This is a genomic window from Enterococcus gilvus ATCC BAA-350, from assembly GCF_000407545.1.
Taxonomy (GTDB): Bacteria; Bacillota; Bacilli; order Lactobacillales; family Enterococcaceae; genus Enterococcus_A; species Enterococcus_A gilvus.
The window spans coordinates 1-115,343 of record NZ_ASWH01000002.1 but is presented as its reverse complement, the minus strand read 5'-3'; the positions used below and the strand labels follow the sequence as shown (position 1 = coordinate 115,343).

115 protein-coding genes and 3 pseudogenes (1 of these 118 running past the window's edge) are annotated in these 115,343 nt (G+C 39.8%); 46 read left to right on the top strand and 72 right to left on the bottom strand.

Annotated features, from left to right (window positions below):
* Together I592_RS15620 and I592_RS15615 are read right to left on the bottom strand one after the other, a co-directional pair.
* On the bottom strand, positions 1–377 hold the beginning of the coding sequence (locus I592_RS15620) for a sigma-54-dependent Fis family transcriptional regulator (protein ID WP_010778723.1). Its footprint begins 1,384 nt before the window's first position; the window shows 377 of its 1,761 coding nt (coding positions 1–377); the start codon lies at positions 375–377; its stop codon lies off the left edge, out of view.
* Positions 378–692: 315 nt separating this feature from the next.
* Positions 693–1,355 (bottom strand): helix-turn-helix domain-containing protein, encoded by a 663-nt coding sequence (locus I592_RS15615; RefSeq protein ID WP_049944366.1) that lies wholly within the window; start codon positions 1,353–1,355, stop codon positions 693–695.
* Between the two features lie 408 nt (positions 1,356–1,763).
* On the opposite strand from I592_RS15615, the gene I592_RS15610 reads away from it, so the two are divergent.
* Entirely contained in the window at positions 1,764–3,320 is a 1,557-nt protein-coding gene (locus I592_RS15610) for a helix-turn-helix domain-containing protein (protein ID WP_010778725.1), read from the top strand.
* Positions 3,321–3,513: 193 nt separating this feature from the next.
* On the opposite strand, the gene I592_RS15605 is transcribed toward I592_RS15610, so the two are convergent.
* The 5 genes from I592_RS15605 to I592_RS15585 form a co-directional block, all read right to left on the bottom strand.
* Complete coding sequence (locus I592_RS15605; protein ID WP_244265220.1) at positions 3,514–3,726, bottom strand: Txe/YoeB family addiction module toxin; 213 nt, start codon at positions 3,724–3,726, stop codon at positions 3,514–3,516.
* 71 nt (positions 3,727–3,797) lie between these two features.
* Positions 3,798–4,046: a type II toxin-antitoxin system Phd/YefM family antitoxin gene (locus tag I592_RS15600; protein ID WP_010778726.1), complete on the bottom strand. Its 249-nt coding sequence runs from the start codon at positions 4,044–4,046 to the stop codon at positions 3,798–3,800.
* Positions 4,047–4,266: 220 nt separating this feature from the next.
* Entirely contained in the window at positions 4,267–4,941 is a 675-nt protein-coding gene (locus I592_RS15595) for a helix-turn-helix domain-containing protein (protein WP_049944367.1), read from the bottom strand.
* Between the two features lie 493 nt (positions 4,942–5,434).
* The gene (locus tag I592_RS15590; protein WP_010778728.1) at positions 5,435–5,710 is read right to left on the bottom strand and encodes a helix-turn-helix transcriptional regulator; all 276 of its coding nucleotides are present in this window, start codon (positions 5,708–5,710) and stop codon (positions 5,435–5,437) included.
* On the bottom strand, positions 5,707–6,066 hold the full coding sequence (locus I592_RS15585; protein WP_010778729.1) for a type II toxin-antitoxin system RelE/ParE family toxin: 360 nt from the start codon (positions 6,064–6,066) through the stop codon (positions 5,707–5,709). Before I592_RS15585 ends, I592_RS15590 begins: the two co-directional genes overlap by 4 nt.
* 795 nt (positions 6,067–6,861) lie before the next feature.
* On the opposite strand from I592_RS15585, the gene I592_RS15580 reads away from it, so the two are divergent.
* The 4 genes from I592_RS15580 (at position 6,862) to I592_RS15560 (ending at position 10,191) form a co-directional block, all read left to right on the top strand.
* Entirely contained in the window at positions 6,862–7,158 is a 297-nt protein-coding gene (locus tag I592_RS15580; RefSeq protein WP_010778730.1) for a hypothetical protein, read from the top strand.
* A gap of 198 nt (positions 7,159–7,356) precedes the next feature.
* The gene (locus I592_RS15575) at positions 7,357–8,082 is read left to right on the top strand and encodes a CPBP family intramembrane glutamic endopeptidase (RefSeq protein WP_044926667.1); all 726 of its coding nucleotides are present in this window, start codon (positions 7,357–7,359) and stop codon (positions 8,080–8,082) included.
* Positions 8,083–8,548: 466 nt separating this feature from the next.
* Positions 8,549–9,346 (top strand): aminoglycoside phosphotransferase family protein, encoded by a 798-nt coding sequence (locus tag I592_RS15570; RefSeq protein ID WP_010778732.1) that lies wholly within the window; start codon positions 8,549–8,551, stop codon positions 9,344–9,346.
* 569 nt (positions 9,347–9,915) lie between these two features.
* Positions 9,916–10,191: a hypothetical protein gene (locus I592_RS15560; RefSeq protein WP_208856171.1), complete on the top strand. Its 276-nt coding sequence runs from the start codon at positions 9,916–9,918 to the stop codon at positions 10,189–10,191.
* A gap of 204 nt (positions 10,192–10,395) precedes the next feature.
* On the opposite strand, the gene I592_RS15555 is transcribed toward I592_RS15560, so the two are convergent.
* Positions 10,396–10,617, bottom strand: a complete 222-nt coding sequence (locus I592_RS15555) for a type II toxin-antitoxin system PemK/MazF family toxin (RefSeq protein ID WP_257007183.1) — start codon at positions 10,615–10,617, stop codon at positions 10,396–10,398.
* 14 nt (positions 10,618–10,631) lie between these two features.
* Positions 10,632–10,865 (bottom strand): type II toxin-antitoxin system PemI/MazE family antitoxin, encoded by a 234-nt coding sequence (gene mazE / locus I592_RS15550; RefSeq protein ID WP_010778734.1) that lies wholly within the window; start codon positions 10,863–10,865, stop codon positions 10,632–10,634.
* Positions 10,866–11,164: 299 nt separating this feature from the next.
* On the opposite strand from mazE, the gene I592_RS15545 reads away from it, so the two are divergent.
* The 7 genes from I592_RS15545 (at position 11,165) to I592_RS15530 (ending at position 16,101) form a co-directional block, all read left to right on the top strand.
* On the top strand, positions 11,165–11,818 hold the full coding sequence (locus I592_RS15545; protein WP_010778735.1) for a 5'-methylthioadenosine/S-adenosylhomocysteine nucleosidase: 654 nt from the start codon (positions 11,165–11,167) through the stop codon (positions 11,816–11,818).
* Positions 11,819–11,999: 181 nt separating this feature from the next.
* Positions 12,000–12,656 (top strand): CPBP family intramembrane glutamic endopeptidase, encoded by a 657-nt coding sequence (locus I592_RS15540; protein WP_010778736.1) that lies wholly within the window; start codon positions 12,000–12,002, stop codon positions 12,654–12,656.
* 648 nt (positions 12,657–13,304) lie between these two features.
* Complete coding sequence (locus I592_RS21695; RefSeq protein WP_010778737.1) at positions 13,305–13,457, top strand: hypothetical protein; 153 nt, start codon at positions 13,305–13,307, stop codon at positions 13,455–13,457.
* A 589-nt stretch (positions 13,458–14,046) separates the two neighbouring features.
* The gene (locus I592_RS22300) at positions 14,047–14,169 is read left to right on the top strand and encodes a DUF6440 family protein (RefSeq protein ID WP_371191034.1); all 123 of its coding nucleotides are present in this window, start codon (positions 14,047–14,049) and stop codon (positions 14,167–14,169) included.
* Between the two features lie 190 nt (positions 14,170–14,359).
* Entirely contained in the window at positions 14,360–14,848 is a 489-nt protein-coding gene (locus I592_RS15535) for an MGMT family protein (RefSeq protein WP_010778738.1), read from the top strand.
* Between the two features lie 815 nt (positions 14,849–15,663).
* Positions 15,664–15,792, top strand: coding sequence for a hypothetical protein (locus I592_RS22180; RefSeq protein WP_257007169.1), 129 nt, complete (start codon positions 15,664–15,666; stop codon positions 15,790–15,792).
* A gap of 93 nt (positions 15,793–15,885) precedes the next feature.
* Positions 15,886–16,101, top strand: coding sequence for a hypothetical protein (locus tag I592_RS15530; protein ID WP_010778740.1), 216 nt, complete (start codon positions 15,886–15,888; stop codon positions 16,099–16,101).
* 73 nt (positions 16,102–16,174) lie between these two features.
* On the opposite strand, the gene I592_RS15525 is transcribed toward I592_RS15530, so the two are convergent.
* Positions 16,175–16,897 (bottom strand): CPBP family intramembrane glutamic endopeptidase, encoded by a 723-nt coding sequence (locus tag I592_RS15525; protein ID WP_010778741.1) that lies wholly within the window; start codon positions 16,895–16,897, stop codon positions 16,175–16,177.
* 136 nt (positions 16,898–17,033) lie between these two features.
* Positions 17,034–17,411: a nuclear transport factor 2 family protein gene (locus tag I592_RS15520; protein WP_010778742.1), complete on the bottom strand. Its 378-nt coding sequence runs from the start codon at positions 17,409–17,411 to the stop codon at positions 17,034–17,036.
* A 223-nt stretch (positions 17,412–17,634) separates the two neighbouring features.
* On the opposite strand from I592_RS15520, the gene I592_RS15515 reads away from it, so the two are divergent.
* The 4 genes from I592_RS15515 (at position 17,635) to I592_RS22175 (ending at position 20,555) form a co-directional block, all read left to right on the top strand.
* Positions 17,635–18,177, top strand: coding sequence for a hypothetical protein (locus I592_RS15515; protein WP_010778743.1), 543 nt, complete (start codon positions 17,635–17,637; stop codon positions 18,175–18,177).
* A gap of 301 nt (positions 18,178–18,478) precedes the next feature.
* The gene (locus tag I592_RS15510) at positions 18,479–19,393 is read left to right on the top strand and encodes a hypothetical protein (protein WP_010778744.1); all 915 of its coding nucleotides are present in this window, start codon (positions 18,479–18,481) and stop codon (positions 19,391–19,393) included.
* Between the two features lie 588 nt (positions 19,394–19,981).
* Positions 19,982–20,434 (top strand): LysM peptidoglycan-binding domain-containing protein, encoded by a 453-nt coding sequence (locus I592_RS15505; protein ID WP_010778745.1) that lies wholly within the window; start codon positions 19,982–19,984, stop codon positions 20,432–20,434.
* Positions 20,421–20,555 (top strand): hypothetical protein, encoded by a 135-nt coding sequence (locus I592_RS22175; RefSeq protein ID WP_257007170.1) that lies wholly within the window; start codon positions 20,421–20,423, stop codon positions 20,553–20,555. The genes I592_RS15505 and I592_RS22175 overlap by 14 nt, the downstream gene beginning before the upstream one ends.
* Positions 20,556–20,875: 320 nt before the next feature.
* Here the strand turns inward: I592_RS22175 and I592_RS15500 are convergent, their stop codons facing one another.
* Positions 20,876–21,277 carry a hypothetical protein gene (locus I592_RS15500; RefSeq protein ID WP_010778746.1) on the bottom strand — a complete coding sequence of 134 codons (402 nt, stop codon included), beginning with the start codon at positions 21,275–21,277 and terminating at the stop codon, positions 20,876–20,878.
* A gap of 95 nt (positions 21,278–21,372) precedes the next feature.
* On the opposite strand from I592_RS15500, the gene I592_RS15495 reads away from it, so the two are divergent.
* Positions 21,373–22,278 (top strand): helix-turn-helix transcriptional regulator, encoded by a 906-nt coding sequence (locus tag I592_RS15495; protein WP_010778747.1) that lies wholly within the window; start codon positions 21,373–21,375, stop codon positions 22,276–22,278.
* A gap of 514 nt (positions 22,279–22,792) precedes the next feature.
* On the top strand, positions 22,793–23,275 hold the full coding sequence (locus I592_RS15490) for a hypothetical protein (RefSeq protein WP_010778748.1): 483 nt from the start codon (positions 22,793–22,795) through the stop codon (positions 23,273–23,275).
* 515 nt (positions 23,276–23,790) lie between these two features.
* On the opposite strand, the gene I592_RS15485 is transcribed toward I592_RS15490, so the two are convergent.
* Positions 23,791–24,273 (bottom strand): hypothetical protein, encoded by a 483-nt coding sequence (locus tag I592_RS15485; protein ID WP_139243522.1) that lies wholly within the window; start codon positions 24,271–24,273, stop codon positions 23,791–23,793.
* 423 nt (positions 24,274–24,696) lie between these two features.
* Between I592_RS15485 and I592_RS15480 the strand changes: the two genes are divergently transcribed.
* The gene (locus I592_RS15480; protein WP_010778750.1) at positions 24,697–25,071 is read left to right on the top strand and encodes a BlaI/MecI/CopY family transcriptional regulator; all 375 of its coding nucleotides are present in this window, start codon (positions 24,697–24,699) and stop codon (positions 25,069–25,071) included.
* Positions 25,068–26,195: a M56 family metallopeptidase gene (locus tag I592_RS15475; RefSeq protein ID WP_010778751.1), complete on the top strand. Its 1,128-nt coding sequence runs from the start codon at positions 25,068–25,070 to the stop codon at positions 26,193–26,195. The genes I592_RS15480 and I592_RS15475 overlap by 4 nt, the downstream gene beginning before the upstream one ends.
* Positions 26,196–26,458: 263 nt before the next feature.
* Here the strand turns inward: I592_RS15475 and I592_RS20800 are convergent, their stop codons facing one another.
* Positions 26,459–27,223 carry a helix-turn-helix domain-containing protein gene (locus tag I592_RS20800; protein WP_010778752.1) on the bottom strand — a complete coding sequence of 255 codons (765 nt, stop codon included), beginning with the start codon at positions 27,221–27,223 and terminating at the stop codon, positions 26,459–26,461.
* Between the two features lie 308 nt (positions 27,224–27,531).
* Here I592_RS20800 and I592_RS15465 point away from each other — a divergent pair, with 308 nt between their 5' ends.
* Positions 27,532–29,115 carry an oligosaccharide flippase family protein gene (locus I592_RS15465; RefSeq protein ID WP_010778753.1) on the top strand — a complete coding sequence of 528 codons (1,584 nt, stop codon included), beginning with the start codon at positions 27,532–27,534 and terminating at the stop codon, positions 29,113–29,115.
* Between the two features lie 145 nt (positions 29,116–29,260).
* On the opposite strand, the gene I592_RS15460 is transcribed toward I592_RS15465, so the two are convergent.
* Positions 29,261–30,703: a DUF2142 domain-containing protein gene (locus I592_RS15460; protein WP_010778754.1), complete on the bottom strand. Its 1,443-nt coding sequence runs from the start codon at positions 30,701–30,703 to the stop codon at positions 29,261–29,263.
* Between the two features lie 333 nt (positions 30,704–31,036).
* Here I592_RS15460 and I592_RS15455 point away from each other — a divergent pair, with 333 nt between their 5' ends.
* The gene (locus I592_RS15455) at positions 31,037–31,816 is read left to right on the top strand and encodes a C39 family peptidase (RefSeq protein WP_010778755.1); all 780 of its coding nucleotides are present in this window, start codon (positions 31,037–31,039) and stop codon (positions 31,814–31,816) included.
* A gap of 171 nt (positions 31,817–31,987) precedes the next feature.
* Here the strand turns inward: I592_RS15455 and I592_RS15450 are convergent, their stop codons facing one another.
* The 7 genes from I592_RS15450 to I592_RS15420 all read right to left on the bottom strand — a co-directional run bounded on the left by I592_RS15450 (position 31,988) and on the right by I592_RS15420 (position 37,818).
* Positions 31,988–32,914 carry a carbon-nitrogen hydrolase family protein gene (locus tag I592_RS15450; protein ID WP_010778756.1) on the bottom strand — a complete coding sequence of 309 codons (927 nt, stop codon included), beginning with the start codon at positions 32,912–32,914 and terminating at the stop codon, positions 31,988–31,990.
* A gap of 294 nt (positions 32,915–33,208) precedes the next feature.
* On the bottom strand, positions 33,209–34,021 hold the full coding sequence (locus I592_RS15445; protein ID WP_010778757.1) for a sugar phosphate isomerase/epimerase family protein: 813 nt from the start codon (positions 34,019–34,021) through the stop codon (positions 33,209–33,211).
* 11 nt (positions 34,022–34,032) lie between these two features.
* Entirely contained in the window at positions 34,033–34,470 is a 438-nt protein-coding gene (gene aroQ, locus I592_RS15440) for a type II 3-dehydroquinate dehydratase (protein WP_010778758.1), read from the bottom strand.
* A 17-nt stretch (positions 34,471–34,487) separates the two neighbouring features.
* Entirely contained in the window at positions 34,488–34,862 is a 375-nt protein-coding gene (locus tag I592_RS15435) for a VOC family protein (RefSeq protein WP_010778759.1), read from the bottom strand.
* Entirely contained in the window at positions 34,855–35,793 is a 939-nt protein-coding gene (locus I592_RS15430; RefSeq protein ID WP_010778760.1) for a ketopantoate reductase family protein, read from the bottom strand. Before I592_RS15430 ends, I592_RS15435 begins: the two co-directional genes overlap by 8 nt.
* On the bottom strand, positions 35,790–36,230 hold the full coding sequence (locus I592_RS15425) for a MaoC/PaaZ C-terminal domain-containing protein (protein WP_010778761.1): 441 nt from the start codon (positions 36,228–36,230) through the stop codon (positions 35,790–35,792). Before I592_RS15425 ends, I592_RS15430 begins: the two co-directional genes overlap by 4 nt.
* A gap of 1 nt (position 36,231) precedes the next feature.
* Entirely contained in the window at positions 36,232–37,818 is a 1,587-nt protein-coding gene (locus I592_RS15420) for an acyl CoA:acetate/3-ketoacid CoA transferase (RefSeq protein ID WP_010778762.1), read from the bottom strand.
* Between the two features lie 90 nt (positions 37,819–37,908).
* Here I592_RS15420 and I592_RS15415 point away from each other — a divergent pair, with 90 nt between their 5' ends.
* Positions 37,909–38,853: a LysR family transcriptional regulator gene (locus I592_RS15415; RefSeq protein ID WP_244265195.1), complete on the top strand. Its 945-nt coding sequence runs from the start codon at positions 37,909–37,911 to the stop codon at positions 38,851–38,853.
* Positions 38,854–39,045: 192 nt separating this feature from the next.
* Here the strand turns inward: I592_RS15415 and I592_RS15410 are convergent, their stop codons facing one another.
* The 9 genes from I592_RS15410 to I592_RS15370 all read right to left on the bottom strand — a co-directional run bounded on the left by I592_RS15410 (position 39,046) and on the right by I592_RS15370 (position 50,618).
* Complete coding sequence (locus tag I592_RS15410) at positions 39,046–41,805, bottom strand: InlB B-repeat-containing protein (protein WP_010778764.1); 2,760 nt, start codon at positions 41,803–41,805, stop codon at positions 39,046–39,048.
* Positions 41,806–42,105: 300 nt separating this feature from the next.
* On the bottom strand, positions 42,106–42,846 hold the full coding sequence (locus I592_RS15405) for a tyrosine-protein phosphatase (protein WP_010778765.1): 741 nt from the start codon (positions 42,844–42,846) through the stop codon (positions 42,106–42,108).
* 20 nt (positions 42,847–42,866) lie between these two features.
* A complete protein-coding gene (locus I592_RS15400; protein ID WP_010778766.1) occupies positions 42,867–43,880 on the bottom strand; it encodes a linear amide C-N hydrolase in 1,014 nt (337 codons plus the stop codon).
* A 23-nt stretch (positions 43,881–43,903) separates the two neighbouring features.
* Positions 43,904–44,263: a hypothetical protein gene (locus I592_RS15395; protein WP_010778767.1), complete on the bottom strand. Its 360-nt coding sequence runs from the start codon at positions 44,261–44,263 to the stop codon at positions 43,904–43,906.
* Between the two features lie 409 nt (positions 44,264–44,672).
* Positions 44,673–45,344: a helix-turn-helix domain-containing protein gene (locus tag I592_RS15390; RefSeq protein ID WP_010778768.1), complete on the bottom strand. Its 672-nt coding sequence runs from the start codon at positions 45,342–45,344 to the stop codon at positions 44,673–44,675.
* 63 nt (positions 45,345–45,407) lie between these two features.
* Positions 45,408–47,132: a coiled-coil domain-containing protein gene (locus tag I592_RS20795; RefSeq protein WP_010778769.1), complete on the bottom strand. Its 1,725-nt coding sequence runs from the start codon at positions 47,130–47,132 to the stop codon at positions 45,408–45,410.
* Positions 47,133–47,912, bottom strand: coding sequence for a hypothetical protein (locus I592_RS15380; protein ID WP_010778770.1), 780 nt, complete (start codon positions 47,910–47,912; stop codon positions 47,133–47,135).
* Positions 47,913–47,925: 13 nt separating this feature from the next.
* Positions 47,926–48,438 (bottom strand): signal peptidase I, encoded by a 513-nt coding sequence (gene lepB / locus I592_RS15375; protein WP_010778771.1) that lies wholly within the window; start codon positions 48,436–48,438, stop codon positions 47,926–47,928.
* 8 nt (positions 48,439–48,446) lie between these two features.
* Positions 48,447–50,618 (bottom strand): glucosaminidase domain-containing protein, encoded by a 2,172-nt coding sequence (locus tag I592_RS15370; protein WP_010778772.1) that lies wholly within the window; start codon positions 50,616–50,618, stop codon positions 48,447–48,449.
* Between the two features lie 308 nt (positions 50,619–50,926).
* Here I592_RS15370 and I592_RS15365 point away from each other — a divergent pair, with 308 nt between their 5' ends.
* A complete protein-coding gene (locus I592_RS15365; RefSeq protein WP_010778773.1) occupies positions 50,927–51,685 on the top strand; it encodes a LytR/AlgR family response regulator transcription factor in 759 nt (252 codons plus the stop codon).
* Between the two features lie 21 nt (positions 51,686–51,706).
* Positions 51,707–53,020 carry a GHKL domain-containing protein gene (locus I592_RS15360; protein ID WP_010778774.1) on the top strand — a complete coding sequence of 438 codons (1,314 nt, stop codon included), beginning with the start codon at positions 51,707–51,709 and terminating at the stop codon, positions 53,018–53,020.
* A gap of 19 nt (positions 53,021–53,039) precedes the next feature.
* On the opposite strand, the gene I592_RS15355 is transcribed toward I592_RS15360, so the two are convergent.
* Positions 53,040–53,552, bottom strand: a complete 513-nt coding sequence (locus I592_RS15355) for an HdeD family acid-resistance protein (protein WP_010778775.1) — start codon at positions 53,550–53,552, stop codon at positions 53,040–53,042.
* A 394-nt stretch (positions 53,553–53,946) separates the two neighbouring features.
* On the opposite strand from I592_RS15355, the gene I592_RS22030 reads away from it, so the two are divergent.
* On the top strand, positions 53,947–60,702 hold the full coding sequence (locus tag I592_RS22030; RefSeq protein WP_010778776.1) for an isopeptide-forming domain-containing fimbrial protein: 6,756 nt from the start codon (positions 53,947–53,949) through the stop codon (positions 60,700–60,702).
* Positions 60,703–60,793: 91 nt separating this feature from the next.
* Complete coding sequence (locus I592_RS15345) at positions 60,794–61,003, top strand: hypothetical protein (protein ID WP_010778777.1); 210 nt, start codon at positions 60,794–60,796, stop codon at positions 61,001–61,003.
* A gap of 190 nt (positions 61,004–61,193) precedes the next feature.
* On the opposite strand, the gene I592_RS15340 is transcribed toward I592_RS15345, so the two are convergent.
* The 8 genes from I592_RS15340 to I592_RS21685 all read right to left on the bottom strand — a co-directional run bounded on the left by I592_RS15340 (position 61,194) and on the right by I592_RS21685 (position 66,528).
* The gene (locus tag I592_RS15340) at positions 61,194–61,481 is read right to left on the bottom strand and encodes a hypothetical protein (protein WP_010778778.1); all 288 of its coding nucleotides are present in this window, start codon (positions 61,479–61,481) and stop codon (positions 61,194–61,196) included.
* Between the two features lie 126 nt (positions 61,482–61,607).
* Entirely contained in the window at positions 61,608–62,630 is a 1,023-nt protein-coding gene (locus I592_RS15335; RefSeq protein WP_010778779.1) for a WxLIP family cell surface protein, read from the bottom strand.
* A 56-nt stretch (positions 62,631–62,686) separates the two neighbouring features.
* Positions 62,687–63,295 carry a hypothetical protein gene (locus tag I592_RS15330; protein ID WP_010778780.1) on the bottom strand — a complete coding sequence of 203 codons (609 nt, stop codon included), beginning with the start codon at positions 63,293–63,295 and terminating at the stop codon, positions 62,687–62,689.
* A 17-nt stretch (positions 63,296–63,312) separates the two neighbouring features.
* Positions 63,313–63,888, bottom strand: coding sequence for a WxL domain-containing protein (locus I592_RS15325; RefSeq protein ID WP_010778781.1), 576 nt, complete (start codon positions 63,886–63,888; stop codon positions 63,313–63,315).
* On the bottom strand, positions 63,878–64,117 hold the full coding sequence (locus I592_RS15320; protein WP_139243588.1) for a hypothetical protein: 240 nt from the start codon (positions 64,115–64,117) through the stop codon (positions 63,878–63,880). The genes I592_RS15325 and I592_RS15320 overlap by 11 nt, the downstream gene beginning before the upstream one ends.
* 64 nt (positions 64,118–64,181) lie before the next feature.
* Positions 64,182–65,726, bottom strand: a complete 1,545-nt coding sequence (locus I592_RS20790) for a BspA family leucine-rich repeat surface protein (RefSeq protein ID WP_010778783.1) — start codon at positions 65,724–65,726, stop codon at positions 64,182–64,184.
* 266 nt (positions 65,727–65,992) lie between these two features.
* Positions 65,993–66,166 (bottom strand): hypothetical protein, encoded by a 174-nt coding sequence (locus tag I592_RS21690; protein WP_155857526.1) that lies wholly within the window; start codon positions 66,164–66,166, stop codon positions 65,993–65,995.
* A gap of 104 nt (positions 66,167–66,270) precedes the next feature.
* On the bottom strand, positions 66,271–66,528 hold the full coding sequence (locus I592_RS21685) for a hypothetical protein (RefSeq protein ID WP_139243589.1): 258 nt from the start codon (positions 66,526–66,528) through the stop codon (positions 66,271–66,273).
* A gap of 207 nt (positions 66,529–66,735) precedes the next feature.
* On the opposite strand from I592_RS21685, the gene I592_RS15305 reads away from it, so the two are divergent.
* Positions 66,736–67,491, top strand: a complete 756-nt coding sequence (locus I592_RS15305; protein ID WP_010778785.1) for a LytR/AlgR family response regulator transcription factor — start codon at positions 66,736–66,738, stop codon at positions 67,489–67,491.
* A gap of 20 nt (positions 67,492–67,511) precedes the next feature.
* Complete coding sequence (locus I592_RS15300; protein ID WP_010778786.1) at positions 67,512–68,813, top strand: GHKL domain-containing protein; 1,302 nt, start codon at positions 67,512–67,514, stop codon at positions 68,811–68,813.
* A gap of 351 nt (positions 68,814–69,164) precedes the next feature.
* On the opposite strand, the gene I592_RS20785 is transcribed toward I592_RS15300, so the two are convergent.
* Together I592_RS20785 and I592_RS15290 are read right to left on the bottom strand one after the other, a co-directional pair.
* Entirely contained in the window at positions 69,165–69,839 is a 675-nt protein-coding gene (locus I592_RS20785) for a helix-turn-helix domain-containing protein (protein ID WP_010778787.1), read from the bottom strand.
* A gap of 151 nt (positions 69,840–69,990) precedes the next feature.
* On the bottom strand, positions 69,991–75,462 hold the full coding sequence (locus I592_RS15290) for a Cna B-type domain-containing protein (RefSeq protein WP_010778788.1): 5,472 nt from the start codon (positions 75,460–75,462) through the stop codon (positions 69,991–69,993).
* 237 nt (positions 75,463–75,699) lie between these two features.
* Between I592_RS15290 and I592_RS15285 the strand changes: the two genes are divergently transcribed.
* Positions 75,700–77,142 (top strand): helix-turn-helix domain-containing protein, encoded by a 1,443-nt coding sequence (locus I592_RS15285; protein ID WP_044926649.1) that lies wholly within the window; start codon positions 75,700–75,702, stop codon positions 77,140–77,142.
* Positions 77,143–77,231: 89 nt separating this feature from the next.
* Here the strand turns inward: I592_RS15285 and I592_RS15280 are convergent, their stop codons facing one another.
* The 4 genes and pseudogenes from I592_RS15280 to I592_RS22245 form a co-directional block, all read right to left on the bottom strand.
* The gene (locus I592_RS15280) at positions 77,232–78,023 is read right to left on the bottom strand and encodes a DUF4931 domain-containing protein (protein ID WP_010778790.1); all 792 of its coding nucleotides are present in this window, start codon (positions 78,021–78,023) and stop codon (positions 77,232–77,234) included.
* A 200-nt stretch (positions 78,024–78,223) separates the two neighbouring features.
* Entirely contained in the window at positions 78,224–78,787 is a 564-nt protein-coding gene (locus tag I592_RS15275) for a hypothetical protein (protein WP_010778791.1), read from the bottom strand.
* 192 nt (positions 78,788–78,979) lie between these two features.
* Positions 78,980–79,219 (bottom strand): VOC family protein, encoded by a 240-nt coding sequence (locus I592_RS22250; RefSeq protein WP_341853251.1) that lies wholly within the window; start codon positions 79,217–79,219, stop codon positions 78,980–78,982.
* 44 nt (positions 79,220–79,263) lie between these two features.
* Positions 79,264–79,329 (bottom strand): annotated as a pseudogene (locus I592_RS22245) (VOC family protein); the annotation flags it as partial.
* Positions 79,330–79,595: 266 nt separating this feature from the next.
* Here I592_RS22245 and I592_RS15265 point away from each other — a divergent pair.
* The gene (locus tag I592_RS15265) at positions 79,596–80,006 is read left to right on the top strand and encodes a hypothetical protein (protein ID WP_010778793.1); all 411 of its coding nucleotides are present in this window, start codon (positions 79,596–79,598) and stop codon (positions 80,004–80,006) included.
* Between the two features lie 45 nt (positions 80,007–80,051).
* Here I592_RS15265 and I592_RS21680 read toward each other — a convergent pair whose 3' ends face one another.
* The 4 genes from I592_RS21680 to I592_RS15250 form a co-directional block, all read right to left on the bottom strand.
* Positions 80,052–80,219 carry a hypothetical protein gene (locus tag I592_RS21680; RefSeq protein ID WP_010778794.1) on the bottom strand — a complete coding sequence of 56 codons (168 nt, stop codon included), beginning with the start codon at positions 80,217–80,219 and terminating at the stop codon, positions 80,052–80,054.
* 38 nt (positions 80,220–80,257) lie between these two features.
* Positions 80,258–80,698 (bottom strand): GNAT family N-acetyltransferase, encoded by a 441-nt coding sequence (locus tag I592_RS15260; protein WP_010778795.1) that lies wholly within the window; start codon positions 80,696–80,698, stop codon positions 80,258–80,260.
* Positions 80,699–80,715: 17 nt separating this feature from the next.
* A complete protein-coding gene (locus I592_RS15255; RefSeq protein WP_010778796.1) occupies positions 80,716–81,420 on the bottom strand; it encodes a MarR family winged helix-turn-helix transcriptional regulator in 705 nt (234 codons plus the stop codon).
* A gap of 344 nt (positions 81,421–81,764) precedes the next feature.
* Positions 81,765–82,181, bottom strand: a complete 417-nt coding sequence (locus tag I592_RS15250; RefSeq protein WP_010778797.1) for a hypothetical protein — start codon at positions 82,179–82,181, stop codon at positions 81,765–81,767.
* Positions 82,182–82,353: 172 nt separating this feature from the next.
* Here I592_RS15250 and I592_RS15245 point away from each other — a divergent pair, with 172 nt between their 5' ends.
* Positions 82,354–82,869: a hypothetical protein gene (locus I592_RS15245; protein ID WP_010778798.1), complete on the top strand. Its 516-nt coding sequence runs from the start codon at positions 82,354–82,356 to the stop codon at positions 82,867–82,869.
* 85 nt (positions 82,870–82,954) lie between these two features.
* Here I592_RS15245 and I592_RS15240 read toward each other — a convergent pair whose 3' ends face one another.
* Positions 82,955–83,497 (bottom strand): acyl-CoA thioesterase, encoded by a 543-nt coding sequence (locus tag I592_RS15240; RefSeq protein ID WP_010778799.1) that lies wholly within the window; start codon positions 83,495–83,497, stop codon positions 82,955–82,957.
* A 212-nt stretch (positions 83,498–83,709) separates the two neighbouring features.
* On the opposite strand from I592_RS15240, the gene I592_RS15235 reads away from it, so the two are divergent.
* Positions 83,710–84,882 (top strand): AI-2E family transporter, encoded by a 1,173-nt coding sequence (locus I592_RS15235; RefSeq protein WP_010778800.1) that lies wholly within the window; start codon positions 83,710–83,712, stop codon positions 84,880–84,882.
* 66 nt (positions 84,883–84,948) lie between these two features.
* On the opposite strand, the gene I592_RS21445 is transcribed toward I592_RS15235, so the two are convergent.
* The 8 genes from I592_RS21445 to I592_RS15200 form a co-directional block, all read right to left on the bottom strand.
* Positions 84,949–85,143 carry a hypothetical protein gene (locus I592_RS21445; RefSeq protein ID WP_044991429.1) on the bottom strand — a complete coding sequence of 65 codons (195 nt, stop codon included), beginning with the start codon at positions 85,141–85,143 and terminating at the stop codon, positions 84,949–84,951.
* 98 nt (positions 85,144–85,241) lie between these two features.
* Positions 85,242–85,484 carry a hypothetical protein gene (locus I592_RS15230; protein ID WP_010778801.1) on the bottom strand — a complete coding sequence of 81 codons (243 nt, stop codon included), beginning with the start codon at positions 85,482–85,484 and terminating at the stop codon, positions 85,242–85,244.
* 201 nt (positions 85,485–85,685) lie between these two features.
* Positions 85,686–86,159, bottom strand: coding sequence for an Rpn family recombination-promoting nuclease/putative transposase (locus I592_RS15225; protein ID WP_010778802.1), 474 nt, complete (start codon positions 86,157–86,159; stop codon positions 85,686–85,688).
* A gap of 218 nt (positions 86,160–86,377) precedes the next feature.
* Positions 86,378–87,607, bottom strand: a complete 1,230-nt coding sequence (locus I592_RS15220; RefSeq protein WP_044926775.1) for an MFS transporter — start codon at positions 87,605–87,607, stop codon at positions 86,378–86,380.
* A gap of 519 nt (positions 87,608–88,126) precedes the next feature.
* Complete coding sequence (locus I592_RS15215; RefSeq protein WP_010778804.1) at positions 88,127–88,438, bottom strand: hypothetical protein; 312 nt, start codon at positions 88,436–88,438, stop codon at positions 88,127–88,129.
* Between the two features lie 144 nt (positions 88,439–88,582).
* Positions 88,583–88,819, bottom strand: a complete 237-nt coding sequence (locus I592_RS15210; RefSeq protein WP_010778805.1) for a hypothetical protein — start codon at positions 88,817–88,819, stop codon at positions 88,583–88,585.
* A gap of 636 nt (positions 88,820–89,455) precedes the next feature.
* The gene (locus tag I592_RS15205) at positions 89,456–90,508 is read right to left on the bottom strand and encodes a TPM domain-containing protein (RefSeq protein ID WP_010778806.1); all 1,053 of its coding nucleotides are present in this window, start codon (positions 90,506–90,508) and stop codon (positions 89,456–89,458) included.
* A gap of 220 nt (positions 90,509–90,728) precedes the next feature.
* Positions 90,729–91,766, bottom strand: a complete 1,038-nt coding sequence (locus I592_RS15200; RefSeq protein ID WP_044926648.1) for a PocR ligand-binding domain-containing protein — start codon at positions 91,764–91,766, stop codon at positions 90,729–90,731.
* 149 nt (positions 91,767–91,915) lie between these two features.
* Between I592_RS15200 and I592_RS15195 the strand changes: the two genes are divergently transcribed.
* The 4 genes from I592_RS15195 to dhaL all read left to right on the top strand — a co-directional run bounded on the left by I592_RS15195 (position 91,916) and on the right by dhaL (position 95,159).
* Entirely contained in the window at positions 91,916–93,049 is a 1,134-nt protein-coding gene (locus I592_RS15195; RefSeq protein WP_010778808.1) for a glycerol dehydrogenase, read from the top strand.
* A gap of 99 nt (positions 93,050–93,148) precedes the next feature.
* Complete coding sequence (dhaM, locus tag I592_RS15190; protein WP_010778809.1) at positions 93,149–93,547, top strand: dihydroxyacetone kinase phosphoryl donor subunit DhaM; 399 nt, start codon at positions 93,149–93,151, stop codon at positions 93,545–93,547.
* 1 nt (position 93,548) lies between these two features.
* Positions 93,549–94,532 carry a dihydroxyacetone kinase subunit DhaK gene (gene dhaK / locus I592_RS15185; protein WP_010778810.1) on the top strand — a complete coding sequence of 328 codons (984 nt, stop codon included), beginning with the start codon at positions 93,549–93,551 and terminating at the stop codon, positions 94,530–94,532.
* Positions 94,533–94,559: 27 nt separating this feature from the next.
* On the top strand, positions 94,560–95,159 hold the full coding sequence (dhaL, locus tag I592_RS15180) for a dihydroxyacetone kinase subunit DhaL (protein ID WP_010778811.1): 600 nt from the start codon (positions 94,560–94,562) through the stop codon (positions 95,157–95,159).
* Between the two features lie 245 nt (positions 95,160–95,404).
* Here the strand turns inward: dhaL and I592_RS15175 are convergent, their stop codons facing one another.
* Together I592_RS15175 and I592_RS15170 are read right to left on the bottom strand one after the other, a co-directional pair.
* Positions 95,405–95,665 carry a hypothetical protein gene (locus I592_RS15175; RefSeq protein WP_010778812.1) on the bottom strand — a complete coding sequence of 87 codons (261 nt, stop codon included), beginning with the start codon at positions 95,663–95,665 and terminating at the stop codon, positions 95,405–95,407.
* Between the two features lie 9 nt (positions 95,666–95,674).
* The gene (locus I592_RS15170; protein WP_010778813.1) at positions 95,675–95,980 is read right to left on the bottom strand and encodes a hypothetical protein; all 306 of its coding nucleotides are present in this window, start codon (positions 95,978–95,980) and stop codon (positions 95,675–95,677) included.
* 502 nt (positions 95,981–96,482) lie between these two features.
* On the opposite strand from I592_RS15170, the gene I592_RS15165 reads away from it, so the two are divergent.
* Entirely contained in the window at positions 96,483–97,448 is a 966-nt protein-coding gene (locus I592_RS15165) for a dipeptidase (protein ID WP_010778814.1), read from the top strand.
* Between the two features lie 73 nt (positions 97,449–97,521).
* On the opposite strand, the gene I592_RS22025 is transcribed toward I592_RS15165, so the two are convergent.
* The 6 genes from I592_RS22025 to licT all read right to left on the bottom strand — a co-directional run bounded on the left by I592_RS22025 (position 97,522) and on the right by licT (position 104,627).
* Positions 97,522–98,181: a hypothetical protein gene (locus I592_RS22025; protein ID WP_010778815.1), complete on the bottom strand. Its 660-nt coding sequence runs from the start codon at positions 98,179–98,181 to the stop codon at positions 97,522–97,524.
* Positions 98,182–98,196: 15 nt separating this feature from the next.
* Positions 98,197–98,547, bottom strand: coding sequence for an NAD(P)-binding domain-containing protein (locus I592_RS22020; protein ID WP_010778816.1), 351 nt, complete (start codon positions 98,545–98,547; stop codon positions 98,197–98,199).
* Between the two features lie 512 nt (positions 98,548–99,059).
* Positions 99,060–100,097 (bottom strand): FUSC family protein, encoded by a 1,038-nt coding sequence (locus tag I592_RS15155; RefSeq protein ID WP_010778817.1) that lies wholly within the window; start codon positions 100,095–100,097, stop codon positions 99,060–99,062.
* Positions 100,098–100,333: 236 nt separating this feature from the next.
* On the bottom strand, positions 100,334–101,761 hold the full coding sequence (locus tag I592_RS15150; RefSeq protein WP_010778818.1) for a 6-phospho-beta-glucosidase: 1,428 nt from the start codon (positions 101,759–101,761) through the stop codon (positions 100,334–100,336).
* 31 nt (positions 101,762–101,792) lie between these two features.
* Positions 101,793–103,673, bottom strand: coding sequence for a beta-glucoside-specific PTS transporter subunit IIABC (locus I592_RS15145; protein WP_010778819.1), 1,881 nt, complete (start codon positions 103,671–103,673; stop codon positions 101,793–101,795).
* A gap of 117 nt (positions 103,674–103,790) precedes the next feature.
* Entirely contained in the window at positions 103,791–104,627 is an 837-nt protein-coding gene (gene licT, locus I592_RS15140; RefSeq protein ID WP_044926647.1) for a BglG family transcription antiterminator LicT, read from the bottom strand.
* 599 nt (positions 104,628–105,226) lie between these two features.
* Between licT and I592_RS15135 the strand changes: the two are divergent.
* Both I592_RS15135 and I592_RS21060 read left to right on the top strand, forming a co-directional pair.
* A pseudogene (locus I592_RS15135) lies at positions 105,227–105,610 on the top strand (hypothetical protein).
* Between the two features lie 52 nt (positions 105,611–105,662).
* Positions 105,663–106,211 carry a DUF2922 family protein gene (locus I592_RS21060; protein WP_010778823.1) on the top strand — a complete coding sequence of 183 codons (549 nt, stop codon included), beginning with the start codon at positions 105,663–105,665 and terminating at the stop codon, positions 106,209–106,211.
* A gap of 34 nt (positions 106,212–106,245) precedes the next feature.
* Here I592_RS21060 and I592_RS15125 read toward each other — a convergent pair whose 3' ends face one another.
* Together I592_RS15125 and I592_RS15120 are read right to left on the bottom strand one after the other, a co-directional pair.
* A complete protein-coding gene (locus tag I592_RS15125) occupies positions 106,246–107,328 on the bottom strand; it encodes a DUF871 domain-containing protein (protein WP_010778824.1) in 1,083 nt (360 codons plus the stop codon).
* A complete protein-coding gene (locus tag I592_RS15120) occupies positions 107,325–108,218 on the bottom strand; it encodes a BadF/BadG/BcrA/BcrD ATPase family protein (protein WP_010778825.1) in 894 nt (297 codons plus the stop codon). Before I592_RS15120 ends, I592_RS15125 begins: the two co-directional genes overlap by 4 nt.
* A gap of 179 nt (positions 108,219–108,397) precedes the next feature.
* Here I592_RS15120 and I592_RS15115 point away from each other — a divergent pair, with 179 nt between their 5' ends.
* From I592_RS15115 to I592_RS15100, 3 genes are all read left to right on the top strand, one after another.
* The gene (locus I592_RS15115; RefSeq protein ID WP_010778826.1) at positions 108,398–109,261 is read left to right on the top strand and encodes a MurR/RpiR family transcriptional regulator; all 864 of its coding nucleotides are present in this window, start codon (positions 108,398–108,400) and stop codon (positions 109,259–109,261) included.
* 184 nt (positions 109,262–109,445) lie between these two features.
* On the top strand, positions 109,446–110,744 hold the full coding sequence (locus I592_RS15105) for a PTS sugar transporter subunit IIC (RefSeq protein WP_010778827.1): 1,299 nt from the start codon (positions 109,446–109,448) through the stop codon (positions 110,742–110,744).
* A 30-nt stretch (positions 110,745–110,774) separates the two neighbouring features.
* The gene (locus I592_RS15100) at positions 110,775–111,056 is read left to right on the top strand and encodes a hypothetical protein (RefSeq protein ID WP_010778828.1); all 282 of its coding nucleotides are present in this window, start codon (positions 110,775–110,777) and stop codon (positions 111,054–111,056) included.
* 158 nt (positions 111,057–111,214) lie between these two features.
* On the opposite strand, the gene I592_RS15095 is transcribed toward I592_RS15100, so the two are convergent.
* Together I592_RS15095 and I592_RS15090 are read right to left on the bottom strand one after the other, a co-directional pair.
* Positions 111,215–111,805 carry a GNAT family N-acetyltransferase gene (locus tag I592_RS15095; RefSeq protein WP_049944368.1) on the bottom strand — a complete coding sequence of 197 codons (591 nt, stop codon included), beginning with the start codon at positions 111,803–111,805 and terminating at the stop codon, positions 111,215–111,217.
* Positions 111,806–112,333: 528 nt separating this feature from the next.
* On the bottom strand, positions 112,334–112,801 hold the full coding sequence (locus tag I592_RS15090; RefSeq protein ID WP_010778830.1) for a hypothetical protein: 468 nt from the start codon (positions 112,799–112,801) through the stop codon (positions 112,334–112,336).
* Between the two features lie 367 nt (positions 112,802–113,168).
* Here I592_RS15090 and I592_RS15080 point away from each other — a divergent pair, with 367 nt between their 5' ends.
* The 3 genes and pseudogenes from I592_RS15080 to I592_RS22295 all read left to right on the top strand — a co-directional run bounded on the left by I592_RS15080 (position 113,169) and on the right by I592_RS22295 (position 114,270).
* Complete coding sequence (locus I592_RS15080; protein ID WP_010778831.1) at positions 113,169–113,453, top strand: transposase; 285 nt, start codon at positions 113,169–113,171, stop codon at positions 113,451–113,453.
* Between the two features lie 23 nt (positions 113,454–113,476).
* Positions 113,477–114,079, top strand: a pseudogene (locus tag I592_RS21290) (IS3 family transposase); the annotation flags it as partial.
* Positions 114,079–114,270, top strand: a complete 192-nt coding sequence (locus tag I592_RS22295) for an IS3 family transposase (protein WP_099046865.1) — start codon at positions 114,079–114,081, stop codon at positions 114,268–114,270. The pseudogene I592_RS21290 and the gene I592_RS22295, both read left to right, overlap by 1 nt.
* A 211-nt stretch (positions 114,271–114,481) precedes the next feature.
* Here the strand turns inward: I592_RS22295 and I592_RS15070 are convergent, their stop codons facing one another.
* Positions 114,482–115,300 carry a hypothetical protein gene (locus I592_RS15070; RefSeq protein ID WP_010778833.1) on the bottom strand — a complete coding sequence of 273 codons (819 nt, stop codon included), beginning with the start codon at positions 115,298–115,300 and terminating at the stop codon, positions 114,482–114,484.
* Positions 115,301–115,343 lie beyond the last annotated feature (43 nt).

Here is a 115,343-nt window from a genome sequence, read left to right as displayed (position 1 = left end):
GCATTTGTTCCAACATCTATTTCTGTCCAACGGCTTCCCTCTCTGAAAAACATCAAATTAGCAAAATCTTTTGCCTCATGGTTCCCATCTCGCCAAAGAATCCGCCCTTTTTCATCCGTTAATATAAATAGTGGCTTTTTTAATTGTAGTTTTTTCTTCACTTTTCTAATTTCTCGTTCTACATGACGAATCATGTCTTGATTCTTCCGCTGTTGACCTTTTAATTCCTGCAAAGATAATATTTTTTGAGGTTTATAAACATAAGGATCAATTCCTTGTTGATAGCACGTTCCCCAAGATGTCGCTATTTTTTCCGGTAATTCATCAAGAACCGCTTTCTCTCCGTTTATAAAACGCTTCCAAATACTTGCTCGCATTCTGTCCTCTCCTTTCTAGTTTCCAAAGTAAAGAGATTTTAAATAAGTAAGAACCCACTTTATAATTTGCTATTTTGGCTATATTCTTCTTCTATTTTAACACTATCTAGATAAATCTCCCAATTTGACCACATACGTGCATTATTTTAGGAGTTATCTTATTCGAACCCCATCTCGTGGTTTGCTTCCATAAAAGAAGGACTAGACTATGATATCAGGCAATAATTCCACTCAACTAAATAGAGCGTCATCACTCCTCTCGTGACAACGCTCTATTTGTCTCTCTGAAATCAGAAGGGCTTCTTCCCTTCGCTTTTAATACTGGATGTCTCTGTAAATAGCATAAAAATCTTTTGTCAGGTGATAGCCTTTTCGCCAGACAGTCTCTACCGTATTTGGCGGAAACCCTTTTTGAATGAGTTTTCTTCGGATGGAATTTACTAACACTGACAGGTGGGCAAGCTTTGAATTCGTTGGGTGCGTGTCCCAAATATGCCAGCACAGATCTTCTCGCGACACAAAGGTGGCGTCGGATTTGTACAAGTATTTAAAAAGGCTCGTCTCAGTTTTGGTGAAATCCATTAATAGATGATCCAATGAGTCGATGATGAATTTCTGCTGCTGCTCGGTGGACGCACCGCCTTTACTGATCACTTCCCGCAGTAAATTCGAAGGGATGTCTTCACTGAGCCATGTATCCATCTCTAAATACGCCAGTTCTTCCTCTTCTTCTGGATGGACCTCGTCTAAATACTTTCTAAACACTGTTTTCTTTTTTTCCTTCAATTTAGGAACGATCCCCTCTAGCTCTTTGTTCGTGATCGTTTCACTCAGAATGATGACCTGATAAAATTCAGGTCCCCACGTATAGTCGTTTCGCAGGATCATCTCAAAAATCGAGGTAGAACAGAGAACCTCAAAATTTAGTTTCTGTAATTTTTCCTGCATTGCCAACTCGTTCATAATATTTTTTGTCACGATTACCACTCTAATTTTAATGCACCCCGTCCTTTAAGCATTTATCAACTCTTTGTTATCTTAATACTATAGTGACTACTTTCACTAGTTATTGTTTGTTTTTCCCAGTCCTTCTTTTTTGAAATAGAAAAACTGTACCCTGTAGTCGATGAATAGGAATAACCCACCGTTTCCCAAACGCATCCGCTTCTCGTTAAACCTTTAAAAACAGCCTTCCATTTGATTATTCTGACTCTCTATTTTTTGGGGTCTCCTTATTAATAGTAACAAGAATGGGACAAAAGAGATGCTCATTTGTTGTAAATATTTCGTGGAAATTGAGCGCGTGTCAATTATTTTTGCTATTGCTATTTTTTCATGGTATGTTTTTTATATATAGAGAGAAAATCTTTACGAGGGGGAAGGACAATGGACGTATTAGTTGATAAAGCAGATCGGAAAAAAGTGCGTCTTTTAAGAACCGTGTTCGAAGCGGAGCGGCAAACGTGTCCCTTGGATTCTTTGGCTGCCTCTTTAGGCGTCAGTAACCAAACCGTGTTGAAGCTCGTGGAGGCGATAAAGGAAGACATCGTCCTTTTTGACTTCGCTGAGTTGGTCGTCTTTGATTATTCGTCGACAAACTTCCTTTTCACCTTGCAGTTTTCTGAATCGGTCAATTTGCAGATGTTTTTGAATGCCTATATTCGCAAATCCATTAAATTTCGGTTACTCGAAGCGCTGTTTCAACACTCCTTTGGCACCCTGCAGCAGCTAGCAGATTTTCTCGATATTCCTTACATTCAAGTCCGAAGAAAAATCCAAGAAATCAATTCCTTTTTGAACCGAACCTCCCTGAGTATTTCCGCCAAAGGAAAGGTGTCTCTTCACGGAAATGAGATCGATATTCGTTTTTTCTACACCGTTTTATTTGTCACAGGCTACGGCGCAGAGAAGTGGCCTTTTCGCGCGTACGGTTTTTTAGACATGTCCGAGGCGTTAGACGCCTGTCCAAAGGAAGTCTATGCGCTCCCCTCCTTGGATAAATTCTTTTTAGTCCACTACTTCTTGGGCGTACACCTGTTTCGCGAACGTCAAGGGCGGCTCGTAAAAAAAGAAGAGGTTCGCATCTCCTTGTATACCCCCTACTCCGCCGCCAACCGTCTGTCCTTCAGCCGCTTGTCAAAGGAAATGAAACGTTTTTTACCTCGTCATTCAGACGAACATTTAAAGCGTTTCTCCCAACTGTTGTGCAGCGCACTCGTCGCGATGGGCGGGTATCATTCGATCAAAGCGGCGCCTGATTTTTTACTGCGCGACAGTCAGATCAAAGAAATGGGCGTCCCTGGTCTCGCCTCCCACCTGCTAGACAGACTCGACCATCATCTGTACAACCCGCTGTCTTCCGAGGAACGGAGCACGATCCATTACGCGCTTTTGTGCCTCCATTATCGGATTTTCTTTGTGGGAACGATCGTGACCCATCTAAAAGATATTTTTACCGATTATTTGAACGTGGACAAAGACCGACGAAAGCGTCATAAAATAAAACAAATCAAGCGAATCATCGCCCTTGAGATGCAGACCGCGGAATTCAAGTCATTTGAGAACTATAAAGAGTATTTAGCGACCGAATATTGTTTGATTTACGATCGCCATATTCACTTGGAAAAATACACGGCCCCGATCAATATTTCCTTTTTGACGGCCCTGTCGAAGCAGACGATCCAAGAAGAAGTCCTGCATTATTTCTCGACCTATTACAATCTGCATGTGGTCAATACCCTTTCAACAGAGGTTGATTTGATCATTAGCGATATTCCGCTGTCCTCTTCGGTCATCCCCTCGTTACGATTGAACAAACCCATCGTCTACTGCCATATGCAACTGATCGATTCCGATTACGACAAGATCGCTGCCGCCTTATCTGCGATCGCAAAAAAGAAATTCAAGCTTTCCACCGCTTATGAAGAAGATGGAGCAAAATAAAAAACGGAATGATCCCTGCTACTCCTGAGAGTAGTAAGGATCATTCCGTTCTCCGTGTAGAATCTCTTGTGTACTGCTTGAAAGACAGTGATTGAAAAAGAAACGCTAAACGTTGAGCTGTTTCTTTAAAAAAATTTCAGTCAAATCAAGCCTCAACGATTCCCCTCCACTTACAGCTTCTGTTCACGTTCATCTATTTGGGTAGATTATTTTCATAATGTGACCACGCTGAATATACTTTTACTACCTTATTCACCTTATCAATCGTATAGACGACTCGGTGTTTTCCATTGATTCTCATAGAATATAACAACTTATTTTTGGGACGCAATTGCTCGAAATTTCTAACTTGCGTGTAGGGATTCTTTTTTAGCGTCTCGATGATTTCATCATAGTCAGATAGCAAATGGATTTTTTCTAACAAAGGTAGATGCTTTTTTTAACTTCCTTATGAACCAATACCTTCTAGTCACTTAATTATGCTTTCTCAAAATCATCATCAGATTCGCTTTCCATAAGACTCAACACATTGCCCAGGGTACCTGTTCTATACAAATATAATTCTTCTTGAATTGCACGCCATTCACGCTTGGACAGCATCACTACGCCGTCATTTGCCTCATCTTTATTCGCTAATGAAATTTCAATTTTATTGTTGTCAGTTGCTACACCTTTCAACGTTTCAAACAAGCTCTTTCTTAAATTCGTTGGTGTCATTACTTTCATGACAAGCCCCTCTTTCTATACGTACGTTTTCACGTGAATTATGACGTATACGAGAAGAATTTACAAGCTGCTATTCTCTTTTTTATATACAGCGAGATAGTAAATTCTTAAAAAATACTGATTACCGAAACGTTAACTACAAAAAGCCCTTGATTGCCCCTTTGTTGATCAATGAAAAATAAATAGCGCGTTGTCACAAGATGAATGACAACGCGCTATTTTATGTATCTTTATGGCTCGCACAAAAGGCTTTTGATAGGTGATACCCTTTTCCCCATTCGGTCTCTACCGTATTTGGCGAAAAGCCTTTTTTAAGTAATTTTTTTCGGATCGAATTTACTAAAACGGAAACTTGAGCAAGTCTTGAATCCGTTGGCTGCACACTCCAAATTTGCATGCACAGATCCTCTCGCGTCATAAAAGAGTCCTCTGATTTGTACAACAGTTTAAAAAGGGTCTTCTCGGATTTTGTAAAGTTCGTTAAAATGTAATCCAAGGTCTTTCTGACGGGTTTCTGCTCCTCTTCAATTGGAGTCGAAGCAACGGCCGACGTACGCTCATTGCTGACCAACTCCCGTAAGTCATTAGCCGCCGTATCTTCACTTAACCACTGATCAATCGCTAAAAAGGCCAATTTTTTCTGTTCCCCTGTTGACAGATCATCTAGATACTTTCTAAACACGGGTCTCCCTTTTTCCTTCAATTTCGGAACAATTTCCTCTAACTCTTTGTTTGTGATCGTCTCACTCAAAATGACGACCTGATAAAATTCCGGGCTCCAACTATAGTCATCCTTCAAGATCATTTCAAAGATCGACGTAGAACAAAGGACCTCATAATTTAATTTCTGCAACTTCTGCTGCATCGCCAACTCGTTCATGATATTTTTTGTCACGATTACCACTCTAATTTTAATGCACCCCCGCATGATAAGCTCTATGTATTTTCTGTTATTGTAACATTCTAATTCCCAATTTCAATAGTTATTCTTTATTTTTTTATCCGTTAGACATTTTTTAAATAAAAAAACAATTGTTTTAGTTGTAAATTAGAAACCCAACACCGTTTATCAAAGCAAAAAATCTGCACAAACACTTATAATACAAAGATTTTTAAAAACACCCCAGCTCTTTCCATTCATAACCCCCCTCATCCAAGGTAACGATAACTCGACGAGTAAAATACCCAATTCTTTAAAAAATTTCGTAAAAATTGAATACATTTCATTATTTTTACTATTGCTATTTCTTTAAAACGTGTTTTTTATATAAAAAAACTGAACGATCCCTGCTACTCCTGAGAATAGCAACGATCATTCAGTTCTTCGTGTAAATCTCTTGTTCACTGCTTGTGAGGGCATTATTAAAAAGGGGACGTTGGCATTTGAGCTATTTAAATTCGACATGTAATTCTTTTCCCACTTTTTCTGCAATTTCATAAAGAATAGTTAGGCTGGGATTCATGGAACCATTTTCGATTCGTGCGATCGTGGATTGCGGCTTCCCTACTTTTTCAGCTAATTCACGCTGAGATACACCTAATTCTTCTCGTAATTGCGTGAGGGCTATTGCCACATCCAAGCGCTGCGATTCTTTTTCATAGGCTTCCGCAAATGAGACACTGTCCGCTTTTTTCTTATTGATCAGTTCATCAATTTTACTCATAGAAGTTCTCCTTTCTCATACTTCTCTCTGACACTTTTAGCATGCTGGATTTCACTTTTGGGTGTCTTTTGCTGTTTTTTCGTAAATCCATGTGTGATCAAGTAGTCATTCCCGACCTTCTGAAAATAGATTGCTCGTTGAATATTACTGCCTACTTTTGATCGTAACTCGAACAAATCGGCCTCTATTTTTTTGACCCACTCCATTCTTTGTGCTACAAGCAATCCGTGGTTTTCTGTTTTACTGATTGTCGCTAATAATTTTGCAGAATCTTTTTCCGGTATCGAATTTAGAAAGTCTTCAAATTCGCTTGTACCATCCAATCTTTTAATGAAATCAAATTGTGGTTTCTCCATACTTATATGATAGCAGATTCGCTATCATAAATAAAGAATCAAACGTTCTTTTCTATACTTCAATATGCAATTTATTCATGTCTATTTATCTTAAAGCTTCGTCCCACATTTCGTGTGAGCTTGTTTATTGCATAATTTTTCTAATTCATTTTGTACTTTTTACCGTTCGCGGTTGCGTTTTTTAGTATCTTTGGTACTATTTCATGGTCTAGCTAAAATAAATCGCTGGATCAATGTTGAGGCAGTCAGAAATGGCTGCCTTTTTGTCTGCTTTATCTAGCTAACTCTGGTGCCGCTCACCGATGTATTGATACTATTTTTGTGTGTTAGGGCCTCTGCTGCAAGTATATAAACGGACAGCCCTCCCGTCCCATCAAATTCCTCTATAAAATGAAACCTGTATTCTCAACGCCTGCTTGCTTCTGCTATACTATGCTTCAAAAGGAGTGATTCGGTGAGTGTCTCTACATTTACTATCAACTTGAACAGTTTCCAAATTATCGTGTTGGTTTTATGCTTTATAGCCCCGCTGCCCATAAGCTACTGGCTTCTGAAACGAGAGAAAGTAAAACGACCATTACTTTTATCTATCCTGATCACGCTCATCTTAGGAATGATACTAGGTTACTTTATCCTTCAAAAATTACCCTCTTCATTATGACCCCCTCTCTTTGCGTTTCTTTTTTTACGCGATAGTTCCAAATACTGGACCCGCCCACACTTTTCGGAATTCCTCTTGATTTACAAATCCAACAGTCCTATTCTAAAAGTGAAAAGTTTTTGGAGGTGTTTTAAATGACTAAAAATAAAATAGTTGGTATAGCACTTGTCCTATTTACGTTGATCCTTGCCGTTCTCTACACGTTAAAAAACACGTTGCTTTTAAATGAAACGATTAATTACATCGGCATAATCATGGCATTAGTTCTTATTATGAATGCCCTACTTGTTTTGATTCTCGTCCCAAAAGAGCAGAAAAAAGTCCTTGCATCCAGACCCATAGGTTATGGCCTAACATTAAATCCGAGAAATCCAATAGGGTTGGTTATTTATATCCTATTGATCCTTCTAGTTTTGTTCATCACCTATTGAAGAACGAGCGCCTGTTTTCCCAAATTATTTTGTCTTCGTTAATTAATTGAAGGATTTTCTCTTTAAGTTAAGATAAAAACTTTCGATAAGTATAGTATCCTTTGAATGATTCCTAAAAATAGCGTTGCACTTATTTAGAGGACTCTAGGATTTTTTGCGACACCCTCTTTCTCTCAACTATCGGGAGCATTTCAGATTATGGGAAAAAGTAGTGACTTGTACTTGGTAGAACAAATCCTAGATTTAAGCATATCGGAGGAAACGATGATGACATCTATAAAAAACGGTTTAGCCCCGGTGAGTCTTACAATTATCTACGGAGTATTTTTTTACTTTAGTCATTCTTTTTTGTGGCGTAACGGCTGGCTCATTCGATCGAATGACGTTTCCTCGCAGAATGTTGGGTTTAAGCTTCTGACAGATTTTATTATTAGTCTCTTATTTGTCGTTGTTATTCTTGCTTTTATGTTTTTTACTAAACGACCCTTCAGTGACGTAGGGCTTACGACGAACTCTCGTTGGTTAAGTCTCTCATTACTTTTTGGTTATATCGCTATGTTCTTGTTTCACGGAGATTTCACCGTAAAAGGGATTTATTTAGCGTTCTTTTATTTAGTGGTGGTCGCCTTCTCTGAAGAATTTATTTCCAGAGGCTTCTTATTTACAAAGATAGACAAAGACTATAATTTTGAAACAGCGATCATCATTAGCGGTTTGTTCTTCGGTGCCATGCACGGCATACTGCCGACAATTGTTGCGAACGGATCACCTGCTGATTTATTTATAAACATTTCAGGCAAATTATTAGGCCAAGGAATCATTGGCGGCGGACTATTTGCCCTAGCTTATAAAAAGAGTGGGACGTTGTTTGTTCCAGTTCTGATCCATGCTCTTTTAGATTATTCCGGCATCGTATTTGGATAACTTTTAAACATAGCTTCCATTTAAAGAAACTAATTCCTCCGGTAACTGCATTTACTATCTAGTAATTTTCAATTAGCCAATATATACTTTAACTACTAAGCAAGCGAAAGGATGTCTCGTTATGAAAAACAAAACCTCACTTTTAAAAAAAATCGTACTATGGATCGCCTGCCTGATCATAGGGTATCTAGCAGCAATAGTTGTATCTAACATGCTTCCATAGATGATTGGTGCTCATCTTCCATTAATTATCTCGTGCGCTTATGGGGTGATTGTTGTTGTTCAAAAAACATTGATAACTAAGCACCGCACCTTCTCGGATGCTGTTTGACCTCTAGATCGCTTTTTCACAGCTCATCTTTTTCTTACCTTTCAATATCTCCTATCTTTTTAACTAGCAATGCCAACTAGACAATAAAAAAGCCAATGTGACAATACATAGTATAAACAATTGAAAGGAAGACATATGAAACTCATCGGGCAAGGAAATACAGCAGAAATATATGAATTTGATAATAATAAAATTGTCAAACTATTCCGACCGGGTGTTCCAGAAACGATTATTCATAATGAACTTGAACGTACTGATTTTATAGAGTCTATTATTCCCAATGTGCCTAAAAATTTTGGTTTGATAGAAATCGATAATCGAATCGGAATCATCTATTCCAAAGTTGAGGGAACAGATATGATTCAATTAATGCTAAAATCCCTTAACAAAACGAAACGCTATTCAAAAGAATTCGCTCAGTTTCATTTTGACCTTCATAAAAATCACGTTTATCAAAACAAATTTTCATTAAAAGACAAGCTATTTACCGATATAGATAACGTCTCAGTAATTGATGCGTATACAAAAAAGCAGATAAAAGACTATGTCAAATCATTACCTGCCGGAAATAGTCTATGCCATTTTGATTTTCATCCAGGAAATATTATGATCGAACAAAATTCTCCCGTGATACTCGATTGGATGACCTCCTGTGTGGGGAATAAATTCGTGGATGTTGCCCGAACTTACATTGTATTGCGTTATGGAGAGTTCCCTCATGGAAACATTTTAGTAAAAACAATAATTCGTTTATTTCAAAAATATATTGCTAAAATCTATTTATCCGAGTATTTGAACCTTTCAAATTCAAATAAAGAGCTTTTAGAAACCTGGTTTCTTCCAATTGCGACAGCTCGTCTTAGCGAATGGATATCTCCGAAAGAGCAAAAACAATTGCTCCAGTTGATCAATAATGAACTGAAAAAAATATAGCTGCCTATCATTTTATTATATTGTAAACAATGTTCTCCTAAACACCGCACCTTCTCGGATGCTGTTTCTTCCAGTACCTGACTTTTTTTCAAATTATGAATAGGATAAAATTTTGAAAGGAGGATTATTTGAAGGTAAATAATAAGATTCGGTCAAAGGGGCTCATTGCGGTCGCGTTCTTGGTATTCCTTTTTTTTATTTTCAGAATGTACTTAGATATAATTGTGTTTCATCGAACGTTTACTATCTATCTGATTATTGATAGAATACTCGGCTATGTTCTTCCTTGCTTATCCTGCTTTGGTCTTGGTATTTATTTAAAAAAACGCTAACTACTCGAAATGAGCTATCACTTTTGATGACACTTTTATTTACTTAATATCTCTAAACACCACGCTTTTCTGACGCTAGTTTTTCCGTTAAAGTAACTTTGATTTTTTTAAAATTGATATTGATATACTTATAAAAATACTTTAAGTTTAAAATCTAATTAATTAAAGGGAATGTGAAAATCCATGATATCTGATATCAAAATCATAACTCTATGCGGTTCAATAAAATTCAAAAACTTGTTTAAAGAAATAGAAGCCAAATTAACGCTTGAAGGGAATGCTGTTCTGCTACCTTGCTTTTTTGAGCATTCAATTGATTTTAGACCAGATAAGAAATGTATAGATCAACTATCTAACATTCATTTAAAAAATATTTCTGTGTCAGATGAAATTTTTGTGATTAATCCTGATGGATATATCGGAGAAAGTACGAAAAGAGAAATCGCATTCGCTCAAACGATCAATAAAAAAATAAATTACTACTTCCATCAGGAAAGATCAAAATTTTCTTGATACCCCACTTACAAGAGCATTCCTCACTCCTCCATTACGATAGAGAGACCCCCTCAAAAAGCCGTTAGTCTCTCTTTCTGAAGAATAAATACTTCTCGTAGATAGACAAAAACTCCTTATAAGGTAGATTTCCTTGTCTACTTTATAAGGAGCTTATCACTTTGTTCTCTCAATTCTAGCTTCATTCTGATGACCCACAGACTATCAGATTGGAAAATTAAAATTCATCTGGACGTGTTGTGCGATGTTGATAAATTCTCTTTTGGATACTTCACCAAGTATCTCAACATTCCTACCTCCACATTCGGTAAAATCCATCGTATAAACTTGTTTAGCATCCACCTTGCTACCCTTTTTCAAAACATCGCTGTCGATTTCAACAAAGTAAGGTCGGTTTTTGTCTGTGCTTGTAATTGGACAGACAATGATTAGATTTAAGGCTAGTCATCTAGTTGCTCGCTTTCTACAAAAAAGTCATTTACCCCTTCGTCCTCACTATCAACAAATTCATTTGCTTTCGCTTGGGCAAAATAGTCTTCTACTTTAGGGGTCAATAATATCGTTCCATCCGTTTCTTGAGAAATGTAGTAGGTTTTCCCCGCTGGCACATCAAATTTACTGGCTAGTGTTATCATTACAGCATTTCCTTGTTTGCGTGTTTTTACTGTATCCATAAAGAATCACCGCCTTGCACTAGTTTCATCTAATTATACTATCTATTTACAGTGAGTACCGACGTTTCGTAGAAGTGTTTTCCTATAATCCGTAGTACGTACATTTTTTTACGCAATATCGCTCATTCGTTCAAATAAATTTAAGTTATCGCTCGGTATCGAAACCCTTTTGTTGCCGATAAATTTGCACAGCGGGCGTTGAAGCTATACCGTTGTCTCCAGTAACGGATTTTTTTGTTCGCATGTTCCCTTCTTTTTTTATGGTACAATTTTTCTAAAATCAGCGTGGAGGTTCTATTATGAAAATTGGCATTGTTTCCGCAATGGAATTGGAGATCCAGCCTTTAATAGACAGGCTAGCTCCCGTACAAAAATTCGAGTATCTGGGCAGAAAATTTTATGTTTCAAATCAAGGCATCCATCAATTTATTTTGCTGTGCTCCGGTCAAGGCAAAACAAATAGCTCCATTTATACCCAAGTGCTACTTGAAAAATTTTCTCCAGAGTTGGTTCTTAATATCGGTATTTGTGGAGGAATATCTTCTGATTCTTCTTTATCAGATATTTACCTCGGAAAGAACTATTGTCACTACGACATTCGAAAAAAACAATCGCAACTTAAATTTCCTTATCAACTTTTTTATGAAGCCGATAAAGACATCCTTCATTCGTTCTCAAAACATGATCCCTCATTAAAAGTAGGTACTTTTGGTACTGGTGAAGGTTTCGTCACCACTTCTGAACAAAGAACATCTTTAATAAATGACTTTCACATTGATTGTGTTGACATGGAATCAGCCTCAATAGCCCAATGTTGCTTTTTAAGCTTTTTATCCATACGTATTGTTTCTGACAAGGCCAATTCACAAGCGATTACCATTGGAGAAATGAAGCAAAAAAAGTTAATGTCAAAAATCTTTAACCTAATCTGCTTCATTTACAAAATAGAATAAGCTTTTCTATTTAACTATTCATTCATACATTTCAACGTGATACCTCCAACCACCGCGCTTTTCTGATGCTGCCCCTTCCGTTAACTAACTAACAACTATTTAATCTTTTACCCACCTTACTTTAATGAACGATAAATGCTATAGTTATTGTTCGAAATCATTTTCAATGGAGAATAAAATTATGAACAGTAAACTCTTACCCCGGTCAATCGCAACTATCGTTATTTTCTTTCTGATCAACTTTGGTCTTTGGGAAATCATCGTACACCTAGGAATGTCTAATTCTTGGGCTTCATTTACCGTATACTTAGTATTGTTTATTATTATCTTGTTCATTTGGAAAGAAAATATCCCCAATTCCTGGACTCGTTTTAAATCTGAAACGGGTAATTGGAAAAAATTCTTTTTATCTACTGTTGTTTGGCTCGTTATTGCGATTGCACTTTCCTACTTTTTACAATTTCTAGTTAGCGGAACCTCTCAGACTGACAACACAGAAACTGTAGGAAATATGGCTAATACCATTCCACCGATTTTGACTTGCATCATGTTGTCCGTTTTTACACCCTTTATTGAGGAATTTACATTCAGAGAATCGTTTATGGGCTTCGTAGATAAAGAAAATAAAGTGCTCCTGACAACCATGACCCTTCTTTCGATAATTATATTCGACTGTATTCATCTTTATAATTGGCGAGAATTTTTTTACTATCTGCCTTTGTCTATTGCGTTAACAATGTTTTATCGCAAGCACAACCGGAATATTTTTTCTAGCATCCTCATGCATTCCATGGCAAATCTACCGGGAGCAATTTTAATGATAGTAGGAATATTGTAGCTTGATACACTGTTAAAATCATGTATATTATGTGGTTTTTTTTTAATGAAACTATTTATTTGAAAAGGTGCAAAAAATCCTTACCCGTATTATAATTGAGGTGGAAAATTTTTTTAATTGTTCCTTGCTAGATGTTCGCGGCATCTAGTGAGGATTTTTTATTTACCCCATTGGTTTGGTCTGAAAGAATCTTATAAACAATTCTTAGGATTTTTTGTATAACCAACTTTTTTTAAAATCATTAATATGATAAAATTTGTAGGGGTGGTATTTTGAAAGTAACTAATCAGGTTATATCAAGGTGTCTTTTTGCGTTTTCGTTTGTTCTATTTATTCTGTTAGCTTTTAGAATATCTCTAGACTTACTAGTGTTTCATCGGATGATCACTATCGATATGATCATTGATAGAACATTCGGCTATCTTCTCCCTTGCTTATTATTTGGGGGTTTCGGTATTTATTTCAAAAAACGATAACTGTTAAGAAAGAGCTATCATTTTTGATGGCTTTTTATTTATATAATAACTCCAACAATTAGAGTTATGTTGCTTCCTCCGCTTACAGAATTATTTAAAAATCCACATTGCTCTTTTTCTTCATATACATTAAAATTTATTTTATATTTTGAACAAGAAAGAGGTGAGCTACATGCAGTTTGATCATATTGTTCTTTATTCCCTTAAAGAGTTTAACAGCAATAAAGAAAAAGAAGGGTACTTTCCAAAAGACGGGCACGTGATTAATGTTTTTCTTAGTTCTAACACAGGTACAAATCGTGTTGCTGTAGGTTTTAAAAAATAGGATTTGGGAACTGAATAATAAGTGAGCAGGCAATTTTTGACTGTTTACTTATTATTCAAAACTCTGCTATAGCCCCAAATACCGCACCTTCCCTGACGCTAGTTTCTCAGCTAGCATAAAAATCACTTTAAATAATTTAACTACATAAACTTTTGTCACTTTTTCTTGTGGTATACTTAAAAGAAAAATTGAAGGTGATTATTTTGTATTTTAAAAAGAATGGTATGGCCGTACAATCATTAATTTATTACTTTATTCTGTGCTCAATTATGATTTTTGTTTCGGATTTCTTTTCAAATTTTATCTTAAAAATTTTGGTTGCAGTAATCATTACTTGTCTTGGTGAGATAATTCTGTCCACTGCACTAAAATTTTATAAAAGAGCTTGACCCTTTAAGCATTCTTGGAATGCTTTTTTCTAATTTCAGAATGTATTTAGATGTCATTGTTTTCATCGAACGTTTACTATCTATCTGGTTATTGATAGAATACTCGGTTATGTTCTTCCATGCTTATCCTGCTTTGGTCTTGGTATTTATTCTAGAAAACGCTAACTATTTGAATTGTTAAAGCTAATAAAAATCAATATTTGGTTATCGTTGATGAAACAACCGGGGTAAATTATCTTTGCGTCCCAACAAGCGGTGTGACACCTCTTTATAATCCAGATGGTAGTTTAATCGTTACTCCTATAGATAAAGAAGTTAGGTAACAAATTTCGTAACTTTCCTATTTTCTAATTTTTTATATTGCTTTCAAAATGTGAATAAGTTAGTCTAAAATTAGAATCTATTACGTCAAGAAGGAAAAAATGATTGATCATGGATCTGGAAGCGTTCTTCTTTTTTTAACTTTTTTCTTTTTACTATTTTTCGTCCCATTTTTAATTAGGAGGTTATCTTATGGCAAACGAAGATAAAAAAGATTTTAATGCAATGCTTCATAAAAAAAGCGATATGCCAAAAATTCAAATTCTTACCGATCCTGATGCTATTCGTAAATTTGGTGGCGAGAAAATGTTCTTTGCCCCAGCTCTTACTTACAACGACATCATGAAAAATGTCCCTAAAGGAAAACTAATAACTGTGGCAACTATTCGAGAATACTTAGCCAAAGAAAATGACGCTGACTTCACGGAAGCTATGACTGCTGGAATTTTTGTATCCATTTGTGCTTGGGCAAGTTATCAACGAACTGAAGATAAAATACCATACTGGCGTACTTTAAAAACAAAAGGTGAGTTAAATCCGAAGTACCCTGGAGGCATTGCGCTACAAAAAGAAAAATTAATCGCTGAAGGACACATTATTATAGAGAGAGACCGTAAAAATATTCGATATTATGTTGAAAACTACGACCAGGCATTGTTTAATTTAAATTTACTAAAATAGCCTTTGTATTCTTTATCAATAGAAACGAAAAGTCTTTTACGTTATGTTTAAAAAAATGTGGTGCTAATAGAGAAGGCGTGATCAGCGCAAAATTGCTCAACCTTCTTGCTATGAACCTATGATTCAAATAATTAATCCCTAAACTCCTAACAAAAGATAGGAGTTTTTTGCTCGATAGCCCCAAACTTGGGCTGTTTTCTCCGGTTACTAACTAACGTGATTATTGTTATTTTTTTACTCTCTAATTCCATTGCTTAAGCCTTCTTTCATTTGATATACTAAAAGGAAAAGGGAGTTGTTGATTTGATTAAAAACTATCACGCTTTTTTCAAATTTTCTATTGCTCTAACGGTGCTGTGCTTTTTTCTAGGCAACATTCAGAACAACTCATTTCTAGAATTTGCGAAAGGCTTTTCTACATCTTTATTAATTGTGAGCGCTATATTTAAAATTAAGAATGATCGTTCACCTGAAACGAACTAATTATCTAGTTCGTTTTTTTACTTGATAGCCACAAACAATCCGCCTTCCCTATAAATTTTTCAGTGAATATATCAGCTTGGTAGCACTAACCTTTCTCTTTTTTGTGATGCGTTCAACGGATTACCACTCATTTTTTCTAATTGCTTTGATCGAACTCCCGATTCCGTTAGTCGTTTTCCTTTTCAGAAAGATCAAGCGAAATACTCAGTGACTTTTTTCTCCACCATGCTCTCCATTGCACGACGTTCTACTTCCCAATTATTCTGTCTCAAAGGCTGATTCCCCTTGTTCATCCCCACTTAATACGGCATACTGAAATGAGGGGGATGAACTTGAAAATACGGCGTGTATTGCCTATCGTAGCCATTTGGTGGATTGCGATGGCTGCTTGTGGGATGATCACAGGAATCACCATTTCCAACAATTTGAAAGATAGAGACCAGCTTCGGAAAGACTCCTGATTGTGAGTCTTTTTCTGTACCTCATGCACTACCGACTATTACCGCCTCGATAACCGTTGATTTTCGCCATTCTCACAAAAAAGGAGCGCTCTCATGCGAACGACCACTATTTCAATCACTTTAGATCACTCACGGATCATTCTCTTTTCTTACTTGATCCCGTTTTTAATCAGCTATTATTTCCTGAAAAAAACAACGCGGAAGCACCCTCTTCTCTATGCGTTGCTCCTTGCGGCAATAACAGGAACGCTCTTGGCTTTCGCCACCATCCGACTCTCCTCTGCCTTCATGCGGGAGTTCACGTTTTAGATTCATGGACCAGAGAAGTTTAAAAAAGCTCAAACGGCAGGACCATTTGAGCCTTTTTGTGTATTCTTGATTTTTACTTAAATGCCATCGGCAACAAGCTGATCATGTCGTAGAGAAAATGACAGATCCAAGATACCCACACGGAGCTGGACCGTTTCCATAAAAAGTTCAGGACCAGACGAAGCGGCGCCAGTGTCAGCAGTAATTGCAGCGGATGGAAGCCATAGGCCGTGACGTGCCAGAAGGCAAAGAGCAGTGCGACGAGCACCGACGAAACAGTAAAGGACAGTCCCTTCTTTTCAAACGCGATCAGCAAGTTCGTCGAGATCAGCTCTTCCCCCATCAGCATGAATGGAATCTGCGTCAAAATGAAGACGAGGGAGATCGATGAATCGATGCTATTGGTCGTTGGTTTTCCTGCGATCATATGGAAAAGCAGTCCGAATGCAACGCCTGTAAGGATCGTCAGCGGAATACCGTATAAGAGCGTCTTGAATTTGAAATGCTTAAATTGCTGGATAAAATCGTCCTTTAAAAAGAAAAAACCAATAAGTCCTGCGAAAAGTGCATTGAATAAAAAGCCGATGCCCTTCATCGCACCAGCAAGCGGCGTCATGGGCAACACTAGAAATAATACCGCAACAAGGATCGTTAATCCGATGGCTGCGTTGGCTCGTTTTTGAATCGTCATGTTTTCCTCCTTTTGATGATGAAGAGGGTGACGAGAGCCGCCAGTATCCCCCGATGAGCCCTTCCATAACGGCAAGGAATTCTCTGAGGCACAGCCCTTTTTCATTCTTCAACATCCGTTCGTGTGATGCCCACTAATAATAGCAAAAAACACAAAATCAAGGAAATAAAACACTGTTGGAGAGCGGTTGCTTTTTCTAGTGACTCTTATGGGACAAAAAGTTCCTGGGCGTTATGGGGAATCATTCTTTTCCAGTGATTTTGCAGGGTCTGAACGTTTCATGCGTCGCTTCGTACTCTTCTATTTCTTGGATAGTGTTTCCATCAAACCGAATCATTGATACGCCATCAAAGGAATAAAGTTGTTCCTCTCTTGCCTCAAAATACCATCTTACAAAGAAGCGGTCTTCACTTACTTGAAAAATATCCTTTATCTCCCACTTTAAAACAACCTGCTTCTGTACCATTTCATTGATCCATAGATGGATTTCTTCTATACCCGCATAGACTGCTCCATAACATTCACGGTAAATGATATCCTTAGAAAAATACGAATCTAGAGATGTAAAATCTCTCGTGACCCACATAGAGAAATAGTGCCTAATCCTTTCTTCCTTCATGAGTGAGTCCTCCTTTCTTGCTATCTTTTTCTTCTATTATAACAAGGGAACAACAAGAAATATCCTCGCGTCCATCTTTCCGAACCTAAATCAGTATCATTCTTACCTAATACATGTGAAAAACTATAGTCATTCTTTCAAAAAATTTATATACTATTAGTGTAGATAAATTTTCGGATGCTTGAATTCACAAAAAATTAAAAAAATGGTTAGGACATTGGCTATGGAAGTGAACGATAACTTTTTAAAACTTCAAATCACTACACTGGATATGTTTAAAATGTTGCTATTTGGCTCATCCATAATGGGTGGCATTATCGCTGGTGTCAGTTACGGCATTTATTTACTTTATGGCTTATTCAAGAAGGATACTTTAGCAAGTATTCTCTTGATTTTTAATACAATAACCCTTTGGAATTTTATACCGATTTTACTATTAATAGTTGTGGCATTCCGAATTTCCAGTATTTTTTTCTTTCAAGGTCTTAGCGACTTACTTTTTTTAATGAAACATCAAGGAATTATTTTCTATATGGATATTAAAGGAATGCAATTTTATAATTTTAATACGAAAGAATTTAAAACAAAAACCTGGGCTGAATTTGAAGACGTGGGCTGCTATAAACAAGAATCCGAAAAATTATCCTATAAAAATCAAATTAAGTTTACTGATGGAGATGTTTACAACTTTGATTTACGAGGAACCATTTCTACAAAAGAATTTCAAGAAAAAATCGAAGACTTTTATCTAAAGTATTGTGATTAGTACTTGTCCAGCAAATTTTATAAACAAAAACAACAAAACTGAAAATTTAGAATTATTAGCTGCATTATTTCGTTGGCTTACAGAACAAATCAGACTTCTTTTTGTTCACTTTCTCCAAGAGAATACTCGATGTTCTGTAGCGCGCTGTGGTTTTTAGTTTCTTCTTTCCCTTCGCAGATTTCCCCACACTCTTCTACCCTTTTATTCCGATAAAACCTTAGATCAATTTCCGTTATTTATTCGTTCGTTGCAAGCTGTTGCAGTATAATAATTATAAAGTCTTTTTAGGGTGGGGTTAATTATGCAAAGAAATCAAAATCAAATGATAAAGAAAAACACACGATTAAAATGGACGGTCCTGCTATTGAGTTTAATAATCCTAATGTTAGTCTGTGCTTTTTTTCTTAGCATTCTGGGAAATGCTCCTTCTTCTTCCGGCCAAAACGGGGGTGTGAACACTTCTAGTACAGATCGGTCTAGTGATAGTTCCATAGATACTACGGACTCATCAACTTCTGTTAAGAACGAACAACAAACTAATGAGACGTCCTATAGCGTTACTTTTAATGGGTATCCTGAAGCTAGCGGCACTTACGGAACTATAAAATTTCATCTGGTTACAGGTAAATCAAATGATGGCATTGAACTAACTTATAATTCTCCAAACTTTCAGCAAACACAATCTGCGTTACTTGTTCCCATTACGATACCTACCAAATCATTGAAAGTAAACGAACATTCTTCTGTGAAAATCGTTAAAGTGAATACTGAACTAAAACTGGATACTGTCGCTGCTGCGGCAACTAAAGAATTTTTTTATCCTTTTAATGAAAACGATACAAGAGTATACGCGTATTACATGAACAACGGGCATATAGCACTTGCATTTCAGCCTCATTCAAACGTAGACCAATATCAAGTAATCGAATTTGATCCATCACTCACTTCAAATACTACTGACGCTCCAACCTATGAAGAAGCTAAGAAAATTATGCAAGAAAAATACCAAACGGATGATAGTGTATATGCTGATCTTGGATCTTCATCCGATAGAAATGGTGCGTATAGAAAAATCAAAGCCACTAGCGTTAGCATGAAGGAAGATGGTGGTTCTGGCACTCTCGGGTTTTTGAAAGTTTATTCTGACGGTATTGTGGTGGAAACAAGCGATGGAAACTTTGAGCATTCAAACGAAAATCACTACAATGTAAATTGAGAATACGCTCTTATACTCTTTTGCTACACCATGTCGTTTATAGACTACACGATTCCTGTAGTTTCTTCTTTCAAAACAGACCTCAAATACCCTTTACAACTCCCCCTGCTTCGCTTACGATCATTGAAAGGAGTTGGGGAAATGAACGTTCTCATGATTGCTATCTTTTTACTTTTTATCATACTTTGTAGTTATGGCTTTTCTTTGAATCAATACCACACGTCAAAAATAAAAAATAGACTCCTCCGAGCTTTCATTTCGGGATTTCTAGGCGTATTGGAATTAATTACTACTGCATTTATCTGACGAAATAAACAGCCGGTCACTCATAAAAGTGTCCGGCTGTTTTTAATTTCTTCTACGATATTCCGATAGGTTGCATTAACCGAATAATTCGATAGGTTGCTAGACTCTGACGTTCATATTGATAAAAAAGAGAAAATTTGATTTTTACTCATATTATCTAATTAATACTTATTATAATGACCGTTATCGCGATAAAATCTGATAAACTTAACCTATGGGATATGTACGATTCGTTTCATAAGCTGCATGGTTTTAATTAAATCAACGTAATGGAGGTAGAGTATGAAAAAGTATAAAACGTTTTTATTGGGTATTTCACTTTTAGGTTCACTCACTTTAGGGGTTCTTTATGGCACTGATGTAGCCGATGCTTCCACTTGGCAACCACGTTCAGTTGAACAAATAAAAAATGATATTGACGATTCTGGTCAATACACCGTCCAGTCTGGAGACACATTGTCCGCAATCGCTGAAGCATTGAATCTAGATCTCACAGTATTCGCTTCGGCAAATAACATTAATCACATCGACCAGATCAACGTGGGAGATATTTTGATTACTAAGATCAGCACCTCGATGACACAAGCGCCAACTTTCATTCCACCGAGTGCAAGTATTCCAACAGAGAGCGCCTATCAAGAGTTTTATTACGAGGAGCCACAGGCTGACACTACCACGTATTTTGAAACTCCTGCTGTCGAAGGTTCTGGGGACACTTCACGTGCCTCCTTCTGATTTCGAGCCGGTTCCACTACTAGAGCCACAAGTAGAAGATGATGAAGACGACGAGTCATTGGAAAATCCACACGATTCTGTGGAACCTGAATTGCCAGCAGTAGATAATAAAGAACAATAACACCTATTACTCTGATTAGTACCTATTTTTCTCGATAGGTACTTTTTTATTCTAAGATTGTCAAATCGAGTGCAATACTTTATCAAAGAAGACTTTATAAGGTGTCTTCAAATCTATACAGTTTCTAGATCTGATATTCAGTTTTTCAAGCAAAAGCTCGATCAATGGGCGTGATCCATGACGAGACGCCAACGATCCCCCTGCGTATGGGCAGGGGGATTCTCGTGCTGGGATGATTTCAAATATTGGCCGCCTGTGACTTTCCTCGGCGGCTGGGTTTTCGTTTCTTGTGTGATCTGGGCGGGGTACTGAGTCGGAAGCTAGAGAATTCCTATGAAAATCGCCTGTTCCCCAGTAGGTGTGTAGGCTTCATAATCGAACCCATATGCGCGGTGGAGCGTCTGGGCGTCTTCTTCTGCCCATATTTGCTTCCAAGTATTTAGGATGCCAAATTCGTCCGAGGCATCCACGGCATATTCCTTCCAGCGATAGTTCGCTGTATCGAAATTAGACGCTGTCTCCGTCTCTGTGCCGATTGAGACAGAATAATCGCCCTTATAATCACTTTCATACTCATGGTACACCGCCACGATCGTTTTGCCTTGTTCCTTCGCCTGAGCAATAGCAGGCGCATTTCGCTGCCAAAGACCGATAATTTTTTCCTGAATCGCTGCATCCTTGAAATTGTTCGTGCGTACCGTATCAAAAATCGAAAACTTCATGTCAATTCCTCCTCACGACTATGGTTAAATAGTACTATAGATACTATGACACCTTTTGTCATCATTTAGCGAAAACTTTTGGAGGAGAATCGGAAATGACGAACGAGCGCCTATTTGGAATTATTTATCACCTTTTAAATACAAAACGAACGACCTCAAAAGAGCTGGCGGCTCTGTTTGAAGTGTCGACGCGGACTATTTTTAGAGATATCGATGCCCTCAGCGCTCTCGGCATCCCCATCTGTGCAGATACTGGCAGAAATGGCGGGATTTACCTGATGGATCACTTTGTATTGGACAACGTGTTACTGTCAAAAAAGGAACAGGAGCATTTGCTGCTGGCACTGACAAGCATAAAAACGATTGTCCCAGAGGAAAGCAACAGCTCCTATTTAAAATTACAGTCCCTGTTCAATCTCTCCTATGAGAGTTGGTTAGACATCGACTTTTCCCCGTGGTATCAAGAGAAAAAGGAAGACACCTTCGACAGTCTCAAATCAAGTATCTTAAATAGGAGGAAAATCACCTTCGATTATCTAAATTCCTACAATCAACACACGAAAAGAGTCTGCAAGCCCTTAAAATTGCTCTTCAAATCTCAAACCTGGTACTTGCAAGCCTTTTGCCTGAACAAAAATGAATTTCGGATGTTCAAAATCAGCCGCATGCACTCATTGCAGCTTCTCGATGAGACCTTCGACCCGATAGCGCCGCCTGAAACCCCTGCCCTCAGTCGGAAAGAAGAGACTATTTCTTTGACCCTGTTGTTTTCTAAAGACATCTTGTATCGCGTGTTCGATGAATTTGATCATGCAGACATCGCCCTGCAAAAAGAGGGCACGGCGATCGTCTCCAGCCAGCTACCCGACCAAGAATGGCTGATCAGATACTTATTATCCTTTGGCAAGCACCTGAAAATCATCCAGCCCACCCGCATCCGAGACCGCGTCCGAAAAGAACTGACGAACACGCTCTCACAGTATCTTTCTTTGGAGGAATAACGACTCTGAAGGGCTGCTAGAATGTGTTTTTTCCGCATTTTCATGGAATAAAATCACTGAAATTAAGGAGCTCGATGATTCCATCCTCTGTTCGGTAACTGTCTCAAAATGACCTACAATTCTTTTTACAAATTTCCTCGTAATGTTTGTACTGAATTCCAAACTTTCTTGAAATTGCCAGTATTTTTATACTCAATGTCAAACTTTCGAGATATTGCCAGTATGTTTGTACTCAATGTCAAACTTTCGTGAAATTGCCAGTATGTTTGTACTCAACGTCAAACTTTCATGAAATTGCCATTATGTTTGTACTCAATGTCAAACTTTCGTGAAATCACTAGAATATTTGCACTCAATGTCAAACATATGCTTAAAATGCATAAATGATTTCGATGCTCTGGGTGGGCTGACAAGTGAGACACCAAGGGCATTTGACAGCTTATTCGTCTATCCATGACTTGGCGTTTATACTATACTGAAACTGAAGGATACTTTACGGCGAAAGGAGTTTTTTATGGGCACGTATAGAAAGAAACGTTTAATAGGATTATTTCTGTTGGTTTTGATCGCCCTCTTGCTACTCACGCCACTAAAAAAATCAGCCGATAAAACGACAACAGAAACGACCCTTTCGAGTGTCGCTTCCTCTGTCGCCCCTCCAGAAGATCCCGGTGATTCCACCGCATTTTTGGCACAATTTTCAGGAAAATGGCGGTCAGAAGAGATCGCTCAAATCATTGAATTCAAGCAGATCGAGGGCGTCCCTGTGGCTGTGATAACAAACGAGAAGGCCCCCAACGAGGATGGAATCGTTGATCTGAAAGGGGCAGACTATCTTTCCTCACATGATCATTGGATACTAACCCCTCTGAAAGCCGCTGATTTCCGCTACAATCTTAAGCAGTTGTCTCAGAATGAGATACAATTTTACTCTTTTACAACGAAGGAAAACTCAGAAGGTGTTTCAAAACCGTTGATTTATTCTAAGGTGGATTAGAGAGTCAATTAGTTCCTTCTTAGTACCCGTTTTCTTGTTGCGTTTGTACTGAATTCCGAACAAGCTTCATTTAAGATTGCCGTCATTGTTGTTTGTAGCAGATGCAAAACAAAGGAAAGTATTGTATGGACATTCGAAAAGTTTTACACGAATACTCTCATTTAAAACTCTGAATACGAAATTATAAGAAAAAGAGACTGTAGACAACAGCCGTTATATGGCTGTTGTCTACAGTCTCTAAGCTAATCTGAACTTTCTCTTTCTCAAAATCATTTGTCAGAAAGCTTTAATTACCTAACCCATTAAAAAATATTTTTTCTTATGCTTTGAAATATACACCAAAACAGTTTCATAGGATCTAAGTAGATAAGAACTTCCTCCAAATGAATCTCTATGGCTACTCGTATGATTAGAAATAATAGGACTACTAAAAGAACGTAACGTACAATCCACTTTATTTTTTTCACTTCCTATACAGCTTCCTCGGCATATCGCCGTGCTAGAGACAACATATATTAAGGTGTTTTTTTGTCTTTTCTAAGTCTAATTTTTTCTACTTCTTTTCCTTGGTTAACAATTCGTAGCTCTATTTGTTTTTTATTTAATTTTGTCAGGTGATATTCTATCGTATTGCCAGATTTTGCTAAAACAATGTTTTTTCTAGTAGAATTCACAGCTATCAAGACATTCTCTGTTAGCAGTTGATCCTCTTTTTTTATATTCCATACTTTACAATGGTCATTTTTTGCTTTGAATGAAAATAAGACTGATTTATTCGACCAACTACCCTCCACCCATGCAGCGTTATTATCAACCATTCCATTTATAAGACTCATGCATGCAACTAGTGACAAAACAACTAAACAAAGTAGTATCTGTCGCTGCCTTCTAGACAGACACTTTACTTGCTTTAAGAAACGATACAGATAGCTATCGACGTGTTGTAAAAATTGATATAATCCATTATTTTTGACTATCACTGAGATACCACCAATCATTTATCGATAAATATAGAGTATCACATAAATATTGACAAAACAATTAAATATTTTGTCTATAAAATAGTAATACGTCAATTGTATAATGTTTTGTATGATGTACTTTTATCGAGTGTTACGTGGGAAAATTGTATCTATGTATCGAATTGAAGCATTCCAAGTCCGTTAGAACGCATCTGAACCATTAACCCTAAGACCCATTTCCGATGCGATTTCTTCATGCAGCATTCTTATACAACTCGGTGAATTGCTTCTTTCTTCTTGTCCTTCAGCCCTCCTTTCCTATCGCTTTTCGACTTTAACTGACTAAAATATAAAAATACCAATTGACTATTTTTTTATTCTGTCAATATACAATTATTTATTACTTAAATAATTGTTTCGCTATGCTATAATATGAACTTGAAAGGACGTGATAGTCTAATGAAAAAGTACGAAGTAACCAACAAAGAATTGGACGTTTTGAAAATTTTATGGGAATCTCAAAAATCACTAACTGCTAAAGACATCCATACGATCAATCCCGATTTAGTTCTAAGTACTATTCAAATATCTTTGAAAAAGTTGATCAAGAAGAAGCTAATTGAAGTAAAAGATATCGTATACAGCGGTACCGTATTGACCAGAAGTTACGTTCCTTTAGTATCGGAAGAAGCTTTTGTGATTGATCAATATGCAGGCTTGAATATTTCAGTTTTATTAAGCGAATTCTTAGGTAACAGCTCTTCAGAAAAAATGAGCGAAGAACTTGAGGAACTCGAAGAAATCCTTCGTCAAAAGAAGAGGGATCTCCAATGATAATTTCTTTTGCAGCTCTTTTATCAACATTAATACTAAGTTCTGGAATCGTTTTATTTTTAGTGCTTTTACTAAAGAAAATGCGGATAAATCAGCTTTTATCCGCAACGTTGCTTATGATAGTCAGTGTTGTTTTTATTATCCGTTTATTTTTTCCAGTAGAGTACTTTTTTACAATAACCATTCCTTCTGATCGTCTACTTCCAAAAATTGACTCGTTGCTAAATAAGGAGCTCCTTTTAGCGGGGAGCACCTCCTTTAGTGTTGGAAATTTACTTATTATTATCTGGCTTATTGGCAGCTTATTCTGTTTGATCCGTTTTTTTCTTGCCCTTCAAAAGGTTTATTTACTTAAACGTATTCTTAGCAAGAAGCCCAGCTTTTATTATAAGAATAAAAAAGTAGTCACTGTTGATCAAGCTATCCCCCCTTTTGTCATAGGACTTATCCGTCCAATCATTGTACTCCCTGAATTAACGATTTCTGAAAAGCAAAAAAAATACATCTTAGATCACGAGTTGTTTCATATCTCAAGCTATGATATATGGATCAAGTATTTATATGAGATTCTTTCGATAATTTACTGGTGGAATCCTGTGATATACATTTTTAAGGACTCTTTTAACCAAATTATTGAGCTAAAAGCGGATGAATTTGTCGTTTCTCAATTGGATCAAACAGAAAAAATCGACTATGTCGAAACACTCTTACACGTCGGGAAACACATTGATCGGAGATGTTCAGATAAAAATATCTCCTACTTTCCTTCCTTTGCTTCCAGCAAGCAGTATCAATTAATTGATCGTGCTAACAGTATTTTCTCAGAACGTAGGAATAAGCCGCACAAATTAATTATTTTACTCTCGTCAATATGTTGTTTCTATTTATCGAGTTGCATTGTCTTTGAATCGTATATCATTGATCCTGAGGTTGAGAGCAGTACGATTGAGCTCACTAAAAAGGACAGTTTTTTAGTGAAGGTATCTGAAGACAACTACAAAGTTTACAACAATGAACGGTATCTATTTGAAGTTTCAGAAGAAGATCGAAAAATACAATTTCCAAACTTAAAAATTTATAATTCTGTAGAAGAAGGAAAAGATTGGTTTAAAGAAAACAATTAGCTTAATTTTAGAAACATCATTCATTTTATTTGCTTTCCCGACAAGTAGCTATACTGAGGAGATTCTCAAAACTCAATGATCCAGCCACATGCTAATATTGTTAAATGGAGATATAAAGAAATTAATGGCGTTGCTCTAATTTAGTCAAAAACAGGCAAAGTAGCTAACACACTACTCTGCCTGTTTATTCTTGTTGATGCGATTATTTTCTAACTTAACAATGGTTCGCTCTTTAATAGAGGCGCTTTCCATCTTTGTTCTCCTTACCCTCTGATTTTGTCAAAATAACTTCCTAAAACATAAAACAATGCGGATAAAATAACGCACGGGATGGTACTAGTGAGCGTGCTGAACCACAGCGGCTCACTGTGGACGAAAAGGTTCGTCAGAAATCCTCCCACGATCCCGAGTAAGAAAAAGAGCGAGAAGGAATAGTAAAGAGACCATTTCATTCTTTTTTGAATCAAAACGACACTCCAAATTAGCACCAGCCAAAGAAGGCTTACCGGAAGTGCTATCCCCACAAAAAAGGACCCTTGGATATAGTCGGATTGCTGCAACGTGACATCTAGCAAGCCTAAAAAAGTGAGTAATAGTAGACTACCGCCGCCCATCAAAAGATAAGGATGCCAACGGTTCCTCTTGGCAAAAAAATACACCAAGGCGTCTGCGGTCGCTAATGAAAGTACGACGATCAACGACCACGTAAGCGTGCGATCCAAAAGCACATTCACCAGCACACAAATCCCCATGCTCAGTAGCGTCACTAAATAAAAGGCCATGCCCAAAAATTTTCTATTCATTGTTTTCTTGACTCCCTTCACCACGTGTTGATCTTCTTTTAACAAAATATCTAAAGAAATCTGGTAAAGCTCGCTGATCGCGACGATCGTCTCCAAGTCTGGGTAATTCTTCCCCAGCTCCCAATTCGATACCGCCTGCCGAGACACGTACAGTTTTTCAGCCACTTCCCCCTGTGTTAAATCGAGTTCCTTCCGTTTACTTTGAAGCTTTTCCCCGATGGTCATTTACTTGCCTCCTTGAATTTACCCTATCAAATTCCTGTAAAAAAGCCTATCAAGCATCTCTTGCATCCTTGATATAAAGGGATTTACAACTATTATATCGTTTTATTAAGGGGTTGTGATTACTTTTCTTTTTTGGAGAAATTTGTACTGAAGTCCAAACATACGAAGATCATCGGTGTTCTTCGACTCAGCATTCCAAATCCTTTACCAGAGTATCGTTTGTTAATTAATGTTTAAGAAGAACAGTTGTTATGCAACCGCATGAATGACTATATTTATACTTACTATAGTAGGGTGGAGGTTTGGAAATGAAGAAAAAATTACTCGCGGGGACTTTTTGGCTCTCTTTATTTAATATGATTTGCAAGGTGTTGGGATTTGTTTATCTGATTCCTTGGCTGAAATTCATGGGTACGATCCAAGATCAGCAGACAGCTCAAGCACTTTATAATGTTGCGTATTTGCCTTATGCGTTGTTTCTATCACTAGGTACGGCTGGATTTCCTAGTGGGATTGCAAAAAAAATTGCTGGGTTAAATAGGACGGGAAATAGAGTTCAAATAAAGGAATTATTCCAAAGTGGCTTGGCAGTCATGGAAGTGATCGGAATTTTTTCCGCTTTATTAATGTTCATTTTTGCCCCTGTTTTAAGTAAAATAAGTCCGATCGTTGATCATGCTGCTGGTACTACCGCCATACGAAGCCTTTGCTTTTCCTTGCTGCTCATTCCCATACTCAGTGCGCTGAGAGGGTACTTTCAAGGCTTAAACCTTAGTTTTCCATTTGGTATTTCCCAGCTTATTGAACAGTTGGTTCGAGTGATTGTTATCTTGGCAGGAACGTATCTGATTCGAGTTCGTTTTAACGGGAGTATTTTATCGGCAGTTGTATTAAGTACCTTTGCATCCTGTGTCGGTGGCTTGTTTGCGATTCTTTATCTGCTTTTCGTCGGAAGAAAGAGGCATATGTTCCGACTTAAGCATTTTAGTTTCTCGCCTATAACATCTTTGAAAACGACAAGACATTTCGCTATCGATATCATCAAAGAATCCCTGCCCTTCGTTTATGTAGGGTCTGCTATTTCTATTCTGCAATTAATTGATCAGTTTTCGTTGAAGGCCTTGTATGTTCTGTTTTTCCCACAAGGCAGTCTGGGGGAACTTCAAACACTGTATACTCTGGCTTCCGCAAATCCCAATAAACTAGCTCCGATATTATTGGCTATTATTGGGTCGATCACCATTTCTTCTCTTCCTTTGCTGAGTATCCTACGAACGAAATCTGAATTATTGACAGGAATCTCTCAGATACTGCGATTAACATTTACCTTTTTGGTTCCGTCATCAATAGGAATGATGCTCCTAAGCATTCCTCTGAACACATTATTCTTTGGGTACAACTTAACTGGAAGTATGTACTTATCAGCAACGATTATTAGCACATCCATACTCGGCATTCTAACAGTCTTGCTCTCTATTTTACAAGCTCTGAGCTTCCATAAGAAGGCCATGCAATTTACTTCACTCACTCTTTTATTGAAGCTGCTTCTTCAAACACCTTGTATATATTTATTCAAGGGATTTGGGCTATCTATTGCGACAATACTCAGCTCAGTCGTTACAACAATTCTTGCTTATCACTTTATCGTTCGATCGCTTGATATTTACCCAATCGCGCACAATCGAAACTACTATTTGAAGGTAGTTCAATCGACTGCAGTCATGATCACCTTAAGCGTAATCGTCTTAAAAATCATCGCTAGTCTTTCTGAATTTAACAGCTTCTCTCAACCGATTGTTGTGATACTCCTAGTTGGGGGGCTCGGCGGACTGGCTTTTGTTGTGGTATTATTCAGACAAAAATTGAGGTCAAAATTGAGCACTCTTTTTTAAGAGATTCAATAGCAAATTGTTCCTCGGAATTTGCAAAGCTTCCAAATGCTAGAAACACGAAAGCCCCACTCATTGAAGAGTAGGGCTTCTTTTCGTTCCATGGCGAAGGCCTTAAAGAGTGCTGCGGCAATTTAATGATTCTAATTTACATAGCCGCTGGATAGCGACCAGTCAGCGTGACGATTGCAGCAATCAAAACGAGGACCAAAATTAGAGAGACAGCAATGTTCATCTTCATTGGTTTGATAGTCAACACTGCCTCTTTGCTTGAAAACAAAGGGACAACTACCAAACTGATTGGGATAAAGTATCTCCCTTGCAGGCCTTCGATTGAGGCTGTTCTTCCCACTTTGTTCCAAATTTGATACAAGGCGAAGAATGTGAGCAGCGTGTAAAGAGCCATCAGCACACATAAAAGGACTCGCTGGTAAACGATCAAGGATTGCCCGTCTTTCTCTTGGACTAAAGAACCTAAAATGAGGCTTGAAAAATACAGTACGATCCAATGCAGCCCCATCGGCGCATCTAATAGTCCAAATTTCCCAACAAAGGAATAGACAATACTGTCTCCCTTCACCCCAAATAAATAGTTTTTTCGTACGTTCTCAAAGAAAATCGATGGGTCTTTTAGAAATTGCGCCAATTGCTTGTCTGGATTCCCGAAATCTCGGTAAAGAAGCTGTTGATCGATCATCATTTTATTCCAGATAACATAACACAAAATACACGCTGCAAAAATGATGATTCCCCACACGGCCTTCCTTTTAATACTGAAGGACCTATTGGGAATCAAAAAGAAAAGCATTCCTAAGACAATCAACGTAGGCTTCAGCAGAACGAGCGTGATCATTAATAACGCGCTGATCAAAAGCTGCATATTCGATAGTCGTTCTTTTCCGATCAGACCCGTCAGCCAAGAGATGAACAGGAAGCTCATTGAAATGATCATCGCATCTCCTGATGTTGACGAAGCTAGAAAAAGTGCCATTGGGTTTAACGCCAGGACGGCAGCCCCCAGCTTAGAAAAGCGAAATTTCCAGATGGCAAAAAACATAATCAAGATATAGCCGAATAAATTTGCGTACCGTGCGGCATAGTATTGCCAAATCATCGGCTTGCCTAACGTTTTTCCGACGGCTATTCCCATTATTTGAGGAATATAATTGACGAAATAGTAATTTGTGATCCCGCCAGTCCCAATAAAGGCTTTCTCACCCTTTTCAATCTTGTCCTTGTCCACACCTTCGTAAAAATAGGGGAATTTTTCTTTTTTCCCATTCATATCTACTGCATAGGAGTTCATACTTTTTATTGTGTAAGGCACTTCGAAACCAAAATTCCCCCACGTACTCTCCTCTTTTCCCAGCTTCTCCTTGAAGGCTTCTGGACGTACCTTGAATTCTGAAAATGAATACGCCTTAATGAAATGCCCCACCTCATCCGGTGCCTGTAACGGCGGAACGATGTTTACCATCATCAGCCCAAAAATCAAGGACAGCAAGAAAAACAATCGGTTGGGAAAGGGCACCTTCTTCAATGACTCTAGTATACCCAAAACAACATCCGCTACCTTCTCGATTAAAATCACCCCTACTTTATAAAAATCCCCTCTAATTATACCTAGTATATATTAGCAATAATAGCGGATTTTAAAAGGATAGTAGATTAATCGGTCATATATTCATCAATTGCCTACTAAAAATAAGAAAATTATTAACGCGAGAGCGCATAATGAGGAAATGATGCCATGAAACGGACTTTTCCTATAGTTGTAATAAAATTCAAGACATTCCTCTTCCCTTGATCAATTGCTAGAAGAAAAATACTTCGAATAGAATATTTTTTATATTGCTAAAAGATTTCTCGAATGTTACAATTGCGTTACGAATTCGTAACAAAACTTTGTGAAGGAAGTTTTTTAATGATCAAGGAAAAAATGAACGTCCTCAGTACGCTTTTCAAAAAGAGGCGTCGCCTAAAGAAACCGGTAAAAGTCATTTTGATCCTCTTTTTACTGAATGTCTTTCTTTTTTCTTTAGCACTCATGGAGCATCAAAAGAAGAACACTCTTGAAGCCCATGCACGCAGCGCGAAGAAGGAAAATACCCTTCTTAAAAAGGAGTTAGCTGAAAAAGACGAGCTGATGCTGCAGCCTCAACGGGCCTATTCCTTAAAGGTCAGAGAGCTGTTAAAAAAAGAAAAATTGACGCACTGGCTTTTGCTGCAAACAGATGAGCGCTGGGCGAATGTATCTTATGGCTGGGGAGACGAAGCCCCGACCGTTGCGATGAACGGCTGCACGCTTGACGCGTTGGCCATCATTGACTCGCGGATAAAGAACAAGGAAATTTCTCCTGAGACCATTCTAAACTGGAGTAAAAATAACTACTTCACGGATCAAGGCACCTCATGGTCGATCTATAAGGATTTTGCGGAAAAAAATAAGTATACCTACAAGGATTTGGGCACAGATATTCAAAACGCACGCCCGTATTTAGAGAAGGATATCCCGGTTCTTGCTGCGGCGAAGCCCGGCATGTTCACAACGATCGGTCATACCCTCGTCTTGACCCATGTCAGTGATCGCGGCTATCGACTGCTAGATCCCAGCGATAATTCCCTGAAGAACCATTCGCTGACTACCTATTCCGAGGAGCAATTATCCCCTGAACTCGTTCATTATTGGGTGATTTATGACTGAGTGTCTATCCTCCAGAAAAGGCATAAAGAATCCACTACACCCTCTGTAGATAGCCAAACTATTTGTCAGAAGCTCGCTGCTTCTGTCATTAATTCATCTAAAAACGTCTGGTTGCTTCTATTAATAGAGCAATCAGACGTTTATTTATACTTTTAAAAAGAAATTCAATCGTTAGTTTTCTTTGACTTCCAAGTGAAAGATATCAGGACGTGAATAGTGCCCCGTCGAATCGAAGTCCATTCTGCTAAGTGGAACTTGTTCCATATCCAGCTCTTTGTAGAGAATGGTTTCTTGAGACCACACAGGGTCCACGAGATACTTCCCAAAAGGACTGACAATACAACTTCCTCCGGGACATAAATCTTCAGGCAAATGGTCTAATTCACTCCGATAATGCAGGCCTTCTGGGTAATGAGATTTTGTGACATACTGATTACACCCAATCACGAAACAACGCCCCTCCATCGCAATGTGCTGCATCGTATGCTGCCATTCTTCCCGATTGTCTGCCGTAGGTGCCAAGTAGATCGATACCCCTTTTTGATACAACGCAGCTCTAGCCAATGGCATATAGTTTTCCCAGCAAATCAGCCCGCCAATCGTTCCAAAGTCTGTATCGACAGTGGAAATAGCGCCCTCATTACCATCTCCCCAAATGCAACGCTCCGTGCCTGTAGGTTTCATTTTTCGATGCTTAGAAACGATTTTCCCTTCTGGGCTAAAGATAAGAAAGCTACAATACAGCGTACAATTTTTAGGGTCTCTCTCATTGATGCCAATCGCAACATACGCATTGGCCTCCTTCGCGGCCTCGCCGATTCTTTCAGTATCTGCACTAGGAACGACTACAGAATGATCGTATAGGAGTTTCCAGTCCTCTCTGCCTTCCATCGTTCTGCTTCCGACAACGAACCCATACGAAAATCCTCTAGGATAACACGGAATAAATGCTTCAGGAAACACAATTAGATCTGCTTCTTTTTCCCCCGCTTCTTGTATCAATTGGATTGTTTTATCAATCGTTTTTTCTTTATCAAATAGCACTGGGGCAGCTTGTACCACCGCTACCTTGCATTTGCTTTTGGTGAACGCAATCATAATTTGACCTCCTAACAGAATAAGTGAATCAATTATAACATCTTTATCTTTTATTTTTAATCTTTTATTCATTATATATACGACCGTACAGGTTAATTACATTTGATCGTTTCGTACATTTATCACTTCTGCTGTAAGAAACTTCTATAAACTCTACTTAATTCACGAAGCTCATACCCAGACTATATGATCGGTTGGCTATGCGTGTATTAGGTTCAGAATAAGTGATACAAAGACCCCGTCACAGTTGATGTGACAGGGTCTTTGTATGAATACGAGTAATCGGTATAGTCATTATTCTTCTGCGCCAAAAGCCGCTTTAAAAAATGCCAGTGTCTGCGCTGCATCGCTAGAAAGGTCGTCTGTAAAGGCTTCAACGCTGACTCTTCCCTGATAATTGATTGCCTGTAAGGTTTGGATAAAAGGTGCATAATGGGCATCTTCCGTCATCGATACAGGGAATCTGCGGCCTTGGATTTTTGCAAAATGGACGTGGGCCAAGTGTTCTGGTCCGTATGCCTCCAGATGCGTAAGGGGTTCTTTTTCCAGCATCAGATGGTAGTAATCTACCAATACCTTGACTGATTCGTGGTGGACGTGATTCGCGATCAGACAGCCTTCTTCAAAGGTATTGATGATGTTGCATTCCCCTTTATTCAAGGGCTCGATCACAAGCGTCAGCGCGTATTTTTCAGCCAAGGGGGCGAATTTTTTACAAAAATCGACGACTTGCTGGCAGCCTTTTTCTAGCGGAAAACCTGCCGGGACTGTTTTCGCATCGGGACTGCCGAAAACGACGAATTCGGCCCCTAAGCGGTTGGCCCGGTGGAAGGCGTTCTCGACATAGTGCAAAACGGCGGCCTCATCGACGGTCTCTCCGGTGATTCGCTGGCTTGCTGGCAAGAAGCCGTTGCAGCCTTCACAGCGAATCCCTGTTTTGGCGATTTCGCGTTGCAGCGCGTCGAATGCTTCTTCTGACAGCTCCATGACCGTTGACAACGGGAGCTCAAGGTAGTCATAGCCGCATTCGGCAATGGTTCGGATATTTTCTCGGCTGATCCCTTCTTTTCCGGGAGCAATAAAATTGAAACAGGCACCAAATCGCATCGCTGGCCTCCTTATTCTGTCATCGTCGCGGCTGCGCGCAGGGCCAATTGGTAGGTTTCAAATCCAAAGCCTGCCATGACACCGCGGGCTTTTTCTGATAAGACAGAATGGTGGCGGAATTCCTCCCGCGCGTGGACATTGGACATATGCATCTCAATAAAGGGAACTTCTAAAATCTCCAACGCGTCTCGAATGGCGTAGCTATAATGGGTCCATGCTCCTGCATTGATGATCACTGCGTCCACATGGTCTTTGTATCCTTGATGAATGCGATCGACCATTTTACCTTCATCATTGGTTTGATAGCTTTCGACTTCGACGTTTAATTCTTTTGCGAGCGTCGCCATGTTGGCATTGATCTCATCTAGCGTCACCGTTCCGTAATGTTTTGGGTTGCGGTGGCCGAACATATTATGATTGACTCCATGAAGCATTAATATTTTTTTCATGACTGGGTTCTCCTTTACTATTGCCAAGGCACAATGTCTAAAACATCTTTCACAGTGCCTGGATTTGCTTGTAAAATCTCAATACAAAGATCGTCTGGCAATTGCCACCAGTTCCCTCCCTGCGGCAACGGTTTGACATCGTAGGTTTTGATTTTTTCCAAGGCTTCTTTTTGATTGTCGGCCATGATCCCTAAGTGTCCGAGCTTCCCCGTCGGCTGCGGCTCTGTATTTTCAATCAACTGAATGCCCCCATACAGCCAAACTTGCCGCGGCTGACCGGGTTCTTCTTTTCTCATGCGTTCGGTGCAATTTAAGGTCGTTTGGAAGAACTCGATGTACCACTCAATGTCTGTGACGAAAAGAGCGACATGTTCGACATAGGCTTTAGTCATTCTTCATCACCTCGTTCTTCATTTCGATGCCCTTCACACAGGCAGTCAATGCGCTGTTTACAGGGGTAGGAATCCCCATTTTCACGCCCCAGCGAACGACCGCACCGTTGATAAAATCGACCTCCGTTTTTTGCTTTTTCTCTAAGCTTTGCAGGATCGATGTCTTAAATTCGTAAGGCAAGCCAACAGCCGCTTTTGCCCATACTTGAACGGGAACTTCGGTCGTTAAACGAATGTTGTTGGCTTTGGCGATCGCGACGCCTTCTTCGATCGCCGCAAAGGCTGTTTCTTCGATTTCCTTGATCTTGTACAAGTCGCCGTAGCCAAGTCCGGTGATTCCTGCCAATGCCCCTGTGGCGACATTGATCAGCAGCTTGTCCCAGATCATTCCGTTGATATTATCGCTGACCTTCGTGATGATTCCGCCATCGTTCAGCTCTTTCGCGATGGCTGTGATCCGCTCGGAATGACTGCCGTCCATCTCGCCGATACAGATTTCTTTGCCCTTCACACCGGGAATGACTTTTCCTGGCGCCTGAAGCACCCCGCCAACGTAGGCTTTTCCGCCAATAATCTTTTCGGAGCCGACTTGTTCTTCGATGATTTCTTCATTTCCTAGCCCATTTTGCAGGGACAATACGACGGTTTCTTCCCCAATCAATGGGAGTGCTTGTCGAATGGCGGCTTCTGTTGCGAAGGACTTGACCAATACGATGATCAGATCCATTTTATCTAATTCAGCAGGATTCATGACGGCTTTGATGGGTACACGGATTTCTTTGTCCTCTTCTATAAAGATCAATCCGTTTTGATTGATGGCATCCACATGCTCCTGCCACTGATCCACTAAGTAAACGTCCTTACCATGTAGCGCCAGCGTGCCGCCGATGGAACTCCCTAAAGCCCCCGCGCCTAAAAAACAGATTTTCATTCGGTCATCTCCTCTTCAGGAATAAATTTCAAAATGTGCTGTGCATACACACAAATGTCCCCCTTCTGATTGAAAATCTCTACATCCGAGTAGGTTTTCATCGCGTCTACATCTACTTTTTTCACGGTATACTTCGCTGTCACCGTATCTCCGAAGAAGACAGGTTTGATGAAGCGCAATTTGTCATACCCGTAGGAAACACTTGGGATGTCTGCTTTTGCTTGCTGCTGGATCAAGGTCGATGCCGTACACCCGAAGGAGAAGGTCAAGACCCCATGGACGATCCGTTCTTTGTAGGGTGTCGTCTTCATGAATTCTGCGTTCATGTGCATTTGACTGAAGTCTCCTGTGATCCCTGCGTACAGGTACACATCCGATTCACTGATTGTTTTGGTATAAGAGCACGTATCGTTGACTTTTAAAGGCAATTCTTTCATTCTATTTTCCTCCTAATTGGTTAGCTAACCATTCATCTTTAATGCCCATGATCGCTTCACTGAATAAACGCGCGTCCATCACCTGAAGCGTGTCTGAAATGATCGGGCGGAAACCCATTTGCTGTACAATGTCCTCTTCAATAGCCATATCGGGTGCGATCTCGATCAGTTCCAGCCCTTGCGCGGTCAATTTGAAAACGGCGCGTTCCGTCACATAATAGACCTCTTGGCCCCGCGCGATGGCCTCTTTGCCATTGAAGGTGATCTCAGGAACCTTCTCAATAAATTTCTTAAAGCGTCCCTCTTGCTGGATCGTCAGCTTCTGATCATGGATCGCCGTTTTTAAGCCCCCAGCCGTCAGCGTGCCGCAGAAAACAACTTTTTGCGTATTTTGACAAATGTCGATGAAGCCCCCAGTCCCGACGATTTTTCCATTGAAGCGATGCACATTGACATTGCCTATTGCATCCACTTCCGCAAAGCTTAAGAAGCAGACATCCAAGCCGCCGCCGTCATAAAAATCGAATTGTGCAGGCATATCCATCAACGCCCGGCTATTCAACGTCGCCCCAAAGAAGATTCCTTGAGCCGATTCGCCCCCGACTGCTCCTGTTTCAACCGTAAGAGTGAAGGCGTCCTGTATCCCTTCCTCTCTGGCGATGATCCCGATCCCATCAGCGATCCCGACACCGACGTTGCCGACATTTCCAGAACAGACCTCAAACAGCGCTCTGCGACCAACGACTTTTCGCTGATCCAAGGGAATCAACTCCGTAGAATCCAAGTAAGAGGTATAATCCCCAGAAAGGAATCGGTTGTTTCCACCGACATACAGTTGTGATTGGTCCTCATCCACTACGATCGCATCGACATAAAACCCTGGGATTTTTACCTGTCTCGGATGCAGTGTGCCAGCCTTTACGACCTTCTGCACCTGCACGATGACTTTTCCGCCATTGTTATGTGCTGCTTGGGCGAAGACCAGCGCGTCGCCATAAATGATTTCATCCTCCATCGAGATATAGCCGTCTGTGTCCGCGGTGGTCCCGCGAATCACCGCCACATCGATCGGTGTCGTTTTATAGAAAAGATAGTCCTTCCCATCAATTGTGCTTTTTTTCACTAATTCTTCCGTGGTTTTTTCATTTAATCGACCGCCACTCTGCTCGGGATCAATAAACGACCCTAAGCCAACATGGGTGAAGATCCCCGGCTGCTTCGATGCAGCGGCGCGTGTCAAATGACTGATGACTCCCTGCGGAAAATTGTAGGCTTCGATCTCATTTCGCTCGGCCATTTCTGCCAACCTTGGCGATTGCGCCCAATGACCGCCGATCACTCGCTTCACCATTCCTCGTTTTGCCAGCGGGGACATCCCGCGATCATTTCTATCCCCTAGCCCCGTCGCATGGATCAATGTCAGATCTGCTGGGTGCTGCTCCTCTTTAAATCGCTCTGCTAATGAACAGATGACCTTTGTTGGTTCCGTGATGCCTCCGCCAGCGCCGCAAAATCCAACGGTATCGTTGTCTTTGATCAGCTTGACTGCCTCTTGAGCAGACATTAGTTTAGACTGTTTCTTACCCAAAACGTCGCCTCCTTTTTCTTTATCATAGCGCGATCACTTCATAGAAGATAATACCGTTTTTTCTATTTTTAATAACTTTTAGTTATCGAAATGCGCTATACTGGAAACAAAAAAGGAGCGACTACGATGAATGTGCAGCAGTTGCGCTATTTTCTCCACTTGTCCAATACTCAAAACATGCAGCAATCCGCGGACGAGCTATTTATCAGCCAGCCCGCGCTAAGCAAATCCATCAGTAATCTAGAAGAACGCTTAGGAGTAAAGCTTTTTGACCGCGTCGGCAGGAGTATCCAATTAAATAAATTTGGTGCCCTCTATAAAAAACGTGTGCACCGCGCCATCAACGAATTGGATATTGGAAAAGAAGAGCTCTACTCCCTGACAAATGCGGAGAATGGCCGCATCGATCTTGGCTTCGTGTATTCGTTAGGACCCATTTTTATTCCGAATCTTCTAGCAGAATACGCGCAGATCAGCCATTTAAAAATTCGGGGAAACCAAAATAATACGATGAATCTACTGCTCCAGTTGCAGGAAGGAAAATACGATGCCGTCTTTTTTACCGGCAACGACAAGCACCCTGACCTTGACCAATTTTCTGATCTGACCATTTCGACCTTCCATACCCAACCGGTGGTATTTATCGTCAGCGAACTCTCGCCGCTTTCCAGTGAAAAATATTATTCGATCGAGGAGCTGTTAGCCTATGAGTTTATTACCTTTCACGAGCCAAGCACACTGCGGCCGCTCATCAATCATTTCTTTGCTGAAAAAAATCTGTCCCCGAAAATCACCTACGAAGTGCTGGACGATTTGACCTTACTCAGCTTAACAAGTAAAAATTTAGGCATTGGCATCTTCCCTAAATCAAGTATCATGAAAAATTTTGGCGTCCGCGAGATCTATATCAAAGAGACCTTTTTGACCCAAACCATCTATCTAGCCCAAAACCCGCTGCGCTACAAATCACCCGCAGTAAAAAAATTCATCGACTATGTAAAGAAAGAAGAAAAGAATTTGCTGAAGCATATTTAGGGGATTTTTGGGGAAATACAGCCTTTATGAATGCACTAAAAAAACTGCGTGAGTCACGTATACGAACCGTGACTCACGCAGTTTTTCTATAGTTATTGTTATCGCCACAGGTAGAAGGATTGTCCAATATGACATCCGCCAATTCGAACAGACCCAACCCGCTGGCATGAGAGAAGAAAACACTCGTCCTCGTTAGTCATCCTTCCGTTTTATGAGACCCGCAACCGCGATGGCGACTGATGCGAGTCCTAAGATTTTCAGGCCTGTTTCTGACAGCGTGCCCGAGCGCGGATAGCTCTTCGCTGGGGCACTTTTTTGTGGCGGTGTTTTTTTGCGCGCAGGCTTTTGACTTGTATCGGACGTCTTACTAGGCACCAGCTGTGCGATCGCGTTTTTTACGCTCGTCAAGGCTATCTGGATTTCATCCACGGTCGCTTGGCGGTCTGTCTGAACCTTTTCCGCCTTTGCCATCGCCCGCTCATAGGTCTGCCAACTGTCCTTCGTGTAGCTCGTTTTGCGGCGGCGTTTCTCCTTCTCTTTATTGATCAGCTCCTCCAATGCTGTTTTATCCGGTTGCCATTGGGCATATAAGGTGACCGAACCCTCCTGCTCCGCTGTCAAATTATTCACCGCTTGCGCATCTGAATACGCGGTCCCTTTGCCGTCTGGCTGCGTATTCCAGCCTGTAAAGAAATAGCCTTTACGGGTAAACGATGCTGGAAATAAATTCGACGTCTTGTCGTAGATAAAATGCTGGCTTGACGCGTCGCCCGTTCCTCCATTCGGCTCGAAAATAACCCTGTAGGAAGTAGCTTTCCATCGCGCTTTTACCCTTTGTTCCCCCGTCTCTCCCTTTGCGATTTTTTCTATCTTTTTATTCTCAGCATACCAACCTTGGAAGGCATACCCTGGTCTCGTCGGCGTCGCAAAGGTCTCGATTCCTTGTTCGATCGTATAGCTTTGTTCGGGGATGCTTGTGCCGCCTGCGCTGTCGAAGGTGACTTTGTAGGTGATTGGGTGCCATTTTGCAGTTAACTCTTGATCTCCTGTGCTCCCCTTTTCGATTTTTTCTATCTTTTTATTCTCAGCATACCAGCCTTGGAAGGTATACCCTGGTCTCGTCGGCGTCGCAAAGGTCTTGATTCCTTGTTCGATCGTATAACTTTGTTCGGGAGTGCTTGTGCCGCCTGCGCTGTCAAAGGTAACTTTGTAGGTGATCGGGTGCCACTGGGCATAAAGATCAACCTGATCCCCTTCTATTTCAGAGAGATTTTTCACGAGCTGCCCATCGTTATAGGTTGTCGTTCCTTGCCCATCTGCTCGGGTGTTCCAATTCTTAAAGGTATAGCCCGTTCTGACGAATGCATTGGGTGTCAGTGTTTTTTCTTCCCCATAGAAGAATTCTTGGTCTGCCATTGCCCCCGCTCCGTTATTTTTATTGAATCGGACCGCGTATTGAATCGTTCGCCAGTGTGCCTTTAAGGTACTTGGTCTCGTAATCTCGAATGTTGTAAAATCAACCGGCTGACCGTTCAAGGTCCAACCGATAAAAGTGTTCTGCTTTTTCGTGCCTGAGTAGGCAGGATCAGTTATTTTTTTGTTTTCAAAAACCTTTTGCATTGCAGGTGTATCCGTGCCGCCGTCCGTATCAAACGCTACTTCATGCTGCCTCTGGATCGTATAGGTGTGGACGGCGTCATCCCTCAGAGTATGATGGCCAGCGACCATCTCACTTGTCGAATCATAAACGGTCTCCCCATCATCCATTACCCAAGCATACGTGGTCTTTCCATTGTTCTCAGACACAGGAAGTTCTCGTAAAAGTGAAAAGGTAATAAAATCTCTTGTTATTTTTAATTCAGCAAGCGCCTCGCATCCGCCAAATACACCGTACAGCGCTTGGACATTCACTGTATTCCAACTGGATAAGTCTAAACGAATCAGATTGGTACATCCGTTGAACAGACTTTCAATACTTAATACTTTTTCGATCCGCCACCTAGAAGCATCCAAACTTTTTAAACTCCGACAATTAGCAAACATGGAATACATGACAGAAACATTTTGCGTATCCCAATTGGACACATCTAAGGCGCTCAACCCATGACAGGATAAAAACATCGACGCCATATTCGTTACATTGCCCGTGTCCCACTTCGAGACATCCACCTGACTCAAGTTCTTACAGCCGCTAAATAGATTTGCCATAGATCGGACGTTCTTCGTATCCCAGCCCGCAACATCCGCGCGGGTCAAGTTTTCACAGCCGCTAAATACAGACCTCATATTCTCGATGGTCGAGGTGTCCGCATCCGCAAAAAGTGCAGAAGAAAGCGAGAGATTATCCATAAATAACTGTTCAAATGTTCCAGTCACCTTCACAGGCGCCTGCCCCTCCTTCGAAGCTTCGATCTCAAACGCTTTCGTCTGGCTTCTTAAATACGTGCCAAGCACAGCATTCAGATCGATCGCCACGGGTTTGTCCTCAATGACCGAGGGAACTTTGATCGTTGCGGGATCTCCGGTATAGCTTTTTATGACCATGCACCCGCTTTCTTCCTCTGCGTACCAATCACTCGAAAACGGGCGCGGTTCTTGCGGAGAAACCCTTTTTTGCTTCTCTTTTAAGGCGTCTTGTTTTGCGGAAGCGCTTGTCTCATCTAGGGACACAGGTGCGTGAGAAGTGATTTTCTTCGTCGTTGTGGAGGTCTCTTGAGAAGGTGCGGGTTGACTAGTTGCTTGTTCTAGCATTGTAGAAGTACTAGGTGCCGTCGTATCACTGGTCGATTCTGTCGTGTCCGTCGCAACTACGTGGATCGGAAGAAGGCCGATATTTGCCCATAGAAAAACACAGGCAGCTACCTTACAGACCCCCTGCTTCATGTGAATTTTAGAAATAACGCGTGGCTGTCGATCAGCAGATAGTGAACGACGTGTCTCTGATTTTTTCATTTATCCCACCACCTATACGAATTAAAAAAACATCGAATCAGACGTTTTCCTTACGTAAATTTTAACAAGGCGCTTCCTCGGATACAACGAACCCCCAAACGAGGAAACAAGATTTTATTTGCGCGACACTACCAACAAACGCCGTCCCTATGCGATCTAATACCCTTACGATAACACCTGTCTCTGCTTTGCCCTAAATGCTCGTTTTCCTAAAAATAAATGGGTTTTCCTGTTTGTATTTATTCAAACAAATAGCCACCTATACCCTATAGATACAGGTGGCTTTTCAATCGATACTAATTAGATTGCCACAAATTGCTTTCTAAAGCGGTGCTGAAAGTCTCTGTCCAATCCTAGACCACGCTCCAAATAAGAGTCGAAACAACCATAACATTCCTTAATTTGATCTGCCGCATGTATCAAATACTCCTTCTTCACAGATAATGCGGTTTGAAGGGCATGATATGTTTTTTTATCTATTTGGTCTTTGTATGGAGACAAGAGGATTTCATTTGCCTTTTTTCTTGACTGATTCGTTTGCAAATAATCCGCTAAAATATCCTGATTAGATGCCCCAGCGATTTTTAAAATCAATGCGGCTGCAACGCCCGTGCGGTCTTTCCCAGCAAAACAATGAAAGATACAGGGAGAATTTCTAGCTAATATATCTTCTAAAAATTGACGGTATCCGATTGAAGCGGAGTCACTTTTTACTAGATCCTCGTAGGTCGTGAGCAGTGCCGCTTCAATGTTGTTGGCGTTTTTTAACATCGCTTGCAGGGATACACTGTCTTTTTTATTTGTCGATTCCAGTAAATCAATACTCTCATAGGAAACTTTTCCAAGCTTCTTATCGGGTGCCTGTTTCCTTTCCTTCGGACTTCTAAAATCATAGATTTTACTTATTTTACACGTATTCATTAGATAGTAACTATCCGATTGGTCCAAATCTACTAATTGACCACTTCGATAAAAATAGCCTTCTTTTAAACGACCATTTTTTACTGGCACGCCACCGATGTCTCGAAAATTCGTAAGCACTAGAAGCTCTCCTTCCCTTTTTATTCGTTGATCGTATAAACCAGATTATCAAATCGAATATCATTATAGGTGATTTCTGTAGCATTGGTTTGCATTTGCTTAGCAGTAAAAGTAAGCCCTTCACCTGTTTGAACGTACAGTGTTCTATTTTTCAGATCATATCCGGACCAATACTGGGTATAATCACCAGAAATATCTTCGGGAGAATTTAATTCTAATCCTTTTGGTATAATAAAGGCCCTGAACAATGCATAAAGTGCATTGATTCCGTCTCTCTCTGAAAATTCTTCAATCATATTTTTTAAATAGAAACCGCGAATAAAACGAGAAGGCGACGTATAATCTCCTGGCATCCCAATTAGACCATAGCCTGTTCCATTTTCAATAGGGGTTAATGCGATAGAATGATTAATCGTTCTAGGCTTAGCATCAATATTTTGAAGACCCAAATAATGACGAATATTCGTGGTATGATACGCATATTCAGGACTATTCGTCATGACATCGATATATTCATAAAGTTTAAACCCACCGTTGACGACAGGCTCCAACACTATTCCGACACCAGTTTCATCAATAAAACAAAAATGTAATGGAAACTGAAAGGTTTCTTTTCTATATACATAAGGTTCATCGATCAGAGTAAACATTTCATAATGTGCCCGAATCGCATCAACTGTTTTAAAGTTGGTTAATATATAGGTAACGAATTCTTCCCCATAAAGAGCCGTTTTCCCATCTTGTAAAATCTTACTTTCATTTTCCCAAGTAGCTTCCATCAAAATCTGACAATCGCCTGTCAGTCCGTGTTCGTTGACGCCGTCAAATAAGACTGCTGTACCTGCGATACCTACGCCTAAAACAGCATACTTACTTGTCCAAGAATGATACAGACTATTGATTACTGCACCTCCCGGTATGTTCATGATTTTTACAGAATCTTCATCCGTATGAAACATTTTTTGATTCAAATCCATGGTTCTTCCAAAAAAAAGACTTCCCTCTTTTGACGTAATTGTCATATTTGTACACATAATGCTTGTCCTTCTTTCTTAAATCAAAAATGCAAAATTCGGCGAAAAAACCTTCCTTGCGAATCTTTGCAATTCAATTTTGAATATTTTTTTAAGTGATACATCGGAATATCTTCATGCTCGATCGCTTCGTTCTGAGTGTCGTACATTCTCTGAGTACCATCAGGATATGTCACCACGACGGATACTCTTCTAGGCAGAGAGTAAATCTTCTTCTCCGGTAAGAAAGAGAGAGGAATATTTTTTTCTGGAAATTGATTTGGGTATAACTTTCTTCTTAAGTGATATACTTTAGATCGTGTAAAGGGATCGGTAAGCCAATTTGGATTTTGTGTCATTCGTTTCAATCGCCTCTGCAAGGCTCTTCGCTCTTCGATAGTCATAATTACTTCTCCTACTTTTTAATAGCAAATGAGGAACCTGCATAGAACTCTGTGTAAGTGGATGTGCGTACATACTGTGAATTAGGATGTGGCAGGTCCCTCATGATTAATGTTAGTGAAATTTGCCCTGAAAAGCGCTTCTTTAAAACCGTTTTCGCTGCCCTCATTTCTTATCTTTCCAATCTCGGTACTCGATTTGCACAGCGAAAACAAGCATGTAAATAAGTGAACCTGCTGGGATTACTGCTAAAAACATCAGAATAAAATACACCGTTTCACTCCTCTTCGACACTGAAATCTTGTCATATTATATGAACGTTTCTGATTGTTGAAATGCGGTATGAACCGTTTTACATACCAAAAAGTCGCTTTCCATTTATCGGAATACGACTTTGCTTATAGGAATGAGTCACAAAATGATCAACCGTTCTTCTTCTATTGATGAGTAAACCTCATCATCTAAGAAATATCCTTTTCTCCAAAGGGTTTTCACTGCTTTTTCTTCATTTGAAGGTTGGATAGCCCTCATTTTCTGATTAATGCTGTGGACACAATTAGACAGACTGGAAAGTCTTGATTTCGTTGTATCGTCATCTCCCCACAGCTGTTGGATCAATTGATCTCTAGATACTTTGTCTGGAAATGCAGTATATAATTGCTTCACTATTTTTTTCTCAAGCATACTTAATGAAACCATTGATTCCCGAACAGATTTCTTCTCGTAGCTCTCTTTTGCTTTCATTTCATCCAAAGTATCTCGTAGCTCTTCAAGCCCGATTGCCAGAGGAATCTCGCAGACACCATCCACTTTACTTTCCTGTAAGCCGGTTACCGAATTTGTTTTTCTAACAATGATATGCCCCTTCTCACATAAGAGTGATTTCGCTTGTTCAAATTCGCTTTCAAAAATGGTTTCACTGATCACGACAACAGGAAAATAGTCGAATAGGTCCATTTCTTTCTTATTAGATAGCAAGGCGTCTAGTAATTGAACCGAACAAAAAACATCATAGCCCAGTGTTTCAAGTAATGTCTTAATGTATTGTTCTTTATTTACGTTTCTAGTTAACACTAAAATCATTCATTTTCTCTCCTTTAAAAAAATCCCATTCATCAGGAAGCTGTTGAATGGGATATGATCATCTTATTCTTGTTCTTGAGAAGCGGTTTCTTGAAAAAGAACACCCTTTGAGAGCTGACTCACTTTAAATTGGAGCTCCTCATACATGGTCAACACATTCTCCTTCGATTCTGATACTTCGATCAAGATTTTTTTTGCTCGATTACCGATATTTTCCAATTCCAATTCAGCAGAATTGATCATATGTTTGGCTTCTATCTGAGCTTCTTCGATCGTGCGATTGGCCTGTTTTTTAGCTGAAATCAATACTTCCCCGATCTCTTGTTGGGATTGGATCACTTCTTTTTTTAAAGTATCGTTTTTCTCTACTAATTCAATGATATGCTGCTTCGCTTGGGTCAATTCTTCACTCGTTTCAGGTGTTTTTTCAGTTTTTAATTTTTCTAGTGCTTCTTTTAAATTGTCTCTTTCTGACACTAACGCGTTGGCATACTGTTGTTTTTCTTCTAATTTTGAAATTTTCTCGTGTGCATCAAAAAGCGCGCTGTTTAACGCTTCCTTTTCTTCTAATAATTCGCTTAGTTGCTGAAGTTGTTTTTCTTGTTCAATCATTTTTTTGTCTAATGTCTCTTTTTCCGCTGTTACTTGTTTGTTTAACGTTTCTTCATTTGCTACTGCCATTTTTACTTCCTCCAATTGATTGTTTAGATGCTGCATCGGTTCCAATTTCTTTTCCAAATCTTTTGTGAGATTTGCTAAATCTAAATTAACGGCTTCCTGCTCTTTTAGTTCATTCTCCTTTTGATATAAGCCTTTTTTTGTTTTCTCAATTTCGTTAGTCAACTGTTCTATTTTTATTGCTTGGTACTCTGTAGAAGAAGCAAATTCATCCAATCGAATTTTTGCAGTTTCTTGGTCTTGTTTTAGTTCTTGGATTCTTTCATTTCGCTCAACGATTTCAGCATGACCAGTTTCTACAAGTGCTTTTTCTTCTTTAAGTTGCTGAATCAAGGTTTGTACACGCGACTGCTCAGCCTCTAATTGTTGTTTTTGATTTTGATTGATTGCCTCTTGCTCAGCCGTTCGAACAAGCAATTCTTCTTTTTGCTGATTGACCTCGTCTAGTTCTATTTGGATTTTTTCGGTCTCTTGCTGAAGCGCTTTTGGTTGATGGCCCGCTAGTTCTTTTTTCAATTGTTCATTTTCAGTTTTTAGTTTCTGAATTATCTCTGATTGCTGATTGGCTTCAAGCACTTGTTTTTCTTGTGCTTTCGCCAAATCATCGACTAATTGAGCCTTCTCGGTCTCGAGGCGTTCTATGTCTTGTTGCTTCGCTTTTTTTAAGTCCTCGAATTCTTCATTTACGTGTTGCAATTCTTCTAACTGGCTTTTCCGCTCACTAATCTCTTGCTTGAGGGATTTGATTTGATCTTGTTGCTCAGCGCCTTTTTCAACCAACGTTTCCTTTTCTTTGGTCGTTTCTTTAAGTGTCGCTTGGAGCTGCATCAATTGCTCTTTTGGGAGCTCTTCTTGTCGCTGTTTTAATTGTTCGATCGTCTTTAACTGTTCTTGTTCCTTTTGAAGCAGTGCATGATTATTAGTTTCTAAGCTTTTCAAAGACTGTTTCAAAGTTTGAATTTCAATTTCTTTTTGCGCCAACTGTTTTTGGATCTTATTTATTTCTTCTTCACTCTCATCTATTGAAAGTTTGTCTTCTGGCACATCGTCAATAAATTCTTTTAACGAATTGACAGAGAACCATTTATTCCCCTTCTTATCTGCGACCACTTACCCTTTCCCTCCTTTTTTTTCGACATCTTGTTCACGATCATTGATTTTCTTAAAATCATTTGTATCTTTTTCTCGGCTATAATCCGCGTTGTAGACAACTTTTTTTGTTTTACCAACCGCTGTCGTCAGTTGCACATGGATTTGTGACAATCCTGGAACGTCGCTGGCTTCTTTGACAAAAGCAGCTACGTTTTCTTTGATCGTCTCTTTACTTGCCGCATTGTCTGTTTTTCCGATTAAATTGATTGAAAGAGTCTTGCTTGGCACATCCAATGAAATCACGACTGTCGAAAGACCAAAATATTGCACCACTTTTTGAGAAATGTCCGATTCGATCTTTGCTTGCAAATCTGAATTTCTTTCCTCTGAAGAGAAGAGCTTTTTCCAGTTGTAAACGTTCAATCCTACACCCTGCTCAGGATAATTTTTCAGTGGCACATTTTTAACTAATTGCTCCTGCTGTTGCTCTAATAACGTAATCTGATCGTTCATTTGGGCTTCGTGTTGCTTTGTATGATTCAGATTGGCTTGTAAGGAAATCGTCGTCCCCACTAGAATCAATAAGCAGATCGCCAAAGCTAAACAAGCGACTAATAAATAGTTGATATGCCTGCGTTGCTCAATTTTACTTATATAATCAACCTTTTTAAGAAAGGTCGTCGATTGGTTTGGTTCCTTTCGTATAAGTGCCAATTTATAATTTATAAAAACTCGAAACCCCATCAATCCGATGGTCGTTACTACAAAAAGTATCGTCACTATTTCAAGTATTATCATTCCGTACGCTCCCCTAATTTACTCGTCCGAAAGAATTCAGCGGCCATATCCGGTCAATCACAATCCCCTCTATTGACTTCTTTTGGACAAATCCGAATTCTCGACTATCCTTTGATACATCTATATGATCTCCCAACACAAAATACTGATTTACGGGGATTCGTTTTATATGCTGAAGTTGTTGCGCTTGATATTCTTCTAAGTGAATGCGGTAGGTATTATTGAACGCCGCCCGATCGCCGATATTCAAAATCAATTCATTTTGCTGAATAATGACAGCATCTCCAGGCATGCCGATCACCCGTTTGACCAACATCCCTTTTTCTTTCGGAATAGAAAAAGCAATCATTTCATACCTTGTGATACGTGTATGCTTTTTTACAATGACTGAGTCGCCGTTGTTCAAAGTCGGTGCCATGGACGTTCCGTTAACCTGATGGATTTTGTAAAATACTATGATCTCTATCAGGCATAAGAAAAATAATCCGATAAAAACGTATGTTTTGATTTTTCTGTCTTTCTTCATTTTCCCCTCTATTTCGGTGAAAGATACGTAACTAAGCTAGAGCGTGCGAGATCATTATTGATAACACGATAAGAAATGGCTGTTCCGCCAACGACGTTGCACTCGGAGATTAGAATTCCCTCACTTCCCACTGCTTCTACAAATGCCACATGCCCATAGCTTGGGTCAGAACCTGCGGACCCTGGTGTGAAAGAAACAAGATAACCGGACTTGGGTTCGCTTGATACGTTGTATCCCAAAGCACGAGCTTTACTCCCCCATTGACCGCCATTTCCCATAAAATCGTCAACCGTTTTTCCTAGCTGTGCCATCCGATTATACGCGTACCAAGTACATTGTCCGACGGGGTAGGAGCCTGAAACGTTATAATTCTTCCCATCATAATCTGGGTAGTTCATTCGTTCTTTGTATTCAGTTGGAATCTTGTCTCTCCCTACGAGTATCGCACTCGTTGTTCCAGTAGAAAGCGGCGTCTTTGACGCTTGTTTTGCATCATATTTGGTTAAGTGATACGCCGCAATCAACGAACTGATTTTTCGATTGTAGGAAGTGTCCGTCGCGTACTTGCCAGTTAAATTATCCGCTGCTTTCAAATAGTTCTTTGCTTTTGATCGCCAAGAGCCTTCGTAGTACTTATTATTCCCTTGAATGCCACCTCGAATCAGTGTCACATAATCCCCAAGCGAATCACCATAGCTTGAATAACTTCTAAAGGAAGCCTGAATCGTATAATTTTGACCGTTCCCACGATCTTCTTCGGTGGAGAAGTTCACGGAGTTACCCTTGTAAGTTCCTTTAACACCGAACAAATTGTGGTATGGCGCTTGAGACAATCCACTAGTGCCAGACCCACTCTCCAATATCGCTTGTGCAATCATTACGGAAGCAAATACGTCATATTTATTTCCAAGACTTTGCGCATTGTCAGCAATCTTTTGAATAAAAGATTGGGTTTGCGGATTTGCTTTATAGTCCATATTCGCTGGATAATTTTTTTCTTGCTTTTTGCCATATTCTGTAAGAGCAGGAAAAGTAATTTTCCGTACGTTAAGATTCCTATTTTTACTATCCAAGACCTTTATTTGAACGATTTTCTTTTCGGAATCCTTCTTCGTTTCTTTGTCTTTATCCACAGCTAAATAGCGATTGCTTCCTATATAAATACCCATCAAAGAATTGTCTTTATAGAGCAAATCCCCTGCTTCTTTCGTCTCAAAACTTCCTTCTGTCTGTGCTAGTTGATCAAAATTCTTACCAAATAGTTGAATCGACAGATAGTTCATCAATTGACTCGCATTCGTCAATGAATAGTTATTTTCTTGTTCGTTCTGACTATCAGATGTGACCTTCACCTCTGATTTCCCTACTTGTTTGATGCCTTCGTAGACGACTATTGCACGTTCTTTACTGCTGAAAGTAGACAGCAATGGTAATTCAAATCCCTTTAGATTCGACTCAGACATTTCACTAACGCGCAAGGAATCGTCTAGTATCACAGCGTCAGAATCTAACACACCGCCTTCAATAGTATTGCCAAATAAAGAAGACGAGGCATTTGCTTCTGGCACAGATGTTTGATTTGGTATCTGGATCGACGGATGTGTGCCATTATCTTTAGCTGACGGTTGTTCCGTTGTCCCAGTTGTACTTTCAGAACTTCCTTCGCTAGAGGGTTGGGTCTTTTCTGAAGATGATTCACTAGTGGTGTTCTTCTCGGAGCTAGATGAGGACTCCTTACTCTCACTAGAACTCGTTGAACTTGAAGAACTTTGACTACTAGATGAGCTGGACGATTCTGACGTACTACTCTCACTACTTGAGGAGTCCTGACTGCTACTTGAGCTTTCGGAAGATTCTTGTGTACTGCTTTCTGACGTGCTAGAAGTATCATCGGTACTTGAACTTTCGGTACTTGTCGATCCTGGATCATCACTCTCTGACGTAGAAGTTGGGACAGTTTCCTCTGTTATATTCGTATCCATCCTAGATGCAGAAGTCGCTGGTTCATTCTTAGTGATAGTGTCGATACTAGTGGCTGTCTCTGACCTTACCGGCTGCCCACTAGAGGGTTCTCCTGTGTGATTGACCTGATTGCTGGCAAAAAGTGTCTCACCATGGATACTATGAATTGCAATCAAGCTGGCTGCTAAGACACCTGCGCCAATGACCTTTTTTTTCATTTCTATTCCCCCTGATTATTGTTGTGCCTGCTAATGAATTAGACACACTATTGCTTTAACCATGATAATCGCCAGATTTATTCCACACACCTCTCGTAAACCGTTTTCAAAGACGCGGAGTCTTTTTGTGAATCTTAAGGAGAATACCCCTCACATTCACTTAAATAAATGAAATTAGTTTATTATATTTGCTATTGCGAAACGGGCTCGATATTATCTAAATAAGAAGAAATGACTTTTCAGTCGGTGAATTCAAACAAATACTGAAATTATGAGCACTCACTCAAGGTAGGTTAGGGGTTATTTACGTGAATATTTATATCGTTGACGACAATTTTGTCATTGGAAAAAAAGTAAGAAAAATCGTTGAACATCTAGATTTAAGTAATGCTCAGTTTGATCTGGAACCAATCGTGATTGATTATCCAGAGAAGTTTTATGACGAGCTCCCTCTTATGGAGATTGCAGATAACAGTATCTTTATCTTAGATATCGATTTAAATACCCACTTTACTGGTATCGATCTTGGAAAAACGATTCGAGCGGTCAATTCTGAGTGTTATGTTGTCTATCTGACAAATTTTCACGACAAGGCGATCTCTGTCATCAATGAAAACATCCATCCTTGGTCTTATATTGTAAAAGAGCTCGATGATATACGGTTTGAGACAGCTATTGCTGATGCATTAACGACGATATTTCATCAACAAATGACGCGTGAACAATCTTCTGATTTTCTTACTTTTTCTGTTCAAAAGAGAGAAATCCTAGTCCCCGCTAAAGAAGTTATGTATTTAAAAAGTATGAATGGCTATAAACATTCTGTTTTGGTCTGTACGATGGAAGAAGAGCTTATCGTTGACGGAACCTTGAAGAAATTTAAAACTACTCTCAAGCAACCTTTCTTCTTTAAAGAGCTTCGTGCGTATGTTTTGAACATGAATGCTCTTACAGAATGGAGCAGAGACGAACAATATGTCGGATTCATTAATGGAGAGGTCTTAGAGCTGGGTGTAAAATCGATCGATAAACTAAAGAAAGCTCTTGTGCAAGCAGGTTATCGATAATACGATTTGGAGGTGATGCAGTTGGCACCCTATTTTCAAGCGGGCTTATTGTCTTGCAACTTGTTGGTCAGTTTGATTATTTGGCAGAGAATCAAACTATTTAATAGAAGAAACACGATTATTTTAGCTGGAATTCTTCTTATCTGTTACTTAATTGGCGTAACGAACCATGTCCTTTTCATCAACGATTTTCTTTACCCTTTTATGGTTATTCAATTTGTCATGATGGTGCGGAGAGTCAACAACTGGCTTTTGCCCGCTCTTTTTTTTACCATCCAGTTATGTTTAACGATGGTCGTTTGGATCATTACCTTTGATTTACCGCGAATGCTAACTGATGCTTTTTTTAAAAATGTGAATCAACCGCTCGTGATCCTCCTCTTGTTTCTTTCACAAAACACACTCATTCTTGTGGTTTATTGGTTTCTAAAAAAAATGAATGACAGAACGCATTTTTGGAATTTTTTATATGAGCGTCCGAAAAAGAATCGATTGCTTTCAATCGTGATTCTATTCATTATTTTATCTTTAGCCGTCATTCACGGACATTTTGCTTGGACTCAAAATTGGCTTTTCGGAATGTATACCGCTTTTATCTTAGGTAGTGTTTGTCTGCTTCTAGCACTCGTCGTTCATAATTCAATCGAAAATCAAAAAAAATTAAACGAGTTAAGGACACTAACAGAAATCTACTCTGTAGAAGTCAGCAAAAATGAACTGACTTCCGAATTCCAGCATGATTTTAAAGCTCTATTGATCTCTTTAAATAGTTGCTTGAAAGAAAATGCGATTGATGATGCAAAGCGATTGCTTAGCCAGGTCATCGTTGATTCTAAGGAAATTTTCCAAACCAACTCTTATGCGGGTATCAACCGGTTAAACAACGTCCCTCTTCAAGGACTGCTTTTGAATTTTTTAAAAGACTGTGAAGAAAGTGGTATTTCTACTGAAGTGACTCTCGTCCCCGTTCCAATTGCATTGCAGGTCGAGGTCATTGACCTCGTTCGCGGATTGTCAATTTTATTGAACAATGCCTATGAAAATACCGTGATCTTGCCTCCATATCTTCATAGGCTAACCATTGTCATGAAAGATTCTGGCGAAGGTCAACTATCCATCATTATCACAAATCCGATCGAGAAAAAAATCGAAATCGAACAAATCTTGAAAAAAGGCTACTCTACAAAAGAGGGCCATAAGGGGATCGGATTGAATTATCTAAAACGAATCACTTCAGATGATTCCCATTTGCACTTGTACCTTCGACAAACAAAAAGAGCCTTTTTCGCAGAATTGATCGTTGACTATATTAAAAATAGAGAACCCACATCATAGTTGGGTTCTCTATTTTTTGTTATTGATTTTGAAATGAATAAACAATTGATAAAATGCCGCTGATCATAAAATAAATTCCTACTAAATAAGAAAGGCTCAAGGCGGCTATGATTGGATGAAATAGTAAAAAGAAGCCAATCATTATACCCAGAATATTTAAAACAAGATGGAACCAATAGTACGTTGTGCCTGCGAAAGAGCTAGAGATCATCAATTCCATCAAAGAGTCAAAAATAAACCAAAAGGCAAAGACATAAGGCAATGCCAAAAGCCCTGCACCAATATTTATCACTAAAAAAATACCCAATAAAAGATCAACGATACCCAAAATGAAAATCCAGGTATGCTTATTTCCATCGAATTCCTTCGTTTTACTTCTAAAGAACAATTCAAAAATACCTTTGACGATCGCCATTAAAGCAAACATCCAAACAACCGCAATGAGATTCAACTCTGGATTCCTAAAGGCTAACAAAGCGACGAAAATGGCCACTATTCCCATTACAAAATAACTCAACTTAAATGTCTTCATGTTCACACCTCATTTTTCAAACTAGTAGATATTCTGAAATAGAGACCTCTTGTTTTCTATTAAATTCTCTTGCAATTCGATGCTTAACTTTGTTTCTTTACACAGTTTTGCCCCCTTCCTAACTCCAAGATCCCTTCAGAACATCTACTTACTTTAATGTAGCAACAATAAGAGAAAAGAGGCTGAGGCATAAACCCTTTTCATCCTCCAAAGACTTTTAAAAGTCGCTTTTTAAATGAGTGCAAAAATGACACAAAACATAAAACCGGAAAAGAAAACGGTTTATTGGATATTTAGTTTTTGAAAGAATGACGTACTATTTACGAGTAGAAAGGAGGTTAATTACGAATTATCCATAGAACATCGAAACAAAATCAACTAAGGAGGAACAAGGATGTTAAAAATGAATTGGAAAAAGGGGGTTACGATACTCACTACTTTTGCGACACTATTGAGTCAAGGAGTGAGCGGTTCGATCGCATTGGCGGAAACACTCTCTGATAATGAAACAAGCGAGCTTCGATGGGAACAAGACTCCACATCCAAAGATGCCCTAGAATTATCAGACAAAGATCAAACCATTTCTCTAATCAGCGACAATACTGAGGACAGCACAATCGACGTTTTAATACCCGCAGATGTTGAACTTAATCTGAGCGAAACTCAAGCACAGAACAAAGGTAAAAGTTCTGTTGAGTACAATCAAAACTCCCGCGAGTTAAAGGTTACGTTTGACAAAAATAAAACGACCGATAGAAACGCTGCACTTGTATTAAAAGCTGCAAACAAAAACGACTTCAAAAATGTAAAATTAGTCGCAAAATCCACTCGAAATGATGGAAAAGAGTATCGTTCAAAAGCGTTAAATCTCTCTAACGCCACCTCTTCACCTGATTCATCCTCAGAAGAAGCCCAAGATGGGAGTGATGATTCTGAAGATGGTCAGCCAGCGATAACAGAAAAAACAAGCGCTGAACCAAAAAAAGAAACAACAGAAACAACAACGAAAAAAGAAAGAAACAGACCACAAGTCAGAGCCGGAAACAGAAACGTCGATTTAGACATTTCTCCTGCCTCTGAAACAGTTTTATCTGGTCAAGATGCAACTTATACTCTTAACTTTAAAGTCACTGGGAATCAAACAAATTACACAAATGCAAAAATCACTGTTGATATTCCAAAAGAATATGATTTGAATCAAGACTTGTCAGAGCTTGCCATCGCAGGTGTCACACCTACGAGAGATGGTGCTACTGGCCAACTCGTTTATACTTTTGATTCGATTGCTGCTGGTCAAGCCTACACAACGAACATCAAATTAAAAACGATGAACGGAACCACCCCTGATGGTACAGTAATTACGCTAACTTCAAACTTTAGCGCTACTGAATTCTCAGGAAAAGCAGAATCAAAAGCAACAGTTACTGTAAATGCGAAATCTACCTTATCAACTTCAAAAGCTTATATTTCAACAATCGGTACTGATGGGAAAGAGAAGAAAGATCCTCCAACAGGCGGTGATTCTTCGGTATGGAATATTAAAGTAAATGCATCGCAAAAAAATCCTGGATTGGTTTATTTCAAAGAAGGGTCAAAAATAACGATCAAAGATACTATTCCTTCTGGAATAACTTATGTTAGTGACGATGCGAATGGTTCGTATGATAAAGCCAGCAATACTGTTACCTGGACTTTTGATGCACCAACATATGAAGTGCAAAAAAATGCTGTAGAATCATTATTCAGCAAAGAAATCAATCTTAAAACAAAATTTAATGCTGATGTTAATGAATTTGCTACGTTTGAAAACAAAGTGTCAGCAGAAGGTACCGATATTAGTGATAAACCTGTTACTTCGTCTAGTTCGGCACAAATTATTACTGGACCAAGTGATCCCAACGAACCGATTGATCCTTCAGGTCAGTACTTTTTAAATAGTCACGATGGACCTCCAGATGGAAATGGTAATACTTCATTGAATACTGGTAAAAACTATGATCCGACTGTTTATGATACTGCGCTATTAGGTTTTAACTTCACTGCTAGACCATGGACAGTCGCTAGCCCTAAAAAAGATTTTACAAAATATGATATGACATATGATATTGATCCAAACCTAAATCTAGATTCTTTAAATTTCTCTGGCTACGTAAGTTACCAACCTTATGCAGGCTATCCAGGTAACGGAGATGCTACTAAACTTTCTTCAGAGCCTAAAGCTGATATTTCATTGGTCATTGATGGAAAGGAGAAACAAATAATTAAAAATTCTATCATTTGGGACAATGGAAAAAATAATATGTCTCACAGTGCATTAGGATTAAAAGATGGAGAACATGTATCACAGATAAAAATTCATTTTACTAATGCTCCAGCAGGTATGAATTCTAATGGATTTTATCCGAAATTTACTATTAAAAAAGGATTCACTGGAACAGTAACCAATAAAGTCCATTACGATGTCGCAGGATATAACGTTGCTGGCGATGCAGTATCATGGGATAACGAGAGTGTTGTCGATGATGTTACCAATCGGACCGGATTGAGGACAGCAGAGGTAGTCCCTACCCCACCTGCAGCTACTCCAATCGCTAAATCAGCGATTAGTTTTGATAAAGATAAAAATGGAATCGTTGATGCTGGTAAAAATCGTATTTCAGGATCATTTGCAGCGGATAAAGCTTCTCCTCTTCCATTAAACAAGTCACTTTCATCAACTGCTCTGTTACCAGTAGGAGTTAAAATTGATGAAAAGAATCCAGAATACCGATTAGCAAATGCGAATGGTTGGGATGATGCAACAACGGATGGAAAAAATACAAACGGCACCATAAAAATTATCTCTAATGATTACAATGGAACAAAACGTCAATTAGTCCAAATTACTTGGAATGACTCAAAAATGTATGGTGGTCAAAGTTTTAAATATGGTTTTAATACGATCATTGATAAAACTGCTCCTACTCCACTAAGAATGGATACGTACGGATTTTCAGGTGATGCGAAAATCTCAGTTCCTTCAGGGGCTGCTACTTTGACAGACTCATATCTTCAAACGGATACGGACGATATCAATGGGAACGGAAACACAACGGAACCTCGCGTACTTTCTTCCAATCAATATCGAATGATCAAAGAAAACAAAGTAGACACGACAAAATTAGTCAAAGGAGATCAAGACAAAGCGTTCTCTAAATTTGGTCATGCCAGTCCAGGTGGGAAAATTGATTATCAATTAACCATGAAAAACACAGGCTCTTCAATTGGCACTTTTGCTATGATGGACGTCCTCCCATCTGTAGGCGATTTAGGAATTACAGATAATGTCAGTCGTGATAGTAAATTCGCACCAATTATGACAGGTCCTATCTCACTTCCTGGTGAATGGAATGGAAAAGTGACGATCAAGTACAGTGAAGCTACGAATCCTAAACGAGATGATCTAGATAAATTAGTCGACTACCCTTCTACTACACAACATCTAGAAAATCCAGCCGGTGCACAATTGCCGCAATGGAAAACAGCCGATCAAGTATCTGATTGGTCGAAGATCCATTCATTTATCGTTACGCTAGATGATGGAAAATGGACTTCTGGTGCAGCAATCACATTGAACTTTTCAATGAAAGCACCAGACAACTTAACAAAGAATTTAACGGACAAATCAAAAGATGAAAAGACACGTGCAGCGTGGAATTCATTTGCCTATACAGCGGACAATTCACAAGTCGTGGAACCAGAACGTGTAGGTGTTGTCGTAAATGCAACAGAACCAATTATTCATAAAGATGTTGAAGACAAACAACATTTGGAATTGACCAATCGTGACCAAGCCTTCAACTGGCACGTGAATGCTGAATTTGGTGACAGTGCAGCAGCATGGACACAAGCCAGCATCGTCGACCAAATCAACCCTGTTTTTACTATCAACAGCGTAAAAGTAGCGGATGAAACAGGCAAAGATGTCACAGCAAACGGTACAGTAACAACAGATAAGAACAAAGTTGTCTTTAATTTGAACAAAAAAGAGAACAGCTTCTCTTACCTATCTGGTCATACGTATACAATGACGATCAACACTGTTATTGGTAAAGATGTCACAGATGAACAGTTGGCACCTTATATCAAAGATGGCGGTATTCCTAACCAAGCAGATTTAAATTTTGGTAACGAGGGTGATGTGATCCATTCAGAAAAACCAAATGTGATCCCACCAGAAGAAACCCCCGACATTCATAAAGATGTTGAAAACAAGCAACATTTAGATCTATCAAAACGTGATCAAGCTTTTGATTGGTACGTAAACACGAAATTTGGAAATACGACTGCTTCTTGGACTCAAGCAAGCATTGTTGACCAAATCAACCCACTTCTTACAATCAACAGTGTAAAAGTAGCGGATGAATCAGGTAAAGATGTCACAGCAAACGGCACGTTGACCACAGATAAAAATAAAATCGTCTTCAGCATCAATAAAAAAGACGATAGCTTCACTTATCTTGCCGGTCATACGTATACGATGACCATCAATACAGTCATCGGTAAAGATGTGACAGATGAACAATTAGCACCATATATTAAAGACGGCGGCATCCCTAACCAAGCTGATTTAAACTTTGGGAATAAAGGAGATGTCATTCACTCAGAAATTCCAACAGTGACACCGCCAAAAGAAAATCAAGACATCCATAAAGATGTTGAGGACAAACAACACTTAGACCTAACAAATCGTGATCAAGCCTTTAATTGGCATGTGAATGCAGCGTTTGGAAATACGACTGCTTCTTGGACTCAAGCAAGCATCGTCGATCAAATCAATACTGTCTTCACAATCAACAGTGTCAAAGTCAAAGATGAAACAGGCAAAGATGTCACAGCAAACGGCACATTGACCACAGATAAAAACAAAATCGTCTTTGACATCAACAAAAAAGACGACAGCTTTACCTATCTTGCTGGTCACACGTATACGATGACGATCAACACGGTCATTGGCAAAGATGTGACAGACGAACAACTCGCCCCTTACATCAAAGACGGCGGTATTCCGAACCAAGCGGACTTGAACTTTGGGAATAAAGGGGATGTGATTCATTCTGAAAAACCAACAGTGATTCCTCCGAAGGAAAATCCAGATATCCATAAAGATATCGAAGAAAAGCAACATCTTGATTTAGCCAAAGGCGATCAAGCCTTTGATTGGCACGTAAATACGAAATTTGGTAACACGACCGCTTCTTGGACTCAAGCAAGCATCGTCGATCAAATCAACCCGTTACTTACGATCAACAATGTGAAAGTCAAAGATGAAACAGGTAAAGATGTCACAGAAAATGGGACATTAACCACAGATAAGAACAAAATCGTCTTTGATATCAATAAAAAAGATGATGGCTATACGTATCTTGCTGGACATACCTACACCATGACGATAACCACGGTCATCGGTAAAGATGTGACAGACGAGCAATTAGCCCCTTATATCAAAGATGGCGGCATTCCGAATCAAGCCGATCTAAACTTTGGCAATGAAGGCGACGTGATCCATTCAGAGATTCCTACAGTCACTCCTCCAAAAGAAGTGCCTGATATCCACAAAGATGTTGAAAACAAGCAACATGTAGATCTGACTAATCGCGATCAAGCCTTTGATTGGCATGTCAATACAAAATTTGGTAACACGACCGCTTCTTGGACTCAAGCAAGCATCGTCGATCAAATCAACCCACTTCTTACCATCAACAGCGTCAAAGTTGTAGATGAGAACGGCAAGGATGTCACAAAAAATGGTGTGATAACTACAGATAAAAACAAGATTGTCTTTAATATCCATAAAAAAGACGACAGCTTCACTTATCTTGCCGGTCATACCTATACCATGACGATCAATACGGTCATCGGTAAAGATGTGACAGATGAACAATTAGCCCCTTATATCAAAGACGGCGGTATTCCTAACCAAGCGGACTTGAACTTCGGCAACGAGGGTGATGTGATCCATTCGGAAGTTCCAACTGTTATTCCACCGAAAGAAGATCCAGACATCCATAAAGATGTAGAAGATAAGCAACACTTGGATTTGGCAAAACGCGATCAAGCCTTTGATTGGCACGTTAAAACAGCCTTTGGCAACACGACTGCCTCTTGGAAGCAAGCAAGCATCGTGGACCAAATCAACCCACTTCTTACCATCAACAAGGTGAAAGTCGTGGATGAAAACGGCAAAGACGTAACGGAAAATGGCAAGCTTACAACCGATAAAAATAAAATCGTCTTTGATATCAATAAAAAAGACGACAGCTTCACTTATCTTGCCGGTCATACCTACACAATGACCATCAACACAGTTATTGGTAAAGATGTGACAGATGAACAATTGGCCCCTTATATCAAAGATGGCGGCATTCCGAACCAAGCCGATTTGAACTTCGGCAATGACGGCGATGTCATCCATTCAGAAATTCCGACGGTTACTCCGCCAGAAGAAGTACCAGATATTCATAAAGACGTTGAAGACAAGCAACAGTTGACCTTAACAAACCGTGATCAAGACTTTAACTGGCATGTAAATGTCACATTCGGAAACACGACTGCTTCTTGGAAAGAAGCAAAAATCGTAGACCAAATTGATCCGCTGCTTACCATCAACAGCATCAAAGTATTTGATGAAAAAGGAAAAGATGTCACTTCAAACGGTGAGATTTCAACCGAAAGCAATAAAGTCGTCTTTAACGCAATCAAAAAAGATGGTAGCTTCGCTTACCTAGCCGGTCATACCTATACCATGACCATCAACACGGTCATCAGTAAAGACGTGACCAATGAACAGCTAGCTCCTTACATTAAAAATGGTGGGATTCCAAACCAAGCCGACTTAGTCTTTGGTAACGGAAAAGACGTCATCCATTCAGAAGTTCCAAAAGTGGTGCCTCCAAAAGACACACCTAAGGAACCTAAGACTCCAAGTAATGGATCGAATACACCGGGTAATGGAACAGGACGCAATTACGACCCAGATAACAGTGGAACACAGAAACATCTACCTCAAACAAATGATTTAGCTTCAAATCCACTTGTGATCATCGCTGGTTTAGTCCTTGTGGCTGCAGCTGTTTGGATCTCTATTTCTAGATATAAACTAAAGAAATAAGCATAACAGCTTAGATCCAGTTATAGGGGTGGCTCTTTCTAGCCATCCCTATTCTTTATTCTTTCAAAAACAGGAAAGTTCAGGTGGTGCTATGCCAAAAATGATACGATCAAACATGACTCGGATCTATTTCAATAACTCTGGGATCATTCGAATCGAAAAAGGAAAATTTTATAAATACATGAAAAAAATGGATCATTCATTCTATAAAGTAGTTGATACATACGGAAACGGCATCATACTGACACATGATGAGTTTTCCTCACTGTTTTTACGAACAGGATCAGGGACTATTCTTTGAATGAGCGGTTGTTTCCTCCTCTACGTCTACTATTCGACGTAGAGGAGTTTTTTGTCCATTACTCCATCTGAGAGGGCATCATAATTTGTGGAAGGGGAAATTTATTATTCACTAGGCAACAGTAAAAACGGTCGAACAAAGCAACTAGCTTGTGCTTTATTCGACCGTTTTTACTATTTATTTTTCCATTTTATCGAAGCGTTTTGTTCAGATACATCGTTTTATCCATTCTATTTATACACTCTTCTTTTCTCATTTCAGCCATTTTAATATACATCGTTTCTCCTTCTGGTGAATAGGATTGCTTAACTTGGTCTGAAAATTTTATCCTTGAGTTTAAAATCAAGACCTGGTGTGCATCTAGAGGCTCATCCAATGTAACTGATACAACGGATCGAAATTGCGATAAAGAAATCTCAGAAACATGGGTCAATATCTCCAGCAATTCATCTAAGATACAATCATTGACTCTCTTCAATTTAATTCATGCCTCCATCATCAATACACTCGTAAAATCACGCGTGCTTTCTCTAGATATAGAAATAAAAGGCTGTTAGGCAAGGAGAAAAGCCGCGGGAAGCTCTTCTCTTTGGCCTATTCGCCTTTACTCTATTCCCTTTTTCTGTTTTCTCTTTCTCATTATGAGAATGATTCCACCAATTACAAGAAGTACTATCAAAATTCCGATGATGTAGATCCATATAGGTGTTTTTTGATTCTCCCCAACTGAAAGACTGTTTACTTTGTCCACTTGCTTATCTGATACCTCAAATGATCGGTTAAAGGTCCATTTATTCTTCTTTGCGTCTGTTATTGTCAGATCCAAGACATACTGTCCTGAAGGTAAGCGATCATTTTCCTTGTACTCAATTGCAAAATCGTAAGTCGAATTAGGTGCCATTTGCATGTCGCTATCATAGGTTTTTTGGATAATTTTCTTAGCAGTCTGTTTATCTTTGATTTCGACAGTATACTTTAAATGACCATACGCATCCATTGTCGGATTTGACAATTTCGCTACAATCGCAGGTTTTCCGAACATTGCTTTTGGAAACACTTCTTTCAATTGCAAGTCGCGTTTGACAGGAGTATCTGTCTCTGTGAGCTTTAACCCCAACACATACCCATAACGATTATTGATTTGTCCACTTTTATCCTCATCTAGGCGTGTTACCTGAATACCGGATAGAATCTGACCATCAAATTTTTCTTTAGGCATCGTAAGTGTAATGGGTACTTGTATAGAGGATTGCCCTTTCAATGAAATTTTTTTGTCGTAGTTCGCAATCTTATCAATCGAAAAAGGCGTCTTCTTTTTTGACGGTGTTTTGTTAGTCGTATAGTCAATAAAGCCTTGATCGTTTGTATATGCTTGATTTACGTTGATCGCATAATTCGCTTCTTCAGCGGAGGTATTCGTGATTTTTACATACACTGTTTGTTTCTGATTTGGCTGCATCCGTAAATCAAAATAAGATTGTGTACGATCGATTTGATTCGTTGCTGGTATCATTTGAATGTTGAATCCTACATCTTCCGACTGAGCTGCTTTTGTCGGACTTCCTACAAGCATTGCAGCAAGAATGACCGCTGCCAAAAAGAAAAATTTACTCCATTTATTTCTCATTTATCCTCAACCTATCCTTTAATTAGCGAAAGCTTCTTTTACCTATCGCACTTGTATTATTGTGCATCTGCCGTATTGTATAGTTGATAAGAGATCGTCCCAGTTAATGTATCCCCTGCCTTTAACACATTGTTCGTGTCTGTAAATCCAATAGATGCGGAATCGACAGCCGTTTTGAGTAATCCTGTATTGTTTTCTTTTGTTGGAGCAGCATCTGATTTCGCAATGATTCCTTGTGCGCCAGTACCAGTCAACGCAATGTCATTGATTTTGAAATTCGTGATAGAAAAAGTATCTTTTGCTGAATTGTTTGCTGTGATCGAGTTATTGACAACATTCGCTTTCACCGACCAAGTTCTACTAGAACGATTGTTAAAGACATCGACGGTTTGATCTTTTAAGGTGCCATCAATCGTGTACTTGCCATTTTTAACAGTTGTTTCAAAATTGTATGCATTTGGAACACTTTCCAATGTTAATTCATCTTGATCAGGTTTTGTCGGGTCTAGCGGGTCGACAGGGGTATCATTATCAAGTACCTTGACATTTGCAGGACTTGACCCTGTTTGCCCTGTAACCGAATCCGCAAGCGCGATACTTTGAAATCCTCCCGTTAAAATAGTGCCGATAAGTAATCCTGTCCATAATTTTGTGGTTGTTTTCATTTTTTTCTCCATTCTTGTTACTCGATTTTTGGTTCTTCTATCAATAATAGTTTTTGTTCTGCTTGATAACTGCCTACAGGCGTGTTTTTCGGTACAGTCAACATGATGTTCTCTTTTCTGATCCGATACTCATACTGCATATTTAGCTCTGAAACCTTTGTTTTGACTAAAAGAGCTTTTGATTGTTGACTATTACTATCTGCCTTGTAGGAACGATAAATATCTGTTTTGTTGGACTGATCTTTTGTGGTCAATGTCCCTGCCCCAAGAATCACACTCGTCGGCAACACTTGTTTTTTTTCATTTTTAAACAGTTCGAATTGATAGTATAGAGACCAATCGCCTTTCGAGCCACGTTTATCTATCACTTGAACAGTAAAGTCTTCCTTGGGTCTCAAAACAAATGCATCGGTTTGCTGTTCCTGTTTCCCGAAATCTAGTGGGGCTATCTTTGTTAAATAGAGCTCTTTTGGTTTGATTTTTACTTCTATCGGGGTACTTTTTTCTTCTAAGGACCCATCAGCGAAAACAGTTATTTGCACAACCAATGATCCTAGTAAAAAAATACTGATAAGTATTTTTTTAATTTTCATATTTTCTTCCTCGCCACCCTCGATATCCCACACTTGCTATACCTAAAGAAAACAACATCAGACCAACATTTTGGATGTATCTTGACTGTTTTTCATTGGTTTTGGGAAGTGTTTTGTATAGTGTGTTTCTAAAGGATTCCTTTGATGGGCGGGTAATGACTAAGGTCGCTTCTTGATTCCCAGTGTCATCCATAGGTTGTTCTTGCGCATATCCAGCAGTAGTAGTCATCCATAGAAAAATTAGCACTCCGAGGTATAGGCAGAATTTCTTTCTTCTCATTTTCATCTTCGCCTTAATCCGCATTTGGCGTATTGTATAACTGGTAATTAATTGTGGCTTTCAACGTATTCGACGCCTTTAACCGGCCATTCTCATCCTGGAAATCAATAGAAGCTTGTGAGATCGGCTGCTTCATCACACCTACATTGTTGGACAACGTTTTATCCGTCACTGACTGCGCAATGATTCCTTGATTTCCTGTACCCGTTAGTTCTACTTGATTGATCTTAAAAGAAGAGATAGGCAAATATTCGTTCAACGCGTTTTCAAGTGTTAGTTGATTATTTAAAACGGAAGCTTTTACGCTCCAATCACGTGCCAATCGATCATTGTAGATTTCAACAGCTTGGTTTGTTAGATTCTGCGAAAGACGATACGATTTTGGTTTTAGCTCTGTCTGAAAATCAAAAGCAGTGGGAACAGCTGTCAATACTAGGCTTCGCTGATTCCCGTCTGATGGATCAAGGGGGTCAACGGAGGTTTCCCAAACATAGGTGCCCGGATTCGTTCCATCATAGTTGTTTAAAAATTCCGAGGTCGTCCCGACTGTTTGTCCATCAATTTTTTTCCAATTTCCTGTATATCCAGATTGCGTGATTGCTGGCAAGTCTGTCGTATAGCCGTTCACTCGAAAATTTGGACCTAGAATAAACGTCCGCAGACTGCCATCTTCGACGAACATACGGTGCATATTTGGCTTCTGTCGCATATCAAAATTCGAAATATCCAATGTGGTCAACGCAAAATTTTTGTAGAACATCCAGCGCATATCGGAAACCTTGCTTGTGTCAAAACTACTGACAGTGACTGTTTCTAAACTCTGATTGAAATCAAACATTTGCGCCATATTTGTCACATTAGTCGTCACGAAATTAGAAAGATCCATACTTTTTAATTTATAACAGTATCTGAAAAGCATGTTCATATTCGTTACGTTAGCGGTTCTAAAATGCGAAACGTCTAGCGCTTCAAGATTGTTCATATTGTAGAACATCCCCTTCATCGAACTGACTCTACTGGTAGAAAGGTTCTCTATCCCCTCGAAACGACTACAATTTGATAGTGTTACAGGTGCCGCATTAGTCTCTTGTTCTTTAGAAAATAGAAACGATGAATTTACTGGTGCTTCAATCGGTTGGGTAAACGCAATTACTTTTACCTGAGTGGGATCAATTTTTTTCGCATCCGTACGGTTCCAAGGAGAGCTTGCGGTCTCGCCCAGCATTCCTCCAGTGGTAAATGAGAGCTTTCCACTGGCAGGATCAAATACCCATGTGGTTGTCCCCCATGAATCAGTGACTACCGATGCTTTTTCCTGTCTTGCTGGTTCCAACGTGTCTTCTACCTGTATGTTCGCCTCTGAAGAACTCGTCTGCGTTTCTGGATGCTCCTCGCTTGTTTGAGTCGTTGATGATTGTGCATTGCTTGTTGAAGTGGGTGCGCTTATCTTCTCTTCCGATACGTACTCGAGAGTATTAGCCTTCGCATAACTCGTATCGTGAATTAGAAAACCCAAAATCGCACATAAACAAATCGTCCCTAATAGATTTTTTTTCATACCTTTACTACACTTTTGAATCCAGCATTCTTCAATGAGACTTTTAGCCGCTCAAATCTCCTTCGTCTCTTCAGCCAAATACGGATCATTCAATCTCCTTCCTTTCGTTTTGCATTTACACGATAAGTACTGTCCTCTCATCGATCATGCTTAAACGTATTTTACTTACTTGTATAAAAGAAAAAATGAAAATTAAACCGTTTACAAAGAATCTTACGGCAAAAATCCACGATCATGATCGTGGATTTTGATTACTCTTCAACTAATTATGGCCTCTTATATTTATTTCTATAATAGTTAGCTTTCTCTTTTCCCAAATCTGAATACTCTTCTTTCTTAAGAGATGATTCAGAAAATCTTTGGTCCCAATCAGGCTCCTCCTGATCAAACTCCTCTGAACTTACTGACGATTCGTATTGTTGATCAGCTGTATCTGGCATGCGTTGACAAGCAGATAATAGGAAGAAAACACTAAATAGAAACAGTAAAATACCTATTCTGATTTTTCTGTTCTCCTTTCCTTAATAAAATTGTCTCATTCAAGTCAGATACTATAAAAGACCAATGCCTCTTTTAAAAAGGAAATTAGTTCTTCCTCTTCGTGAAAACCCACCTTGCTTTCTTTAATTAGTACAGATAATGCACGGGTATATTCCGCTTCAGTCATGATGGTTCTCCCTAGTTCGAATGATTTCCTATTTAATGACTCTCCATTTTTTAAGTATTTATCATAGTTTCTTTTAACAAACCTAGGAAGGTCGAAAGAACCGTTTTCACCGATCCTTTCTCCATATTTTTTCACAAAAATCCGTTTAAACGTTTTAAAATGCAAAAAAATCGACCAAAGTCATTGAAAACGGTTTATGTATATTGAGAATTATTCCTATGAATTATATGATTTCTTAGGTTAGATTAATTCTAACTAACTTCTTCGATAGCAGTACCCGTTAGTGAAGTTTCAGGTACTGCTATTTAAATTTGCATAAAACAATTATAGGGGTGTGTTGTGATGGATATATATATAGTGGATGATAGCTTTGTGATTGAAAAAAAAGTTTCGGCCCTCATTGATTCACTTAATCAGAAAAAAAAATATTCAAATCTAAACCCTATCATTGTTGATTATCCACAACGATTTTATGAAAAAATCTCTCAAATGGAAATCAAAGATAATGATATTTTTATCCTTGATATTGATCTAAACGCCTTTTTTACAGGAATAGATATTGGAGAAACCATTCGCTCAAAAAATTCAAAATGCTACATTCTGTACCTCACTGGTTTGGAGGACAACGCCATTTCCATTATTAATAAAAATATTTATCCTTGGGCTTATATTGTCAAAGAAATAGATGACCGACTTTTCAATGAGTCTTTGACTCGCACACTGGAGGAGATTGTCTTACATCAAATGAAGCGGCAGCAGTCCTCCGACTTCACGTCCTTTTCCGTTCAAAACAAACAGATCGTGATCCCTGTTAAAGACATAATTTACTTAAAAAGTATAAATGGATATAAAAATTCTGTATTGGTTAAAACGATGGATGAAGATTTGATCGTTGATGGAACCTTAAAGAAATTCAAAAATGTTTTCTATCAACCATTCTTTTTTAGAGGCTTTCGAGCATACATTATTAATCTAAATACGATTACTGAATGGAGTAGAGAAGAACAATATGTCGGTTTTGCTAATGGAGATATTTTAGAGTTAGGAGTAAAATCCATCGATAAATTAAAAAAAGCAATCACGGAGATTTCTTATTAAAAACATTGGGGGAAAAGGCTTTGGCTAGTTATATTCGAGCCGGGTTGTTGGCCAGCAATTTATTAACAACCGTTCTCATCGGAAAAAAAATAAATATCTACAGCAAAAGAAATGCAGCTCTGCTAATGTTAATTCTTCTCATCTGCAGTGTGATTGGTCTATTTACTGAAGATGCTTATATCACATATTTTATTTTTCCATATGGTACGATTCAGTTCTTTATGATAACTAAAAAATTTAACAGTTGGATATTGCCTACACTTTTTTTTGTAATGCAGCTCTGTTTGATTATGAATACTTGGTTTCTGACCGTTGATATTCCAAGAATATTAATCTCTGATTTTCCTTTTTTAACTCGAAGTTCCTATGTAGTTTTGACGCTTTTTATTGTTCAAAACTTATTATTGGTTTTGTGCTATTTTTTTCTAAAATTGATAAATCAGAAAACACACTTTTGGAATTTTTTTGTCTATCAGAATAGAAAACTCCGCTTTCTTTCCATTGCGATTTTAATAGTTTTTATCGCACTTATTGTCTTGTATATTCAAGCAACGATTGATCAAAATGTTAAAATCTTACTTTACACTGTATTATACATAGATATTCTTTGTTTATTGATAACGGTCATCACTCATAATTCTTTTGAATATCAGAAAAAAAATGATGAGTTAGAGATACTGTCAGAGGCTTATCTCATTGATCAAAAAAAACGTGAAATCTCAAATGAGTTTCAGCATGATTTCAAGGCGCTGCTTATAGCTCTGGATAATTGTTTAAAAGAAAACTCGATTACCGATGCGCGGATCTTACTGAACCAAATCATCGCAGATTCCCAAGATATGTTTTCATCAAATGAATACGCGCAGATTAATCGCCTAGAAAATCTGCCCATTCAAGGTTTGATCCTCAATTTTTTAAAAGAATGCTCCAAAAATAACCTCTCTGTCAAACTCAAACTTGACTCAATCCCAAAAAATTTACGCGTCGACAGTGTCGATCTCGTAAGATGTGTTTCCATTTTACTAAATAATGCTCTTGAAACGACAATCGATCTGGATGGCGACAATCAGAAAAAAATAATCCAACTTACTGTAGAAAATGACGGAGTAGATACTCTATGCTTTTCTATTACAAATCCAGTTGATAAAAAAGTTGAGTTAGATGCTCTTTTAAAAAAAGGATTTACAACAAAAATTGGTCATAAAGGGATTGGGCTAAATACGATTAAAAAAATTACTCGCGAATCAGAGTATATAAATTTGTATATCAAACAGACGAATCATACATTTATTTCCGAATTGGTAGTAAGCTATTCTAGTTGAATGGGATCGGTTTTAAAAAAAAGAAAGAGTCCCACTACTAAAAAGCAAATGAACTGCTCAGAAAATCGCCTTCATTTCATTTTTTCTAAAATAATTTTATAAAATTGACCATAACAGCAGAGTTTCATCTTAGTCTTCAAAAGCCACAGAAGGATTAACGAGATAAACAAGTAATTCTCTATACAAATAAAAAGATCTATTCTTACTTTTGTAAGAAATAGATCTTTTTTTGAAAAATAATGAATCGTTGTATTTTTTCATCTGCCATATTCTGAAAGAACTTCGAAATAAAAAATTGGATATCTCGCTCTATTTACACGTTGTTTAACCAAACGAAGCTCCTTCTATGACTTACATAATGGTCAAACGGCCTTCTTCTATGGCGGAATAGATTGTTTCGTCTAAATAATAGCCTTTCCGCCAAATGGTTCGGACGGCTTTTTCGTCTTCCAACGGATAGATTTGCTCAAATTTGTTATTTATACTGTGGACACAATTTGACAGGCTGGACAATCTCGATTTTGTGGTCTCCTCGTCTCCCCAAAGCTGCAAAATCAAATACTCACGTGTCACCGTTTCAGGAAAGGTATCGTACAATTGACGGACGATTTTCTTTTCCAAAGTGCTCAAAGATATTCTTGCCCCCTTGGCTTCATAATTCTGCTGCGAACGAGCTACGTACATTGTATCCAAGGTATCGCGCAGCTCTTCCAAACCAACCGAAACGGGAAGCTGATACACCCGTTCGTCGCTTGTTCTTTTTGGTACGTCTGACACATTATTTGTTATCCTAACGATAAACTGAGGGGCATCTCCCAACAGCTTTATGACTTGCTCGACTTCACTTTCAAAAATTGTCTCGCTGAGAAAGAGAATGGGAAAAAAGTGGAGTATGTCTGTCTCTTTTTTTCTATTTAGTAGTGCACCCAATAAATGAGCCGAACAAAAGACATCATAGCCCAGCGTCTCCAATAGCGACTTGAGGGTCTCTTCCTTGTTTACATTTCTGGTTAACATTAAAATCATTTCTTTTCTCTCCTTAAAAAAGTCCCATTCATCAGTAATCTGTTGAATGGGACAGGGACCGACTTTGTTTTTTTAAAGGATCATTTCTTGCTTTCACAACGTTTATCTACGTTCTTGACCTCAGTTTTTATTCTTAAAAAGAAACGTAGTATTAACTCTTTTTAGCTCGTATCCGGTAACGAAATATCCCTGCTGCTACAACGAGCACCAGACCCAGGATTAGAAGAGTACGTGATCCCTTTTCTCCTGTTCTAGGAAGACTTGTTTTATAGTTGGTTGCACTGTTGTCTCCTTTAAATGAATGGCCGCCTCCCCCGTGATTTTTAGGTGAGGAAGGAGCAGGAGGCACATGTGTATTTGTTAAAACATAGCCTTGATCCTGATTTCCAGTGATTGTTGCTTTATAGCCCTTGATAGAAACTTCTTTAATCGTATAGTGGATCGCTTTTCCCTGACTGCTTAGCGGCAGGTCTGAAAAATCTCCCTGCCAGTTTGTCGCTTTGGTCAAAACCAATTCCTTGTCTGTTTGTTTTCCGTCAGCGAACAATTGAACACGGATGCGCTCTGGTCGAAGCCCCTCCTGATCTCCAAAATCGTCCCACACTTTCAAAACATTGATACTTGTTCTTTTAGGTGTATAGCTATTTATTAGATCGAAGCCGTTGACCGTCGTACTGTAATGAGAAACGCGATCTTCCTGAATGGCGTAGCTTATTTTCTTGCCATCCTGATATTTCGGAAGATCTGTAAATTGGTACGTCCAGCCCGTTTCAGCGCGAACCTCTTTTTCAGCAACTTCTTTTCCATCGGCTAATAATCGAATATGAATCGACGCAGGTCGAAGCCCGTCCTGATTGTTCTTATCTTTCCAAGTTTTTGTTCCAGCAACTTGTGTTGTTTCAGGAGTATGGGAATTGGTGAGGGCGAAAGTCCCTTTTGCTATTTCTTCTACGGTTCCTTTATACCCGTTGATCGTTCCAACTTCACCAACGGTATACTGAATTTCTTTGCCCTTCGATTTTACGGGTAAATCGTTCCAGGTAGTTGACCAGTCATTCTCTTGGCTCAGCGCCACTTCTTTCCCGACTTTCAATCCATCTCCATACAATTGGAGGTGAATTTTTTCTGGGCGCAGTCCATCTTGATTATCGGCATCGTCCCAGTGTTTGGTTGCAGAGACACTGGTTTTTCGTGGTACATACTTATTCGTGATCGTGAAATCCGTAATCGTCGGCGTATAATCTGTCACAGAGCCTTCCATCACGCTATACTTGATTTCTTTGCCATCTTTGAATTTAGGCAAATTGGTAAACTCATATGCCCAGTTGGTTTCTTCGGATACGTCCTTAGACTGTTCAAACTTGCCATCTGCAAAAAGATTTACTGTGATTTTTTCTGGCCGCTTACCATCTTGGTCATCGCCATCGTCCCATACTTTCTTTCCTTGAACTGAGATTACTTCAGCCTTATGGGAATTGGTGACCTCAAATCCCCCCTTTCCATCGGGAGAGATGCTGGTTAGTTCATAGTCTGGAACGTCCGATTCCTTGACCGAATATAGTATTTCTTTTTTTACCTCATCGTACTTTTCTAAGTTTTCAAACGCTCCTGACCAGTTGGCGGAAGCAGTGACTGTCAGTGTTTTTTTGGTTGGCTTTCCATTGGCTACCAGCGTAAATGCAATCTTTTCTGGTCGTTTGCCATCTTGGTTATTGGCGTCATCCCAAATCTTTTTGATCGGCACATTGACGTACTGCGTTTTTTCATTGGCGATATCTTGAATGGGCTGCGTTAATTTTATGACCCCTTGATCGTTAATAAGTTCAAAAGACTGTTCCTGCGTCACTCGATCGTACCCGGGAGGCGCGGAAATTTCCTTTATTGAATAGGTTCCTTCCTTTAGGCCTGTAACGGTCACCGTTCCTGTTGCATCAGAAGTTAGTGACTTCGCCACTTCCTCGGAGATCTTGTCCTCACTGCTGACCCACTGGACTTTGTTAGCGGCAGTGACTCCATTGTAATAGTCGCCCTTCGCATTCTTGATCGCGAAGACGGCTCCCGACAACCCCTTCTTAGTCTCTCCATCGACCTTCTTAAACGAAATTCTCGGAAGATCGTTTTCAACGAACATTTCCGCAAATTGTGCCGTCTCGGTGTCTGGATTAAATCTCACGACTTTTCCATCCCGCAGCTCTTGGCTGACTGTAAAACCATCTGGTGCCTGCGTCTCAATCAGCAAATAATCGTAATTTGCACGCAAGTTTCCAAATTTCAGCTCTCCTTTTTCATCCGTGGTTCCTGAACGAACGAGTTGTGCCTTGTTTCCTTTCTCATCTCGGGTCCATAGTTCCAGTTTTGCTCCAGCCAGAGGTGTCTTATCGCCTTTGTTCTTGTCGATTTTGACGAGTGTAACAGAAGCCGTTGAGCCCTGTGCACTTCCGCCAGAAACAATCACTTTTTGTTTAGTAGTCGTTTCCTGTTGAATCGTTTTTTCATTCATTCCCTTGATCGAAATCTTATTCGTGACTTCATCTGTCAAGAGACTTGAATTGATTAATGACCGGTATTCTAGCATATACGCCGTGTGGATCGTTTTCAGCAGTTTGATCGTCGCCACTTGTTTGCCGGTTTCATTGTCCGTCTGCACATTGACAGAATAATCTTTTCCTTGTTCTAACGTTTTATTCGTATTTTTTGAAATGTTGCCTGCCGCATCTATGACGGTTTCAAAAATCTTTATAGACGCTTGGTCGATCACTTGATTTACTGAAGGCTCATCCGTGATGACCACATCATCCAGGGTGGATTGCGAAGGGTTGATCACGACCGACCAGTTCACATAATTCATATTTCCACTGTCTTGTTCCCCTGATTTTACAGCGTAGCTTCCCCCATTTGATGCCTTGACAGAGGCTTCCACTGTCTTACTTTTGCCATCATTTTGAAAAGCTGCCTTATTCAAATATGGCTTGTCTGTGATCAATGACCCTTCAAGTCTTGTCTCGAAGACCAGCGTATACGCTTTGGTTGAGCCGTCTGGCAGATTCGCCGAGACTGTCTTCGCTGATTCCGCCGCTGCGTTTGCCACTTCTGTTCCAAGTTTTACGGAACCATCAGGATTGATGGTAACTTCATATAATTTGGCGCTGTTCGGTACATAGGTTTGCTCTCCGAGGATCGGATCGCTGATAGTCGCATTTTTTAGCGTTTGTTGATTGTAATTAACGATCGTTGTCCACTTGATCCGCTTCGTTTGTGCATTGTATTCCCCGCCTTTTGAAGCGTCCACCACGTAATTTTTCGTAACTGTTTGATCTTTTTTCCCGGTATTTTGATGATCCTTGCCATCCGCATCTTTCCACTTTGAAACAGCCGTGTTGGTAAATTTCTCTTGTTCTCTGGCGAAATCGGTCGCGTAGCTGATTACATAGGTTTTACTGGTCCCGGGATCAGCCAAAGCCCCGATGAATTGAACATTGAATTTTTTATCTGTGGGTTCTCCTACAAATTCATAATCAACGCCAAGCTCCAAGGGTGTCTTCGAGCCTTGTTCGAAAATCTTGAAGCTCTCTTTATTGAAGAACAGCCCATCAGACATCGTGTCTTCCAACTTCCAGTTAAGCATGTCATAGTTGAAGCGATTGACCGTGATCGTCCAATTGATTTTTCGATTTTGATAATCCACAGAAGCGTCCTTAACGACACCATTTTTTTCAATCGTTCCACTACCAGACCCTTTATATCCGCCATCTGTGATGACCTCGTTTTTTAACGTGCTTCCATCAAAATTATCGTCAACGATAACGGTCAGTTTTGTTTTGTAGTCAATGGTGATGGCTGTAGAGACTTCTTTTAAGAAGGTGACTGTCATTGATTTTCCATCAAAAACAAGGGAATAATCGGTTCCTTCGACTAAAGTTGTCCCACTTACTGTTTTTACAACAACGGACCCTTTGACAAACTCTGCATAGTCTCCTACAAGGGTGTCCTTCACATACGATCCCGCGGGAAGCTTTTTATATCCTTGATTGTACGCGATTTTCCATTTGTAAACCTGTCCGTTTTCAGTGGTATCTCGTACGCCATTCGATTTAGAAATGAGCTTTCCAAATTGGAGCTTCACTTGCGCATCTGCCGATTTTACATCTGTTCCGTTGGTTATTGTTGCTGTATTTTTGAAGGAAAGCTCCCCGCCTTCGTAAGGGATTTTATTCTCATCGACTATCGTTTGATAGACCAGCTTGAAAGATTTCGCTGTCTCCGCATAGTTGCCGATGAACGTGACGATATTTCCTTCACGTGTGTAGTCGGTTCCTTCAACTAAAGGAGTGGTTCCTACATTTACGACCTCTCCCTTTAGATTTATTTCTTGAGGATAGATTTTTAAATCTGCTAAGTTCAACCCTTCCGGCAGAGGGTCCGTCACCGTGGCATTTTTTAATACATTCAAATTCGTATTAATGGAGACATCCCAGCGAATTGAGCGATTGTCTGACCCTTTGGTGCCCAATTTACTTATTGAGTTGCCGCCATTTGGCCGAACGGTGACTTTAATCTCTTTAGTCCCTTCATCGAGAGGGACTTTGATCGTTGTTTCTCCCGCATTGTTTTCCTCTTTTAATTGTTCCGCATAAAACAGTGTTCCTGAGATGTCATTTTCCTGCTCGACTTTTTGGTTAAAGGTCCAGCGCACCTTGCCGTCTGCACTAATGGTGTAATTCCCATAAACAACCCCGGAGCTGTTTTTTAATTCTCCGCTTTGAGCTCTCACTTTTAGATTATCTGGCAGCTTCGTCTCGTAATAATCCCCGCCTTTGATCAGCTTCTCGTCGATCAGACGTTGCGGGATTTCCCAATTGTAAGAGAGTTTTATGGTGGCGTCAGAGGGAACGGTTTCGTGCTCGTAATCGATCGGAACATTGCCATTGAAAACCTCGATCTTTACATCAGACAAAAATTTTTCATCTGCTTCAAACAACGTTTTGATATCTACTGGTTCTCTTTCAGCTAACGTTGCTGCCTTCTTGCTAGCAACAGATTTCTCTTTCTCCTTGCTGCTCTCTTGAGTCGTGGTGCTGGTCGTAGTTGTTTGTTCACTTGTGCTTGCGGACGTTACTGTCGTTGACTCTGACGATTCTTTCGTTGGTTCTTTTGAAGAGGACGTACTTTGAGCGCTCGTCAGTGGTGGAATCGTCACCTCTTGCTCTTGATTCGCAGAATGAACCTTAAATGAACGTTCGTTTTCCCCTTTGTTCACGCGAAGACGGATATTTCCTTCCACCGTCGTTTTCGGTTGTGCGTGAATCGTCACCTGTTTCTTATCCTCAGATAAGAGCGTTGAAAATTCTTTTTGAGCGTCGTTGATCAATTCAACCGGCTCGCTCAACGACAGGACGAAAGTTTTCTCTTGATCTGTCGGGTTATCGACAGCGGCTCCCACTTGAACCTCTGCGTACTGTTCCCCATCTGTTGCTGGGCTTATTTCTAATTTACGTATAGTTAATTTCTCTATCGGTTGTGCGGAAGATGTTTCTGCAATCGCAACGATAGGACCAACAAACGTATTTAAAAGTAAAACGATTAACAAAATAACAGACTTCTTTATCTTCACTTCCCTATCCACTATAACCACTCCTTCTAAAAATAATATTAATAAAATCCATATATTAAAAATATATATTAATATTATTTTATAATTTAAAGAATGGTTATCATACAACTATTTATAGTCTTATTTCTAACTAATAAAGTATCAAATATGACTTATAGTATTTGCTATATTAATTTAACAATGGAATTCTTGTATGCTAGTATCTCACTATGCGGAGTTCCATTAGAAGCTATCAGGGAGTGTCTCTATATGTTTGGGTTAAGTTCCTCTACGCGTTTAAAGCAAGAAATTATTTGTATCTTATATGAACAAAAAGACTATGTATCAAGTGAGAAAATTGTTGAACTGCTTGGTTACTCAAATAGCCAAATGGTCAAAAAAAACTGTCAGGAGTTAAGAGAAATAGCCAATCATTGTTATTTAAACGGCGAAGTTGAACTAAGTATGGTAAGAAATAAAGGAATCAAATTAACGTGCTCCACAAATAATGATCTGCAAAAAATAACTGAATATATCTTTTTAGAAGATTTAGCCTACAATATTTATTCCGATATTCTCTTTGAAAGATTTATCATCACGACGGTCTTTTGCAAAAAGAATTTCGTCAGCGAATCCACGCTGCAAAGAAAAGTCCGGCATTTGAACAATTACCTGCACAAATACAAGCTGCACATTTCTTTCTCCAGCGTGCTAAAAATCAATGGCAGTGAAGTAGCCATCAGAAATTTTACTTTTCTATTTCTAATTTCTATCCATCGAAGGCTTTCAGGAATTCCTCGATTATCTTCTGAACAAAAAACAAGTTGTTACGAGCGGACAAAGGACATCGAAGAAGCTTTACAGTTTGATTTGATCCCTACACAGAGGGAAATATTGGCCGTGCTATTATTCGTGAATTGCACTGCAGCGGCAAAAAATAAACACATCCTATTTACAGAACAGCAAACTCAAATGATTCATCTCTTAAGCGTAACGAATAAGCCATCATTTTTGATGGATTGGACACAGAGAGATTGGATTTTTTTTTTACTATCTGTTTATTGTTACGATTTCAACAACATTCGCTTGGAATTGCATTCAAATTATGACGCGTTGCCGTTATTTGTCAAAGAGGCAGAGCTGTGGCTGACCCTCTTTCAATATTCCTTTGTGCCGCTTTCTCATCAGAACAAGCAATTTGTCAAAGAAAAGTTATTTAAGCAATACCTCATGCAGCATCTGTTTTACATCGATGAAAACTTAATAAAAAAATCTCTCAACATTGATTTAGATAAAATCGCGTGCAACCAACCCTTCTACATGCAGAAATTTTACGAATTTTGGACGTCATTCAAAATGAACAGTCGTTTTTTTGATACGTCTCAGTTTAAAATAAGCAGTTTATTGTTATGTATGTATGTCATACCTATCAAGGATTTTTTACCGAAAATAAGCATTTATTTTTACTCTGATCTTTCACAGCTCCACCATAATTATTTGATGAATAGTGTTATATTTAATTTTTCAAATCAGTACACCATCGACTATGTATCCGACATACAGGACGCTGATTTAGCAATAAGTACCACCAGCTATTTAGAATCTCAGCTCTCGGCGGAACAAGATTTTGTAGTGATAAGATCTGATTTGCCAAAAATTGATCTGAAAAAGCTCGAAGACGTGTTCAAAAAGATCGTGCAAAAGTGGTTATAATAGACATAAAAAGCGAGGATCAAGAAAATTTTCTTGATCCTCGCTTTGCCTATATGAAGCGTTCTATTTTTAACAATTACCGAAATCGTTTACGCATGCAGCAAACTCCTGCGAAATTCTTCCCTCAAAGCCAACAAATGCTCCTCCGAAAAATTCTGTGACAGGCGGTACCCGACAAAATACGGGGAAACGATGAAACGCGGCGTTAATTTGATCCTGTATTGATTTTTTTCTTTAAAAATAAACAAATTATAACTGTCGCACCGTCCGTGATGATAGGTATTCAGTACATAACTGACGGTCTTCTGCACATAATCTGCCAGTAAATCAATGGCTTCCGGTGCTTTCGCGTTCACTAAAAGGTTGATCTCAAGGAACCCCATGATCGGCTTTGTAGAGAAATTGATGGCGATATTTTTTTCGGAAAATACATCGATACCTGTAAAGTTTTCGTCATGGATTTGCCCCTCTCCGTCAAGCACATCTAATCCAACGATCTGCATATGGGAATGCTTCAAGCTGCCACCCGAAAAAGGACCATGATTTTTGTAAAAAAGCACCGATTCAAATCGCGGATCACGGGTCATTTCAGCCCAGCACTCGAAGGCAAAATGGAACAAGGCGCGATTTTCTTCTTTTGTATAGGTAGAAATATCTTTATTGTGATCCGGATTCTCGATGATCAGAGTTTGGACCGTGTCCTGTAAGGTTTGAAATTTATTGCGAATCCAAAACATCTGTTGTTCCGCTCTCAGGATATTTTCCTCTTCAGCATAGTCACAAAACGGACAGCCCGCCTTCTCCGATCCTAAATGCTGCGGCTTGCCAGTTGCCGCCTGCGGCAAAAAAATAAGCGATCCTTCTTCGTTTCCTTTTTCCATGAATCTGCAACTCCTATCTGAACGCCGCCAACCAAAAACGGCTGGCGACCGACTATCTTCTTTTATTCCTTTATGATAGCATTTTTCAGACGTATCTCCTACTTGCTCATTTACGAATAATAAAAAAAGCATCTATCCCGAAGCTGCCACTAAAAAAATGACTGTTTCGTATAGATGCCTTACTCGTTTCTATTTTTTATTTAAATTGCTTCGTCTCCTACGGCTGCGTCAATGTCTTCTTGCGTAATGGTGATATTCCCGATCTCCGTTTGATCCGGTGCTAAATAAATGACTTGGATCTTGGCATCTGGAAACATTCCCTTAACAGATTCCATTACGGGCTTCATTCCTTTTATCAGAACCGGTTTGAGTGCCTCCATATCCATGTCATACCCCAGATGTTCTCTAGACGTGTAGGTGTAGACGATGGTGTGGTTCTCCCCTGCTGTGATGGTGATGTCCGAATACATCTCTCCCATTTGCTCTTGTAAAGCAGGGAGCTGAGATTGCGCCGCCTCGATCATCAAATCAAAATAAAAGGAATCATCCTGCTTCGTTGCTGATTTTGTCGAATCTGCCGTTTTCGGTAATTCACTGGATTGTTTGACCTCTGAAGAAGCGGAAAATTCCTTTTCTTTCTTCACCTTCGAGGACGTTGCCGTTGACCCCGGCTCAGGTGCAGACGCCGAATCGTCCCCTTTACAGGCGGCCAAACTCATACTAATCATCATACCAAACACAATTAACCCAAGTTTCTTTTTCATATAAACCCCTCCTATACTTAAATTTTACTATTTTAATACCCTTTAAGCGATACTTTCTATTAATTACAATCAAAATATTTTTTTGAAAAAAGGTTCCTATCGTTTTTAAACAGGTGCGGCTTTTATCTTCTCCGTTTGTGCTTATTTAAGAGTAAAAAACTGCCGCGTCTCAGCGGCAGTGGGGAATGATTGTTAAAACATCCGTTGCTTCATTGGATGGTCGTCGGAAAATTGAATCAAGTCCCACAGATTCCCATACAAATCCTCAAATACCGCCACCGTGCCATACGCCGCATCTTTCGGATCTCTAACGAATACGATCCCTTTTTCCAGCATTTTGTGGTAATCCCGTTGAAAATCATCGGTGCCGAGGAATAAAAAGACCCGTCCCCCCGCTTGATCGCCAACGAATTTTTTTGGATGGGTTTTGATGCTTTTGCCAATAAAATCGTCGTCCCCTGTGATCCTTTGGGAGACACTACGACCCAGCGTTTGTCCTGTTCAGGTTGATACGTATCTTCAATGAGTTCAAAATCGAGCATTTGCGTGTAAAACGCAATCGCCTCGTCGTAATCATCTACCACCAGCGCCAGGTGTACAATACTTTGTTTCATCTTTTCTCCTCCTCTTCTCAACATTACCTTAGCAAATGCAGCAAATGAAGTCTACATGCAGGAAAATTTGCGCGTTCCATATCTGGCGCTTGCCCAAAGACAGCTTCAACTACCTCAGGCAAAACTTGCTATTGTTTCTCTGGATTGTTTCACAGATAATAGAAGAAACTGGCATTTAAAAAAGGAGTGAGGCCATGTTTCATGTCGTGTTAGTCCTCTTGCCACTTGTTCTGATTTTTATTCTTCTGCCGATTCTTTTATTTGGTGTATCTTCTGTTCTAATCAGCCTCTTTGGAGGGACGGCGGCGGTCCTTTTGATCAAAAACAAGAAGGCGCGGGCGATGCTGCTGCTTGCCTTTGTGGTCCTGTCGCTGATCGGCGCACTTTGTCTCTTTCCATTTGTCGCCGCTTATGCCGCGTTGCCTTTTCAGTATTACCCTTATGTATCCAAGGGACTTCTATTCTTGATCGGGTTTTTTTCTCTCTTGGAAATTCTCAAGGCACGCTCTTTAGAAAACAAATTTCTCAAAAATATGGTAATCGTCCTTTTTGTCTTCGTGATGATTGTCACGGGATTATTGTTGCTTATGCAGTTCCTTAATTAAGGCTATAAAAAAACGTTGAGAAGGAATTTCTCAACGTTTTTTTGACTATCCAAGATCATAAAGGTTGTGGTATTTCTGATAATTGATCATTCCTAGCGAGGTCGCGAATAACCGAGATTTCGCCTCGAATTCGATCCGTAGCTTTTCCAGATCCTTGATGGCATGCTTCTTTTCCGTTTGTTTCATTCTTTTTGGGTCAAATAACTCCTTCATAGTTAATTCCTCCTTTTTCTGGGGGCATAGGGACATCTTTATTGCTGCGAAAATGCAGGGACTTCTTCAGGGGACAACGCCTTGGTCATCCAAATAAATGAGAGGTCGTGTTTCGTAAAGGGAACGAGGATCGGGCGGTATGCCCGTTTCATGTAAAAAAGCTGTGCGCTTTTCCGACCCGTCAAAAAGAGGCGAAAATGGCCTTCCTCTAGGGCAAAATCCTCTAAACGGCTCATCAGCTGATCCCCGATTCCGTGTCCTTGATGATCTGGAGAAACGGCGACCTGACGGACACGGGCGATCCCAAAAGGATACAATTGGATCGATGCTGTTCCGATCACTTCCTCGTTCTCGATGGCGACAAAGACGTGGAGACGCTTCTCTTTCTCCCAATCGATCTTTCCGCCTAACACCTGCTTGCGTAATTTGACTGCACCGGTGTGTGCTTTGCTAAATAATTCAGCCTTTTCAATTCTCATTGACAACGACCTCCTTCTTACCAGTTTTCCCAATCACTATCGTGTGGTTGTTCGTGGGGACGGTTCTTTCCAGGTCCGCCGTTTGGGCCCATAGGACCGCGGCCTGGACCAAAGGAACCTGGGCCAAAGCCTTCTCTGCCGAATTGCTGGCGCATTTGCTCTTTCCATGCGCGCTTTAATTTGCGGCGATCGGCTGGCGACATCCGCCCAAACTCTTCCATGCGGGGATCGAATTGCAGCTTCATCGCCTTCAATGCTTCGATCGCTGCAAAGGGATCATTCGGAAATTCTGGCCGTCCGCCGAAATCTTCTGTCCAACCATCAATGACCTTATTCAATAATTGATCCAGCGTTTGCTGCTCGTCTTCAGTCAAGCCGGCGAAAAATTCTTCCGAACGCTCCTTCGGCTTGTTGAGATTCGCTTTTTTACGACCAACCTCCGTGATGTAGATCCGCTTGATCCGTTTGTCATTCTCATCTTCCTGGCGCTTGATCTCGCCGCGACTTTCCAATTTGTTCAAAATTTCTGTTACTGAACTTGGCCGCATATCCAAGATCTCCGCCAAGACGCCAGAGGTCACGCCGTCTTCTTCTGCTAAAATATCCAAAACCAATTGTTGGGTCGGTGCACTTTTCTGACAATTGCCTGTATCCATCAAACGACGACTCGCAGATCCGACATACGATAACCGCTTCAATAATTCTTTTGTGTATTCACTCATCGTTCTCATTCTCCTTTTTGTTTCGGTGCCTATATTTTAGGTACCTAACTTTTATTTGATTTCAGTATACTTCGGTACCTAATCATTGTCAATGGATAACTCCGAAAAAATTTTTGCAGATCTGATTCGCAAGATACAATCGTCTGATGATTGCTGTTATCTGTTTGATTCTTTGTCACTGGAAGTACATTCAATATTTCATCTAATTAGAAGAATCTCCTGTTCATACCTCCAATCCTCCTCGCCGTTTTTACGAATAGCGCGAGATTTTGATACTAACGTCCGAATCAAATAAAAAAACACCAAGTAAGCCTTCATCAGATTAAAAGCTTACTCAATGTTTTTTATTCATAACGTTTTGAAAGGATTTTATGGCAGTCCTGCTGACTGATCCGTCGTTCGATCTCGTGGAGGACCGCCTTCTGGTATTTTCGTTTGACATGGATCTTTCGCCATTTTACAAAATAGATAGGCTTCTCCCTCTGCGCCTCCGCAAGCGCGTCGATATCCAACTCAAGCAAAGACAATCCTTCGCGAATCGCGCCGTTGAAATAATGCTTGCGACGAAACGGCGCACCTATTACTATCGCTGGAACAATATCGAAGGATCGATAAAATAATCTCGAGCATTCGTGGCTAGACGGATGAAAATGATACGTGAAGCCCATGAAAAATAAAAAGAAGAGCCCGCTAATAAAGATTGCCGCCAGCATGATTTCTAAAATATATCGAATAAATTTTTTGTTCAACGCGTGATACATCTTGCCTGTCACCTGCATTTCAGTTCATTTGAACTTAGTATAATAATAACAAGAAGAGTCGCCTATAAATATGAGAAAACTTAATTTTATCCTTCACTAAATTCCATTTAATAGCTTTTTTCTTTTATTTGTGCGTGCTATACTTTTTTTAAAAGAAACGAAAGGACAAACGATGCGAAAATTTATACTTGGATGGCTGCTGACAGGAAGTCTACTGTTTTCCGGCTGTGCACAAGCAACACCACACCAGACTTCCTCGGAAACGATGGCAACGAAAAAGGAGAGCGCCAGCACGACAGAAACTTCACAGGCATCCTTTACGACAGGCGATTATTACAAGGAACACAAAGAATGGATCGACCCTGAGACGGATTTGACCCATTTGCTGCGGTCTTTCTCATGGTACAATGGGTCCTTTATTTTGACCTTCAATGATGATGGAACCATCGATGCCTACGACTATCCCGGAAGCAAAGAAAAATTGTACAAGATGGACTACGGGTCTTATTTTATGAATGGAAAAAACATCCTGCATCTTTCATCGTTGGATCACCCAAAAGATGGCACGGATTTTGTTGCGACGATCGAGGAGCGGAAGATCCTGCTTAGCCAAATTGATGCCAATGAGACAGGTATGAATCTGTGGGCGATGGAAAAATTCACAGAGATTCCTACAGAGGACAAGTAAAGAAAGGTCTTCCTACACCCCATCCTTACGCACACCAAAAAGCCTGCAACCACCCGGATGCAGGCTTTCTTTCAGTAATTTGGCCTTAATCGCCTGTCCCTTCATCGGACCATGGCAGATCCGTGGACAACAGGGCGGCAAAATTTTGGTACTCGGTGCGTTCCTTCAAGCGATGGTTTCGCCGTTTCTCGTAGCCGCCGCAGACCATTTTTTCCTCTTCTGTCTCGGGGACGACATGAGGAACGGTGAATTGTTTTTCTTCATTCATATGAGACGGAACAGCGACGAAGGTGGTAAAGCAAGTCGCCGCCAAATAGCGTTCTCCTGTAGCGAGGTCTTCACCGATCACCTTCACAAAGACTTCCATCGATTTATTGTGGCTGCCGGAAACATAGCACTTCACACAGACAGAATGATTGGCGTGCAGAGGTTTCAAGAAATTCAGGTTGTCCAGCGATGCCGTCACGGCGCCTCTGCGGCAATGGCGAGAAATGGCGATGGACGCCGCATCATCAATCAGGGTCATCAGCTTCCCGCCGAATAGATACCCAAATGGATTTAAGTCAAACGGGAAAATACGGTGGGTTTGGATGACGCGGGATTCGCGGCATGTTCGTGCTTCAGTCAAAAAATCACTCTTTCTAGTTTTCAAATTTTATTCTTTCCATTTGAATTATCCCATCTTCGACGCTTTTTTTCAAAAATTCGGAAAAGTATACAGCAGAAAGCACATTCGGTATACTTGTTCTATACAGAATTTCCGTTCCATTCTTCACAGACAACTCCATGAAGGCGCGGCGGGGATTCCATTTTATTCTATCTTATAAGGAGCGTCATACTATGGAAAAAGAAAAACCTTCAAAACTCGTTCAGTTTTTTGGCGGTAAAACTTCCTATTACATGATCGGGCTGGTCATACTAAGTGCGTTAGCCATTTATTTGTTAAATACAGTATCCTTTATTTTCCGGCCGGTCCTTGTGATCATTACCACTGTTTTGCCCCCGATGATTTTTGCGTTACTGCTTTATTACCTGCTTAATCCGATCGTAAACTTTCTTAACAAAAAGGGTGTGTCCCGTACGATCGGCATCGTCTTGACGTATGTGATCATTTTGGGATTCCTCTTTTTCGGAGGCGCTCGTCTGGTGCCCGTCATCCAAGAGCAGACGCAGGATTTGATCAAAGAATTTCCCAAGTATATGGATGATTTTCAACAAGCCATCAGAAATATTTTGGATGCGACACCTTTTGCTGCCTCCTCGGATCAAGCATTGAATTCCTTGGACAAGCTGACCAAAGAAGGGCTGAATTATTTAGTCAACAACTGGCAAGACGGCGCCAAAGGCTTAGGCACGATCTTTTCAGCCGTTTCCAGCACCGCGATCACCTTGTTTACCGGACCGATCATCGCCTTCTTTTTGATCCAGAGTCCCCACAAGCTGTACAATGCGGTCATCGAAATGATCCCACCGCGCTTTAGAAAAGATTCTAGCACCTTGATCAACATCGCCAATCAGCAGTTAGGCGCGTTCTTAAAAGGACAAGTAATCGCTTCTTTGTTACTAGGTGTGATTTATTGGGTCGTGTTCCTATTATTAGGATTGCAGTTCGCAACCGTCATCGCCTTCGCTGCGGGAATATTGAGCATCATCCCTTACATCGGATCATTTTTAGCCTTCTTACCCGGGTTATTTATTGCCTTTCAGGACTCGTCCTTTATGGTGGTGAAATTCGTGATCGCCTGGTTCGTGGTCCAATTACTTCACGGTGATTTAGTCGTTCCCCGTGTCATGGGCGACCGCCTAAAGATCCATCCGATCACGATCTTGGTCGTTTTGCTGGTCATGGGAGATTTGCGGGGACTCGTCGGCGTGATCTTCGGAATACCGATCTACTCTATGATCAAGCTGCTCGTCGTCTTCACCTTCCGCAAATTCAAACAGCGCTACAACAAGTACTTCTCTGATGAAGGCGCCTATCGCAACACCGGTTTTTCAGAAGACGATTATTAACAAAAAAAGTGAGACAGTTGCCTTGTTTTTGACAAGCCGCAACTGTCTCACTTTTTTTCAATAAGATTATTTGTTATTCATAGCCGCCAGTTTTTCAATTGTAGAAAGACTTAGGCTGGTCACCGTTGATATCTTATCTAAAGAAAGACCCATTTTAAGTAAACTTACTGCTGTTTCTTTCTTTTCTTCCATTCTTCCTTTTCTTTCACCTTTTATCTCTCCTCTGATTTCTCCTGCTATCTCCCCTTCTTCCCTCGCCACTCTCGCGGCTGTACTGATTTCAAGGGCTTGTATTTCGCGATTTTTTCTATATTCATAGAACTCCTTTCACTCAAGCATTGCCACTTCACTAAACACTATCAGTTTTTCTCGTCCTTTAATTTTTCAATTGCAGAAAGAGTTAAGCCTGTATACTTTAATATTGTTTGAGGATTGATACCATCTTTTATCATTTCCATTGCTACTTTACTCTTTTCTTCCATTCTCCCTTTTCTTTCACCTTTTATTTCTCCTGCTATCTCCCCTTCTTCCCTCGCCACTCTCGCGGCCGTACTGATTTCGAGGGCTTGTATTTCGCGATTTTTTTCTGCTCGCATGATCATTTCTTTTTCCTCGCTTTCTAATGATAGGTAATCGATTTTGGCTTTGGCGTCTTTTATGTACTCTGGGGCATCCTCTGCGGCGTCGCCTGTGGTGAAAAAGTATTGCTAATGATACAGCGCGGTTTTTTTGTCGCGTACGTGATTTTTTAGGCTGAAAAAGCACAGGAGAAGGAGCTCTTTGCCTGCACGATTTACGAATACTTACTGGGTCTTGGCGTTTAGCAGCTGAAACAATTGCAGTGCGTGCTCTTTTTCATTAAACAGGTCATACCCCATAATATTGATGCCGTAAACAGGGCGCAAGCTGGCGTAGCTGCTTGGCTTGGCGTCGCTCTGTTTCTTGATGTCTCCATAGGGTGAGCGGTAGGCTTCGGCAAGGTAAAACAGCGCACGCTCGTGGAAATAATCGTGGGCATGGATCTGACACTCGATGGTGGCTTGGCTGCCGTCCTCGGCAGTGGCGAGGATGTCGACTTCTGTGCGGCAGATTTCCTCCCCATTTTCTTTTTGAAGTGTGCGTTTGTAGCTGTCGATATGGTACGTTTCTCGTGGACGCAGGGTTTTGAAATTGGTCCCCAGCAGGTCATTCACAAAGGCCTTCAGGATATACAGGGAATCTTCGGAGGTCATGATTTTCTTAAACAGCAGATCGTTCGTCGGTAAATAATTTGGCATGGATTTCCCACCTTTCAGACAGCGCGTTCCGCTCTATGAAAGGCTTTTCTCGCCCTCATTATAGCATGGAAATTGCGGCACTATCAAAGTTCTTCTATGGGTAAATTACGCAAAAAGAAGACGCTTCGCTTGAAAAAACCAAACAAAAGACACCCGCAGCCGATCAATTCGGTCGCGGGTGTTGTCTAAAGCTATGACTTTTTCTATAGAGTCGTTTTTTATTCAGAAATCGTTGGATTGTTCTCTGCCTGTAACTGTTTGTCGTAATTTTTTGCTGGAACAATGAGCCAATTTAGAATGGCACACAGGATAATACCGAGTCCTGCAATGACAAATAGTTTTTCTACCCCGATGCGATCTGCTAGTGGGCCTGCGAAAATTAAACCCAATGTCGCTAGTAAACTCAATAATGCCATCACGACACCCATGATTCGTCCGAGCTGATCGACTGGAAAGGTCTGCTGGATCATCGCCATTAATAAAGTGTCAAAAAATGGCGCAGCGACCCCTGTAAAAGCACTTAAGACAATAAACCAAACCAAGCCTGCGCTATTTGCTGGTAAAAGTCCACTAGCAGCTAACGTTGCACCGATCACTAGATACGATAGTAGGAGCGGCTTGATTCGATCCTTCCAGTTTCCAAACACACCGATAATTGAGCCCCCTACCAACATTCCAATAGAGTAAATAATTTGCACAAATCCTGCGTTGCTGACCGTGCCATCGAAATAACCCATCGTCATTAACGGATACATGCTTGCGGCTGGCATAATAAAGATTGACGACAGCGCGCCGATCAGCACAATGATCCATAAGCCATGTTTACTTCGCAGATCTTTGATCCCTTGTTTCGTATCTTCTAATGCGAGCGTATTCCCAGAATGCTCCGAAGTATTCGGTATTTTTACAAAAATCAACAACACTAAACCCAGCAATGCACCTAAAACGTCCAAAAGTAACAATAGATGCAAGGGCATCAGCGAAAAAAGAAACGCGCCAATGCCTGGAGCAATGATTCGATTGGCGGACTGGACCATGCCTAATTGCCCATTCACCTTTGTCAATTCTTCTCTTGGAGCAATGGTCGGTAGAATGGCTAGAATCGTCGGCGTTTGAAACGTTTGAGTCACCGCTCGAATGAATAGAGAGACAAAAATCAGCCAGAATGGAAAAGTGCCGGTCACGAATCCCGTCACAGATAGAAGAATCGCGAATGAAGCCGCAATCAAATCTGGAACGATCAACAGCCCTTTTTTATTCAAGCGATCCACATAGGGACCCACGAAAGGACTCAATACAACCATAGGCAGCATACCTAATAATGTCGCAAAGCTTAGGATCGTTGCAGACTTCGTTTGTTCAGTAAGATACCAGATGATCGCATATTGGACAGTCATACTCGTGATACCGGTTAAAAATTGACTCATTAAAAATAATTGAACATTCATGCGCCATTGACGCTTTTTATTCTTTTTCAAAGTGAAAACCTCCTATAAAATAAAATCGGATGAGCCTTCACGCAATGTTCACCAACGAGTTGATCGATGGTGTGTTTTTTTGTCTATGTCTAAGTGAGAATCGTCAAATAAGGCACGCAAAAAGCTAGGATTTCTCCTAGCTCTCAATAGTCGTATTCAACGGACACTCGATATAAGCAAGTTCATATGAATGATGATTGAGAATGTAAGAATATCTATAGACACACCAAATAAACAATTGCTTATCGGCTATTAAATTCATCTAAATAGACATTGTTACGCTCAAAAATACAACCCCGTTCATAACATAAACTTTGCTTAACTCTTAAATTCTTCTCAGTAACTATACTATGCATTCTTTCGTCCTGTCAATGTGGGCACTCAAGACTGTTCATTTTCTATCTGTCTGTGCTGTTGAACTTGTTCTACGCGATCAAAAAAAGAGCAATGGATTCCTGTTGGCATTTGCCACTCCATTGCTCGTCGTAATTATGCTGAAATTTTGTATTGGTCTATCGTTGATGGTGGGTACTCATAGGCCTTTGCTTCCATTAAAGCCACTTCATTTCTTGGGCTTTGATAAATCTTATAGACCGTTAATGTTTCTCCACGATTATCTGGCAGTTCTACCTCGCAAAGAATCCAATAATACATGCCTACCACCGGTTGGGTACCTAGTAAAGCGATGGGCGTTGCTTTTTGTTTGTCCAATAACGTCTGTCTCGCGCGCTCGACCAATTCTCTGTGTGCATCAGTGATCCTTGCTGCTTCTGGAACCTTGATAGTTGCAGTCATTTTCATAATAAATTTGCTCTCCCTTAATTTTTGATTGCATTTAGATTAGAATATCTATAATAAGATTATAATAATCATTCTGAAACATCAATTAGAACGCTAGTTATTAAAAAATGTTTTTTTATCAAAAGAAATAATTCACATGATTTTCTAGAAACAAGCCTGACCTTCTGCTGCTTCGCCGCAAGTATAGATGTTCTTGTATCTTACTAATAATTTGTTCTGACGTTCGATCACAGCAGCTCGGTCGCTTTGATGGCAACGAAGCACATTGATCATTACTGTATTTCCATAAAGCTGCTCCACCACGCCAACAACAATGTTCTTGATCCCGACCGCATGACATTCGTAAGTAAACCCAACCTCAACTGAATCTGATACTCTCACCGTAGTCCCCCTTAAGTTTGCGCCACAATAGTAACACGATCCACCGCTCCAGAAAATACTTAATTTTCTTGTTCCCTTTTACGGCACGAAGGAAGCGATAATTGTCAGAAAATTCAAAAGAACACGTATAAATTACACTTGTTCTTTTTATCGATCCAGAGAGTTCTCAGGACAAACACGATTGTAACGCCTAATCGCACGATAATCATCTATACAATCGATAACATTTTTCTAGTGTCATTCGAGACGGAACATTGAGTGGAAAAGGTCTCTTTCTTAATATCTTAGTGCAAGAAACCAATTATTTGATCAAGCATTAAGAAAATGGCAAAAAAGTTAGTGACCTTAATGGCGATCCAAGCGATCTTTTTGGTAAAGTCAGTAATCCCGAACGAATCCATGTCTTAGCTGCCGGCGAAGCCTTTGTCTTAGGGTAATGACCGAAAAGACGTAGACGGTAGAAATGAACGTCATATTCTATCGCCTCCTTTTTAATTAGACCAAATTTTGAATCATCATCCCTGGCTGCTGCGGTAGTTTTCAAAATATAAAAAAGGAATCTCCCCTTCTGATGCTTAGTTGATGCTGCTCAGAAGGAGGGATTCCTTATCTATTTTTTTAAAACGATCCGTCCTTTTACCAACCAGAACTGGCTCCGCCACCACCGGATGAGCCGCCGCCAAACGAACCCCCGCCTGAAGAACCTGAGCTGCCGCTGCCGCCGGAACTTCCACCGCCCCAGAAACCTCCGCTGCTGTCAGATGAACGAGTTTCCCACAAACGCTGATGATGATAATAGATCGAATATTCTTCCATCGTTTCTCGATCATTATGGATAAGATCACCCAAAGTCAACTCGCCAAAGGCAAAGGTAAAATCATAAAAACTAGGTTTTTGTGGTCTAAGGTAAAATTGATATTGTTGTTGCAACTCTTTTTTCGCTTCTACTACTTCCGGTGCTTGACTATTGATCAAAGGCTGGTTGAAGGGACTTTTATACCGATAATTGTTGCTTAATAAGACACTGCGTAATTCTTTCGCATAGTCTCTTTTGGTTTTCCAATAGATAAAGATTTTTTGCACGGTTTTACCAAAAAAACTATTTAGCACAAGCACTAGAATCAAGAGCTTAAATGCATTATTTACAATAAATGTTCGAATGCTTTCCAGCGAAAAACTCGATTTGGATGCGTCTGGAAAGTCGGCAATTGCTTTTTGTTTTCTCAAGACCTGATCAATATTCGATGCAACAAGTCGGACCCCTGCATCATAGTTTTCCGCTCGAAAATCTTCTTTAGACTCTTCTGTCATCAGATTGGCCGCCAATGCATCTGGAATATCGCCTTCTAAGCCGTAGCCTACTTCAATCCGTTGCTGATGGTCTTCTATCGCGATCATATACATGATTCCCGAGTCGTGTTCTTTATGCCCAACACCAAGTTCTCGAAATTTCTGATTGGCATAACTTTCAATCGTTTCGCCTTCAGGCAGTTTCTTTACTGTCACTACCGCCAACTGCGGCTGAATTTCTAGTTGCCTATACGCTTGATTGTACTGGTATATTTCTCCCTTGGTCTGTTCTGATAAGACATTTGCGTGGTCTTCAACATAAATGTTCTCTGCATGGACCTTGCCGCCAATCATCAAGGCCATCATAAGAAAGCTGAAAAAGAGAAGAAGTCGTTTCATTTTACTACCTGCTTTTCATCGTTTCCCTTATTATGAGTAATTGTTACCTCTTGCGCAATAGGGTTTTGCTTTTATTCAGATGATAAACAAGTTAAAACAGTATATTCGTTATTTTATGAAGAGTGGACAAGCATTTATGCTTCTTTTAGAAAAAATTATTTTCCAGTACGTTCTTTTCCTGAAGCAGGATAGCGGTTACCAACGGAGGTCCTTTGTATTGCTATTGCCTGCGTAATTTCTCCTTTCGATAAGTCAGTGGGGTCATTCCCGAAATTTTTTTGAAGGTGCGGACAAAATAACTAGGTTCCACAAAACCCAAGGCATCACTGATTTCCGTGATCGACCAGTCAGTGGTTTCGAGCAGTTGTTGTGCCCAATGTACTTTGAGCTTCCCATAGATTTTACTGAATGGTTCCCCGAATTCCTCTTTCAATAAACGACTCAGATAGCTTGGCGAAATATTTGTTATCGCAGCTAAAGTGTTGAGATCAACATGCTGTTCTTTATTTTCGAATACAAGATCAATCGCAGGCTGCAAGATTTGGTTTCTCGCTAAATAAATGCCGTTCTCCTCTTGCAATCGATTTTCCAGTTTTGAGTGCTGGATATCTTTTTGAATAAATTCTAGGTCTAACAATTCCTCGTTTAGCGGCTCTTTCCGCTTGGAAATACGCAAGGTTTGCTTGTACGCTTTGATCAAGTAATCCTTTTTGATTGCTTCAGTGACGATGTATTCACTGATTTTTTCTAGCATTTCCGCCGATTTTTTCAAATTCTCTTTACTAAAGCGTGGGTACTGACTAATTAACGCTTGATGTTCATTTTTAAACGCTTTCAAAAATGCTTGATCTTCCAGTTGCAACACTTGTTCTAAGTCTTCTTGGCCTTCTTCCAGCAAAATCTCTCCTGCCATAATCGCTCCCACGTAACGGTTGTCGATCATGATTGGAATCGCCATATCAACAATATCGAAATGACAGCGATAAATAAATGGCTGGCCAGTTCGAACTGCCTCTAGTCCGCCGCGCGAGTCGCATTTTTCGCAGTACGATGAAAGCGGTGGATGCTGGCGAACGAACTGGCAAAACGGCTGGACCTGACTATGCTTAGTAATGGGTTTTCCGCGATAATCAACTAAAATAATAGCTAAATGTGTCGCTGATGCAATGCTTTCCTCGACGACTTCCCATTTATCCAAATCTAAAACTTCTTCAATATCAAACTGTGTCTTTCCCACAGGATCACCCCTCGAATGCATTATAAAGCTTTTTCAATTAAATACAAAATAGTCCCATTTCATAAAATAATTCAATCTTATTATGAAAGAAAGCGGTAACAAAGTTCAATGATTATTTGATGATAACGCTTTATGATAATCATGTAAATAAAAACAAGGAGGCACCACACATGAGAAAAGCACTAATTTTACCAACGAAGTATGTTCAAGGAGAAGATGAATTACTAAACTTAGGGTATTTTGTTACCACCTTTGGCAAGTCCGCCTTATTAATCGCCAATCCTGACGATGTAGATCGGATTCGCCCACAGCTTGAGGCGACAGCAGAAAAATTTGGGATCTCATTTATTGAAGGCGGATTCAGCGGTGAGGTTACCCGTGAAGAAACCAAACGCCTGCAAGCGGTCGCTGAAGAAAAACAAACCGACTGCATTATCGGTCTAGGCGGAGGAAAAGCGATCGATGCATCAAAGGTTGTCGCTGAAGGTGAACACTTGATCATCGTCCCTACGATCGCAGCGCAAGACGCACCAACTTCCCATTCGGCTGTTCTTTACTATGCAGATGGCTCTTTTGATGATTATGCCTATTTCAAACAAAGTCCTAGCGTCGTCTTAGTTGATACGAAAGTCATCGCACAGGCCCCTACTCGTTTCCTTGTGGCAGGGATGGGCGACGCCTTATCCACTTATTTTGAAGCACGTGCGACCCATAATTCTTATTCCCAAGTAAATGCCAGCTTACCAATGGGTTCACGCGAAGGCTTGACTCCATCCGCCAGTGGAACGTATGCCGCACTTGCTATGGCAAAACTTTGCTGGGAACATTTGCAAGAAGATGGCCTAAATGCCAAAATCGCTTGTGACGCAAATCTCGTAACAGAATCATTGAATAAGATCGTGGAAACGAATATTTTACTTTCTGGTTTAGGGTTTGAAAGTGGTGGCCTTGCCGCAGCTCATGCCATTCATAATGGGATGACTGTCCTTGCTGGAACGCATCATTACCTTCACGGAGAAAAAGTTGCCTTTGCGACATTGGCTCAATTGGTCTTGGAAGATGCTGAAACAGCCGAAGTCAACGCCGTAATGGACTTCATGAGCGCGGTTGGCTTGCCGCTGACTTTGGCGGATCTTGGGGTAGAATCAATCACCTTTGAAGAAGCTTTAAAAGTCGCAAAAATTGCTTCGATCCCTGAAGAATCGATTCATTCTATGCCATTCCCGATCGTGGAAGAAGAAGTTGCTAATTCGATCATTGTGGCTGATCGGATTGGTCAAGCGTACAAGGATCTTCATCAATAACCACCAGAAACGCCCCTTACTTTTCATGATGGTGGTTTTGCTTTTTAGTGAAACCACCATCATGTATATGGAGGATTTTATGTATAAAGGAGTAGTTTTATGAAAAAAGCAATTCTATTGGTTTCTCATAGCCTAAAAATCACGGACGGAATTAAGGAAATGATCGAACAAATGGCTCAAAGCGAATCCCTTCAAATCTTCTCTTTAGGCGGAACCTCGGAAGGTGAGCTGGGCAGTGATCCAGCTAAGATCGTTGATACTGTCAATGAAGCGGCTGAAGTGGATACCTTTTTCGTTTTTTCTGATCTGGGCAGTGCTGTTTTAAGTGCGGAATTGGCCTTCGATATGTTAGAAGACGAGCAACAGTCAAAATATATCCTCGTCGATGCACCTTTAGTCGAAGGTGCCTTCGCCGCCGGGATCACTGCAAGCGTCTCTGACGACATCGAGCATATTTTAATAGAAGCAAAAAATGCCCCTGGGAAAGGTTGGGAATAATATGAAAAAAATCATCAATGAGCCAAAAGAGATTATCGAAGAAATGTTGATCGGCATCGTCAATAGCTACCCTAGTCTGGTTCACCGCGTGGAGGATTCTCGTGTCGTAGCGAAAAATGCGCCCGCTAAACAAGTCGGTCTCGTCTCTGGCGGTGGAAGCGGCCATGAACCCGCTCATGCAGGATTCGTTGGCGATGGCATGTTGAGTGCGGCTGTTTTAGGGGATGTCTTCACTTCTCCTACCCCCGATCAGATTGAGATTGCGATTAAAGAAGCAGACCAAGGGCAAGGTGTCCTATTGATCGTCAAAAATTACACTGGCGATATTTTGAACTTTGAAATGGCAAAAGATTTAGCCGAAATGAGCGATATTCCTACCGAGATCGTCGTCGTTGATGATGACATCGCAGTCGAAGATAGTACCTATACGGCTGGTAAACGTGGCGTTGCCGGCACCATTTTAGTGCATAAAATACTCGGTAACGCCGCAAAAAACGGTGCCAGTTTGACGGAATTGAAAGAAATGGGCGATCGCATCGTTGCCGCGACGAAGACGATTGGTGTTGCATTAAAAGCAGCAACAGTACCTGAAGTTGGCAAACCAGGGTTTTCATTAGAGGATGACGAGATCGAATTTGGTGTCGGCATTCATGGTGAACCCGGTTACCGTCGCGAAAAACTCCAACCCTCAAAGGAACTTGCGAAAGAACTTGTCAGCAAATTGCTCGCTACCTACGATCAACGCCCAAAGAAACTTGGTATTTTGGTCAATGGGATGGGCGGAACACCCTTGATGGAACAATTCGTCTTCATCCATGATGTCTTGAATCTGCTGAACGCAGAAAAAATCAACGTTGCTTTCCGCAAGGTCGGAAACTACATGACCTCGATTGACATGCAAGGAATATCGTTGACGTTCATCGACTTGGCTGATGAAAACTGGCAAAAGGCTTTGAACAGCTCCGTCACAACAATCTCTTGGTAAAAAAACACAGCTAAAGGAGTAAGCAAAATGTTAGTAACAGTAAAAGAAATTCAAGCATGGTTGTCAGATTATACTGAAGCCATCGAGAAAAACAAAGATTACCTTAGCGAATTGGACACACCAATCGGCGATGGCGACCACGGAAACAATATGAATCGCGGGATGAGCGAATATCAAAAGGCCTTTGAAGCAAAACAACCACAAACGATCACCGAGACCTTCAAGGTGCTTTCGATGGCGCTGATCTCAAAAGTCGGCGGTGCTTCTGGCCCACTATATGGCTCCGCTTTTATGAACCTAACCAAAGCCTCAAAAGATCTCACAGAAATTACTAGCGAAAAGCAATTAGGAGACCTTTTTGAGACTGGACTATCAGGGATTCAAGCACGCGGCAAAGCAGTGGCGGGCGATAAGACGATGGTAGATGTTTGGCAGCCTGTCGTAGAACAGTTAAAACATTCTGATCTGTCCAAAAACAATATCGAAGCCGCCAAAGGACAAACCAAAGATATGCAGGCAAAAAAAGGCCGGGCTTCTTACTTGGGCGAACGTTCAATTGGACACATTGATCCAGGTGCCGCCTCTAGCGCCCTGCTCTTTCAAAGCTTATTACCCTACCTAAACTGAACAAACAATGAGCTTCTTCGTAAAATTGAAAATAAGAATAACATCCGAAAAATCCAAATGGTTTTTAGAGAAACAAGGTAGAGAAATCTTGATCAATGATCAGATTTCCCTGCCTATGTTCTTTGTTTATACCAAAAGAAAAAGCTCACTTTTTTTGATAAACGTACCGCACTTCGGAAGGTAGATTTTTTTCACTACCTATGATCTGAAATTTTAGTCTACTGTCGTCTTATCTCTACCTTTCATTAGAAAAAAATGTAGCCGTCCGAGATTATTTTCAGTGCAAGCGTCAGACAAATGGCACAGTTTGCGACGGCAAATGCATACTTTGGCAATTTGGCTTGCGACTTCATAATCGTCTGAGGATCTTCGGGAGCTGGATCGATTTTTAATGGATTTTCTGGATTTTTTTCTAAATAATCCTTCCAGAAAACGGCTTGTTCTTTGTAGCTTGGATAACACTTATAACAAAGCGCTGCTGAATAGAACACAAATGCGTACAACACACCAAAAATTTAGCCCTCCATCATAAACAAAAAGACAAACGCAGCTATCAAAAATACAATCGCCCCAATCGCTGCACTCAGCCAAATATATCTTTTGAAGCCTTTCATTAGGTAGTGAGATAAATAACTACTGATCTCAGAACGACGAGCTTTTAAGTCACTCTCCGTCATTTCTGGGTACTTCTCTCTCAATCTCAGTTCTTGCTCTGAGTTCAAGCTGCGAATCTTTCCTTGAGGAATAATCAATTTAAAAAAATACACGAGTAATAGAACACCGAAAAAATAAGGAGTTAAGCGAATGAAAAAAAGTAACATAAAAGCAACCTTCCATGATTAGTATTTTGTTATCATATGATAGCAAAAACACATGATACAAAGCATTAACGGTTGGTTAGTGTCATATTTAAAATCCTTAAAATTACACTGTTGCTCGACGGACTGGTTGGTTCATCTGAACAAAATAAAGTGATGAGCCTTCGGTTATATTCTACGCATCATGCTCAATATCTTTTAGCTAGTTTGCTCATTTTTACAGCAAGAAGTACGCAGACTCTCCCTTCAGTGATAATACAAATTTGCGAAACATCAAAAGCTTAAATAAACTACGCACTGCACTGCTCTTGTATTGGAATAAAAACGTTTATGGCTAAAAACCTCCAGTAAATAGCAGCTCTTCTATTGACTCTGATTCCGTATACTTGTTATCATCTTTTCAATATACTGTCATTGCAGCTGCAAATGATCCCTGCTTCAAATGAATAAAAATAAACGGAGAAAAGGCAACTATTATAGGAGGCTTTTTCATTAAGGAGAAAAAATGAACGTCATTGATATGCATTGTGATACGATCATGAAAATATACCAATCCTCAGGAACTAACCTAAGAGAAAATAACTTTCAAATTGATCTGCTCCGTATGAAGGAAAGTCCAACGAAATTGCAGAACTTTGCGATGTTTGTTCCTTTAGATGAAGTAGACGATCCTTATCGTGTGTGTCGAGAGATGATTGCTTGTTATTACACCGAAATGAAAAGAAATACCGATTTGATTCAACCGATTTCTACTATTGAAGACTATGAAGAAAATCTCGCTGCGAAGCGTTTAAGTGCTCTTTTGACTATGGAAGAGGGGGCGCCACTTGCTGGTCGATTAGATCGATTACAGGAATTCTATGATTTGGGCGTACGAATGTTAACTCTCACTTGGAATTTTAAGAATGAGATTGGCTTCCCTAATTCGATTTACTGGGACAATGAACAACAAAAACTAGATTCTGAACAAAAAGGACTAACAAAACAAGGGATCGCCATTGTACAACGCATGGAGGAACTTGGAATGATCATCGATGTCTCCCACGGATCAGACCAATTAGTTCGGGATGTTTTGACATACACCAAGAAACCTTTTGTAGCCAGTCATTCGAATGCACGGTCAATACACAATCATCCGCGTAATTTACCAGATGAATTGATCGCTGGCATCGCTCTTCGGGGTGGTGTTATTGGCATAAACTTTTTTGAATCCTTTATTCAATCACCAGATAACCCTCAGTCCCTTGTGGAAGGAATCGTTCATCATATCGAACATTTTATCAAAGTTGGTGGCATTGAATGCGTAGGAATAGGGACCGATTTTGATGGTATTGAAGAAAATCCTCAGTTGCCCGATGTCCGATCGATTGAAAAACTTGATGATGGGTTACGTGCAGCAGGCGTTTCTTCTAGTGCGCGTGAACAGATTTTCCATAAGAATGTTGAACGGGTATATCGTGAAATTTTATAGCAACCTGAGTCGTCATTGGATCAGAATGAAAAACCGAAAAAAGCGAATGTATAACACATCCGCTCTTTTTAATTTATGCTGGAATCGACAACCGGGGCAGCTGCGCCAGTATTTCTGACAAAGTCGTTACGTCCGTTAAGTGATAATGCCCATTGGGTAAGGTTCCTTGTAGAAGTTTATTCACCGCAAATACCGCGATTTCTGCCGTCATTTTTGCTTCTTCTTCCCCGAAAAGAACGATCTTTTTAGGATCTTCAACGTGCCCATTGGATACTTTTACAACGAATGAACGATCCCCGACCATTCCCCGCTGCATAAACCATACGAGGCTCTTTAATACCCTTGGATTTTTAAAAAGCTTTGCTAGTCCCGCTTTTTTTATTATTTGTAACAATGCCGTCAACCAATTTTGATCGAAACCAAGAAATGTTGCGTACTTGCGCGAAGGATCTGCCGCAAAAAGCATATGCTGATCGGCAAAATCAAAATTGGCACTGCGGCGTGTCCCAAGCGACGGTCCGAAATCCGTCTTTCGACCATAGACAAAGTTTTCAGTTGTTGGTGACCACTGAGGATGTACATACGTACGTTTCAACTGCTCAAAGGTCCATTTTACTGCTGCTTCCCCATGTCGATCGCCTATTCCTAAAAGGACATCAATTACTATCGTTTGAGCTACCGGTTCTCTTTGAACATAAGCAGCGGCGGCCAAATTGGTAATGCCGGGTGCCAAACCTACCCCAAGGACTCACGTGCTTTTTTTAGGAGTAGGCAGTGAATCAACTTTCTTCAAAAAATCACTATTTGCACTGATATCTAAATAATCAATGCCTAATTGTTGGCACTGTTCGATAAATCGCGTGTCTGTTTGATCCAAACAAACAATTACCATATCAAGATCTGCTAGTGCTTCAGGACTGACCGCTATGGTCAGGTCTACTTCACGCTGCTCTAAAACAGGTGAAAAAAGTTCTGCGAATGCCTCCATCTTCTGTACATTTCTTCCCATCAAAACAACAGAATGTCCTTGACTCGTTAATTCCCTGACGATTCCTTGCCCGACCTGGCCGTGACCCCCGACCACTGCTATTTTTACCATCTATTTTCTCCCTTATCTGTCTAGTTTTTTTCTTTTTTCGTTTACAACTGTAATCTGTTTCATTTAATTTATAATTAACGTTTACACTTGTCAACGTTAATGCTCATTTTACGTAGAACTATCAACAGGAAAGCTAGTGGTGAAAAATCAATTCAGTTAATTTTGTGCGAAATTAGAAAACAAAAAAATCAGATCCCACTCTCTTATATTGAGCATGGACTCTGATTTGCAGCTACTCTTCTTTAAGTTGAAACGAAAGCTAAAAATAATAAAACATCCATTCCTTAGAGGTCATACAAAGTATCAATTATGTAAAATTGGTTATCCCAAGTCTCCTATCATGGCTGAAGCAATTGGGCATCCGCTTTTAGAGTGTTTCCTCAAAGACTGGATTTATCTATTAAACTATTCGCATGAGTTATCTATAAGTAATAAATATTTTTGAAAAGCTTTCTATACTATGTCCACTCCCTTTGATAGTTACTAAAGTTCCTTTTCGTAGTCAATCGTTCTTAATAATCCCTTCTAAAGATTTTCAAGCTGTAGTCGAAAATGAGGACTAAGACAATTGTCAGGCTAACCCCTATAATTAAGCTGATAAAACGATAATAAACAAAATTATATTTGTCTGTCGTTGATACTAAACTGACTAAAAGAAGGACTTGCGGATTAATGAATACATTGGCAACAGCGTAATTACGTGACATGAAGTACTCAACACCAATGTTTAAAGGAATCAATAATATAAGATTGACAAAGTTTGGAAAATCAAGAGCAATCAATAAAAACCCGACCATTAGTCCAAGGATTGTCCCAATAATTCGGTGGAGTGAGCGTTCTTTTATTTTCTGTGTATATTCTCCAGCAAGTACGGAAGAGGCAGATATTAGTATCCATTGACCACTATAATCTCTTAATAAATATGAAATATAGGCCGTTAAAAAAAGAATCGTCGAAAAATTGATGGCTTTAATAAACAAATCTGGAAACTCATAAATAGTCACATAATATTTATCTTTGAAACTCAGTCTCTCGTGGGGGTTAACACTCGTCTTTAACGGTAGCCTCTCGATGAAACAAACCAAAAGACCAGAGATAATGGCTCCAACAATTCCAAAAAGTAAATAATAGCTGGTTTGCACTACATGATGTGTCTCAGGTAACGTAATTCCTGTAGCAAATAGCATAATGATGAAAGAATAACTGGGTTTAGGGATTTGATACATTTTCGTTAGTATAAATGCTGTAAAAGAAATAACACTGATAATGAGAGGAATTGCCCAAGAAATAGAGGCCGCATACAGCCCTAATGAAAAAGAAAGAAATAATAGAATTCCATGCACACAAATTGCTTGAACATTATATAAAACGGATCTCCTTTGAAAGGACAAATACGCAAATGACCCCATTACACCTAATGAAGCAACTTGAATGTCCTTTAGAAAAAAGGAAAGCAGTATCGGAATGGCAATTGACAATCCCGAGCCTAACGGGCGAAAAAAAGTATCCTTACTTTTGTTAAACAAAAATAAACTCTGAAAATGACTCATTTATAATTTCTCCTAATTTTTATTCCTGATGATTTGCTGGTGGGAAAGCAACGTACTGTATATACTCTTCCCTAGGTCAAATCTTTCTCAAAATCACTAAATGAGACAATTATTATGAGCGGTTTTTCCCCTTCATAATAATTGTCTCAGCTATTTTCTACATCTCGTTATTAAAAATACTAATATTTTTTTAGTAACTACTTTTGACAATTTTATCTCTTGGCTGACATCATCGCTTAATCTAAGTTTTCACCGTTGGAAGCGATGACTTGCTTGTACCACTCGAAAGATTTTTTACGACTACGTTTCAACGTGCCCTTGCCTTCATTATCTCGATCAACATAAATGAAACCATAGCGTTTTTTCATTTCGCCTGTGCCTGCTGATACTAAATCGATACAGCCCCAAGAAGTGTAACCCATCAGGTCGACACCATCTTCTTCAACAGCATTTTTCATTGCCTGAAGATGGGCTTTCAAATAAGAGATTCGATAATCATCGTTAATGGTACCATCATCCATCACTTCATCGACAGCACCTAACCCATTCTCCACGATAAATAATGGCTTTTGATAGCGATCAAACAAGTCATTCATTGTAATTCGTAAACCTAGAGGATCAATTTGCCAGCCCCACTCTGACGTTTCCAAATATGGATTTTTAATAGTTGGAAAAAGATTCCCTGCTGTTTTTTCAACCCCAGAATTCTCATCCGCAGCTACTCGAGAAGCATAATAAGAAAAAGAAATAAAATCCACTGTATTGTCTTTCAATATATCTGAATCCCCGGCTTCCATTTCGATAACTACACCCTTATGTTCTAATTCTTTTAGGGCATATGGCGGGTAAGCACCCCTCGACTGCACATCGATCAAGAAGTAATTGCCGCGATTTCCTTTCACCGATTCCCAGACATCTTTAGGGTTGCAACTATACGGATAGTAACTACCAGCAGCTAACATACAGCCTACTTGATTTTCTGGATCCACTTCATGGGCAATTTTCGTAGCTAGTGCACTGGCTACTAACTCATGGTGGGCTGCTTGATACTTTACTTGCTCTTGATTTTCGCCTTCTTCAAAAACTAAACCGGCTCCTAAGAACGGTGCATGTAAAATCATATTGATTTCATTGAAAGTCAACCAATATTTTACTAACCCCTTATAACGATCAAATAATACTCGTACCAATTTTTCATAAAAATCAATCATTTTACGATTTCGCCAGCCACCGTACTCCTTGATCAAGTGAATAGGACAATCAAAATGAGTGATCGTTACTAGTGGCTCGATCCCATATTTATGACACTCTTTAAATAAGTCCTCATAAAATTTAAGCCCCTCTTCATTTGGCTGTTCTTCATCACCGTTAGGAAAAATCCGCGTCCAACCAATCGATAAACGATAGGTTTTAAAACCCATTTCGCCAAATAACGCAATGTCTTCTTTATAGTGATGGTACATGTCGATGGCCTCTTTTGCTGGATAAAAATAGCCATCTTCAAAGTCTAACATTTTTCTTTGACCGGTGATCACCTTGCGACGATCAGCTCCAGTAGGGATCACATCGACATTCGCTAAGCCTCGCTGCCCCTCATTGTAACCACCCTCACATTGATTGGCTGCGGTAGCGCCACCCCATAAAAAATCTTTTCTAAAACTCATGAACTTCCTCCTAGTTTCCTTCGTCTAATTTTTAGCTCATAATCCGAATGACTTGTGCACCAAAATCAATGGCACCTTCATTAGCTGTAAGAATGTCGCCAACTTCTTGAGAATTCGTAATAACAACTGGTGTAATGACTTTATAGCCCTTTTCTTGAATTCTATCTAAATCAAACGTGATTAATTCATCGCCAACGGTAATTTTTTGACCCTTTTCAACATGATATTCATAGCCTTCTCCGTTTAATTGAACCGTATCAATCCCAACATGAATCAAGATTTCTAACCCATCATCACTAGTGATACCAATGGCGTGCTTTGAATCAAACAAAGCAGACACTACTCCATCAACTGGCGAAACGACTTTTCCTTCTTCTGGTTGAATCGCTACCCCTTGACCTAAAATTTCTTCAGAAAACATGCCATCATCAACCATTTTCAATGACTTTAATTGCCCTTTAATTGGTGCCACAATTTGTGCGCCATTGATATTAACTGTTTTATCTTTAGCCAATTCTTGCTCTAATTCTTTTGTTTCTTCTTCCACTTCTACGGTGTCCCGATACAAAATCAAAGTGGCAATAAATGTAATGACAATACTAATCCCAGCTCCAATACAAGCACTAATAAAATAGCGCAAAGTATTGTCACCGATATAACTTGGTAAAGTTAATAAACCTGGCGAACCACCTGAAAAGTTGCGAACTCGCATGATTCCCATGAATAGACCGCCGACGCCGCCGCCAATCATAGCCGCATACAAAGGTGTTTTGAATCTCAAATTGACCCCATATAAAGCCGGTTCAGTAATTCCAAAAAGTCCAGTTAAACCAGCTGAAAATGCTAACTGTTTGATGGCAGAATCTTTTGATTTCACACCCACGCCAATTGCTGCTGCCCCTTGGCTGACGTTTGATGCCAACATTCCCGGATAAATAACCGTGTCAAAACCTGTAGTCATTCGATTATTAATTCCAATCGGAACTAAACCATAATGAGTTCCTGTAGCAACAAACAGTGGTGTCAAAGTCCCAATTAGCAATGGTACAATCCAAGGACTCACGGATTCTAATGCAGTGATTGCTGCAGAAATCCCTGAAGAAATCAAATAACCTAAAGGACCTAAGGCAACTAATGTGACGATTCCTACTACGAAAATAGTAATCAAAGGTTTACTGAAAAATTTAATTACTTTTGGTGATACACGATCAGCAATGGGTTCCACATAAGACATAAACCAAACTGCTAAAATAATCGGGATAACGGATGATGAATAACTCACTGCCGTAATTGGCAGGCCAAACAAACTAATTGAGCCACCCGTTTCCGTTGCAGTAGTCACCATGTTGACAAAATTTGGGTGTAATAAAATCCCCCCGACCATGATTGCTAAATACATATTGGTTTTAAATTTAATGGCTGAAGAAGCCGCCAATAAAACAGGCAAGAAATAAAAGGCTGCATCTGCCATAAAGTTTAAAATCTGATAACTTTGTCCTTCTATTGACAATACATTAAAGACTACAAGAAGCGATAAGACTGCTTTTAACATCCCAGCTGCCGTAATTGCTGGCAGAATCGGTGTAAAAATACCTGTGATAGTATCGATCACTTTTGCAATTTTACTGCGATCATCTTTTTCTTCTGTCTCACTTGAATCTTCAGACAAATGAAACGCTTGATTAATTTCCTTGTAGACATTTCCCACATCACTGCCAATAATTACTTGGTACTGTCCACCTTTATTGACAACTCCCATAATTCCAGTCGTATTTTTTAAAACTTTTTCTGAAGGCTTTTTATCATCTTTCAACACAAAACGCAGACGAGTTGCGCAATGGGTAAGTGATTTGATATTTTCTTTTCCTCCGATATTTTCGACGATTATTGTAGCTAAGTCTTGGTAATTCATGGTTTTCCTCCTATTTTTTAAACTACGTATCTGCAATATTTCAATTTGAGCATAAAAAAATACCTAAATGTCCCTTTTCAGAACATTCAGGTATAGCCTGCATTATCAGTAACAATCCTATTCGGTAGTTATTCTTTTTATGTGGATAGTTAAATAAATCAATTCATCTTCTTCCAATGGTCGGCCGAATTCTTTACTCACATATTCACTAATTTTTAGCGAACAAGCATATTCCTTGGGAAAGCGTTCCTTCAAGCCAAACATGAAACTTGCTGTACCACTGTCATCCAACTTCGTGCCATTGAACAAGCGCTGTACAAAAAATTTTAAGTGCGTAATAAAACGCTCATAATTCAGCGAATATTCATCTAAGTCTATTTTGAAGTGATACTTAATGATATTCAAGACATTTTGAATGATTTTGGTCATCTCAGAAACTTGGTTCATCTGATTCATATCTAATTCAGCATTAACGATATGAAAAGCAATAAAACCAGCTTCATCTTCAGAAAATTTGATCCCTAAGCGTTGTTGAATAATATTAAGCGCTTCTTTTCCAATCAAAAATTCATGATTATAAAAACGTTTGATTTCCCAAAGCAGGCCATTTTTAGTTTCCATGCCTTGTTCGTAACGTTCAATTGCAAAATTAATATGATCGGTCAAAGTTAGGTTTAGATTATCACTCAACCGTTTGCCTAATGATGCTCTCGCGAAGCTGATGATTTCATTTGCCACTTGAATATACTCGATTGGGATAGAAGCAAGTAACTGGGTTAATTTATTGACGTTCCACTCTTTAGTGCTGAGATAGACTTTTTCTATCTTCGCTTCATCAATAATGTCACCAGCCTTCTTCTTAAAACCTAGGCCTTTTCCCATCACAACAATTTCTTGTTGATCAGCATTTTCAGAAATGACAATATTATTGTTGATTACTTTTGCAATGTACATATGGTTACCCTTCAAGATAAAGTTTAGGTCTAGCCCACGTAAAGCGGTAACAATCCATAAGCACATAATAGCATGATAAAAAATATTTTGTCAATTTCTGTATGAATTCTTACTTTCTTGAGTTTTTTTGATTAAATATCAGATTCGTTACTTTTCAATCATTAGCCGCATTTTTTATATAAAGGTTCTTAAAACAATTGAACCCTTTTTAACTTCTCCACTAGATTACCATAAACTGTCGTACTTAAAACTTTACCTAGCGACACCTATCTTACGGCGGAGTTCTCAAAAAATTAATTACTTGGTCATAAGCTGATTGACTAGATACAAAATGTTCGGTCGAAAAGTAACACCCTCCTCTTAAAGAGAAAAAATAGAAAATCGAGGAATTCGCCAAAATTACATTTGGGGCTCAAATTTGCAGGGTTTTGGGCGGTCTTTTTTTCAAGAAGGTTGATATCTCAGCTTTTCGTAAAAATCGAAGACGGTTTTTCGTGCAAATTTGAGGGCGATATGCAAAATTGGCGGTTTTGACGTTTTTCCGATTTGTGGCGTATGGTTGATTCATCAATTGATATGAAACCAAAGGAGACGATACGATGACTGAGACACTTTTGACACACCGCCAGCTTTTTTCCATGACGCCGAAGAATCTTGAGAAGCGAATCTCGGAGCACTATTACAAAACGCAAAACAGCAGTTTGACGATCCAGTACGCATTAGCGCTGCGTGTTCGCTGCACGTTGGGCGCACAGGAATTCAAGCATATTCTGCGGAATCTTATTCGTGAGCTTTTTTTGACAACGAAAGCGACGCGAACGATGAAACGATTCTTCTATTATTTCTAGGACTATTTTATGGCACCGGAATGGCGAAGCTTGAAGCTGCGGGTATTTCCGCTGCGGAATTTTGGCGAGAAGGCGGTGACGTTAGTTCGTTCCCTTATCTCGACTATCCGTCCTGATGAAACGAACGAACCTTGATGAACGTATATACTGCCCCTACCCCGACCTAATAAAGAAAGGAAGCGAAGAGATGAACCACAAATTAGTCGCAACATTTACCAACGAACACGGCAAACAACACAATTGGACTTACAAAGGAATAGATACCGCTTTGCCTGCGGAGACCATCAAAGAAGCCTGCGAATTATTGACGAGCTTAGATATTTTTGAACGGGACGGCGTGAAGTTTTTTGATTCCGTCGTCACTGCGAAGATCGTGACGACGATCGAACACGAGATTTTTGACCGAACGACGGATTCTTCGGAGGAAGCGGAGGAACCGACAGAAACGACGTGCTGTGCTGCGAGTAAACGCGTGGAGGCTGTGGAAGTGCCTGCGTTTGCGGTAAATCACGAGAATCAGCCCGAATTTCCTACTGTCACTTTGCCAACTGCTCCCTTGCCTCAGCAATCATCCAGTGAAACTTTGTCCGCATCACCTGCGGCTTCCGTTAAAACTAGCCCGACAGAAGCGACGAGAGCGGCGATTTCAGCTTATCCAACGAAGGATTCCCCGCCAAAATCGCGGAAACGCCTCCTCTCCAGTCTCTTACGGCGAGAAAAACGGCATCCTAAATAGCTCGTATCATTTAATGGCTTCCTTCAAGAACCAATCAGCTAAATTTAAATTTGGTCCAAGGTTTCAAGTAGTTAAGGAGTGCCAGTTCCTTCTCTGCAATCCGTCCAATTTTATTTTTGCGGTCATCTTTATGCGGGTTCAGAACAATCTGTAGTTCATTTTTATAGATACCAAAACGATCATTGCCGATCACGACATCTCCAAATTGAAATTCTCCATCGGCGTCGTGAGGAGGATTCGCCTCTCCCTTATAAATAACACGTGATTGCGTAGACCGGGCGACCAAAGCGTTGGTGTCCCCACGACGGAAATGCTGCATCTCACAAGCGATTTTCCATTCTAGCTCAGTCGTAGTTTCTAAAAAATCCACCTTCAGTTGAAGTTGATAACGGTCGACATCTGCCAAGGCTTTCAATTCCTCTTCCGTTGCGTATGCATTTCCGATAATGACATCATCGATCAAGCCGGTCGCAAATAATTTTTTTGCTTGTACGTCGATGGGCAGATAGCGGTCACTTTCTAAGGTAGGCAAGCCATCATTGACATTCCAAGGCCCCTGCTCCCCATGCTGACTTGCGACGAAAGCGGCCGTATGAATCCCATTCTTTTTAAAGCGTTCGCTGCATTCCAAGAAAAATTCCTCAGTTAATCCAGTGCCCACTTGCGGGTAAAAATTGTGACAACCGAATAAATAAGGTTTATTGGCTTGATAACTCAAAATATTCTCAAGATACGCCACATCATTACTCATATTCAATTCAATGATCAGCCCATAAGGATTGTAACTGATCAGTGCTTCGGTATTGCCATCAAATCCTTGATCCAAGCGAATCCCATCGACACCTAATTCTGCAAAAAAGCGTAGATCCTGATAACTGATTTTCAATTTTTCAAAAATACGGGGCGAAATATCGATGATCGTCAGATAGCCTAAATCTTTTGCAACGGCAACGATTTTAGTGAATTTCTCTTTAGTTGCAGGAATATCCTCAGCCTCGAGCATACTCATAAAGAGACGGGAATAGCCGTATTTTTTTCCAAGCTCTAAGTACTGCTTGTCCTTTGTAAAATCGCTGTGGTCGGGATAAATCGAGAGTCCTAATTGTCTGAATGTCATGATTGCTCTACTCCTTCATAATAAAGTACCCCTGAAGCATTACTTCCTGTTAAAGGAATAATGGTTACTTCAGGATAGTGTTGTTTAATTGTGTGTTCAAAACTTTTTTGAACAACTAGATTGTGTGTCAAAACTGAGCCACTGATAGCGATCTTGCTTTGACTTCCTATTGACCCCGCCCGATCTAATATATCTAAAGCTTGTTCTGCTAACTGCTCTCCAGATTTTTTCATTATTGCTTGGAATGCTTCGTTTTGATCACCGTGTTCGGCAAACTTTTTTCCATAAGCAGCCAGTTCGTTGCGGGAAAGACGATTGAACAAATGCACAGCTTCAAAAATATCCTTCACACCGATAATCGGTAAAATCAATGCCGTCAATTCCCCCACCTGTCCTCGGTCCGCCTCTTTCAACATCCCTTTAAACGCCTGCCGTACTAGATCATAGGCACTCCCTTGATCCCCTAATAACTGTCCCCAGCCGCCCGCACGATAAGGTGTCTGATTAAAGCGACCCAAAACGATCGAGCCTGTCCCCGCAATAACCAATAGTCCATTAGACCCTTGCAGACCTTTCAACAGTGCGAGTTCAGCATCGGAAAGCACGATAGTTGGTCGCTGTACTTTTTTTTCAATATATTCAGCAAGTTCTTTCTGATTTCCAGCGCTTTGACTACCCGCAACACCAGCTAAGATCAATTCGCACTTGTTAACTGGTAATTCTTCAAAGAGTTTATCTAAAGCAGCCAAAATATTTCTCTTTGTCTGGTTAGTATCAACGAAGCTGTTTCCAGGTCCGGCTGTTGTCTCGGCGATCAATTCTTTATTTGATGTATATGCTTGAGCGGTAATGTGCGTTCCGCCACTATCAATTCCAATTTTATACTGCATAAATTTTTCCTCCAAAAAACTTGACATGGAATAAGAATACGTTTACATTATATCTGAAATGAAATTTTATTTCAATAACATTGAAGAAATGAAATCGAATTTCTAAAACGGGGAATGAGAAGAAAGATGAAGAGAAGGAGGTCAATAGATTACGGTAAGAGAGCATGGGAGGAACAAGAATGCCGATTTTTGCTAAAATTCAAGAACAAAAAGATGCTTTTTCAAAATCCGAGTTAAAAATCGCGCAATTCATTCTGGATCAACCAGAAGAAGTGTTGAAAATGACCGCGCAACAAGTGGCGACAGCGGCCAATTCAAGCAGTGCGGCAGTCATTCGTTTGTGTAAACGATTGAAGGTATATGGATTCCCGCAACTTAAAATTGAATTATCCGCGGATTTAAGCAGCGGGGAATTAAGTCAAAAAATACAACCAGAAGTACGAAAAAATGAGGCAATCCATTCAATCAAAGAGCGATTATTACTAAACGTTCAAAGTTCATTAGCTGAAACCGTAGAAGAACTGGAAGATGCGCAAATCAGTCAACTAAGCCAATTAGTTGCTCGGACGACGCGTTTATTGGTTTTTGGCGTAGGCGCATCGAATTTAGTCGCTCAAGATATCGCCCAAAAGTGGGGAAGCATTGGAACGATCGTCAGCACGTTTAATAATCTAAACGACATCCTTCCAATAGTGGCAAATGCAAACAAGGACGATCTCTTGTGGGTCATATCGAATTCAGGCGAAACGCCAGAAGCGGTACATGCGCTGAAGATTGCGAAAGAACAGAATGTTGCGACCATTACGATGACCAAAAAAGGCAGCAGCACAATCTCTGAACTCGGGGACATTGACATTCACACGAGTCAACCGATCGAGTTACCAGGGAAGATCGCTGCAACAGATTCGCTGATGTTACAGTTTATGGCTATTGATATTATTTTTTACGATTATGTCAGTCGATATTATGAAACCAGTATTTCCAAATTAGAGCAATCGTCAAAACTAGTGAAAAACTATAAGAAAAATTTCTATAAAAAATAAAGAATACAGAGTTGCAAAAAAGGATGCCAGTCCAACTTTTAACAGTTTATCAGTTAGAACGATCCCAATCTTTTTCAAGCAGACAAACAGGAACCCTCCTAGTTGGATGGTATACGGCTTGAAAAGCAAACTTATTTTTCTGACAGGAAAAATAAATACATTAAAATGAAAAAGGAGACTTACCATGGATAGATTCATGAAGATCATTGAAGAAAAACTTGTGCCGCCAATGTCTAAATTAGGGACACAACGACACCTATTAGCAATACGTAATGGGGTCGTGTCGACGTTGTCTCTCATTTTGATCGGCAGCTTCTTTCTAATTTTTGTAAATATTCCTTATAAACCAATCGCAGATTTATTGGCCCCTTATAGTGAAACCATCGCTCTGCCCTTCCGCATGACGATGGGATTAATGGCTATCTACGCGACCTTTATCATGGGATCTGACCTTGCGAAATCCTACAAGCTTGACCCGACAACCGGTGGAGTGTTGTCCTTGGGTGCCTTCTTCATGTTACAGATGCCTGTGAATGTGACCACGCCAGCAGATGCACCGTTAGGATTCGTTTTGCCAATGGCATCATTAGGTGCTTCCGGCATGTTCTCTGGTATTTTAGCAATGATTTTCTCTGTTGAAGTGTACCGTTTCTTCACCAATAAAAAAATCACGATCAAGATGCCTGAACAAGTACCACCGGCAGTCGCACGTTCTTTTGAAGCGTTGATCCCCGGAGCCGTTGTGCTGATCACGTTATGGATCATTCGCGATATCATCGGATTCGATGTGAATTCTGCACTGATGGCCATGTTCAAACCAATCACTGGTTTGCTAGGAAATAACCTGTTCGGTGCTTTACTGCCAATGTTCTTCATCCATTTATTGTGGTCATTCGGGATACACGGGATGAGTATTGTCGGGTCGGTCATCCGTCCAATTTGGCTAGTAATGCTAGATGATAATGCAAAAGCTCTTGCCTCAGGAACACCTGCGACAGAGCTGCCTTATATCGCACCGGAACAATTTTACCAATGGACAGTGACCATTGGCGGAGCAGGTGCAACGATCGTAGTTGCTGTGTTGTTCCTGTTCATTTGTCGGTCAAAATTTTTAAAAGAAGTCGGACGCTTCACCTTGATTCCCGGGATTTTTAATATCAATGAGCCGATGATGTTCGGTGCACCAATGATTCTGAATCCGTACATGTTCATCCCCTTCAATCTAGTACCGTTAGTATTAACGACGATCTCCTATTCCGCCATAAAATTCGGTCTTGTCAACGGGTTTAGCACCTATCAAGCGTGGACGCTGCCCGCTCCGATCGGTGGCTTTCTGAGTGCCGGAAATGATTGGCGCGTCGTGGTACTGATCCTGGTGAACTTACTCGTTGCGGGAATCATTTACTATCCATTTGTAAAGGCATATGACAAAAAGATGGTTCAAGACGAAATGGCGCAAGTTGAAACAAGTGCTGCTGAATAACTCGTTTTTCGAAGAAAGGATGGCGAAACTATGTATTGGTTTATCGTATTTGCATTTTTCTTAGTGGTATTGACGATCAGTCAGTTCTCATTAAACAAGTTGGAAAAAAAAGGAGTTCGAGTTCATCGTTGGATCTGGGCATTTGCTTCGTTTCTAATCATGATCATTCCAAACATTTTGCTGCCTCATTTATCTGAACAAGTCAACATCTTCCTATACGCATTGTGTGCGGTTTTCGCGGTCAATTTCATGATCGAACAAAGAAAATATGTAGAAGCGATGAACCAGCGTTTCCCCACACAATCGAAATGAAGGAATCAAATGAACCAGATGCACTGTAGACGGTCGGTAATTTGATCTTCCCTGTGATGTAACCGGTGTTTAGTGAGGGTAAGCTCTTACTATTTTAAGAATAAAAATCTGTTAGTTGACCTTGAAGTCTACTAACAGATTTTTTTATTTTCCTTAATTCATCCAAGCCTTTTTTGTCTGAGATTTCCTGTGTACAGTCCATCTACACAAGTTCCTACATGACGGTAACCTAACTCTGAATAATAAGTATTCAAAAACGAATTATCTTTTGCACAATCTAAGCGAACAGTCCTATGGTCTTTTTCCGCCTTCATTTCAATAAATTTTAATAGCAATTTCCCTAAACCCGGTTTATTTAATGCCGTTGCAAGATGATGCACATAATAGGATGGTTCTTTGCTGACCTTCTCCCATCTTGGGTCCTCTGTAAACAGCGCCGCAACTCCTACTATTGTCCCTTTTGATCTTGATCTGAGTACAAATAGTTCCCCTTGTTTTACAAGTTTACAGAAGTAGGATTGAGGGTATACGTCGAAGTATTTGGTTTCGTTCCACTGATGGATCTCTTCCTTGTTCATCCACTCAATTCTGTCTTCAATTATTTGAACTATGTCAGAAACATCTATTTCTAAGGCCTTCTCAAAATAATAATCCATGATATCATCCTCTGTTCTAAAATATTCGGCAATTATAGCCTCATTTTTTACATTCAAACGCTCTTCGTTTCTTGCTATTTCGGTAGTTATCATTCCATAATAGCACTATTTTAAAGAAAACAATTAGGTTTTTGAGGGGGAAATCAATCGAATTTTTTATGAATGCTACTCATAAGTATTGACGAGGGATTTCGCTACAGGTTTAGTGTAACTAATAGGTTCAAATTACGAGAGCACTTGCCAAACACTCGATAGCATCAACAAGGACCACATTTCTATTGACTCGAAATGTGGTCCTTTTGCCTTTGAGAGATTTGGGTTACTGCGTTAACTGAATATAGCGATTTCCTGGTGAATAGGCGTTCAGGTTTAAGAAGAGATTGCTGTAGTTTTCTCTTGCTAAAATATAGCCAACAGTAACGGTGGCTGTTTCGCCGGGAGCAATGGGTTGTTCCTCTGGGTCTGCTTCGACGACAAGATCATCAACGATTTTTCCAACCGTTGTCGGTAATGGACTTACGGAGCCGGCTATATAGCGGTAAGAATCTGATGAATCCTTTTGAACCAGAGTCGTCTCTTTCGGTAAATCCGTAATGGTCGTTCCTTCTTTGGCTAACTGTTCTATCTGCGGAAGTATAAGTCCACCATCAATCGTTTCTTCCTGTATATTCTTGACTTGAGTTCGATTTCTAGGTATTTAGGTTGTATGTCCACTTCTCTGATTTTTTTATTCGTGGTATTTTTTCCATCACCATAGCTGTATTCTGTCGCTGTGATCGGTTGAAGCGTGCCTTTTTTGTCCCATTTTTCGCCAAATTCCTGTTCAGTATACGTTCCTGCTTTCACTTGCTTCTTTAAGATCGACAAGTATTTCGGAGCGATCGTATCGCTAAGTGTTACCTTGGTTGCAGTGATTTCTTGCACGGGCGTACCGTAGATATCCATCGTTTGGATCGCTTCATTGAGCTGGACGACTTCCTTTTTGTTGTTGCTGTCTAAGATCATTGGGTCAACAGTTCCCATCCGTTCTGCTTCATCCTCGGGAGTCAGGTATTCGATCGTTTCCGTCGCTTCTTCCTCGGTTGCCACATTGACAAGGGAAAGCTGATCAAGGACCTTCGTGATTTCTTTTTCCGAAATATCGCCATAGCATTTCAGCTCAACAAACTTATTTTGCTGTTCAAAGAATTTTCTCGCTACTCTCTACTCTCGCCTCTAACTCCTCAAAAGGGTCTAATTGTTCAAAGAGATACGCGGAACCCTTGGAAAGCTTGATTTCCTTATAATTTCTAACGTAATCATCACTAACGGTATCTTTTTGGTTTAGCTCATACAGTGTAAAGGTGATACCTCGTGCATTATACAACGCTTCTAAATAGTCATCACTATCTGAGGACACGGGCTATGATACACTTTTCTTGACTACCTGTTACGTTACCGGAAGGAATGAACTCTATTGAGAAAAACATATGATCGTGAATTTAAACTAAAGATTTCACAGGATCTCCTTGAGAAAAAAGTAACTACCAAGGGAATCGCTGAAGAATACAATATCTCTCGTCCAACCATTTCCCGATGGGTTTCAGAATATCGTCGATACGGGAAAAATGCTTTTGCTGGAAAAGGAAAAAGATTACCTGATAAAGCAGATTTCTACATTCTTGAACAAAAAAATAAACGGCTAACAGAGGAAAATGAAATTCTAAAAAAGTTCGACACGTTTGTGAAGCAAAAAAAGTAGTTCGTTTTGAGTTTGTTCACAAACATCATCAACAATATTCAATTCAAACTTTGTGCAGGATTTTAAATGTAAGTAGGCAAGGATATTATTTATGGCGGAATCGTCGCCCCAATAGGACTCAACTCCGCCATGATTTTTTAAAACAGAATATTAAGCGAGTGTTCTACGAACACAAAGGTCGATACGGATCTCCAAGAATCGCTCAACAACTTTACGATGAAGGAATAGAGACTAATAAACGTGTTGTGGCGGTCCTTATGCGTGGAATGAATTTATGTGCAAAAGGATTTCATCGACGCCAACCTTCTTATGGCAGAGGAAAAGCAATCGAAGAAATAGTAAAAGAAAATTTATTGAATCGACAATTTGAACAGAGCCAAATTGATGCTGTTTGGGTGACAGATATTACTTACATTCCTTGTAATGACGGTCGCCTCTATTTGTCCACCTACATTGACTTAGCAACTCGTATTCCACGTTGCTATATGCTGGATTCAAACATGAAAAAAGAAATTGTCATCCATCCATTAAAAATTTATAAAGGAGAATTGCCTGCGGTAATTCATTCCGATAGAGGTAGCCAATATCGGTCTCTTAGCTATCAAGAGCTGTTGACAATGCGGTAATCGAATCGTTTCATCGATCGATCAAACGAGAATTAATCGAACCCAATAAGCATAAAAGTAAACTAGAGATGAAGGTGTTGATTCAAGATTATTTAGAGGACTATTATCCAAATAAAAGAATCCATACAAAATTTATGATGACTCCTCGACAATTTGAGGCGAAGAAAATAAGTAATCTAACCGAATGTTAACTAAAATGTTGCAGGCCCCAAATTAACTTATCTTTTTGTTCATAAAAGTCTTGCCATTCCAACAAAATCCCTTAACTTAATGTCCAGTTTTTCTTGACATTTCCACCCCTTAAGTTAGATTTTCTGGTCTAACTCAAGGGGCGCACTTCATCACTTCTCCGTAGCTTTTTCTTAGTAATCCACTTTGATATATCCAACGCACCGACACAGATTATTTCCCTTTTTCAGGTAAAACTACACCGAGATCAAACGCAATCTTTGTAATTCTATCCCTGGTTTCTTCGTATTTGTAATTTAGATTGATCACTCTGTAATAGGTTCTGCGTGTAATTGCTAACTTGCTTATTGCTTCAGTTATCGGAACACGTTCCTTTTCTTTATAGATAAGCAATAACCGTTCAATTTGCTTATCGGTCAATTGACAGCCACCACGTCTCTTACTATCAAGGGTATTTTTTTTATCTTCTGGATTCAGCCCTTCCCCCGTTCTTTTCTTTTGGTGAAAAAATGGTTTTATAGTTTCTAACTCCCTAATCTTCTTCTTTTGAACGAGTATCTCACTTTTTAAATTACTAATCTTTTTATTATACACTTGAGCAGAGTTCGCAATTTTTTGATCACTATCATATTCTTTTAAATCGAGAATTTTCTTTTTTCTATTTAGCTGATCCTCTAAATCTAACGCTCTATTATAAAACGCTATTTCCTCTTCACTTCTTTTTTTCAATTTTCCTTTCACTCTTTCGAGTTCATTTTCTAGTCTATCTGCTCTCTCTTTTTCTTCATTACATTCCCTCTCGAGTTTTTCAATTCTTTCTTTATATGTTTTTTTATTTTGGAGGTGAATCTTTCTTAACTTCCTATTTTCTTTTTTCAAGCCTTCTGCCACGTCTATCCATGAAAATAAAAGACTATGAATCTCCTCATCACTTCCAGCATATATCATAAATCCTGGTCCATTTTTTTTAGTTAATTTCAGCAACAAGTCATAAGTATTTTCCTTCTTCTTGTCTGCGTCATCATCCCTCATACCATTCACCCTCTTATGTATCTTTTATATTAATATAAAAGAT

Excerpts from the sequence above, each read along its gene's own strand:
- I592_RS15095 (WP_049944368.1), bottom strand. The coding sequence starts at position 111,805 with ATGATAACTACCGAAATAGCAAGAAACGAAGAGCGTTTGAATGTAAAA.
- I592_RS15125 (WP_010778824.1), bottom strand. The coding sequence starts at position 107,328 with ATGACATTCAGACAATTAGGACTCTCGATTTATCCCGACCACAGCGAT.
- I592_RS15380 (WP_010778770.1), bottom strand. The coding sequence starts at position 47,912 with ATGATAATACTTGAAATAGTGACGATACTTTTTGTAGTAACGACCATC.
- I592_RS15530 (WP_010778740.1), top strand. The coding sequence starts at position 15,886 with ATGCGAACGACCACTATTTCAATCACTTTAGATCACTCACGGATCATT.
- I592_RS15120 (WP_010778825.1), bottom strand. The coding sequence starts at position 108,218 with ATGCAGTATAAAATTGGAATTGATAGTGGCGGAACGCACATTACCGCT.
- I592_RS15390 (WP_010778768.1), bottom strand. The coding sequence starts at position 45,344 with ATGATTTTAGTGTTAACTAGAAACGTAAATAAAGAACAATACATTAAG.
- I592_RS15495 (WP_010778747.1), top strand. The coding sequence starts at position 21,373 with ATGACGAACGAGCGCCTATTTGGAATTATTTATCACCTTTTAAATACA.
- I592_RS15260 (WP_010778795.1), bottom strand. The coding sequence starts at position 80,698 with ATGAGAATTGAAAAGGCTGAATTATTTAGCAAAGCACACACCGGTGCA.
- I592_RS15200 (WP_044926648.1), bottom strand. The coding sequence starts at position 91,766 with ATGCATTCGAGGGGTGATCCTGTGGGAAAGACACAGTTTGATATTGAA.
- I592_RS15150 (WP_010778818.1), bottom strand. The coding sequence starts at position 101,761 with ATGAGTTTTAGAAAAGATTTTTTATGGGGTGGCGCTACCGCAGCCAAT.
- I592_RS15430 (WP_010778760.1), bottom strand. The coding sequence starts at position 35,793 with ATGAAAATCTGTTTTTTAGGCGCGGGGGCTTTAGGGAGTTCCATCGGC.
- I592_RS20790 (WP_010778783.1), bottom strand. The coding sequence starts at position 65,726 with ATGAAAAAAAATCTATTAGGGACGATTTGTTTATGTGCGATTTTGGGT.
- I592_RS15450 (WP_010778756.1), bottom strand. The coding sequence starts at position 32,914 with ATGATTGCGTTCACCAAAAGCAAATGCAAGGTAGCGGTGGTACAAGCT.
- I592_RS15580 (WP_010778730.1), top strand. The coding sequence starts at position 6,862 with ATGACTAAAAATAAAATAGTTGGTATAGCACTTGTCCTATTTACGTTG.
- I592_RS15265 (WP_010778793.1), top strand. The coding sequence starts at position 79,596 with ATGTTTCATGTCGTGTTAGTCCTCTTGCCACTTGTTCTGATTTTTATT.
- I592_RS15165 (WP_010778814.1), top strand. The coding sequence starts at position 96,483 with ATGAACGTCATTGATATGCATTGTGATACGATCATGAAAATATACCAA.
- I592_RS15435 (WP_010778759.1), bottom strand. The coding sequence starts at position 34,862 with ATGACTAAAGCCTATGTCGAACATGTCGCTCTTTTCGTCACAGACATT.
- I592_RS20800 (WP_010778752.1), bottom strand. The coding sequence starts at position 27,223 with ATGACCATCGGGGAAAAGCTTCAAAGTAAACGGAAGGAACTCGATTTA.
- I592_RS15255 (WP_010778796.1), bottom strand. The coding sequence starts at position 81,420 with ATGAGTGAATACACAAAAGAATTATTGAAGCGGTTATCGTATGTCGGA.
- I592_RS15480 (WP_010778750.1), top strand. The coding sequence starts at position 24,697 with ATGAAAAAGTACGAAGTAACCAACAAAGAATTGGACGTTTTGAAAATT.
- I592_RS15335 (WP_010778779.1), bottom strand. The coding sequence starts at position 62,630 with ATGAGAAATAAATGGAGTAAATTTTTCTTTTTGGCAGCGGTCATTCTT.
- I592_RS15610 (WP_010778725.1), top strand. The coding sequence starts at position 1,764 with ATGGACGTATTAGTTGATAAAGCAGATCGGAAAAAAGTGCGTCTTTTA.
- I592_RS15545 (WP_010778735.1), top strand. The coding sequence starts at position 11,165 with ATGAAAATTGGCATTGTTTCCGCAATGGAATTGGAGATCCAGCCTTTA.
- I592_RS21695 (WP_010778737.1), top strand. The coding sequence starts at position 13,305 with ATGCAGTTTGATCATATTGTTCTTTATTCCCTTAAAGAGTTTAACAGC.
- I592_RS15280 (WP_010778790.1), bottom strand. The coding sequence starts at position 78,023 with ATGGAAAAAGGAAACGAAGAAGGATCGCTTATTTTTTTGCCGCAGGCG.
- I592_RS15325 (WP_010778781.1), bottom strand. The coding sequence starts at position 63,888 with ATGAAAATTAAAAAAATACTTATCAGTATTTTTTTACTAGGATCATTG.
- I592_RS15235 (WP_010778800.1), top strand. The coding sequence starts at position 83,710 with ATGGAAAAAGAAAAACCTTCAAAACTCGTTCAGTTTTTTGGCGGTAAA.
- I592_RS15570 (WP_010778732.1), top strand. The coding sequence starts at position 8,549 with ATGAAACTCATCGGGCAAGGAAATACAGCAGAAATATATGAATTTGAT.
- I592_RS15415 (WP_244265195.1), top strand. The coding sequence starts at position 37,909 with ATGCGCTATACTGGAAACAAAAAAGGAGCGACTACGATGAATGTGCAG.
- I592_RS15540 (WP_010778736.1), top strand. The coding sequence starts at position 12,000 with ATGAACAGTAAACTCTTACCCCGGTCAATCGCAACTATCGTTATTTTC.
- I592_RS15195 (WP_010778808.1), top strand. The coding sequence starts at position 91,916 with ATGAGAAAAGCACTAATTTTACCAACGAAGTATGTTCAAGGAGAAGAT.
- I592_RS15370 (WP_010778772.1), bottom strand. The coding sequence starts at position 50,618 with ATGAAAAAAAAGGTCATTGGCGCAGGTGTCTTAGCAGCCAGCTTGATT.
- I592_RS15500 (WP_010778746.1), bottom strand. The coding sequence starts at position 21,277 with ATGAAGTTTTCGATTTTTGATACGGTACGCACGAACAATTTCAAGGAT.
- I592_RS15400 (WP_010778766.1), bottom strand. The coding sequence starts at position 43,880 with ATGTGTACAAATATGACAATTACGTCAAAAGAGGGAAGTCTTTTTTTT.
- mazE (WP_010778734.1), bottom strand. The coding sequence starts at position 10,865 with ATGGATACAGTAAAAACACGCAAACAAGGAAATGCTGTAATGATAACA.
- I592_RS15425 (WP_010778761.1), bottom strand. The coding sequence starts at position 36,230 with ATGAAAGAATTGCCTTTAAAAGTCAACGATACGTGCTCTTATACCAAA.
- I592_RS15220 (WP_044926775.1), bottom strand. The coding sequence starts at position 87,607 with ATGAATGTTCAATTATTTTTAATGAGTCAATTTTTAACCGGTATCACG.
- I592_RS15490 (WP_010778748.1), top strand. The coding sequence starts at position 22,793 with ATGGGCACGTATAGAAAGAAACGTTTAATAGGATTATTTCTGTTGGTT.
- I592_RS15600 (WP_010778726.1), bottom strand. The coding sequence starts at position 4,046 with ATGAAAGTAATGACACCAACGAATTTAAGAAAGAGCTTGTTTGAAACG.
- I592_RS15100 (WP_010778828.1), top strand. The coding sequence starts at position 110,775 with ATGTATTGGTTTATCGTATTTGCATTTTTCTTAGTGGTATTGACGATC.
- dhaK (WP_010778810.1), top strand. The coding sequence starts at position 93,549 with ATGAAAAAAATCATCAATGAGCCAAAAGAGATTATCGAAGAAATGTTG.
- I592_RS15535 (WP_010778738.1), top strand. The coding sequence starts at position 14,360 with ATGGCAAACGAAGATAAAAAAGATTTTAATGCAATGCTTCATAAAAAA.
- I592_RS15115 (WP_010778826.1), top strand. The coding sequence starts at position 108,398 with ATGCCGATTTTTGCTAAAATTCAAGAACAAAAAGATGCTTTTTCAAAA.
- I592_RS15485 (WP_139243522.1), bottom strand. The coding sequence starts at position 24,273 with ATGATTGGTGGTATCTCAGTGATAGTCAAAAATAATGGATTATATCAA.
- I592_RS15345 (WP_010778777.1), top strand. The coding sequence starts at position 60,794 with ATGCCAAAAATGATACGATCAAACATGACTCGGATCTATTTCAATAAC.
- dhaL (WP_010778811.1), top strand. The coding sequence starts at position 94,560 with ATGTTAGTAACAGTAAAAGAAATTCAAGCATGGTTGTCAGATTATACT.
- I592_RS15145 (WP_010778819.1), bottom strand. The coding sequence starts at position 103,673 with ATGAATTACCAAGACTTAGCTACAATAATCGTCGAAAATATCGGAGGA.
- I592_RS15275 (WP_010778791.1), bottom strand. The coding sequence starts at position 78,787 with ATGAAAAAGAAACTTGGGTTAATTGTGTTTGGTATGATGATTAGTATG.
- I592_RS15330 (WP_010778780.1), bottom strand. The coding sequence starts at position 63,295 with ATGAAAACAACCACAAAATTATGGACAGGATTACTTATCGGCACTATT.
- I592_RS15155 (WP_010778817.1), bottom strand. The coding sequence starts at position 100,097 with ATGAGTCATTTTCAGAGTTTATTTTTGTTTAACAAAAGTAAGGATACT.
- I592_RS15285 (WP_044926649.1), top strand. The coding sequence starts at position 75,700 with ATGTTTGGGTTAAGTTCCTCTACGCGTTTAAAGCAAGAAATTATTTGT.
- I592_RS22020 (WP_010778816.1), bottom strand. The coding sequence starts at position 98,547 with ATGGTAAAAATAGCAGTGGTCGGGGGTCACGGCCAGGTCGGGCAAGGA.
- I592_RS15475 (WP_010778751.1), top strand. The coding sequence starts at position 25,068 with ATGATAATTTCTTTTGCAGCTCTTTTATCAACATTAATACTAAGTTCT.
- I592_RS15320 (WP_139243588.1), bottom strand. The coding sequence starts at position 64,117 with ATGACTACTACTGCTGGATATGCGCAAGAACAACCTATGGATGACACT.
- I592_RS15585 (WP_010778729.1), bottom strand. The coding sequence starts at position 6,066 with ATGGAGAAACCACAATTTGATTTCATTAAAAGATTGGATGGTACAAGC.
- I592_RS15445 (WP_010778757.1), bottom strand. The coding sequence starts at position 34,021 with ATGCGATTTGGTGCCTGTTTCAATTTTATTGCTCCCGGAAAAGAAGGG.
- aroQ (WP_010778758.1), bottom strand. The coding sequence starts at position 34,470 with ATGAAAAAAATATTAATGCTTCATGGAGTCAATCATAATATGTTCGGC.
- I592_RS15590 (WP_010778728.1), bottom strand. The coding sequence starts at position 5,710 with ATGAGTAAAATTGATGAACTGATCAATAAGAAAAAAGCGGACAGTGTC.
- I592_RS15250 (WP_010778797.1), bottom strand. The coding sequence starts at position 82,181 with ATGTATCACGCGTTGAACAAAAAATTTATTCGATATATTTTAGAAATC.
- I592_RS15465 (WP_010778753.1), top strand. The coding sequence starts at position 27,532 with ATGAAGAAAAAATTACTCGCGGGGACTTTTTGGCTCTCTTTATTTAAT.
- I592_RS15215 (WP_010778804.1), bottom strand. The coding sequence starts at position 88,438 with ATGAAAATGACTGCAACTATCAAGGTTCCAGAAGCAGCAAGGATCACT.
- I592_RS22030 (WP_010778776.1), top strand. The coding sequence starts at position 53,947 with ATGTTAAAAATGAATTGGAAAAAGGGGGTTACGATACTCACTACTTTT.
- I592_RS20785 (WP_010778787.1), bottom strand. The coding sequence starts at position 69,839 with ATGATTTTAATGTTAACCAGAAATGTAAACAAGGAAGAGACCCTCAAG.
- I592_RS15575 (WP_044926667.1), top strand. The coding sequence starts at position 7,357 with ATGGGAAAAAGTAGTGACTTGTACTTGGTAGAACAAATCCTAGATTTA.
- I592_RS15395 (WP_010778767.1), bottom strand. The coding sequence starts at position 44,263 with ATGACTATCGAAGAGCGAAGAGCCTTGCAGAGGCGATTGAAACGAATG.
- dhaM (WP_010778809.1), top strand. The coding sequence starts at position 93,149 with ATGAAAAAAGCAATTCTATTGGTTTCTCATAGCCTAAAAATCACGGAC.
- I592_RS15515 (WP_010778743.1), top strand. The coding sequence starts at position 17,635 with ATGGAAGTGAACGATAACTTTTTAAAACTTCAAATCACTACACTGGAT.
- I592_RS15170 (WP_010778813.1), bottom strand. The coding sequence starts at position 95,980 with ATGTTACTTTTTTTCATTCGCTTAACTCCTTATTTTTTCGGTGTTCTA.
- I592_RS15305 (WP_010778785.1), top strand. The coding sequence starts at position 66,736 with ATGGATATATATATAGTGGATGATAGCTTTGTGATTGAAAAAAAAGTT.
- I592_RS15225 (WP_010778802.1), bottom strand. The coding sequence starts at position 86,159 with ATGCCAAATTATTTACCGACGAACGATCTGCTGTTTAAGAAAATCATG.
- I592_RS15230 (WP_010778801.1), bottom strand. The coding sequence starts at position 85,484 with ATGATCATGCGAGCAGAAAAAAATCGCGAAATACAAGCCCTCGAAATC.
- I592_RS21060 (WP_010778823.1), top strand. The coding sequence starts at position 105,663 with ATGAACCACAAATTAGTCGCAACATTTACCAACGAACACGGCAAACAA.
- I592_RS15355 (WP_010778775.1), bottom strand. The coding sequence starts at position 53,552 with ATGAAGACATTTAAGTTGAGTTATTTTGTAATGGGAATAGTGGCCATT.
- I592_RS21690 (WP_155857526.1), bottom strand. The coding sequence starts at position 66,166 with ATGCCAGATACAGCTGATCAACAATACGAATCGTCAGTAAGTTCAGAG.
- I592_RS21680 (WP_010778794.1), bottom strand. The coding sequence starts at position 80,219 with ATGAAGGAGTTATTTGACCCAAAAAGAATGAAACAAACGGAAAAGAAG.
- I592_RS15245 (WP_010778798.1), top strand. The coding sequence starts at position 82,354 with ATGCGAAAATTTATACTTGGATGGCTGCTGACAGGAAGTCTACTGTTT.
- I592_RS15505 (WP_010778745.1), top strand. The coding sequence starts at position 19,982 with ATGAAAAAGTATAAAACGTTTTTATTGGGTATTTCACTTTTAGGTTCA.
- I592_RS15105 (WP_010778827.1), top strand. The coding sequence starts at position 109,446 with ATGGATAGATTCATGAAGATCATTGAAGAAAAACTTGTGCCGCCAATG.
- I592_RS15510 (WP_010778744.1), top strand. The coding sequence starts at position 18,479 with ATGCAAAGAAATCAAAATCAAATGATAAAGAAAAACACACGATTAAAA.
- I592_RS15455 (WP_010778755.1), top strand. The coding sequence starts at position 31,037 with ATGATCAAGGAAAAAATGAACGTCCTCAGTACGCTTTTCAAAAAGAGG.
- I592_RS15205 (WP_010778806.1), bottom strand. The coding sequence starts at position 90,508 with ATGAAACGACTTCTTCTCTTTTTCAGCTTTCTTATGATGGCCTTGATG.
- I592_RS15520 (WP_010778742.1), bottom strand. The coding sequence starts at position 17,411 with ATGAAGGAAGAAAGGATTAGGCACTATTTCTCTATGTGGGTCACGAGA.
- licT (WP_044926647.1), bottom strand. The coding sequence starts at position 104,627 with ATGTACATTGCAAAAGTAATCAACAATAATATTGTCATTTCTGAAAAT.
- I592_RS15410 (WP_010778764.1), bottom strand. The coding sequence starts at position 41,805 with ATGAAAAAATCAGAGACACGTCGTTCACTATCTGCTGATCGACAGCCA.
- I592_RS15525 (WP_010778741.1), bottom strand. The coding sequence starts at position 16,897 with ATGAAAAAGGGCTGTGCCTCAGAGAATTCCTTGCCGTTATGGAAGGGC.
- I592_RS15070 (WP_010778833.1), bottom strand. The coding sequence starts at position 115,300 with ATGAGGGATGATGACGCAGACAAGAAGAAGGAAAATACTTATGACTTG.
- lepB (WP_010778771.1), bottom strand. The coding sequence starts at position 48,438 with ATGAAGAAAGACAGAAAAATCAAAACATACGTTTTTATCGGATTATTT.